103 protein-coding genes and 1 tRNA gene (2 of these 104 cut by a window edge) are annotated in these 115,343 nt (G+C 42.9%); 16 read left to right on the top strand and 88 right to left on the bottom strand.

What is annotated here, in order from left to right; all coding sequences use genetic code 11:
* From flhF to DS891_RS00820, 19 genes are all read right to left on the bottom strand, one after another.
* A protein-coding gene (flhF, locus tag DS891_RS00910; RefSeq protein ID WP_174168558.1) for a flagellar biosynthesis protein FlhF crosses the window boundary here: on the bottom strand, window positions 1–321 show its 5' portion. The gene continues 1,155 nt to the left of window position 1, outside the view; only the first 321 of its 1,476 coding nucleotides appear in the window; its start codon is at window positions 319–321; the stop codon falls past the left edge of the window.
* Window positions 322–340: 19 nt separating this feature from the next.
* Window positions 341–2,443: a flagellar biosynthesis protein FlhA gene (flhA, locus tag DS891_RS00905; protein ID WP_039492505.1), complete on the bottom strand. Its 2,103-nt coding sequence runs from the start codon at window positions 2,441–2,443 to the stop codon at window positions 341–343.
* Between the two features lie 83 nt (window positions 2,444–2,526).
* Window positions 2,527–3,657 carry a flagellar biosynthesis protein FlhB gene (gene flhB / locus DS891_RS00900; RefSeq protein WP_174168557.1) on the bottom strand — a complete coding sequence of 377 codons (1,131 nt, stop codon included), beginning with the start codon at window positions 3,655–3,657 and terminating at the stop codon, window positions 2,527–2,529.
* Between the two features lie 9 nt (window positions 3,658–3,666).
* Entirely contained in the window at window positions 3,667–4,446 is a 780-nt protein-coding gene (gene fliR, locus DS891_RS00895) for a flagellar biosynthetic protein FliR (RefSeq protein WP_010606365.1), read from the bottom strand.
* 2 nt (window positions 4,447–4,448) lie between these two features.
* On the bottom strand, window positions 4,449–4,718 hold the full coding sequence (fliQ, locus tag DS891_RS00890; protein ID WP_010369116.1) for a flagellar biosynthesis protein FliQ: 270 nt from the start codon (window positions 4,716–4,718) through the stop codon (window positions 4,449–4,451).
* 1 nt (window position 4,719) lies between these two features.
* Window positions 4,720–5,457 carry a flagellar type III secretion system pore protein FliP gene (gene fliP / locus DS891_RS00885; protein ID WP_010606364.1) on the bottom strand — a complete coding sequence of 246 codons (738 nt, stop codon included), beginning with the start codon at window positions 5,455–5,457 and terminating at the stop codon, window positions 4,720–4,722.
* Window positions 5,450–5,908 carry a flagellar biosynthetic protein FliO gene (fliO, locus tag DS891_RS00880; RefSeq protein ID WP_174168556.1) on the bottom strand — a complete coding sequence of 153 codons (459 nt, stop codon included), beginning with the start codon at window positions 5,906–5,908 and terminating at the stop codon, window positions 5,450–5,452. The genes fliP and fliO overlap by 8 nt, the downstream gene beginning before the upstream one ends.
* Window positions 5,908–6,306 carry a flagellar motor switch protein FliN gene (gene fliN / locus DS891_RS00875; RefSeq protein ID WP_010369124.1) on the bottom strand — a complete coding sequence of 133 codons (399 nt, stop codon included), beginning with the start codon at window positions 6,304–6,306 and terminating at the stop codon, window positions 5,908–5,910. The genes fliO and fliN overlap by 1 nt, the downstream gene beginning before the upstream one ends.
* A 72-nt stretch (window positions 6,307–6,378) precedes the next feature.
* Window positions 6,379–7,473 carry a flagellar motor switch protein FliM gene (gene fliM / locus DS891_RS00870; protein ID WP_010606361.1) on the bottom strand — a complete coding sequence of 365 codons (1,095 nt, stop codon included), beginning with the start codon at window positions 7,471–7,473 and terminating at the stop codon, window positions 6,379–6,381.
* 10 nt (window positions 7,474–7,483) lie between these two features.
* On the bottom strand, window positions 7,484–8,008 hold the full coding sequence (fliL, locus tag DS891_RS00865; protein ID WP_010606360.1) for a flagellar basal body-associated protein FliL: 525 nt from the start codon (window positions 8,006–8,008) through the stop codon (window positions 7,484–7,486).
* Between the two features lie 43 nt (window positions 8,009–8,051).
* Entirely contained in the window at window positions 8,052–10,139 is a 2,088-nt protein-coding gene (locus DS891_RS00860) for a flagellar hook-length control protein FliK (protein WP_174168555.1), read from the bottom strand.
* A gap of 142 nt (window positions 10,140–10,281) precedes the next feature.
* Complete coding sequence (fliJ, locus tag DS891_RS00855; protein WP_174168554.1) at window positions 10,282–10,728, bottom strand: flagellar export protein FliJ; 447 nt, start codon at window positions 10,726–10,728, stop codon at window positions 10,282–10,284.
* Window positions 10,728–12,059 carry a flagellar protein export ATPase FliI gene (gene fliI, locus DS891_RS00850; protein WP_102056486.1) on the bottom strand — a complete coding sequence of 444 codons (1,332 nt, stop codon included), beginning with the start codon at window positions 12,057–12,059 and terminating at the stop codon, window positions 10,728–10,730. Before fliI ends, fliJ begins: the two co-directional genes overlap by 1 nt.
* Before the next feature lie 72 nt (window positions 12,060–12,131).
* On the bottom strand, window positions 12,132–12,947 hold the full coding sequence (gene fliH / locus DS891_RS00845) for a flagellar assembly protein FliH (RefSeq protein WP_102056485.1): 816 nt from the start codon (window positions 12,945–12,947) through the stop codon (window positions 12,132–12,134).
* A gap of 3 nt (window positions 12,948–12,950) precedes the next feature.
* Window positions 12,951–13,991, bottom strand: a complete 1,041-nt coding sequence (gene fliG / locus DS891_RS00840; RefSeq protein ID WP_010369151.1) for a flagellar motor switch protein FliG — start codon at window positions 13,989–13,991, stop codon at window positions 12,951–12,953.
* The gene (gene fliF / locus DS891_RS00835; RefSeq protein WP_130126591.1) at window positions 13,984–15,702 is read right to left on the bottom strand and encodes a flagellar basal-body MS-ring/collar protein FliF; all 1,719 of its coding nucleotides are present in this window, start codon (window positions 15,700–15,702) and stop codon (window positions 13,984–13,986) included. The genes fliG and fliF overlap by 8 nt, the downstream gene beginning before the upstream one ends.
* A gap of 20 nt (window positions 15,703–15,722) precedes the next feature.
* Entirely contained in the window at window positions 15,723–16,055 is a 333-nt protein-coding gene (gene fliE / locus DS891_RS00830; protein WP_010369155.1) for a flagellar hook-basal body complex protein FliE, read from the bottom strand.
* Window positions 16,056–16,312: 257 nt separating this feature from the next.
* Window positions 16,313–17,692 (bottom strand): sigma-54 dependent transcriptional regulator, encoded by a 1,380-nt coding sequence (locus DS891_RS00825; protein WP_174168553.1) that lies wholly within the window; start codon window positions 17,690–17,692, stop codon window positions 16,313–16,315.
* Window positions 17,689–18,789 carry a PAS domain-containing sensor histidine kinase gene (locus tag DS891_RS00820; protein WP_174168552.1) on the bottom strand — a complete coding sequence of 367 codons (1,101 nt, stop codon included), beginning with the start codon at window positions 18,787–18,789 and terminating at the stop codon, window positions 17,689–17,691. Before DS891_RS00820 ends, DS891_RS00825 begins: the two co-directional genes overlap by 4 nt.
* Window positions 18,790–19,025: 236 nt before the next feature.
* On the opposite strand from DS891_RS00820, the gene DS891_RS00815 reads away from it, so the two are divergent.
* Entirely contained in the window at window positions 19,026–19,625 is a 600-nt protein-coding gene (locus tag DS891_RS00815) for a DNA-3-methyladenine glycosylase I (RefSeq protein WP_017218045.1), read from the top strand.
* A 268-nt stretch (window positions 19,626–19,893) separates the two neighbouring features.
* Here DS891_RS00815 and DS891_RS00810 read toward each other — a convergent pair whose 3' ends face one another.
* The 34 genes from DS891_RS00810 to DS891_RS00645 form a co-directional block, all read right to left on the bottom strand.
* Entirely contained in the window at window positions 19,894–21,333 is a 1,440-nt protein-coding gene (locus DS891_RS00810) for a sigma-54 dependent transcriptional regulator (protein WP_174168551.1), read from the bottom strand.
* A gap of 147 nt (window positions 21,334–21,480) precedes the next feature.
* Window positions 21,481–22,266, bottom strand: coding sequence for a flagellin (locus tag DS891_RS00805; RefSeq protein WP_174168550.1), 786 nt, complete (start codon window positions 22,264–22,266; stop codon window positions 21,481–21,483).
* Window positions 22,267–22,325: 59 nt separating this feature from the next.
* Complete coding sequence (locus DS891_RS00800; protein ID WP_174168549.1) at window positions 22,326–23,135, bottom strand: SDR family oxidoreductase; 810 nt, start codon at window positions 23,133–23,135, stop codon at window positions 22,326–22,328.
* Window positions 23,136–23,151: 16 nt separating this feature from the next.
* Window positions 23,152–23,841 carry an acylneuraminate cytidylyltransferase family protein gene (locus DS891_RS00795; RefSeq protein ID WP_174168548.1) on the bottom strand — a complete coding sequence of 230 codons (690 nt, stop codon included), beginning with the start codon at window positions 23,839–23,841 and terminating at the stop codon, window positions 23,152–23,154.
* Window positions 23,834–24,862: a Gfo/Idh/MocA family protein gene (locus DS891_RS00790; RefSeq protein ID WP_174168547.1), complete on the bottom strand. Its 1,029-nt coding sequence runs from the start codon at window positions 24,860–24,862 to the stop codon at window positions 23,834–23,836. The genes DS891_RS00795 and DS891_RS00790 overlap by 8 nt, the downstream gene beginning before the upstream one ends.
* Before the next feature lie 2 nt (window positions 24,863–24,864).
* Window positions 24,865–25,908 carry a nucleotidyltransferase family protein gene (locus DS891_RS00785; protein WP_174168546.1) on the bottom strand — a complete coding sequence of 348 codons (1,044 nt, stop codon included), beginning with the start codon at window positions 25,906–25,908 and terminating at the stop codon, window positions 24,865–24,867.
* 14 nt (window positions 25,909–25,922) lie between these two features.
* Window positions 25,923–26,588: a bifunctional 2-polyprenyl-6-hydroxyphenol methylase/3-demethylubiquinol 3-O-methyltransferase UbiG gene (locus DS891_RS00780; protein ID WP_174168545.1), complete on the bottom strand. Its 666-nt coding sequence runs from the start codon at window positions 26,586–26,588 to the stop codon at window positions 25,923–25,925.
* Window position 26,589: 1 nt separating this feature from the next.
* Entirely contained in the window at window positions 26,590–27,258 is a 669-nt protein-coding gene (locus DS891_RS00775) for a class I SAM-dependent methyltransferase (protein ID WP_174168544.1), read from the bottom strand.
* Between the two features lie 37 nt (window positions 27,259–27,295).
* Complete coding sequence (locus DS891_RS00770) at window positions 27,296–28,297, bottom strand: GNAT family N-acetyltransferase (RefSeq protein ID WP_174168543.1); 1,002 nt, start codon at window positions 28,295–28,297, stop codon at window positions 27,296–27,298.
* Entirely contained in the window at window positions 28,294–29,313 is a 1,020-nt protein-coding gene (gene neuB / locus DS891_RS00765) for an N-acetylneuraminate synthase (RefSeq protein ID WP_174168542.1), read from the bottom strand. Before neuB ends, DS891_RS00770 begins: the two co-directional genes overlap by 4 nt.
* On the bottom strand, window positions 29,300–30,454 hold the full coding sequence (gene neuC, locus DS891_RS00760) for a UDP-N-acetylglucosamine 2-epimerase (RefSeq protein ID WP_174168541.1): 1,155 nt from the start codon (window positions 30,452–30,454) through the stop codon (window positions 29,300–29,302). The genes neuB and neuC overlap by 14 nt, the downstream gene beginning before the upstream one ends.
* Before the next feature lie 2 nt (window positions 30,455–30,456).
* Window positions 30,457–31,617, bottom strand: coding sequence for a LegC family aminotransferase (locus tag DS891_RS00755; protein WP_174168540.1), 1,161 nt, complete (start codon window positions 31,615–31,617; stop codon window positions 30,457–30,459).
* A complete protein-coding gene (locus DS891_RS00750) occupies window positions 31,617–32,816 on the bottom strand; it encodes a UDP-N-acetylglucosamine 4,6-dehydratase (protein WP_174168539.1) in 1,200 nt (399 codons plus the stop codon). The genes DS891_RS00755 and DS891_RS00750 overlap by 1 nt, the downstream gene beginning before the upstream one ends.
* On the bottom strand, window positions 32,809–34,899 hold the full coding sequence (locus DS891_RS00745) for a 6-hydroxymethylpterin diphosphokinase MptE-like protein (RefSeq protein ID WP_174168538.1): 2,091 nt from the start codon (window positions 34,897–34,899) through the stop codon (window positions 32,809–32,811). Before DS891_RS00745 ends, DS891_RS00750 begins: the two co-directional genes overlap by 8 nt.
* Window positions 34,900–34,995: 96 nt before the next feature.
* Window positions 34,996–35,274 (bottom strand): hypothetical protein, encoded by a 279-nt coding sequence (locus DS891_RS00740; RefSeq protein ID WP_174168537.1) that lies wholly within the window; start codon window positions 35,272–35,274, stop codon window positions 34,996–34,998.
* Between the two features lie 10 nt (window positions 35,275–35,284).
* Window positions 35,285–35,713, bottom strand: a complete 429-nt coding sequence (gene fliS, locus DS891_RS00735; protein WP_174168536.1) for a flagellar export chaperone FliS — start codon at window positions 35,711–35,713, stop codon at window positions 35,285–35,287.
* A gap of 22 nt (window positions 35,714–35,735) precedes the next feature.
* A complete protein-coding gene (gene fliD, locus DS891_RS00730) occupies window positions 35,736–37,163 on the bottom strand; it encodes a flagellar filament capping protein FliD (RefSeq protein WP_174168535.1) in 1,428 nt (475 codons plus the stop codon).
* A gap of 31 nt (window positions 37,164–37,194) precedes the next feature.
* Window positions 37,195–37,608: a flagellar protein FlaG gene (locus DS891_RS00725; RefSeq protein ID WP_174168534.1), complete on the bottom strand. Its 414-nt coding sequence runs from the start codon at window positions 37,606–37,608 to the stop codon at window positions 37,195–37,197.
* Window positions 37,609–37,693: 85 nt separating this feature from the next.
* A complete protein-coding gene (locus DS891_RS00720; RefSeq protein ID WP_174168533.1) occupies window positions 37,694–38,716 on the bottom strand; it encodes a flagellin in 1,023 nt (340 codons plus the stop codon).
* Window positions 38,717–38,880: 164 nt separating this feature from the next.
* Window positions 38,881–39,906 (bottom strand): flagellin, encoded by a 1,026-nt coding sequence (locus DS891_RS00715; protein ID WP_174168532.1) that lies wholly within the window; start codon window positions 39,904–39,906, stop codon window positions 38,881–38,883.
* 504 nt (window positions 39,907–40,410) lie between these two features.
* On the bottom strand, window positions 40,411–41,433 hold the full coding sequence (locus DS891_RS00710) for a flagellin (protein ID WP_174168531.1): 1,023 nt from the start codon (window positions 41,431–41,433) through the stop codon (window positions 40,411–40,413).
* A gap of 316 nt (window positions 41,434–41,749) precedes the next feature.
* Window positions 41,750–42,985, bottom strand: a complete 1,236-nt coding sequence (gene flgL, locus DS891_RS00705) for a flagellar hook-associated protein FlgL (protein ID WP_174168530.1) — start codon at window positions 42,983–42,985, stop codon at window positions 41,750–41,752.
* 2 nt (window positions 42,986–42,987) lie between these two features.
* Window positions 42,988–45,003, bottom strand: a complete 2,016-nt coding sequence (gene flgK, locus DS891_RS00700) for a flagellar hook-associated protein FlgK (RefSeq protein ID WP_174168529.1) — start codon at window positions 45,001–45,003, stop codon at window positions 42,988–42,990.
* 1 nt (window position 45,004) lies between these two features.
* Window positions 45,005–45,979, bottom strand: a complete 975-nt coding sequence (flgJ, locus tag DS891_RS00695) for a flagellar assembly peptidoglycan hydrolase FlgJ (protein WP_102056457.1) — start codon at window positions 45,977–45,979, stop codon at window positions 45,005–45,007.
* A 108-nt stretch (window positions 45,980–46,087) separates the two neighbouring features.
* Window positions 46,088–47,188: a flagellar basal body P-ring protein FlgI gene (locus tag DS891_RS00690; RefSeq protein ID WP_010606307.1), complete on the bottom strand. Its 1,101-nt coding sequence runs from the start codon at window positions 47,186–47,188 to the stop codon at window positions 46,088–46,090.
* A 19-nt stretch (window positions 47,189–47,207) separates the two neighbouring features.
* Complete coding sequence (gene flgH / locus DS891_RS00685; RefSeq protein ID WP_010606306.1) at window positions 47,208–47,891, bottom strand: flagellar basal body L-ring protein FlgH; 684 nt, start codon at window positions 47,889–47,891, stop codon at window positions 47,208–47,210.
* 16 nt (window positions 47,892–47,907) lie between these two features.
* Window positions 47,908–48,696 (bottom strand): flagellar basal-body rod protein FlgG, encoded by a 789-nt coding sequence (flgG, locus tag DS891_RS00680; protein ID WP_010606305.1) that lies wholly within the window; start codon window positions 48,694–48,696, stop codon window positions 47,908–47,910.
* 16 nt (window positions 48,697–48,712) lie between these two features.
* Window positions 48,713–49,477 carry a flagellar basal body rod protein FlgF gene (locus DS891_RS00675; RefSeq protein WP_095728188.1) on the bottom strand — a complete coding sequence of 255 codons (765 nt, stop codon included), beginning with the start codon at window positions 49,475–49,477 and terminating at the stop codon, window positions 48,713–48,715.
* A gap of 123 nt (window positions 49,478–49,600) precedes the next feature.
* On the bottom strand, window positions 49,601–51,001 hold the full coding sequence (gene flgE / locus DS891_RS00670; RefSeq protein WP_102056455.1) for a flagellar hook protein FlgE: 1,401 nt from the start codon (window positions 50,999–51,001) through the stop codon (window positions 49,601–49,603).
* 41 nt (window positions 51,002–51,042) lie between these two features.
* A complete protein-coding gene (locus DS891_RS00665; RefSeq protein WP_010369284.1) occupies window positions 51,043–51,726 on the bottom strand; it encodes a flagellar hook assembly protein FlgD in 684 nt (227 codons plus the stop codon).
* Between the two features lie 17 nt (window positions 51,727–51,743).
* Window positions 51,744–52,175 carry a flagellar basal body rod protein FlgC gene (gene flgC / locus DS891_RS00660; RefSeq protein ID WP_010606302.1) on the bottom strand — a complete coding sequence of 144 codons (432 nt, stop codon included), beginning with the start codon at window positions 52,173–52,175 and terminating at the stop codon, window positions 51,744–51,746.
* 2 nt (window positions 52,176–52,177) lie between these two features.
* The gene (gene flgB / locus DS891_RS00655; protein WP_010369289.1) at window positions 52,178–52,588 is read right to left on the bottom strand and encodes a flagellar basal body rod protein FlgB; all 411 of its coding nucleotides are present in this window, start codon (window positions 52,586–52,588) and stop codon (window positions 52,178–52,180) included.
* A gap of 280 nt (window positions 52,589–52,868) precedes the next feature.
* Window positions 52,869–53,702, bottom strand: coding sequence for a protein-glutamate O-methyltransferase CheR (locus DS891_RS00650; RefSeq protein WP_010369291.1), 834 nt, complete (start codon window positions 53,700–53,702; stop codon window positions 52,869–52,871).
* Window positions 53,703–53,717: 15 nt separating this feature from the next.
* Complete coding sequence (locus tag DS891_RS00645) at window positions 53,718–54,650, bottom strand: chemotaxis protein CheV (RefSeq protein ID WP_010606301.1); 933 nt, start codon at window positions 54,648–54,650, stop codon at window positions 53,718–53,720.
* A 140-nt stretch (window positions 54,651–54,790) separates the two neighbouring features.
* Here DS891_RS00645 and flgA point away from each other — a divergent pair, with 140 nt between their 5' ends.
* From flgA to flgN, 3 genes are all read left to right on the top strand, one after another.
* On the top strand, window positions 54,791–55,498 hold the full coding sequence (flgA, locus tag DS891_RS00640; protein ID WP_174168528.1) for a flagellar basal body P-ring formation chaperone FlgA: 708 nt from the start codon (window positions 54,791–54,793) through the stop codon (window positions 55,496–55,498).
* Between the two features lie 72 nt (window positions 55,499–55,570).
* On the top strand, window positions 55,571–55,894 hold the full coding sequence (gene flgM / locus DS891_RS00635) for a flagellar biosynthesis anti-sigma factor FlgM (protein WP_010369298.1): 324 nt from the start codon (window positions 55,571–55,573) through the stop codon (window positions 55,892–55,894).
* Entirely contained in the window at window positions 55,887–56,315 is a 429-nt protein-coding gene (flgN, locus tag DS891_RS00630; protein ID WP_010606299.1) for a flagellar protein FlgN, read from the top strand. Before flgM ends, flgN begins: the two co-directional genes overlap by 8 nt.
* A gap of 74 nt (window positions 56,316–56,389) precedes the next feature.
* Here the strand turns inward: flgN and DS891_RS00625 are convergent, their stop codons facing one another.
* Complete coding sequence (locus tag DS891_RS00625) at window positions 56,390–56,866, bottom strand: LPP20 family lipoprotein (RefSeq protein WP_174168527.1); 477 nt, start codon at window positions 56,864–56,866, stop codon at window positions 56,390–56,392.
* Window positions 56,867–57,070: 204 nt separating this feature from the next.
* Between DS891_RS00625 and DS891_RS00620 the strand changes: the two genes are divergently transcribed.
* Window positions 57,071–58,267: a flagellar assembly protein T N-terminal domain-containing protein gene (locus DS891_RS00620; RefSeq protein ID WP_174168526.1), complete on the top strand. Its 1,197-nt coding sequence runs from the start codon at window positions 57,071–57,073 to the stop codon at window positions 58,265–58,267.
* Between the two features lie 108 nt (window positions 58,268–58,375).
* On the opposite strand, the gene DS891_RS00615 is transcribed toward DS891_RS00620, so the two are convergent.
* From DS891_RS00615 to rppH, 16 genes are all read right to left on the bottom strand, one after another.
* Window positions 58,376–58,450, bottom strand: a tRNA-Arg gene (locus DS891_RS00615).
* Window positions 58,451–58,783: 333 nt separating this feature from the next.
* Window positions 58,784–59,425, bottom strand: coding sequence for a FlgO family outer membrane protein (locus DS891_RS00610; RefSeq protein WP_227387252.1), 642 nt, complete (start codon window positions 59,423–59,425; stop codon window positions 58,784–58,786).
* 10 nt (window positions 59,426–59,435) lie between these two features.
* Window positions 59,436–60,089 (bottom strand): FlgO family outer membrane protein, encoded by a 654-nt coding sequence (locus DS891_RS00605; RefSeq protein ID WP_010606295.1) that lies wholly within the window; start codon window positions 60,087–60,089, stop codon window positions 59,436–59,438.
* A 14-nt stretch (window positions 60,090–60,103) separates the two neighbouring features.
* A complete protein-coding gene (locus tag DS891_RS00600) occupies window positions 60,104–60,658 on the bottom strand; it encodes a FlgO family outer membrane protein (RefSeq protein WP_254605638.1) in 555 nt (184 codons plus the stop codon).
* A gap of 81 nt (window positions 60,659–60,739) precedes the next feature.
* Window positions 60,740–61,345 carry an SPOR domain-containing protein gene (locus tag DS891_RS00595; protein WP_174168524.1) on the bottom strand — a complete coding sequence of 202 codons (606 nt, stop codon included), beginning with the start codon at window positions 61,343–61,345 and terminating at the stop codon, window positions 60,740–60,742.
* Window positions 61,332–64,274: a hypothetical protein gene (locus DS891_RS00590; RefSeq protein ID WP_254605635.1), complete on the bottom strand. Its 2,943-nt coding sequence runs from the start codon at window positions 64,272–64,274 to the stop codon at window positions 61,332–61,334. The genes DS891_RS00595 and DS891_RS00590 overlap by 14 nt, the downstream gene beginning before the upstream one ends.
* A gap of 19 nt (window positions 64,275–64,293) precedes the next feature.
* A complete protein-coding gene (locus DS891_RS00585) occupies window positions 64,294–65,016 on the bottom strand; it encodes a fimbria/pilus periplasmic chaperone (protein ID WP_017218096.1) in 723 nt (240 codons plus the stop codon).
* Window positions 65,017–65,079: 63 nt separating this feature from the next.
* Entirely contained in the window at window positions 65,080–65,526 is a 447-nt protein-coding gene (locus tag DS891_RS00580) for a DUF4402 domain-containing protein (protein ID WP_102056448.1), read from the bottom strand.
* Window positions 65,527–65,541: 15 nt separating this feature from the next.
* On the bottom strand, window positions 65,542–66,123 hold the full coding sequence (locus tag DS891_RS00575) for a DUF4402 domain-containing protein (protein ID WP_010606289.1): 582 nt from the start codon (window positions 66,121–66,123) through the stop codon (window positions 65,542–65,544).
* Window positions 66,124–66,222: 99 nt separating this feature from the next.
* Complete coding sequence (locus DS891_RS00570; protein ID WP_174168523.1) at window positions 66,223–66,732, bottom strand: hypothetical protein; 510 nt, start codon at window positions 66,730–66,732, stop codon at window positions 66,223–66,225.
* 87 nt (window positions 66,733–66,819) lie between these two features.
* Entirely contained in the window at window positions 66,820–67,704 is an 885-nt protein-coding gene (gene galU / locus DS891_RS00565) for a UTP--glucose-1-phosphate uridylyltransferase GalU (protein WP_174168522.1), read from the bottom strand.
* Window positions 67,705–67,712: 8 nt separating this feature from the next.
* Window positions 67,713–68,546 (bottom strand): thymidylate synthase, encoded by an 834-nt coding sequence (locus DS891_RS00560; RefSeq protein WP_010369327.1) that lies wholly within the window; start codon window positions 68,544–68,546, stop codon window positions 67,713–67,715.
* Window positions 68,547–68,559: 13 nt separating this feature from the next.
* On the bottom strand, window positions 68,560–69,372 hold the full coding sequence (gene lgt, locus DS891_RS00555; protein ID WP_174168521.1) for a prolipoprotein diacylglyceryl transferase: 813 nt from the start codon (window positions 69,370–69,372) through the stop codon (window positions 68,560–68,562).
* Window positions 69,373–69,381: 9 nt separating this feature from the next.
* The gene (locus DS891_RS00550) at window positions 69,382–70,191 is read right to left on the bottom strand and encodes a sulfite exporter TauE/SafE family protein (RefSeq protein WP_010606284.1); all 810 of its coding nucleotides are present in this window, start codon (window positions 70,189–70,191) and stop codon (window positions 69,382–69,384) included.
* Between the two features lie 47 nt (window positions 70,192–70,238).
* A complete protein-coding gene (ptsP, locus tag DS891_RS00545; RefSeq protein ID WP_174168520.1) occupies window positions 70,239–72,527 on the bottom strand; it encodes a phosphoenolpyruvate--protein phosphotransferase in 2,289 nt (762 codons plus the stop codon).
* A 15-nt stretch (window positions 72,528–72,542) separates the two neighbouring features.
* Window positions 72,543–73,067, bottom strand: a complete 525-nt coding sequence (rppH, locus tag DS891_RS00540; protein WP_010369331.1) for an RNA pyrophosphohydrolase — start codon at window positions 73,065–73,067, stop codon at window positions 72,543–72,545.
* A gap of 439 nt (window positions 73,068–73,506) precedes the next feature.
* On the opposite strand from rppH, the gene mutH reads away from it, so the two are divergent.
* Window positions 73,507–74,181 (top strand): DNA mismatch repair endonuclease MutH, encoded by a 675-nt coding sequence (mutH, locus tag DS891_RS00535; RefSeq protein ID WP_174168519.1) that lies wholly within the window; start codon window positions 73,507–73,509, stop codon window positions 74,179–74,181.
* Window positions 74,182–74,282: 101 nt separating this feature from the next.
* The gene (locus tag DS891_RS00530) at window positions 74,283–74,462 is read left to right on the top strand and encodes a hypothetical protein (protein WP_102056442.1); all 180 of its coding nucleotides are present in this window, start codon (window positions 74,283–74,285) and stop codon (window positions 74,460–74,462) included.
* A 66-nt stretch (window positions 74,463–74,528) separates the two neighbouring features.
* On the opposite strand, the gene eno is transcribed toward DS891_RS00530, so the two are convergent.
* The 5 genes from eno to rlmD all read right to left on the bottom strand — a co-directional run bounded on the left by eno (window position 74,529) and on the right by rlmD (window position 82,229).
* Window positions 74,529–75,821: a phosphopyruvate hydratase gene (gene eno / locus DS891_RS00525; protein WP_010606280.1), complete on the bottom strand. Its 1,293-nt coding sequence runs from the start codon at window positions 75,819–75,821 to the stop codon at window positions 74,529–74,531.
* Window positions 75,822–76,063: 242 nt separating this feature from the next.
* On the bottom strand, window positions 76,064–77,698 hold the full coding sequence (locus tag DS891_RS00520) for a CTP synthase (protein WP_010369341.1): 1,635 nt from the start codon (window positions 77,696–77,698) through the stop codon (window positions 76,064–76,066).
* Between the two features lie 157 nt (window positions 77,699–77,855).
* Window positions 77,856–78,680: a nucleoside triphosphate pyrophosphohydrolase gene (gene mazG, locus DS891_RS00515; RefSeq protein ID WP_010606279.1), complete on the bottom strand. Its 825-nt coding sequence runs from the start codon at window positions 78,678–78,680 to the stop codon at window positions 77,856–77,858.
* A complete protein-coding gene (gene relA / locus DS891_RS00510) occupies window positions 78,664–80,817 on the bottom strand; it encodes a GTP diphosphokinase (protein WP_174168518.1) in 2,154 nt (717 codons plus the stop codon). Before relA ends, mazG begins: the two co-directional genes overlap by 17 nt.
* 92 nt (window positions 80,818–80,909) lie before the next feature.
* Window positions 80,910–82,229, bottom strand: a complete 1,320-nt coding sequence (rlmD, locus tag DS891_RS00505; RefSeq protein WP_102056439.1) for a 23S rRNA (uracil(1939)-C(5))-methyltransferase RlmD — start codon at window positions 82,227–82,229, stop codon at window positions 80,910–80,912.
* Window positions 82,230–82,307: 78 nt separating this feature from the next.
* On the opposite strand from rlmD, the gene barA reads away from it, so the two are divergent.
* Entirely contained in the window at window positions 82,308–85,073 is a 2,766-nt protein-coding gene (gene barA, locus DS891_RS00500; RefSeq protein ID WP_174168517.1) for a two-component sensor histidine kinase BarA, read from the top strand.
* A gap of 219 nt (window positions 85,074–85,292) precedes the next feature.
* On the top strand, window positions 85,293–86,078 hold the full coding sequence (locus tag DS891_RS00495; RefSeq protein ID WP_010606275.1) for a MipA/OmpV family protein: 786 nt from the start codon (window positions 85,293–85,295) through the stop codon (window positions 86,076–86,078).
* An 85-nt stretch (window positions 86,079–86,163) separates the two neighbouring features.
* Here DS891_RS00495 and purF read toward each other — a convergent pair whose 3' ends face one another.
* The 10 genes from purF to DS891_RS00445 form a co-directional block, all read right to left on the bottom strand.
* Entirely contained in the window at window positions 86,164–87,696 is a 1,533-nt protein-coding gene (purF, locus tag DS891_RS00490) for an amidophosphoribosyltransferase (RefSeq protein WP_010606274.1), read from the bottom strand.
* 18 nt (window positions 87,697–87,714) lie between these two features.
* Window positions 87,715–88,209, bottom strand: a complete 495-nt coding sequence (locus DS891_RS00485) for a CvpA family protein (protein ID WP_010369359.1) — start codon at window positions 88,207–88,209, stop codon at window positions 87,715–87,717.
* 61 nt (window positions 88,210–88,270) lie between these two features.
* The gene (locus DS891_RS00480; protein ID WP_010606273.1) at window positions 88,271–88,897 is read right to left on the bottom strand and encodes an SPOR domain-containing protein; all 627 of its coding nucleotides are present in this window, start codon (window positions 88,895–88,897) and stop codon (window positions 88,271–88,273) included.
* Window positions 88,898–88,933: 36 nt separating this feature from the next.
* The gene (folC, locus tag DS891_RS00475) at window positions 88,934–90,190 is read right to left on the bottom strand and encodes a bifunctional tetrahydrofolate synthase/dihydrofolate synthase (protein WP_102056437.1); all 1,257 of its coding nucleotides are present in this window, start codon (window positions 90,188–90,190) and stop codon (window positions 88,934–88,936) included.
* Between the two features lie 26 nt (window positions 90,191–90,216).
* Window positions 90,217–91,092: an acetyl-CoA carboxylase, carboxyltransferase subunit beta gene (accD, locus tag DS891_RS00470; protein WP_010606271.1), complete on the bottom strand. Its 876-nt coding sequence runs from the start codon at window positions 91,090–91,092 to the stop codon at window positions 90,217–90,219.
* 134 nt (window positions 91,093–91,226) lie between these two features.
* Window positions 91,227–92,021: a tRNA pseudouridine(38-40) synthase TruA gene (gene truA, locus DS891_RS00465; protein WP_010606270.1), complete on the bottom strand. Its 795-nt coding sequence runs from the start codon at window positions 92,019–92,021 to the stop codon at window positions 91,227–91,229.
* Window positions 92,022–92,163: 142 nt separating this feature from the next.
* Window positions 92,164–97,776, bottom strand: a complete 5,613-nt coding sequence (locus DS891_RS00460) for a FimV/HubP family polar landmark protein (protein ID WP_174168516.1) — start codon at window positions 97,774–97,776, stop codon at window positions 92,164–92,166.
* A gap of 289 nt (window positions 97,777–98,065) precedes the next feature.
* Entirely contained in the window at window positions 98,066–99,082 is a 1,017-nt protein-coding gene (locus DS891_RS00455; RefSeq protein ID WP_010606268.1) for an aspartate-semialdehyde dehydrogenase, read from the bottom strand.
* A gap of 37 nt (window positions 99,083–99,119) precedes the next feature.
* Window positions 99,120–100,244 (bottom strand): 4-phosphoerythronate dehydrogenase, encoded by a 1,125-nt coding sequence (locus DS891_RS00450; protein ID WP_174168515.1) that lies wholly within the window; start codon window positions 100,242–100,244, stop codon window positions 99,120–99,122.
* Between the two features lie 83 nt (window positions 100,245–100,327).
* Window positions 100,328–100,648 carry a DUF6419 family natural product biosynthesis protein gene (locus DS891_RS00445; RefSeq protein WP_010606266.1) on the bottom strand — a complete coding sequence of 107 codons (321 nt, stop codon included), beginning with the start codon at window positions 100,646–100,648 and terminating at the stop codon, window positions 100,328–100,330.
* A 532-nt stretch (window positions 100,649–101,180) separates the two neighbouring features.
* Between DS891_RS00445 and fadE the strand changes: the two genes are divergently transcribed.
* Window positions 101,181–103,634 (top strand): acyl-CoA dehydrogenase FadE, encoded by a 2,454-nt coding sequence (gene fadE / locus DS891_RS00440; RefSeq protein WP_174168514.1) that lies wholly within the window; start codon window positions 101,181–101,183, stop codon window positions 103,632–103,634.
* Between the two features lie 283 nt (window positions 103,635–103,917).
* Here the strand turns inward: fadE and DS891_RS00435 are convergent, their stop codons facing one another.
* Window positions 103,918–106,176, bottom strand: a complete 2,259-nt coding sequence (locus DS891_RS00435) for a DUF5916 domain-containing protein (protein WP_174168513.1) — start codon at window positions 106,174–106,176, stop codon at window positions 103,918–103,920.
* A 189-nt stretch (window positions 106,177–106,365) separates the two neighbouring features.
* On the opposite strand from DS891_RS00435, the gene DS891_RS00430 reads away from it, so the two are divergent.
* Window positions 106,366–108,333, top strand: coding sequence for a winged helix-turn-helix domain-containing protein (locus DS891_RS00430; protein ID WP_174168512.1), 1,968 nt, complete (start codon window positions 106,366–106,368; stop codon window positions 108,331–108,333).
* A 9-nt stretch (window positions 108,334–108,342) separates the two neighbouring features.
* Here the strand turns inward: DS891_RS00430 and DS891_RS00425 are convergent, their stop codons facing one another.
* Together DS891_RS00425 and DS891_RS00420 are read right to left on the bottom strand one after the other, a co-directional pair.
* Window positions 108,343–109,416: a DUF6136 family protein gene (locus tag DS891_RS00425; RefSeq protein ID WP_174168511.1), complete on the bottom strand. Its 1,074-nt coding sequence runs from the start codon at window positions 109,414–109,416 to the stop codon at window positions 108,343–108,345.
* A gap of 1 nt (window position 109,417) precedes the next feature.
* Window positions 109,418–110,011, bottom strand: coding sequence for an ATP-binding cassette domain-containing protein (locus DS891_RS00420; RefSeq protein WP_174168510.1), 594 nt, complete (start codon window positions 110,009–110,011; stop codon window positions 109,418–109,420).
* A gap of 280 nt (window positions 110,012–110,291) precedes the next feature.
* Between DS891_RS00420 and DS891_RS00415 the strand changes: the two genes are divergently transcribed.
* The 5 genes from DS891_RS00415 to DS891_RS00395 form a co-directional block, all read left to right on the top strand.
* Window positions 110,292–110,951, top strand: coding sequence for a hypothetical protein (locus tag DS891_RS00415; RefSeq protein WP_102056431.1), 660 nt, complete (start codon window positions 110,292–110,294; stop codon window positions 110,949–110,951).
* A gap of 650 nt (window positions 110,952–111,601) precedes the next feature.
* Window positions 111,602–113,221, top strand: a complete 1,620-nt coding sequence (gene hutH / locus DS891_RS00410; protein WP_010606259.1) for a histidine ammonia-lyase — start codon at window positions 111,602–111,604, stop codon at window positions 113,219–113,221.
* A gap of 137 nt (window positions 113,222–113,358) precedes the next feature.
* Complete coding sequence (locus tag DS891_RS00405) at window positions 113,359–113,652, top strand: phosphopantetheine-binding protein (RefSeq protein ID WP_010369398.1); 294 nt, start codon at window positions 113,359–113,361, stop codon at window positions 113,650–113,652.
* A gap of 34 nt (window positions 113,653–113,686) precedes the next feature.
* Window positions 113,687–115,183, top strand: coding sequence for an AMP-binding protein (locus DS891_RS00400; RefSeq protein ID WP_174168509.1), 1,497 nt, complete (start codon window positions 113,687–113,689; stop codon window positions 115,181–115,183).
* Window positions 115,176–115,343: the 5' end (the start) of a beta-ketoacyl-[acyl-carrier-protein] synthase family protein gene (locus tag DS891_RS00395; protein WP_174168508.1), read on the top strand. The gene runs 2,016 nt beyond the window's last position; the window shows 168 of its 2,184 coding nt (coding positions 1–168); its start codon is at window positions 115,176–115,178; its stop codon lies off the right edge, out of view. Before DS891_RS00400 ends, DS891_RS00395 begins: the two co-directional genes overlap by 8 nt.

Here is a 115,343-nt window from a genome sequence, read left to right as displayed (position 1 = left end):
AAGTTCTGGTGAGCGAGGACGCGGCGCTTGACGCTCTAGCAATGCCGCTAAGCTATCGGCAACTTGCGCTTGTTTTGCTGGCTGTGCTTGGCGAGGCTCTGGACGGACAAAGCGGGTCGGAGCCTCGTTTGAGGCAGTCGCACGGGCAGCTGGAGCTTGCTTAACAGGTGCAGCAGCACGGTCATTATCAACTGCTGCGACGATTTCAACACCATCTGCTAACTTTTTGTTAGACATGATGACAGCATCAGCACCAAGCTCTTCTTTTACTTCATTTAAAGCCGTACGCATATCTTTTGCGAAGAAACGTTTAATTTTCATGTTACAGCCCCTTTATCCTCTATTGTCCAACCGAGCTCACTATCTTAATTTGTCTTTCTTCCGGCACTTCTTGATATGACATCACTCGAAGACCTGGAATTGTATGTTTAACAAATCGAGACAGTACACTTCTTAACATACCTGAGGTTAATAAGATGGACGGCTCCCCTAGCATTTCTTGGTTGTGATGTGCTTCTCTTAATGATTCTTGAAGCCTCTCAGCCAAGCCAGGTTCAATACCTGCCCCCTCATCACCTGCGTTCTGAAGTGACTGATGCAACATCTGTTCCAACTCAGGCGCCAATGTTATGACAGGAATCTCTTCTTCGCTTCCAACGGCATCTTGAACAATCAATCTGCGTAATGAAATTCTTACCGCAGCCGTTAATACATCAGGGTCTTGGCTACGTGGTCCGTACTCAACTAAGGTTTGTACAATCGAGCGCATATCTCGAATTGCAACGCCTTCATTAAGCAGATTTTGTAGTACTTTTACTACGGTAGTGAGTGGTAAAATATCAGGCACTAAGCCTTCAACTAATCTAGGGTGACTTTTCGCAAGCATGTCTAATAGATTTTGAACTTCTTCATGACCAAGCAATAGTGACGCATTATTCGTCAATAATTGACTAATGTGTGTTGCCACCACAGTTGCAGCATCTACTACTGTATAGCCAAGTGAATGCGCTTCATCTTTTTGATCTGGTTTAATCCATACTGCATCTAAGCCAAATGCAGGATCTTTAGTCTCTATGCCTTTAATCGGCCCAAACACCTGCCCTGGGTTAATTGCGAGCTCATCGCCATGCTTCAACTCACCGGTTCCTGAGCCAACTCCCATTAAAGTAATATTGTATGCATTTGGATCTAATTCTAGGTTATCGCGAATATGTACCGGCGGTACTAAAAAGCCCAGTTCCTGAGATAGCTTTTTACGCACCCCTTTAATACGACTGAGAAGCTCCCCGCCTTGGGCTTGGTCAACTAGAGGGATTAGGCGATAACCTACCTCTAAACCAATCACATCAACAGGTTGTACATCATCCCAACCAAGCTCTTTTTGATCTTGTTGATGGCCTCCTTTGGCAGCAGGTCCTTTGGCAGCTTGTTCCGCCTTTTCGATTTCCGCCTTTTTCTTTTGCTGACTTGTGTAATAGGCTATATAGCCAAGTAATACACCTAACCCTAAGAAGGCAACATGTGGCATGCCAGGAACGAGTCCCATGGTGATCAAAATACCTGAAGCAATAGCCAGCGATTTTTCATTACCCAGTTGGTTTTTAAACTGATCGCCCATGTTGTGCGATTCATTTTGACGCGTTACTACAATTGCAGTACCAATTGAGAGTAAAAGAGAAGGAATTTGCGCGACCAGACCGTCACCAATCGTCAGCATGGTATAAACTTCCATCGCGTGACCAAAGCTTAAATCATGCTGGATCATCCCAACGAAAAGGCCACCTATTATATTAATAGCAAGGATCACAATACCTGCGATAGCATCACCTTTAACGAATTTACTTGCACCGTCCATTGAACCGTAAAAATCGGCTTCTCGAGTCACTTCTTCACGGCGAGCCCGAGCGTCATCTGCAGAGATAAAACCGGCATTTAAATCCGCATCAATAGCCATTTGCTTACCCGGCATAGCATCGAGGGTGAAACGCGCAGACACCTCAGAAATACGACCTGCACCTTTGGTAATTACAACAAAGTTAATAATAATAAGGATAAGGAATACAACTAAACCGACGGCGTAGTTACCACCAATAACAACGCTACCAAAGGCTTCGATCACCTTACCTGCCGCATCACCACCATTATGACCTTCAAGTAATACGACTCGAGTACTCGCTACGTTTAATGCCAATCGCATGATAGTCGCGATCAGTAGTACCGCCGGAAACATACCAAATTCGAGTGGCTTCAAGGTATAAACAGTCACCAATAGCACCACAAGTGCCAATGCAATGTTGAAGGAAAATAGAATATCAAGCAAAAAAGGAGGTAGCGGCAGAATAACCATGCCAAGTGCTGCAAGCACCAACAATGGAGTACCCACACCTTTAGCATATTCTTTTTTATCTCGATTGAGTTGTTGTAAAACCGCTTTAAATTCCATAACTTAACACAAGCAAAAAATTGACACATAGCAACAAATGCAATATGCGTTCCAATTAATAGCTTATTTTTATAAGAGCAATTTTAGTGCTTTAAATCGTCTGGGATTGGTAAATCTCGAGTAAGTGCAACAGGTCTTTTCCCTTTACCCTTTTGGAAACGATTCAGCTGAAATACATAAGCAAGTACCTGTGCAACCGCGGTAAACAATTGTTCAGGGATTTGATCACCTACTTCGGTTGTATGATAAAGTGAACGAGTCAATACAGGTGACTCCACAATCGGTACTTCATTTCCTTTAGCTATTTTTCTAATTTGCATCGCAAGCTCATCAACCCCTTTTGCGATAACAACAGGCGCCCCCGCTCGTTCAGTATCGTATTTAAGCGCAACCGAATAGTGAGTAGGGTTGGTCACAACAACATCTGCATCTGGTACATCTTGCATCATACGTCGTTGCGACATTTCTCTTTGCGTGCGGCGGATCCGCGCTTTTATTTGCGGATCACCTTCTGAGTTTTTATATTCATCCTTGACTTCTTGTAGCGTCATTTTAAGCTGTTTATGGTGATTGTAGCTTTGATAAGGGGCATCAATCGCTGAAATAATGATCATGGTGCAACTAAGTGCTAAGAACATCCACGCAATGATTTCTAACGCATGCTCTATACTCGATGGGATTTGTTCAATACTCAAGTGCAATATTTCATTAAAATACATATTGATAAGCAAGATTGCAAAACCTGCTACCAATACAAACTTAAGAACTGACTTCAATAACTCAATGGCCGCTTGTGGGCCCAACATTCGCTTCAGTCCCTTCATAGGTGACATTTTACTTGCTTTAGGTGCGGCCGCTTGCCAAGAAAAGTTAAAGCCACCGAGTAACGTATTCCCCACTATTCCAGCAATTGCGATAATAAAAACGAACATAGCCATTGGGAATAACAGCTCAGCGCCAATATCCCCCCACACAGCAAACATTTTGGTTGTATCGTAGGTTTCATTGCGATTAAGCGACAACATTCGCCCCATCACGTTGTAAAGCGCCTTCCCTATACCAGGACCATACATCAGTAAAGCGATAGCAGAAAACAACAAGACAAACGTAGTCCCCAACTCCTTTGAACGGGCTACCTGGCCTTTACTCCTCGCATCACTTATCTTCTTGGAGGTGGGTTCTTCGGTGCGTTCTTGACCTGAATCTTCTGCCATTTCAAACTCCTAAACCGTACAACCAATTAGATCGCACATCAGCTCCGTCATTTTGAGCCATTGAAACTCAAATTGTGCTAAGAAGTTACCCAGTGTCGCCCAAATAATGGTAAGACCTGCAACCAGCGTAAAAGCAAACCCTACAGAGAAAATATTCATCTGAGGTGCAGCTCTGGTCATGATCCCAAACGAGATATTGATAACCAACATTGCCGTTAATGGAGCTAATGCAAGAGCCAGTGCCGTAGAAAACATCCAGCCCCCCCAATTAACGATTCTCCAAAAATTATCTACCACCCACCAATTACCTGCAATGGGAAAGCTTTCGAAGCTATACACTACCATTTGTATCATCATCAGGTGACCGTTATAAACAAAAAACAGTAATGTCGCTAATATTAAATAGAACTGACCAACTGCTGGGACACTTAATCCATTGGCAGGGTCAACAACAGATGCGAAACCAAGACCTGTTTGCATAGCAAGGATTTGACCCGCAATGATAAAAGTATTTAAAAGCAACAGAGAGCCAAAACCAATTGCGACTCCGGTCATCATTTCTTGAATAACAACCAAAATCATCGAAAAGGAGAACAAATCGGTAAATTCTGATTTGGGCAAAACGGGCACCACGGCAAAAGTGACGACCACAGCGAGCGCAAACTTAATTCGAGCCGGCACACTTTGTGCCCCAAGCCCCGCCATTACCATTATCATTGAGCTTATCCGCACCAGTGGAAGTAAAAAATCACTTAGCCACTGCATGATTACCGCAAAGGTGAACTCCATGGCTAACCTGCGATTTCAGGAATTCGCATAACCACGAGGTTAAAATAGTCCATCAGTTCTTGAGTTAACCAATGGCCACCAAAAATAAGGGCCAGAATCGTGATAATTAAACGCGGTAAAAAGCTTAATGTTTGCTCGTTAATTGATGTTGCAGCTTGAAACACAGCAACAACTAAACCAACTAGAAGCCCAGGTACTACAATCGCCGCCACCAGCTTGATGACTAAAAACAATGCATCACTTAAGATATCGACAAAGACTTCTGGTTCCACATTACACCCCCAATCCGAAGCTTCTGGCCAGTGTCCCCATGACCAAACTCCAACCGTCGACGAGCACAAAAAGCATAATCTTAAACGGCAAGGAAACTATCATTGGCGATAACATCATCATACCCATGGCCATCAAGACACTGGCTACAACTAAGTCGACTATCAAAAATGGAATAAAGAACATAAAGCCGATAATAAAAGCCGTTTGCAGCTCAGATGTAACGAAGGCCGGAATAATAACGATAAACGGCGTATCCTCAGGGCTATCAAGCTTGTCATAGCCCGCTATTTTAGCAAAGGTTTCCAGGTCTTTAATTCGGGTTTGTGACAACATGAAAGCTTTCATGGGTTCTTTGGCACGTTCAAGTGCTTGGATCGATGTGATTTCTTCTTTTATATATGGCTGCACCGCTTCATCATTTATCTGCGAAAATATAGGTGCCATTATAAATAGCGTCAAAAACAACGATAAACCGAGTAAAATTTGATTCGATGGCGATTGCTGTAGACCAATCGCTTGTCTCAAAATCGCAAGTACAACAATTATTCGAGTAAACGAAGTCATCATGATAACAGCGGCTGGAATAAAACTCAGCGCCGTCATAATGGCGAGCACTTGAAGTGTCACTGAGTACTCTTGAGAGCCATCAGGGTTTGTTGTGACGTTTATTGCTTCTATCCCTTCTGCAGAAGCTACCCCAGAAAACAGTAATAAACAGAGTATCAGCAATCTAGTCATGGCTTTTCTTATTTTGGTTATTGGCTACTTGCCCTTTTCCCGTTAAAAACTTTTGTAGCTCGTTTGCAAATGGCGTTCGGCTAACATCATCCAGTGGTGTTTCTAGCTGATATAAATAATTGATATTATTTGGTGTTACCCCGAGCAAGTGCTGTTTATCATCCAACTCTACAACCAGCAAACGCTCTTTCGTACCGAGCGATATACTGCGGATCACCTTAAAGTCCTTTTGGTTTACAATGTTGGGATTTAAACGCTTCAGCACAAATGCTAACCCCAAAATAAGTAAGATCACCAACACCAAGGACAATCCCATGGAGAGTAGTTCCGAGCTTAACCCCGCAGTACCTGCCCCTACAGAAGACTTAGGTACTACTCCTGACGTCGTTGCAACGGCAGCACTCGCGTAACAAGCAGTACTAAACAAAGCTACACACCAACCCCAGCGCATTAACGTAGCTTTTTAATACGCTCAACCTGACTAATAACGTCCGTTAAGCGAATACCAAACTTGTCGTTTACTACAACTACTTCACCGTGTGCAATCAACGTACCGTTAACAAGTACATCTAGCGGTTCACCAGCTACTCGATCCAACTCAACAACAGAGCCCTGATTTAGCTGTAATAAGTTACGAATATTAATTTTAGAGCGGCCAACTTCCATCGAAATGGTAACTGGAATGTCTAAAATGGTATCGAGTTTACGTTTTTCATCTGACGATAATGCAGGCGCTGAATCTTTGAGTTCATCTAACTCTGCAACTTCTGGCTCACTGCCACCTTCGGCACCTTCGGCTTCAGCTAGTGCTGCCGCCCATTCGTCCATAGTATCTTGATCATCGCTCATTGGATTACTACCTGATTAAGTTAATTTGTTGTCCATAATTAGTCTCATGACGTTGCTTGTACAACCTCACGACTACCAATCTAAATCCACACCTTCGGAAAGATGCAGATCTTCTTCTAATTCTGCCAGCTCAGCATCTGAATCGAGTTTTTTACCACCTTTGGTAAACACATGAAGCTCAGACTTCACTGATTCTGGCCGTTTAATTTTTTCACTGATCTGTAAAGCAACATTGTCACGAGAACGACCCATTTTAGCTCTAAAGGTTGGCAGCTCTTCTACAAATACGGTGACATGCTCTGGCATTTCCACAGGAATAACATCACCAGCTTGAAGTTTCATTATTTGCTCAAGTGATAAGTCCACTTCCAGCAACTGGGAGGAAATCTCAACTTCAACATCCATAATCTCATCACGAAGCGCTTTACTCCAACGCAGATCGGTATCTTCAGTATCTGATTGAACACCGGCATCGAGTAACTCTCGAATAGGTTCCAACATAGAGTAAGGCAATGAAATATGGAAATCGCCCCCTCCACCATCTAATTCAATATGAAAAGAGCTAATCACCACCACTTCAGTTGGCGATACAATATTCGCCATCGCGGGGTTAACCTCGGAGTCAAGATATTCAAACGACACATCCATAACCGGTGCCCAGGCTTCTTTGTAATCTTCAAAGATGATCTTAAGTAGCATCTGAACGATACGACGTTCTGTAGGTGTAAACTCACGCCCCTCGATCTTGGCATGATAACGACCATCTCCACCAAAAAAGTTGTCTACAAGGATAAAAACCAACCGGGCTTCCATGGTTATCAGGCCAGTACCTTTTAGTGGCCTAAAGCGCACCATATTCAAGCTGGTAGGAACGAACAGAGTATGAATATACTCGCCAAACTTAAGCATTTGCACACCATTGATAGACACTTCAGCGGTGCGGCGCATCATGTTGAAAAGGCTTATCCGCATATGGCGGGCAAATCGTTCATTAACGATTTCAAGCGTCGGCATCCGCCCACGCACAATCCTATCTTGAGACGAAAAGTCATACTGTAAGGCACCAGCGCCTTCGCCGTCACCACTATCACCGATTTCGTCTTCTTCGACTTCATCTACACCATGGAGTAGCGCATCAATTTCGTCTTGGGATAATAAATCGCTCACAAATACTACCTTATTGCATTACAAAGCCAGTAAACAACACACGCTCGATTACTTTGCTACCTTCAACCCCTTCCATCGCAGCTTGGACTTTATCTAGCGCCGTTAAGCGCAAAGTTTCTTTACCTGCACTTGTGCTTAACTCATCAGCGGTAGTCGTTGAAAACACGCTAAGTAAAGTACCTTCAATCAAGGGAATATGCTTCTTTGCTACTTCTTCATTAACATCACCGCGAACCAGCAGCTGAACTTTAATTTGCACAATTCTATCGCGACTTGCACCAGGTACATTGAAAACAAAGGGACGGGGCATGGCAACGTACAGTGCACTCCCCATTTGCGCAGCGCTACCTTGCTCCGCTTTAACTTCGCTTGCTGTCGTTTCTTCTGCTAAGGATTCTTCTGGCGCATCTGAGCCTGAAAATAAGAAAAACCCTGCGACACCGCCGAGTACCAATACCGCAGCGACAATAATGATAATCAGCTTTTTCTTGGAACCACCCGTTTCTTCTATTTCTAAGTCGGTTTCTTCAGCCATAGCAAGCCCTTATGATCTTTATTAATTACAATAATAGCAGGTGTTAGGCATAGTAATCTATTGCAGAATCAGTATTTCTCTTTTGTGATGGTTGTGGATTGTCAGAAACCCCCGATTCATCACCTAGAGTTTGCTGTCCACTCGTATTGCCACCAGCAGTTTGCGACTCTGATTCAGTATTTCCACCTTGCTGATGTGATATTTGGCTGTCACCCAGTTCAATACCCTGCTCAGCTAACATTTCTCTTAGTCTTGGCAGTGATTGCTCTAGTAATTCTTTAGCTTGCTGATTTTGCACCACAATATTCACTTGAGCCTGCTCTGCATCGCTTTTTATTCGAATTTGCATCGCCCCAAGCTCTGGCGGGTCTAAGCGAATCTCAGCTTCCTTATTGTTAAGGTTAAGCATCAACCCTACCCGTTGATGCAGCTCTTTAGCGGCATCTTGACGTGCTATGTTAATCGCCTGTTGAAGATTAGCATCTGTCGCTTGCTTTGTCTGTGTTGTGCTTTGGTTTGTTGGCTGAGACTGTTGAATTTGCTGAACTTCTTTCAGTGTTTGGTTTAGTGAGCTAGTGTCTTGCGATACACTTACAGGACTTGCTTCAGGCTTAACTTGATTTGGTATCGCTGCTGCAGTATTCGCCGATTGACGCTCATTTTTAACCGCCTCTTTCGCGATGCTTGCTTCCGCTTGCATCAGCTTACTATTTTCTTTATCAACTACCTTTTCACTTATTTGCTTTTCTAAGTTCTGTTTTTCTGAACTTTGCTTCTCTACAGCTAACTTTTCATCGCTAGTCAATTTATTCACAGCTATATTTTTTTCAGCACGTTCACCCTCTTTAACTACCACGGCCTGCTGCTCACTATTGTTAGACTTTTCTTGCGCGCTATTTACATTAAAAGACGCTTGGGTAGTATCTTTAACATCCGTAGCAGCTTCTTGCGGGGTGTTTGTTGAAGTTTGTGTTACGACAGAGGATGGCACAAATGCTTTAAATTGCTGTACATTTGCGATATCAACACCTTTACCAATTAATTGAGCTACGGCTTTTTGTACACTTGGCGACGCATCATAAATATCCAGCTTGCCAGCCATCACGGCTTTTAATTCTTGTTGTTGCTGTACGGTCAACTTTTCTACCATGGTTTGCACATCTGTAGTGCTTTTTGTACTTACTGCGTTTTTGTCTTTCGCGGTTTGTGTACTCGCCTCAGAAATGATTTGCTTTGTTTCTGATTGCTTAGCTTCAGATGAGGAAACAGATTGAGCAAGCTCTGATTTCTTAGCGGCTAAGAGTCCTTTCTGTTGCGCGGTTTCAGACTCACTTTCAACTTGAGACTCGACTGGCTTATTAGCGCTTGGATCCCGTTTTTCTATGTTTGTATTGGTAACCAAGGCTTGAGTGCTAGTATCCTTTTGCAACTTAGGCTGTAATGTTTGTTCTTTAGCTTCTGAACTGTCATTCAATAACGAAGGTTTAGCAACCTCACCTTCTGGGTCTTGGCTGTCCAAAGAAGTTGCCTGCTGTAATAACGAGGTTGGCTTAGTGCCGGCGTTTTCAGTTTGGCCTTTCCCCCCTCGAGTTAGTGGACTGGCTTCGTCTTGTAGCTGCTCCTGAGATGGTGCACTATCGCTAGCTACAACCTCTTCATCAGTCAAAGAAGCATTGCCCAATGCTTCTTTGACTGATTGCGCAATTACTGTTGGGGTTTGGCTCAATGAAGTGCTCTGCTGTTTTGCAGCGTTGATCTGAGCATATAAATCATTATCCGGGGGATCAGGAAGCGGTTTGTCCGCAACTACCAAGCCTTTGTCAGTGTAGCTAACAGTAGAAGTTGGTACTTCCCCTTGCAGCTTAGAGGAAGAGGCTTGTGCTTTACTGTCTGACTGCGGAGCATCATCTGATGCGACTTCGCTATCTATTGGCGCATCCAGCTCTGAGGTTACAGGATCTGCAGACTCTTTTACCTGCTTGTTTGCACTCTCTTGCTCGGCTAACTCAGCCATTAAAGCACTAAACCCAGAGCTGTCCTCAGAACCCTCAGCATCTGTCTCCTGGAATTTTTCTTTAATATCAACCTCGTTACTGCCTCGTTGCAGCATGGATGCAAGCATTAGATTCATCTTAAAGCTACCTCATAAAGTGGCAATGTCCTGCCGTTGTAATACACCATTAAAAACCAACACTATGAATATTAGTGACTTTTACGAGTGAACTACCTAAATAATAAAACGCTAATTATTACGAAGCATATTTCGAGCCAACTTACCAAGCACGCGCTCTTCGTACAAACTGATTCGTTGCAAACTCATCAAGCATCTTTTGCTCTGCTTTGGCTAGACGAGTTTGCTTCGCGAGAGCTTGCTTCTCGATAAGCTTTTCAATTGCCTTCGTTTTAGCCTGTTGCGCTAGCCATAGCTTGCGGCGTTGTTCAACCACCTGCTTCGCGGTGTTGACCGTTTTTGCTTGCTGATCAATAGCCTGCTCAATCTTATTAATAAAGTTATGGTATTGATTGAAACCGCCACTAGACAGACCAACTTGTGCTTTACTATGAAGCTGCATGCTGTATTCCAGACGGAAATCGTTTAGTCCCGATAACCGTTGTTGGTTTGTTGCTAAGTGCTGCTGCGCTTGAACAAAATTCGCTCGAAGGCTATCTTCTTTGTCTTTTTCTAGCTTAAGCAATAAAGTCAGTTTGTTATTTGCCATTATGCTTGTCCTAGTAGCTTAGCGAGGCCTTGTAAACACTCGTCATAATTGATCACGTCTTTCATGCCTTGCTGAAGGAAGTTATTCACCGCAGGCATCATATTTATCGCCTGATCTAACATCTGATCACTGCCACGTTGATAAGCACCTAAGGTGATCATGTCTTTATTCTGCTGGTACATTGAATAGACTTGCTTGAGCACTCTGGCTTGCTGCATGTGTGCCTCTGATACCACTTGAGGCATGACTCGACTGATGGACTTTTCAATATCTATCGCTGGGTAATGACCACTATCGGCAAGCTCTCGTGATAACACAATATGACCATCCAAAATAGCTCGGGCAGCATCGGCGATAGGGTCTTGCATATCATCACCTTCACTCAATACCGTAAAAAATGCGGTAATTGAGCCTTGTCCCTCACCACCATTACCTGCGCGCTCAACCAACGCTGGGAGCTTTGCAAACACGGAAGGCGGATACCCTTTTGTGGCTGGCGGCTCGCCTACAGCAAGCGCTATCTCACGTTGTGCCATGGCATAGCGCGTCACCGAATCCAGTAACAACAGTACATTTAACCCTTGATCGCGAAAATACTCCGCAATAGTCACAGCACTCTCACAGCCTTTTAAGCGCATCAGCGGTGAGGCATCGGCGGGAGCGGCAACCACTACGGAGCGGCGTCTACCCTCGACGCCCAAAATCTCATCGATAAATTCTTTCACCTCACGACCACGTTCACCAACCAAGCCAACGACAATAACATCCGCTTCACTGCCTCGTGTCATCATGCCAAGCAATACCGATTTACCCACACCACTCCCTGCAAACAGCCCCATACGTTGGCCTTGACCCACTGTCACGATCGAATTTATCGCACGCACGCCTACATCCATTGGTGAGTCGATTGGGCGTCTTGCAAGTGGGTTGATTTGCGCTGCGGCAAATTTCAGGTGTTTCTCAGCATCAATGGCACCAAGACCATCTAGTGGTCTACCAAGTCCATCAACTACACGGCCAAGTAGACCCATACCGACAGGTAATCCAGCATCCTTAACTTTTGGGATCACTCGCGCTCCAGGGAGGACGCCTGTAATATGGTCGTTTGGCATAAGATAAAGCGTTTCTTGATTGAAACCGATGACTTCTGCATCAATAAAGCCGCCCAGCGTCTCGATTTTACATTGACTGCCGACGGGAGCACTTAGCCCCCTAGCTTCAAGGGTGAGGCCAACCACACGGGTGAGGCTGCCAGCAACCGCAACCCCATATGGTTTGATAAATTTCTGATACTTACTGATGCGCTCGCTCATAGCAGCAGATGTCGACATGTTCGCAATTACCTTAGGAAGGCATCGTTATCTTGATTTGATTGCTTCGCTTATCTTGATAACAGTGCAGTATTATTGGTTTATACCGCTATCTTGCAAAAATGATTCCAACACTTCGCTAATACGGTTTTTAAGCGTCATATCAATGGATGACTGTGGTGTTTTCACCTCGCAGCCACCTCTGTCCAACGTCGGCTCTGGAAGTAACTGCCAATGCTGTGATTGTATATGTTCCTCGCCGTACATGGCTTGCACTAAAGCTAAATCTTCGGGGTGCAAATGGATGCGTACTGATTGATCTTTGACAGGCAGCGCGTCCATCGCTTTTTTCAACGCGTTTAAAATGAGCTCAGGCGTGGTCTTGAGCTCTTTAAAAATAACCTGCTCTGCCAATAAATTGACGAGTACAACCAGCTGCTTTTCACACTCATCATCAACCTTTTTCAGTGGCGTTTGCATGCCATCTAAAATAGTGGATAGCGCTTTCATCCTTTCTTCAATGAGAGGTTGTGCTTCCTCAAGTCCCTTTTCTTTACCTATTTCTACGCCTTCTTTATAACCGGCTTCTTTACCTTCAGAAACTCCTTTGTCAAAGCCTTCAATATAGCCTTGTTCGTGGCCTTGCTTTATTCCTTCGTCGTAGGCATCCTGACGGATCTGCTCTAATTCTTCAATGGTCAAAGTAGGGAATTCAGGCTCTTGCGGCTCAGGTTCTGCGCTCACCTCTCTCTTAGTATACAACTCTTCCAACGGCGTACCGAAGGCCGTAGAACGACCTCGGTATTTTTCAGGCTTATCCGTAACATCTGGAATGGGCCAGTTTTCTAATAACTCATCCAGTGCTTCGGTGCTGACAGGGCGGCCTTTATACAACTTTTTATCGACCATGGTTTATAGGAACTCCTCACCACCGCCGCCACCAAGCATAATTTCACCTGAGTCAGCCAAACGTCTAGCCGTTGCCAGAATCTCTTTTTGTGCAGCTTCGACTTCACTGATCCGCACTGGAGGCATAGCCTCAAGGTCATCTTGCATCATCTCAGCAGCACGTTTAGACATATTCTTCATAATCTTTTCTTTTAAAGATTCGTCCGCGCCTTTAATTGCTTTCATCAGTACGTCTTGCTGCACTTCACGCAGTATGGCTTGGATCCCTCGGTCTTCGACATCCATCAAGTTTTCAAACACGAACATGAGGTCTTGAATTTGTTGCGACATTTCTTCGTCATGTTCTCGGATTGAATCCATCAACTGGCCTTCAATATTGGTATCCAAGTAGTTCATGATATCTGCAGCGGCTTTTAAGCCACCCATTTTCGCTGCTTGTGCACCAGCTTGACCTGCGAACTGTTTCTCCATGATCTCGTTGAGTTCTTGCAGTGCCGCAGGTTGTACTTCTTCTAAGTTTGCAATACGCATTGTTAAATCTAAGCGTACTTTCTCAGGAAACTGAGACAAAATTTCGGCGGATTGCTCAGGCTCGAGATAAGACAATACAATCGTTTGGATCTGCGGGTGCTCGTTGCGGATAATATTGGCAACTTGCTTCGAGTCCATCCACTTCAACGAATCCAACCCTTTTGCACCAGAGCCCATAACGATTTGGTCAATAAGGCTTGCCGCTTTGTCTTCACCAAGTGCTGCGGTTAGCGCCTTCTTAATAAAATCTTCCGATTGGAAACCAATTGTACTAAAACTTTGAATTTGTTCGATAAACAAATTGTGCACAGCTGCAATTTTAGCCTGAGATAGGTCATCCATGGAGGCCATCGCCATACCGACCTTTTGCACTTGCTTCGGCTCTAAGTGTTTCAAAATCTGAGCCGCATCTTCTTCAGTCAAACTAAGCAGTAAGATGGCAGCCTTGTCGACGCCATCTAGCTTGTCAACGTCAAAGGCTGCGGGCAATTGTTTTTGTTCTTGATCAGTCATCTTCTGTCAACCACGCTTTCACAACTTGTGATGAGAGTTCTGGTTCGTTAGCAACTAAGGCACGTACTGCTTTGAGTAAGTCCTCGTCGCCATGTAAGTCTGGCAATTGTAATCTACCGTCAGAAGAGAAGCCAACCGCAGACTCATCGAATTCGTTATTTAGCATATCGAGTGTACTGTCACCTAAATCTACACCACTGGTCAACGCATCTTCATCAAAATCTTCAAGCGTATCATCTGGGTAAATTAGACGCTTAAGCATAGGTCTTACTACCGCTAAGATTAGCACAATGATCACTAAGGTACCTGCTGCAAGACGGATTGTCTTTTGGAACCAATCTTGCTCCCAAAGTGGTATCTCTTGCATTTCAGTGAGGTCTTCACGCACGAATGGCACAGTCACTACCTCTAGTGCATCACCTCGCTGCATATCAAAGCCCACACCACCTTGTAGCAAACGACGGATGTTATTTAACTCTTCTTGCGTACGCGGCGCCATTGCCATGTTACCTTCAGCATCAGGTTTTGCGAGGTAGTCAACGGCCACACTCACACTGATCCGGCGAATAACCCCAGTTTGCTGACGTTTATGGCTAATAGTGGTATCTAACTCATAGTTACGGGTTGCTTCTTTTTGATTACTGCTTGGTGTTGCACTTTGACCATTGCCGCCTTGACCCGCAATCTCTGGGATATTTGAGTTTATAGGAGGTTGATTAGTCAGCGCCCCCGGAATACCCACAGCTAAACCACCAATATTATTTTCTTCATACGTCGTTTCGCTACGAACCGCAGGTAAATCTGGGTTATAACGTTTTTGCGTTTCTTCAACTGCGCTGAAGTCCATCGTTAAGTCAACCTGCGCGGTAAAGTTACCAAGACCTACAGTTGGGATCAGGATGCTATCAATTTTTTCTAGATATTCTTGTTCACGCTTACGTTCGATTTCATACTCTTTTCTCGAGCGCGCAGCTAAAGAGTCTTGAGAACCAGAGTTGAGTAGACGACCGTTTTGATCGGTGACAGTCACGCGTGAAGGCTCTAGGCCTTGTACCGCTGATGCCACAATGTCTACGATTGAATCAACTTCTTCGCCGCCAAGCGTTTTGCCACGTTTAAGGGTAATAACTACGGTTGCAGAGGGTTTTTTCTCGCGACGTGCAAAGACGTTTTCTTTTGGAATTGCAAGTAACACTTTTGCACGATTTACGTCTTGTAACTCTTCAATTGTTCTCGCAAGTTGTTGCTCACGGCTATGTTTTAAGCGCTCTCTTTCAAGACGTTGGCTAACACCAAAACCCATATCTTGCATCAGAATATCAGTGCCAGAACTCGGAGACTGGGTAAAACCGTCACGCGCCATGCGTAGTTTTATGTCTTGATAGTCCGACTCAGCGACTAAAATGGTATTACCATCTAATTGGTATTCAATTTTCTGTTGGTCTAAAAAGTCTAACGTTTCGACGAGTTCTTCTGTTGGGTATTTACCAAGTGGGCGCATATCTGGTTGGCGCGCCCAAATGATAATAAAGATTGCGATTGCTAAACAAATAGCAAGGGCAATAACCAGAGTAACCTGGCGCAACATATCAACACCGCTTAGCGCACTGAAGTAGCCTGATTTTTGCTCTTGTTGCTCATCCGATCCGCTGTCATTATTCAGCGCTGCATCGGAAAGCGTAAGATCTGTTGATTGATTAGTAGCCACGATTACTCTCCACAGTCACTCAATTAAACTGGCATGCTCATGATTTCTTTATAGGCCTCTACAAGTTTATTACGAACTTGCACTGTTGCCTCAAAAGCGACCGACGATTTTTGTTTCGCTATCATGGCTTCTGCAAGAGAAACGCTTCTGTCACCCATTTCAACAGCGGTGACTTTTTGTTTCGCTTCTTGTTGTAAGCCATGAACCGTATTAAGTGCGTCTGAGAGTAAATCGCCAAACTGAGCCGACGAAGATGCCGCCGTCTTAACCGGCTGCACTGATGGCTGTGTGTTTCTCGTCGCTTCTGCAGCCATTGCCTGCATTTCTTGAAATAGCGCTGATGATTGTACTTTCATGATGCTTTACTCAAAATAACTCTTAGTTACCTGTAATAAAGCAGAAAACGTGCCAACTTAAAATCGTTAATTTTCAGTATGTTGAAACATTTTTAGCATGTCGAAAAATTGGCAGTGCATAGAAGTGAAAACTAGGCGCCTAAGATCTGCTGATCTTTATAGGCACCTAATTAAATTTGAATTAACAGATAAAGCTTAGCCTGAGGTTTGGATAAGCAATGAGCTAACTCATTGTTTTTAAGCTCAGCTAACTTAGGTTAAGCGGGTAGCGCAATCCCTAAATCTCGCATTTTTGCCAGCTTGTAGCGAAGTGTGCGAGGACTCATACCCAATACCTCCGCCACCTCTTTACGTTTGCCATTAAACTTTGCCAGTGTATCTAAAATAATTTGGTGTTCTTTATCCTGTAACTCATCCTTATAGCTAATGATCTCATCCTCACCTTGAGAGCGCTCCATTAGAGCTGATGCTTCATGATTTACAAGTGGTGCAGACTCAATCAAAGCCATCGGTGAGAAATTTTCGATAAAAATATCATCTTCTTGAATTTCATTACCTTGGAACAAAATCAGGGCACGTTGAATAACGTTGTCTAGCTCTCTTACGTTTCCAGGCCAACTGTGTGAACTGAGCTTGCGCTTTGCACCGCTGCTTAATATAGGTGTTGGCTTGCCTGCTTTTTGCGTATGTCTTACCAACAAATGCTCAGCTAACACAGCGATATCACCCGCTCTGTCCTTCAGTGGCAACCACTCTAGTGGGAAAACATTGAGGCGATAATATAAATCTTCTCTAAATACCCCATCATCCACCGCTTCTTTTAAATCGCGGTTACTGGTTGCCAACACTCTGACGTCCAGTGAAATGGTTTTTCTACTGCCTAAACGCTCTACTTCCCGCTCTTGTAACACGCGAAGTAATTTTGCTTGTAATCCCAAATCCATCTCTGTGATCTCATCAAGCAAAATCGTTCCCTTTTGTGCTTGCTCAAATTTTCCAGGACACGCCTGAATGGCACCTGTAAATGCCCCCTTCTCGTAACCAAACAGGGTCGCTTCGAGCATATTTTCTGGGATTGCAGCGCAGTTAATTGCGATAAAGGGATCATCTGCTCTGTCGGATTTATCGTGAATATAGCGAGCTAACACTTCTTTACCTGAACCGCTCGGTCCAAGTACCATAACGCTGGCATCCGACTTAGCTACTTTTGCAGCCAGTTCAAGTAGTTTAATACTCTTTGGATCGGCAACAATGGGGCCATCTGTCTCTTTTTCCTTCTCAGGTAGATAACGTCCAACCATATTGAGCAATACTTCAGGCGCAAATGGCTTAGCCATATAGTCGATGGCACCCAATCTCATCGCTTCAACCGCATCATCAATGGTCGCGTATGCTGTCATCATCAATACCGGTAATTCGGGATAGTTGAGTTTAATGGTCTTTAACAAGTCAAGCCCACTCATGGCACCCATTTGCACGTCACTCACCACCAAAGAAAAGGTTTCTTGCTTGAGCAATAAAACGGCTTGTTCCGCACAACTTGCTTCTACGCACTCGATATTTGAAAGCTGCAATGTATCAATGAGTGCTTCTCTTAAACCAGCATCATCTTCAACAACTAAAACTCTGTTACTCATAGTTCCTCCGCCTCAATTAGTGGTAGTACCAAGCTAAAACGCGCACCCTTGCCTTCAATATTGTCTGCCTGTGCAAACCCTTTGTGTGCGTTAGCGACCGAATTAACCACCGCAAGTCCTAACCCAGTCCCCTGCGACTTAGTTGTAAAAAATGGTTCAAACAACTTGTCGACTAAGGTTTCATCAATACCAGGACCATTATCAACAACTGAGATACGTACATACTCGCCACACGGCTCGCGCTCTGCATTAAGTTCAATGTGTGCCGCACTGCCAATTATTTGAATACTGTTGTGGATCAGGTTTTGGATCGCACTTGCAAGCGCCGTACGATTACCTAATATTTCGATATCTGGCTCGGGTAAAAATGCTTCCAACTTTGCTTGGTTAAGCTCAACCATAGCGTCAGCACCCGCTTTGACTTCACTCAATAACTGTTGCATTGACACTCGCTCAACCACTTGTTGTTCACCGCTTTTAGCGAACAACAGCATGTCATTAACTTGGCTTTCTAAGTCTTTTAACCGAGACATCAACTTATCGTGAAACTTTTCTCGAGAAGCCGAAGGAAGATTAGCTGCACCAAGATTTGCACCATATAACATCGCAGCCGATAACGGCGTACGCACTTGATGCGCCAATGAGGCAACCATTTTTCCTAACGCACTTAATCTTTGCATATGCGCAACACGACTTTGGAGCCGGCGCGTCTCGGTGAGATCTGTCATCAAAATGAGTTGCCCAGGTTCCGGTGTTAGCGCGGTAATATCTAACTTAATTCTTCTGCCATCTTTAAGAGAGACTTCATGACCATCGTCCTGCTGTGGTCGAAATGAACGCTGAATAACGCTAAACCACTTTTCACCTTCGAGTGGTTCACCCAACATATCCATCGCGATTTGATTTGCCTTGGCAATCATACCTTGACCATCAAGTACCACGACACCCGCAGGCATAGTATCAACAAGATGGCTTAACCAACTCGCCTGCTGCCTAAGGTCGCTTAGCTCACCGACGTAGGCTTCTTGCAGCAAACAGGGATTGTAGCGATTCGTCGTTGGTACAAATTGTGGATTAATAACATGTGCTAATGCCATTTTTCCGCTCTCTTAAAAATAAACTCAATGGATAAAAGCAAAAAACGATCCAACTTTATATTCCTTTTAAAACATAGAGTTATATAACACTTAACAATATCAATTTATTGACACTGTTTTTATATACAGCATTGTGATAGAGTTTTTGAAAGCCAAATGTGATGCCGCAATGAGTAGTTGGCGTAATAAATCATTTAGCTTATTCATATTCACAATTAGATAGAAGAGAGCCAACAATGACAATACGATGCGGCTGGGTGGACGAGAGCAAACCCGATTATGTTGAGTACCATGATAAGGAATGGGGAAGACCTGTACTGGATGACCAGAGCTTGTTTGAGTTTATCACATTGGAATCTGCACAAGCTGGCTTAAGCTGGTATACCATTTTAAAAAAACGTGAAGGCTATAGAAAAGCATTCCACGATTTTGATGTACACAAAGTGAGCCAGATGACAGAGCAAGATATCGAGCGGCTATTAGCATTTGACGGAATTATTAGAAACCGCGCAAAAATCGCAGCAACGATAAACAACGCTAAGCGATTTATTGAAATTCAGCAAGAGTTTGGCAGCTTTGCAAAATACCAGTGGCAATTTGTTAATTACAAGCCTGTTATCAATCCCATGCGTGACAAACACGATGCCGTTGCCACCAGTGAACTCAGCGACAAATTTGCTAAGGACTTAAAAAAACGTGGATTTAAGTTTTTAGGCTCAACCACCGTGTATGCACATATGCAAGCTTGCGGCATGGTTAACGACCATGCCGATAACTGTTTTTGCAAACAAACCATTATTGCCAGTTATCAAGACTTGGATTTTACTCAACTTTAAACAATAAAGTACAAGGCCGCGTATTAAGCGGCCTTGCTGAGTTGAGCCGGTAACCTGAACTTGGAATAACAACTTGTTCTCTAGCAGCTGTTATCCCTTACTACTGCGTTAAATTTGCTTGCAATAGGCCAGCTATTGACGCACAAATTTGCCTTGTATTAAGAAATAACTTCTAGCTAGAGTGATACTACGCTTTTGAATTTAGTGATTTTAGTGGATTAACTTACTTCTTATCCCGAGTTCAGGTTAGGTAGTAATTGATGAACTATCAGTCACGATTGAGATTATACTTTTTCATCTTCTCAACTAATGTTGTTCGGCGAACGCCCAAGATTTCAGCCGCTCGAGCAACCACATAATCGTAGCGCTCTAAAGCTTGAGTGATCAAATCAATTTCAAGCTCTGCTAAATATTCTTTTAACTCTATCCCCTCGTCCGGCAGTAAGCCAACATTCGGTGCTTGCGGCGCAAAATCTTCCGCGACCATGTCCTCTTCGTCGTCACTAAAACCATCGCTAAATAGCTCATTGAACGCATCTTTTTCTAATAGTTCTTCTGGATATTCAGGCTCAAACGCTTCGACTTCTATATAGCGATACTTTTGTGGTAAATCAGTCACATCGACAACCTTGTCTGGGAACATAATCACCATTCGTTCCACAAGGTTTGCAAGCTCTCGAATATTCCCAGGCCAAGCGTGCGACTTTAAGCTGTCTACGGCTCTATCGGTAAACTTAACCGAATTGCCCGTTTGTTCATTTACTCTACGTGTTAGTTCCTTTAGCAGTAGCGCAATATCTTCCGCACGCTCATTTAAAGAGGGGTTTTCAATGGGGAATACATTGAGTCTATAAAATAAGTCTTCGCGAAACTTGCCGTCTTCAATCATGGTTTCAAGATTACGGTGCGTCGCGGCAATCACACGAACATCCGCCTGAATCGGCTTTGTGCCCCCTACTCGTTCATAGGTGCGCTCTTGCAAAACTCGTAACAATTTCACCTGCATTTGCAGTGGCATATCACCGATTTCATCGAGAAAAAGCGTACCTCCTTGCGCCAGTTCAAAACGCCCTTTCCTGGCTGAAATCGCGCCAGTAAACGCGCCTTTTTCATGACCAAAAAGCTCGCTTTCTAACAACTCCCCAGGGATAGCACCACAGTTAACTGGCACAAATGGTCCCTGCGCACGTTTAGACAATAAGTGTACGTTACGTGCAACCACTTCCTTACCGGTTCCCGATTCCCCCAAAATAAGGACATTGGCGTCGGTTTTAGCCACTTGAGAAATCAAGAAACGAACGTTTTTAACCGCTTCGGTTTCCCCAACTAAACCATCAAAGCTCTTATTTTGTAGCTTGTTCTCTTTGTTTGGAAGCATACGTAAGTATTGCTGGCAGTCATGTAGCAATTGCATCGTGACTTCTTGCCCAAAGGGTTCGGTGACAAGCCCTATCACATTCGGTAACGCAAGTAGCGGCCTGAGCGTTTCACCTATTAATAAAAACGGGACGGCGGGATGAGATTTTATCAGCGCTTCGTGTGTTAAGCTTTGCAAAGCGCCTAACACAAAAATTGGTTCTTGATTGTTATCAAGGATCTTGGGCTCATAACGCTCTTCGGCCAGCACTTCATTTTCTTGACCGACAAAACTAAGTGCCGCACCTAATCCGATCGCTCTTTTGTTGTTGTTATCTAAGATCAAGACCATTGCTTGAGAACCAATCTACTTAAAATTCTTTAATAGTTAGATTGTAAGAGAGATTAAGGGGGATGCAATACCTAAGTGGCAACTTTTTGACATTAACGCCAAAAAATCGCCACTAGAGCTGTTCTATATCAATACTTTGGTATTAATTTATAATAAACCCAGTACCGATGATGCAGACTGATTAGCTTGGCCACGCAAAGCAATAGACGCTTGCGATAAAATATCGTTGGCGACTTGATCGCTCACCGCTTGCGCGTAATCGGTGTCTTGAATTCGACTTTGGCTCGCTGCGATGTTCTCACGTTGGTTACTCGCAGAGCGAATCGTACTAGATACCGCATTTTCAAATGCGCCAAGCCCAGCGCGTTGGCTGTTTAAATCTTCAGAGACTGTATCTGCCGCATCAATGGCAGCTTGGGCACCCGCTTGCGTCGAAATGTCTACACTCAATATTGCATTGGCAAAACCACCATCAGTCTGCTGTAGCGACTGAGTGGTATTAGCGTCAGGACCTACCTGAAAACTACGAGACTCACCGTCAAAAATTTGTGCGCCACCAAATGTAGTATTTTCAAACGTTTCGCTGATTTGCGTTTGCAACTGCGATACTTCCTCTTGCAATGCTTGACGGTCACTATCTGTCAGCGCCCCATTACCGGCTTGAATCGATAATTCTCTAATCCGGGAAACCGCATCATTCACACCAGATAATGCCGAGTCAGCGGTTTGCGAATACGAGATACCATCATATGCGTTACGAATGGATTGACTGTAGCCGTCCTGTTGAGACGTCAAACGGTTAATGATCTGCAAAGCCGCAGCATCGTCAGCGGCAGAATTAACTTTCTTACCAGTTGATAGTTGCTCGGACAATGTCTTGTTCTTTTCTGATATCTGATTAAATAAAGACAAATGTGGATTTTCGATTTTCATAATGATGCACCATTAAGTACCCTACTCAATAAGTGTAGCACCTTCTCAAAGTTTATACGTCAGATTGCTGTCCAACCACCATCTAAAACTATTGACTGCCCCGTCATATAATTCGATAACCCACTACACAGAAAGATAACTGCGCCTTTTATATCTTCTTCTGTTGCCATTCTCCTCAATGGAACTCGTTGGATATACTTCTCTACAAATGCTTCATCTTGATTACGATAAATACCACCTAAAACGATATTATTAGCCCTTATATTTGGTGCACCAACACTGCTAAGCCAAGTTGTGAACTGCATTAATCCAGCTTTACTAGTCGCATAGGCTGCGGGGTTACCTAAATTTGTTCCCTCATACATAGCCATTTGCGGTCCAACCACTCCATAGATAGAAGAAATATTTACAACACTTCGACAACCTGTTGAAGTTATCTCAAACAGGGGCATACACAACTTTGTCAATAAAAACGGTGCTGCTAAATTCACGTCAATGCATTTTGAAAAAGTATCATAACTTTGCTGTTCAAAAGGTACCGCCCACCCAGTTAAATTATCGGTGCCAACAAAAGCCGCATTATTAATCAAAAAGTTTAATCTACCCGATGATATTTCCCGATACTGTTCAACTCCCTTTACAATATCTTCTTCTATAGCCAAGTCACAGCAGATTGTATATAATTGGTTCTTGTACTCAGCTAAATTGGCAGAGGCTATATCTAGAGCGGCTTTGCTTCTATCCCAAAGCACAACATTTGCACCAAGCTCCATTAATGCCGCCGCCGCGGCTTGCCCTACATGCCCCCCACCACCTGTGATAATACCCCAAAAATCAGCTAAGCTCTGTAATTCAGAAATACTTCTCATAATTTCACTCTCCGGCTTATCGATTTAATAAAAATTCTGCATACTCAAAATCGATCTCAGTATCAATATCAATAGCTCTTAATTTCGGCATTTTTACTCCCAGAATTCTACCGTCCATAACACCGTTTTCTCGTAAAATATATTCAGCAGTAGTCACATATACCATGGTTGTGATGTTCCATGATACTGGGACTTCTTGCCTACGTGTGAAAGTTTCATCACCACAAATTGTTTCTATTACTCCTTCAGAGTCCATTTTAACCATATTAAAATAAGGGCTATGATCAGCTTCAGTTATGCCTAAAGCCAAATCACAGGTATTGGTCAAAAATGCTTCTATTGCAGAAGAGATATCAGCTGAAGTTCTTAGTGGAGAGGTACAAGGTACACTAACGAAAATATCACTCTTCGACATTTCTCCCCGCGCAACAAGATATTGAACAGCATGTTGCCATGCAAGCCACTCACTAGCAGAATCCGATGCTAGCGACTCTGGCCGATGGATGATTTCGCACCCTAAACTTTTAGCTATGTCCTTTATAGCGTCTCCATCAGTTGACACATAATGTTTATCGATTAATTGGCACGCATGAGCTGACTCTATGGCGTATTGAAGTAAAGGCTTTCCATGTAAAAGCCTAATATTTTTATTAGGTACACCCTTTGAACCCGCACGTGCAAAAGTAAACGCAATAACTTTATCCATTAAATTCCCTCAAACTAAACGATACTTGACATTTATTGCTTGCAGCTTCTTCTATAGAATCAATCCAACTCATAACCTGAACAGACCTGAGCAGGGCTTGCTTACTAGTGACAGAATTAGCACTTTGCGATATCAGAGTTTGTATTAGTTTCACATATGGTTGATTGCTATCCTCTCGAACATCAATTTCTTTCAACTCTTCTCCACATGAGTTATAAGTAACCTTTTGCCTTATTAAATCCCATGTCAATGACCCTTTTGCGCCTTCAATATACAGATACCTACTTGGAAAGCGTTTTAGCATATCAAGATGAATTGAAAAGCTAACCTTCTCAGCTTGGCTTCGCAATGATAAGCCGCCAAAAATATTAGCCTCATTTTCACAGTCCATTGCCAAGATAGAATGTCTAACTAACTGGGCTGAAAATTCAATATTTGATACGTTAAATAATGCCAGTAAGTAATCTAGCTCATGGCTTAACTCTCTTAAAGCTCCGCCACCTAACGCCTTAACTGCCGATACCGTAGTTTTATAATTTTTACTCGGCCGCCAGTCCGGTAAAAATTGACCAACTGAGATATTAATGTGCCAAATTTTTCCCAAACATTCAGAATGTAATATGCGACTTACCTCAGTAAACCCTTTGGTATAAATCAAATCGTAGCCAATTATACAGTTCATATTCTTTAACCTAGTAAACTGATATAACTCTTGAGCTTGATGACCATTCAAAGTGATCGGTTTTTCAACCAAACAGCCAATCTTTAAGTTGCTTAGTTGATGTAGCTGGTCTGAATGTGCGCTGGCTGGAGAAGCAATGATTGCTATATCAAAATGTCTTTCATTAATTGCCTGTTTAAAATCAGTATAAATAGCGACAGGGAACTTATAATTAGGTTGGTCTTCGAGCATAACTTTTTTTACTATTGTAAGAGATTTAATTATTCCCAAGTTATTTAGGTTATTAATGTGGCGTTGTGCTATTGCACCGTACCCTGAGACGAGAATGTCATATTTCATATTTAAAAAAAGTTAATAATATCTGATTGCGCACGTTCAAAGTCAGACATACGCCCAATATCTAACCAGTATTCATGTATCGGAAACATAGAAATTTTTTCATTACTTTGTAAGCAAGAGTTAATCAAATCTGGCATATCTAGACGCTCTCCGTAATTAAGGCGATTGATGACACTCGGAGAGACAACATATACTCCTGCATTTACAAAGTACTTTTCTGTTGGCTTTTCAACTATTCGAACAACTTCATTATTTTCAGATTTAATCACACCATAGGGAATTTGATATTCGTGCTCTCTAACACACATGGTTATCGCCGCTCCCTCCTCTTGGTGATAGGCCAATAGCTCAGAGAAGTCAACTTTTGTCAAAAGATCTCCATTCATCATCACAACAGGGACGACCTGCTCAGGTAGTAAGCTCAGTGCGCCTGCAGTTCCTAACGGCTCTTTTTCCTCCACATAATCAATATCGACACCATACTTAATACCATTAGAAAAGTGATCTTTTATCATGTCAGCCTTATAATGAACGGAAATAAAAAAATTCTTGAAACCATGCAGGCAAAAGCTATCTAGAATGGTCTCCAATATCGGCTTTTTCCCAACTCTCAATAAAGGCTTAGGACAACTTTGGGTCAATGGCTTTAAACGAGTACCAAACCCACCCGCCATTAAAAACACAGTGTTTGGGATTTCGCATTTTTTTAACAAACCATCCTTTGTAATGATGTTTTTAAGTTCCCTATTTTTATCTACAATAGGTATCTGTTGGAGCTTATTTTTTTCTAATAATGACATCACAAATGCTTTGCTATCAAACTCATTTGCAGTTATCGGCTCACGACACATGATTTCTGTCAATGGTGTTTCTAGGGATTTGAAATCCAATATAGCCCTTCGAATGTCACCATCAGTTATCACTCCAAGCAGCCGTCCCTTCTCAACCACAGTAACCAGCTTAATTGGTGAATTATTTAAGATTTTTATCGCATCCTTCATAAACGCAGAAGCGCTTAATTGAGTTGCTTTCCAAATATCGCCCATATAATTACTCCAAACTATGCCTCTTTCTGTGCAATAATCATCCACTCCTTAATGACCTCAACACCGCGCCCCCACTGAAGCAAATCGACATTTCTCAACTTCATATCAGTTGGCAACAGTTTTACTATATCTTCTTCATCGGTAAATCTAGTCAAACCTTTAGCCGCCATAGGTCCTTCTTGTGGTATATAAGTGTTATGTGCCAACTGCTCACCAGTTTTGTCTCCCCAAGTTCCCGTAGCAAACGTTCTTATATATAGGAGCCCATTAGGCTTCAACACTCTTGCAGCTTCTTGATAAATTTTTTGTGTATTTTCAAACGAGTTTGTTGAGCTTGCCTCAATATCCAGCACACAATCAAATTGTTTGTCACTATAAGGTAGTTTAATCATATCCCCAATATCAAGGTGGCCTTGCCAATCAGGAACCTCATGATCAAGTCGGGCTTTAGCTTGAGCTATAGCTGTTTTGGAACCATCAATACCAGTGACATTAAAGCCCTCTCGTGCCATAAACCATATATTTGCACCCGGACCACAACCAATTTCAAGTAATTTTACTGCACAGCGATCCTCGCACTTGTAATAATTTCTAGCGATAAACCGGACAATATCTTCCCCAGGATATTTCCCCCAAGCCTGTGATTTAAATATGTCTTCCCAAGTTTTATCCCAAGACATTTTAACTTCCTAATTTTTTGGCAGTTATCATCCATTGTTTAACTGGCTTATCTTCCATTCCATAGCTCATTACTTCAATAGATATTAATTCTAAGTCAATAGGCAATAAAGACTGTATTTCTGACTTATCAGTAAAGCGGATTGCCCCTTGGTTAACCATTGGCCCTTCAGAAACCAAATAGGTGTTTTTTGCAACTTCTTCACCTGTATTATCTCCCCAGCAGCCTTTAGCCAAACATCGGCTGTATAAGAGACCACCAACCTTTAATACTCGGCTGGCTTCACTAAATATTTTTTGGGCAACTTCAAAGCTCGTTGTAGGTGTGACCCCAATATCTAAAACCGCGTCAAAATATTCATCTCCGTAAGCTAAGCTTATAACATCACCTTCAACAACCTCTCCTTGCCAACTAGGAACCTCAGCATCAAGCCTTTCATTTGCAATACGAACAGCTGTTTTTGAACCTTCAACGCCTGTCACATGAAACCCTTCACGCGCCATAAAACACAACTGAGCACCTGGGCCACACCCCATCTCTAGGAGCTTTACTTCCCCTCTATTCTCTACATTATAAAAATTACGAGCAACGAAGCGAACTACGTCTGTATCCGGGTATTTTCCCCAGCTTCTCTCACTATATATTTTTTCCCAAATTGGATCCCAGCTCATAGCCCTTTCCTATATAAGCAGTTAGCGTCAATACATATTAGCGATAAAAAATCACTCGGTTTGTTTTAGCAAGATTAATACCAGGCTTTATGCATATTTTTTTAAGTGATTGATAACGTTCTGTATCGAGTACTTTATGGCCAACCACATACTTTTCTTGATTCTTGCTGAAAAGCATTTTGAAACGTAAAAGTGGATCATCATTTGAAGTGGTGTATCCACCTCCCAAATGCAAATACTTGGCTCCGTATTCTTTACCTTTTAGCATCGCTTGTTCAATAATCAATTTAGTTGCATTTAATTTTTGCCCATATTGATTATTTGCAGAAAGGTGGTACTCCATATAATCACCATCAATAAAAAAACTTGCTCCAGCAATTACTTGTCCGTTAAAAGTAGCTATCGCGAGCTCACAAAATGGTAAACTTACAAGCTCTCGAAGTACGCTTTTAGGAAAAAAGTAGTCGGAGTTGGCCCGCAAACGTGTCATCGTTTCGTAATATTGTTCGATAAACGCCTCAACATACTCTCTATCTTTTGACCAAATAACTCTGATACCTTCGCGCTTCGCTTTTCTAATAGCACTTCTCGTTCTCGCTTGAATTTGCGAGGTTATTACTTCTAGAGTTAAATCAACTACAACTACATCTCTATTCTCATTGAGTTGACCATCATAGAGCTTGCTATTTTTCAAGCAACAATTATAGCGAATAAATTCAACTAGGAAGTTATTCTTAATACAGTACTCTCTATAAGCATTAACACTACGCTCAATAAAACCTATATCAGAAGAGGAGCTTATAGCTCCACCAAATCCATAAGCAGACTCAATATCTTTGATAACTCTCCCTTCTACCTCGCTTTTAAATACTAAAAATGGGTGGTAAAAGAAACTATCCTCCTCCCTATGGAGGAAAAAGCATGCTTGTGCGTTATCATATTGATTTGCCATCACCTCAACATACTCAAATCTTAACATCGGGTGTCGAAGGTTACTGGGTAGAGAAGAAAATAATTGATTCAGCTCTTTATGCGTCATTCTTCTCTCTCTATTGACTGGTCATAATAGTAATTTTTTGTTGCAACTTTGCCGATAAGCTCATCCCAAAATTGGGCATCTACTCCTGAGCTTGTGCGCTTGGTTGTCAAGTTAGACATGGAAAATACATCCCCACGCTTGATCTCACACTTAGCAACGATGCGCTTTCTAACAACTCTTTTGTTTTCCAACTCCACGCTCGATAAAGTTTTTACCTTACTTCCTAGGGCCGTTTCGATATTTCTGATGGCTTTAACCATAGCAATAAATTCTTTTGGCTCCATTGAAGCCTCATGATCTGGACCTGCCATTTTTTTATCTAACGTTATGTGTTTTTCTATTACTGAAGCTCCTAGAGCAACGGCAGCAATAGCTACCTCAGCACCTTGGGTATGATCTGAGTACCCGTACTCTGTACCAAAGTTATCACCAAGCTCTGACATAGCTAAGAGGTTAACACTCTCCATAGAGGCCGGGTACTCTGAAGTGCAATGCAGAATAGTTATGTTTTCTTTTTCTGTACCAGACTTAACCAAAGTATTGAAAGCAAACTCAACTTCGCGTAAGTCAGCCATGCCTGTTGACAGTATTACATTTGCATTTCGGTGGCCTATTTTTCTTAAATAAGGAGTATTTGTTATCTCACCTGACGGAATTTTAAAAGTTGTCATTCCTAACTCAATTAGTAAGTCGATGCTCACCAAATCAAAAGCGGAAGACATAAAAGTAATATTCTTGCATTGGCAGTAGCTCAAAAGCTCTTCATGATCTTGCCTTGACAGCTCTAGTCGTTTAATCATGTCAAATTGTGACTCGTCCCCATCCGTCGTTTTTTTTTGATATCCCGCTTTAGGAGTATCAACAACAAGCTCTTCCTCTGTAACAAAACTTTGAAATTTAGCCACGTCAGCTCCAGCTTCTACGGCAACATCGATTAGCTTCTTTGCAAGTGATATATCCCCATTATGATTTACACCTATTTCTGCAATAACTGTAACTCTATTAGGCTTTATCATAAAACACCTTTTTAACTGTGCTAATTGGTTTAAACCGTTTGAGCACTCTCATTATTTTGGTTAGAGATTCAGGATCTCCATACGGATTTTCCGCCGAAGCACATATTGTCAAAAACTCTTCACTTAATGCTTCTTCAATAGCTTCCACAACCGATTCCTCGCTACAATGTAAGACACTCGCTGCACAGAGCCTTCCATCTTGTCTAGTTCCTATGTTTATAGATGGCTTTTTCAGAGAAGGAGCTTCGATCAAGGCACTTGAGGAGTTCCCTAATACTAATGCACAGTGATAAAGCGCGGTATGATAAAGCTCAAACCCTAAAGAAGGAACCAATACAACTCGCTCTGGCTTGTTTTCAGCATAACTAATCAGCGTCTTTAGAATTACATCGTATCCATAGTCCGCATTTGGATAAGTAATAAGCACTTGAAACTCTGAAAACTTATCTATTGCCTTGAGGATCAACTCAATAGCATGTTCATTTTCAGATAACCCTTGAGTAGTAACTGGATGATATGTAAATAAAAAAAACTGATTTTTTTGGAATGTGCTACTTAAACTCTTATTTAGCTCTACAAGCGAAAATTTAGGTCTTTGATATAGCTTAGTTAAGCCTGGTTCACCAACATTAAACACACGTGTAGGGCACTCACCCATTCTAATTACGCGCTGTTCATGCTCATAATTTGATGTAAAGTGTAGATAGGACATTTTTGTTAGAGCGTGTCTAATGCTATCGTCTATAGCACCTGTTGTAACCTCTCCCCCAGAAAAGTGTGCAATTGGGATATGATGTATCAGTGCCGCATTAGCAAAACCAAGTAGTTCAAACCTGTCACCCATGATTATAAGCAAGTGAGGTCTGAGCTCTTCCAAAATATCTGAAAAACCACTAGCAGCTTTTGCAATAGTGTTTACATTGTCACGCTGACTACTCCCAGCCAAGATTGGTAGCTGTGCAGATATGGATAAACCCAAATCGATAATTTCATTTATCGTAGTTCCATGCTCATCAGCTAAATGACTTCCTGAAACAACTAACTGTAGAGATAAAGATTGGCATTCCTCAATTTTGCAGATAACGTCATAAAGTAGACCAAACTCTGCTCTAGAGGTTGTTAACACTGCAATTTTTTTCATACTTATTTGATCACTAAATTAGGTGTGCTTGGTATGTTAATGATTCTTTTTTGAAAGTACTCTGCTCTGGCAAGGTCCCCTTTCAAACAATTTGAGAACATTGGCAACGTATTCATTAACCTCCATACAGGACGGGTCATAATCCCCTTATCACTCAGTGCATTGATGTAAACATCCCTCGCCTCTGGACTAGGGGCAATTACTGCATTAAGCCAATAATTTGACGTGGCATAATCAGGTTCACTGACGAAGGATAATTCACTACTTTTGAAAAACTCCTGATACAACCGAGCAAGATTTCGTTTTTCTAAAATAATTTTGTCCAAGTATTCTAATTGACCACAGCCTAGAGCAGCGTTTATGTTCGGCATACGAAAGTTAAACCCCAACTCATCATGATAATATTCATAATCATGAGGGACTTTTGCGGTTGACGTTAAATGCTTAACTTTCTCTCCAAGCAACTCTGAAGAAGCGATTACAGCACCTCCTCCACCTGTCGTTATAGTTTTATTACCATTAAAGCTAAGCGCTGACAAAAAACCAAAAGTACCTGTATGTTGCCCTTTATACAAAGAACCTAAACTCTCCGCTGCATCCTCAATTAAAAGTAAATGCCACTTTTCACACACAGTTATAAGTTCTTTCAATTTCACCGGATGGCCAAACGTATGCATTGGTAACACTGCTTTAATTACTCTATTAGTAGACTTGTCTCTGCATACTCCTGCATCATCTAAATATGCTGAATCAGATAAATAAGCCTCTAATGCAAGGGGTGATAACCCAAGACTTTCATCATCAATGTCTACAAATATAGGCGATGCACCCAATTGCGAAATAGCATTGCAGGTTGCTACAAAGGTCATAGGTTGAGTGATCACAAGATCACTTTGTCTAACTCCTGCCATATAAAGTGAGATATATAAAGCAGAACTGCCGTTTACCGTTGCTGAAACAGCTGGCGCTTTCGTAAACATTTTCAGCTCATCTTCGAATCTAGTAACAAACATCCCAACACTAGATACAAACGTAGACTCAAGTGTCTCACATACATAGTGTTTTTCGTTGCCAATAAACTTCGGAGCATGGAGAGGAATAAACTCGTTCGTTTTGTGATATTCACGAATGAACCCAACAATGTCTCTGACAAAGTCAGTCATTACATCTTTCCATCTAAATATAGGCCGGTTTCTTTATGTTGGAACTGGGGTAGTAATTTAACAACAGCATTAACAATATCTGACTTTTTCCATATACCTCGAGCTTGTAAACCTTTTATCGTTTGTTTAAAAGCAACTAACTCATGAGAAGTCACTGATAAATTTGATTTAACGACTCCGATGTCATTAAACAATGTCATATCTAAAATCTCACCTACTGTGTAAAACTCTTCGATAGCTTTTTCACCGGTCGTAGTACTTCCGCTAAATAAACATGGCCAAAAACCTTTCGCAGGTAATACTCTCGCAAGCTCTCTAGCTTCGTCTTCAGTTTCACATAGGTAGGGTGTATACCCCTGAGAGAGTAGAAACTTCTCAGCTATATCTGAAAACTTTGCTAAGTGACTTTCAGCGTTCAATTTAGGAAAGAAGATATCGCCTGTCTGGCCGAATATACACGACATTAAACACAGGGTTGCAGACTCTTCTGGCGTGACAAAGTAGCGTTGAATATCATTAGGTGCGACAATAGGTTGGGATTTAAAGAGGCGTTGTTTGAAACTATGCAAAAGAGAGCCGTCAGAAAAAGCGACATTCGCAAATCTAGCCGTCGAAATAGGTAGTTCCTTGTGAAAGTCGGTTAAGAACATCTCCATAACCCGCTTCGACGCCCCCATTAAGTTGACAGGGTTTGCAGCTTTATCTGTTGATACACAGAAATACTTTTTAGCACCAAACGCTATTGACTGCTCGAGGGATTTTATAGTATTGAAAATATTCACATCAAGCATACGCATTAGAGTAAAAGCGTCCTCTTCACTACGTACATGCTTTAATGCTGATAAGTTTAAAACATAGTCATAGCCATTGCCCGAGTTAATAAAAGCATCATATTCTAATGAACCAATATCTAAAGCAAAGGTTTTAAAGTCACTTACGATGTAACCAAAACTACTTCGTAAATCTCTAACTAGCTCAACTAGGTTATTCTCACTAATATCTACTACGTGTAATACTTTAGAACCACGCTTAAACAGCTCCTTTACAACGGCTTGACCTATGGAACCCGCGCCTCCCAATATCAAGAAACGTGAATTACTAACTATTCTTGACAACTCATCATCATGGGTTTTTAGATCTTCATAAAAGAGCGGTAATGTTCTGCCAAACAAGCCTAAAGAACCTTCATTATTATTCATCTTGGTAGAACTCACTCCAAGTACATTTAGTATTCCAATTCGCTTCAAAATCTACTTTCGCTGCTTTGATGAACTCCTGCCAAACCTTTAGAGTCTTATCAAACCACTCCAATGACTTATCTTCCTGCTCATAGTAATAGAGCATGGTCATCATCGGGCAGTGGAAGTATAGCATTGTACCTTTAATTAGATGGAAGAAGTGTGCATATTGGTTATCTTTATATGCGAGCAAAACGTTTTGTTGAGCACGTAGCAACTTATGAGCTTCATCACGGTTTTCATAAGGTCTATTCCCAATTTCTATTAAATAATCACAAAGCTCTGCAAAGCTTTGCCAACCAAGCGTTTCCTCACTTGGAACAACAGTAATCTCTTGAAAAAAGCTTGCTTTTATTGCTTCAACTAGTTCACCTTTATTTTCTGTTTTATTTAACAAGAACAGTTCGTCAGTCAAAAGTGTATGTGCTCCTGCGACTTTTGCCCCACTACCAACGTTATAAAAATCAATCCCAGGAAACAGAGCTATCAACTTTTCCTGCATGATATGAGATATGACCATTAGGTTGGTTGCCATAACTATTTCTCCTGTGTTACCAGGTAGCTCAATAGTTGCCCCTACGGGTGCTTTATAACCTAACTTAATCAGGCGTTTGTCATTATAAACACTTAACGAAGAATGTGTTTTGTTATTTGTATGGTAACCATTATCAATACCAAACATGTATATCTCACCAAAACCAAATGCTGCTGCATAAGCTAAAGCGGTATTGGCGACTAGAGGAGCACAAAATGGTAGCTCTGTAGATGCATAACCAAACTCTTTTAATGACTGCACAGCCAAAAATACGCTAGCGGCTTCAGGGCCTTTTCTCCCCAGCCCCGCCCATTTATACATTTTCAATACGTCTGGATACATAACGTCAACCGCCAACAGGTTAAGATTGGAGTAATCCTCTCCTTCATTTAGAAAATCAACTTGTGCATCATATGTTCCTTTGGTGCGCTCAACTAACACATGAAAATCAGGTACTATTCCAGCGTTTTGAAGGCTATATAGTGCCGTACCCGCAGCAATAATAATGGCATCATCTTTGTTTTGCTTTATGAATTCTATAGACTCGTCTAGCGAAGGGCCGTTAGCCACAACAAACACAGACTTATCCTTTAGCACTTGCCGCTTTTCTGGTGACGCAAACAAATAAGGGAACTTATTTTGCGAATTAATAATTCCATGCGCAAGGCCGGTAATTGCATCATTATAAAAGCCAAACCCTTGATGAAGCTGATAGTAGTTTTTAAAAAAACCTTTAATGCTCAAGTTCAGTTCTTTAGAAGGGTAATGCTGATAACAAAAGCTATTGATGATAGAGTTGGCACCAACCTTTTCAGCAATTAATCGAATATCTTCAAAAAACTCCGTATAAGTACTGCCTACATTGAGAAATAGACACCCACCCTGTTGATCAATTTTCTCAATCACAGCACTCCAGTCGATACAGAAAAGGCTTGCAAAAAAGAGCTCAATATCTGGCTCGCATACATACATATAATCAAATTGACATTTATCAAGTAGCGATTCGATGTGGTAGCCCAAGCCTACTCCAAACATCATACAAGTAGGGTATGTTTTTGGCAGAGATGTGAGGATTTCCAAACGATCAGCTTGCACTTGGCATAGTATGTCAGCGAGCTTTTTAACATATTTTATATGTAGTCGCTTATCTTCTTTAAGAGTATTTGGAGCAGAAAAATAATCTGTTCGGCTAAAGTTGGGTGAAGCAATATTTCTATTGACTTGCTCATTTGCTTGTAAAACCGGATCATCACTATAGAGCGGGACTTCAGTTCCTTTAGGATAGAAATTAGCAGCACCAGTAGAAGTTACATGTAAACAAAAATTTTCTCGAGGGGTAAACTCTACCAAAATATCAAAAATATCAGGGAAGTACTTCTGGAAAGCTAGAATATTTTTTCCAAATCGTAGATTAGCCTCTACAGCAAACTCACCTTCTCTTTCACTTTGCGCTTTAAGACTTGCTAATGCACTTTCGGCTTGGCCCAAGAGATTTTCGATATTATCCATATTTACAACTACTCAACTTTTACACTTCGATATATTATTGCAACTTTATACTTCATTGCTCAAATATCCTATTTAATCGCTGCGAAAACGCAGGTATTAGGGCATGCACCCTTTTACTTTACTGTATTTATCAACCTTAGATTTTTTACCTTGCAGACCAATAATCTCAGCTTTTGCTTCATTTTTTTGTTCATTAACAAATTGCATACACTCTATCAACCGACTCTGAAGGTCGACTAACTGATGCTGACAACTTTCCAGTTCTTCGCTTGTTAACGCTTTTAGAAGCGCATCAATCTTATCAAAAATAGACTGCGCGAGCCCAATATTTTTGCTAGACAACGCACTCTCAAAATTTTGGAGCAACTCTAACAAAGCCTGACTCTTATCCAGCATTGTTAGTACTCGAGTCGCTATATAAAATTTGTTCTCTCACCTCAATAGGGATAGCATCCCACCCAGATTTAATCTCTTTTAATAGATTACTTACCTCATCGACAATGTCAGGGTCGTTATTAACGCTAGCATCTAATAATCGATTTAACATGTAACTATATAATGAGTATAAATTCTCGGAGACTTCTCCACCAGCATTAAAGTCTAAACACCCCCTAAGGGCCTCAATGATTGAACTAGCTTTTGATATATGTTCCGCCTTCGCCTCGAAATTTTTGTTTTCAATCGAGACTTTCGCGCGAACTAGTTTTTCAATCGCGCCAGCAAAAAGCATCTGAATGACCTCGTACCGGTCCGCGCCCGCCAATCGAGTTTTCAGTGCTTCTTTTTGATAATTTTTTACCTTTGCGTTGTACATAATTCACCTAGTTAAGTTACTCTTAAGAACCTGATTTTACAAAACCCGGAAGGCTTGCTAGTTGAGCCCCCAAATAGGATTGAGTAGACTTCATTTGAGCGAGCAAAACATCTAATCCAGCATACTGCTGACGTAGACCATCCTCATAATCTTTCATCCGTGCTTTATGATCGATAACATCATCTTCCAAATCATCAAGCTGCGTAGTTAATGATGTTTCTCTCACTTTCAATATGCCACCTGTATCGATATAATTTCCAAGCAGCGCTTCAAGTTTTTTGGCTACACCATTTTCTCCTGCAAATGCCGCGCCAATATCATCAAAATTTTCATCCATTGCCTCGTTCAAACTTCTGACAAGTGACGACTTTTCTAAGTACGAGTCTTTTTTAACGCCGATTCCTATATCAAAAATAGATTCAAACGGCCCAGCGTCAGTTAACTCAGTGCCAAGTGTTGATATTAGCTGGTCGCTTAATGCACGCATGGACGCATCACCGTTTAACGGTTTGTTCGCTCGAGTTTGAAGTCCAATCATTCCAACTAGATTGTTATAGCTGGCAATAAATTCGTCGATTAGCGCAGTCACTGATTCCCGATCATAGTCTATATTAAGTTTTGCGGACAGCTTTGTTCCGGATGAGTCTTCAGGGCTTACTTCTAGTGCCTTGATAGTCATATCTTGAACAGCATCTTTGAAGGTATTTGTGTCACTATTTACGCTAAGCCCGTCCACTGTAATTATTGCATCTTGTGCTTTATCGTTATCAGCTATAACCATACCACCACTTGGGTTTAGTGTTTCATCGTAAGTCTCAATTGCATCTAATTCTGCAGTATCACTCGTGATGACGAGGTCGTTATCAGCACCTGTTACGTTCGACGTTAGAACAAGTTTAGAACCGACCTGGGGGTCTCCAGTGTTTATTATATTTGCAGTTACACCAAAATTATCCTTTGAAGAATTTATTGCATCACGCAACTCCGATAGCGTCATTCCAGCTGTTACACCTAGATCGAACGTTTTATCTGGCCCTGCCGCAAAAGACAAAGTTCCACCACTTGCACTAACAACCGCATCAGCAGACGAAAAAGCACCATCTGCAGAAACAGCTCTACTTCCTTGAGCCAGCTGTTGCACCGTAATGTTAAAGTTACCTGTAGAGATATCTGAAGTGGGAGTAACACTAATTATGTCAGCTCCATTCGGCTGGCGGATATTAGCCACCCGTTTACCAAAATTATCTTTGTCCGCAAGCTTTTCAATAATATCGTTCAGTTTTGATACAGCTGATTTCACTTCGCCAATTGATGATAACTCAACTTTTAACGATTCCTGCTTTTCCGCAAACCTAAGCATTTTAGGTCTGTTTTCCGCATCAATTGAAGCTTGTATTATTGACTCTAGATTTAGACCTGAGCCTACACCTGCAGATGTGATCGATGGCATGATTAACTCCTCAATACCTTACAACTTTCTGTCACGCTGTTTTGTTGAACAAAAAGCCTTTACTAGACAACTTATCGGCAAACTCTTCTAAAGCTTTAGCAACTTCTCTAAACTCCTCAGTGGGAATTTCTCGAATCACTTCTTCGCTTTCTTTATCAAAGACCTTAATAATAGGTGGCTCCCCTTGCTCATCAAACTCAAAGACTAAATTAGTTGACGTAACTGGAAGATATTCATTTAGCTTTTCCAAGTTCTGTTTAACTTCATTTACTAAATCTAACTTGCTCTTGAGCTTTATCCCACTCTCGACATTACCGGCTATTGGCTCTTTCGCCATCAATTCAGAGTCTTTCAACTCTTTATTGCTTAGCTGCCTAGGCTTTAAGGTACTGCCGTCTGAAGAAAGGGTTTCAGCAGGTCGTTGAGTTGAATTCATATCAATCATTATTACAACTCCTATTTTCCTCTTTAATATAGTTTAAGCCACTTTAAGAAAAATATCTCTTAAAGTGACTTGTAAACCTGGTAGATTACCCTAAGAGAGAAAGGGCGACCTGAGGACGCTGGTTTGCTTGGCTTAAGATTGATTGGCTTGCTTGCTGAAGTATTTGCGCCTTTGTTAAGCTCGCAGTTTCTTTAGCAAAATCAGTATCTTGAACCCTAGAGCGAGCAGCCGACAAGTTTTCTGAAATATTAGACTGATTTCGTATTGTCGACTGAAAGCGGTTCTGCACCGCACCTAATTCTGAACGTTTCTTGTCAACAACAGCAATTAATGCATCCATACCCGCCATTACGAGTTGAGCGTTATATTGAGTCGATACCGATATCCCTGTTTCAGTAAACGTCGTTGCAAATGTTGCTGTAGAAGCTGTAAATGCCGTGTCACCAGCAGCCGCAGCTAGCTCATTTAACTTCGTGATCCCATCAGCATCAACATAACCAGCAGCTGCTGCAGTCGACGCAGCACCGACCAAAGCACGACTACCAACTGCAGACGCAATACCTGCTATCCCAGATAGTGTAAATCCACCATTGGCAGTCAACGTATTCGTTGTGGCTCCAACGGTTTTCATACTAAAATCAATCGTCTGGGCAGCCTCTGCACCTACTTGAAAGCTTGCTCCGTAAGAGCCATCTAACAAATTTGTGCCACCAAACGAAGTATCTGATGCAACCCTGTTGACCTCATCCATTAATTGATGAATTTCTTCTTGAAGTGCTAAGCGATCTTCATCAGTGTTTGAGCCATTGGAAGCTTGTTGCGCAAGCGTGCGGACCCGTTGGAACATAGATGTTACTTCTTCCATCGCACCTTCAGCGGTCTGTGCTAAAGAAATCCCGTCGTTAGCATTCCTGATACCTTGATCAAGACCATTCACTTGACTAGTGAGACGGTTTGCGATTTGCATACCTGCCGCATCATCTTTCGCACTATTAATGCGCAAACCTGATGACAAGCGCTTAAACGAAGTATCTAGTGTGTTACCAGAGTTCATTAATTGTCTTTGTGCGTTCAGTGAACTCACATTAGTATTTACATATAAAGCCATTATAGCCTCCGCTTTTCAGTTTCTGAGCTAAACCGCGGGATACCCCTACCCTGCGACTTAGCTGATTTAGAGCACTAGACTTATAGTGCTCTAAATCAGTTATCGTCATATTGAGCGAAAGCTTTAGCAAAATTAGTAATTTTATTTAACTATTTTTATAAACTTTAGCCTTGTAATAGGCTTAATGCTGCCTGGGGTCTTTGATTGGCTTGACCTAAAATGGTTTGGCTAGCTTGTTGTAAAATTTGGTTCTTAGTTAACTTTGCGGTTTCTAAAGCAAAATCAGCATCTTTAATTCGAGATTTTGCGGCTGACAAATTCTCTGAAACGTTCGCTTGATTTCGAATAGTAGATTGAAAGCGGTTTTGAACTGCACCTAGCTCAGAACGTTTCTTATCTACCACAGCAATCAATGCATCCATACCAGCCATCACTAACTGGGCATTATATTGCGTCGATACTGATATTCCTGTTTCCGTAAATATTGTCGCAAATGTTGCAGTCGATGCTGTAAACGCAGTATCACCAGCGGCTGCGGCAAGCTCATTTAGCTTGGTAATTCCATCCGCATCAATATAACCTGCTCCTACTGCAGTCGTTGCAGCTCCCACCAGAGCCCTTGTACCCACTGAAGATGCAACACCTGCAATACCCGATAATGTAAAACCACCGTTTGCAGTTAGTGAATTCGCAGAACTTCCCACAGTTTGCATACTAAAACCAATTGTTTGAGCTGCATCAGCACCAACTTGAAAACTAGCTGCATAAGATCCATCTAGCAAATTTGTACCACCAAATGTGGTGTCTGATGCCACCCGATTTAACTCATCCATTAATTGACGAATTTCTTCTTGAAGCGCTATTCTATCTTCATCTGTATTAGAGCCATTTGCAGCTTGCTGAGAAAGAGTTCTCACTCTTTGCATCATGCTCGTCATTTCCTCCATTGCCCCTTCGGCTGTTTGAGCTAAAGAGATACCATCGTTAGCATTTCGGTTACCTTGGCCTAGCCCTAGTATTTGGGATTGCAAACGATCAGAAATTTGTAGACCAGCAGCATCGTCTGCAGCACTGTTAATCCGAAGACCTGAAGATAAACGCTTGAAAGACGTATCCAACTCATTTCCGGAGTTCATTAAATTTCTCTGGGCATTCAAGGAACTCACATTGGTATTTACATATAAAGACATAACTCACTCTCTTTTTGTCAAATCATTATCTAATTAATAGATAGCTAAATGACAAAGCGGCACTTATGCATCGGGTATTTAACCAACTAAGGCAACCAATTGCCACTTTGACGCCAGAATTTACTGTAACTAGTAATAAGCAAATAGCAGGCCAAAAACCCAAAGCTATGATTAAATAAAACAGGAAACTTAAAAATAGGTATTAAATACTTTGTTTATCGAGGAACGACTAACTAGCATTTCGGCATCTAGCCGCGGCTTTTTTGATGGATGGAGAGGCTTCAGCTCAAAGTGTAGGGAAATAAAAAGAGGCCAGTTGGCCTCTTTAGATAAATTTGAGAGTGAGTGTCATTTTTCTAGCATAAAGTTGGCATACTTAATGCTTTGATTAACGTGTTCATTGTTTTAATGAACGCTATTGGATTTAAGCACCTCCGCTTTATCATCCAATTAGGTGCCTAAGCAAATACCCCATTCGGCTTAGGCACCTTTACTTTCCAACTGTTATCCTAGAAGACTTAAAGCAGCCTGAGGACGTTGGTTAGCCTGGCTTAGGATTGTTTGGCTAGCCTGTTGAAGGATCTGCATTTTGGTTAAGCTAGCGGTTTCTTTAGCAAAGTCAGCGTCCTTAATACGAGAGTTCGCAGCCGATAAATTCTCGGAAATATTAGACTGGTTACGAATCGTTGATTGGAAACGGTTTTGAACCGCACCTAATTCAGAGCGCTTTTTATCCACTACAGCTATAAGCGCATCCATTCCGGCCATTACTAGCTGTGCATTATATTGCGTTGACACAGATATGCCCGTTTCAGTGAATACGGTTGCAAAAGTTGCTGTCGACGCCGTAAATGCTGTATCCCCAGCAGCTGCTGCTAAATCGTTTAGTTTTGTAATCCCATCCGCGTCAACATAACCTGCTGCAGCTGCAGTCGACGCTGCTCCCACTAAAGCTCTGCTTCCCACTGCGGAGGCAACACCTGCAATACCCGATAATGTAAAGCCACCATTTGCTGTTAAAGTATTGGCCGTACCTCCGACTGTTTTCATACTGAAATCGATGGTTTGAGCTGCATCAGCACCCACTTGGAAGCTTGCAGCGTATGAGCCATCTAGCAAGTTTGTTCCACCAAACGTTGTATCTGAAGCAACACGATTAACTTCATCCATTAATTGATGAATCTCTTCTTGTAGTGCTAAGCGATCTTCATCGGTATTTGAGCCATTCGCAGCTTGTTGTGCAAGCGTACGAACACGTTGGAACATCGACGTCACCTCTTCCATTGCACCTTCAGCGGTTTGTGCCAAAGAAATACCGTCGTTTGCATTTCTATTGCCTTGATCGAGACCGTTAATTTGTGAGTTCAAACGGTCAGAAATTTGAAGGCCTGCAGCGTCATCAGCAGCGCTGTTGATACGAAGGCCTGAAGATAGACGCTTGAATGATGTATCTAGTGAGTTACCAGAATTCATTAATTGTCTTTGTGCGTTCAATGAACTTACGTTAGTATTTACATAAAGTGCCATGATGGTTCTCCCACTTTAAATCGAGTCTTTCACTCTCAAACTTAGATTCTTTTCCAGCCTTTGAATGTTTTTCACTCTCCGGCTTGGTTAATTAAGTTATCGGTCGGCAAAAAATTTCCTTTAGTATTTTTTAAAAAAAAAGTTTATTACTTTGATTACTAGGCACTTTATCTCGTAATAAAGAAGGAGTGACAACGTTTTGACATATGATGGCGAGAAAATAGCTCTGACCTTAAACCGACTATATTTCAATCGTTTAAAAGGGAAATTGAAGTTTAGTGGCTTTAAAAGAAAAATGGCCAGTAAAGGCCACTTTTTAGCGAATATAGTCTAGTAGTGTAAGATTAGTTAACCGACCAAATGTTGCTTGTGAAGCTTGAAGCGCCGTTTCATGCTTAGTCAGCTCTGAGATAGCGGAGTAGAAATCAACCTCTAAAAGAGAAGCCTTGTTTGCTTTGTTATCGATATCTAAATCTGAATTTGAATCTTTAACCAGCTTTGCCGCATTTAGCCTACCACCGAGCCCAGCTTGACCTTGTGATACTTTAATCTTAGCGTTTTCTAACCCGGTCAACCCATCTGCAAGTACCTGTTTGTAATCGTCACCTGTAATACTGGGGTCTCTCAATGACGTAATCATAGATTCTAATGTATTTAGAATGTTTTCCTTCTGGGGCTTTTCTAAATCAAAGCTTATTTGGCCTGGTGCAGCACCAGCGAAGTCAAACTCCATACCAGCGACTTTAATAGTTCCGCTTTCTGCAGTACCGGTTGAAATAACTGTACCTCCCTGCTCAAGCTGATAAGTATTTGGCGTACCCGCTGTCACCACTAAGTCAAAGGTGTTTGCACCTGCAGGCGCACTTGGATCCGCGTTGTAATTCGCTTTATGAAACTTATCAAACACAGCTTGCTCATCTACATAAACCGATGCAGAAGTAATTCCACCAGAAACCACACCTGTATTTGACGTAATATTCAGTCGCTTCTCTGCACTTTCAAATACATCAAAACCGTTATCACTTGAGCGTATTTCAACCCCTTCAGAAACTTTTATTTTATGCTGTCCTTGGTCACCGTTATATACGTACTTTCCAGTGGCAGAATCAAAGCTGTAGGTTTGAGTATTATCTTGGTAGCCGGAAAATATAAACTTACCATCCTCACTTTTTGAGTTCATTAAATCCAAAATAGTATCTTGGATTGACTCCAACTCATCAGCGATTGCTTGGCGGTCAACATCGGATAGCCCACCATTACCTGCCTGTATCGACTTGGTATAAGCACTATCGATGGCCGTTTTAATATTTTCTAGTACTGACTCTTGAGTATCTAATCTCGAAGACAACATTGTCAGGTTCTTAGTAAACTGATCGTTTGCTTGGATCCGGTCGTCAAAAAGCATGGCTCTAGCAGTCGCTGAAGCATCATCAGAAGCGCTCAGTACCCGCTTTTGCGTGTTCAGCTGCTGTGTTGCTTTATTCACGTCCTGCTGATTACGCAAAATAGAATTGAGATTAGAATTAAAAATTTGATTTTGAGATAAACGCATAATTACCTCGCTGCACTTAATAAGGTATCGAACACGGTTCTTGCTGCTGAAATGACTTGCGCCGAAGCAGAGTAAGACTGTTGAAAACGTAACAAGTTGGCCGCCTCTTCATCTAGGTTTACACCCGATAGAGACTCAAACCATGCACTCGACTGATTAGCCAGCGCTTCAAATGCCGCGCCATTGGTTTTCGCTTGATTGGTGATAACCCCTACACCAGTGACAATATCGGCATATGCTTCATTAAAGGTTTTATGGCTTTCGGTACTACCTGTAGGCTCTACATTTTGTCTAACTAAATCCGATGATTTCAGACCATCGAGCGCTGCACCATTACGGTTATCATCAAAGCCACCGGTGTTAAAGCTGATCTCAAAACTATCACCAGTATTCGGTGTACCCTCAATATCGAAAGTGAAGCCAAGGTTATCAAAAGGCGCAGGTGCTGCTCCTCCCACTCCAGACAGAATATCTTTACCATCCGCTGGAGCCGTAAAGGTATGCGTTGTACCTGAATTACTGGTCAACGTATATTCGTTAGCATTGGCTGTTTTAGTCAAAGTATAAGGACCATCATTCAACGTTGGCGGCGTTCCCGCAGTAAATGCACTGGTCGCGGGATCGGTATCAGTGACGACTCCAGCTGAGATGGTCGCCGTACCATTATTGTCTGCTGATTTTTCTGTACGAATTGGTGACGCTAATGCGAGAGCTTCTGGTCTTTGAGTTGCAAGCTCCAACCCAGTTGCAGCCTGTTGGTTTAATTTCACAAGAAATCTATCGCCTGTTGCACCACTACCAGTTACGTTCATCTGTAAGCCAAAATAATCGCCGGTTCCCGTGATGACTCCACCTGCAATATTACCAGTCGTCGGCGTACCGATAGGATTGCCTTTGGCATCTACAGCTGTTATTTCAACGGTTGTTGCACTGGTATAAGTAACTTGAAAATCGGTAGCTGGCAACTCATTGCCGCGCTCAGGCTCAAGTGTTGCCGTAAGCGCTGCGGTGCCTGTATTTTCGCTGTAAGCAAAGCCACCCACGGTGGGTATTTTAAATATATCTCCACCTATATTGCCATCTAAGTCCATTCCCAATCTATTTTGCTGATTAAAAGCATCTGCCAATGCGAGGCCAATTTGGCCTAGTTGGTTTTGTGCCGGGATCAACACTTCATCTCTAAACGCCAGTAACCCGCCGATTTTGCCTTTCAAGCTGCCGCTATCTAACTCGAGTTGCACAACATTTTTATCTTTAATGTCTAGGATTAGTTCTTTATGATTAGGATCTGGATTGCCTTTCATCGCGAATAAATTGAAGGCTCCACCTTGCATCACAAGTGCATCCCCAGTGCCTAAAAATACGAGCTTCTCGCCATTTTCACCATCGAGTGTTTCTATATCTACAAGTTCAGCGAGCTCCTTGATAGCTTGATCTCGCTCGTTAAGTACACTGTGATCGACATTGTTCAGATTGAGTGCTGATTTACTCGCTACTTGTTTATTTAATTCGCTGATTTTTTGCACAAGGTTATTGGCTTCTTCTGAGAAAATATCCAATTGCTCGTTCACAATACTGTTTTGATCAACAACAATACCTGACAGTCTATCCATTTGATCAACAAGGCCTTGAGCGCCCGTCATAAATAAAGAGCGGTTAGTTGTCGATGAAGGTAAGTTAATCGCGCTTTGTAAATTGTTAAACATCGAGTTGATGCTTTTGCTCAGACTGTTTGAGTCTTGTGCAAACAACGTATCAACACGGCTTGCCTCAGTGACAAACTGCTCGTAGTAAGACTGATTAGAAATATCACGATTTAATTGCTGCTGCGCAAATTGGTTGAGCAAACGCACGGTTTCACCACGACCAACCATGCCACCTATCATCGTTCCGTGCTCAGTCCGTTCACGGATATACCCTTTGGTATTTAGGTTAGCAATGTTTTTACTGGTGGTTTGTAGTAACTCGGAGTTAGCCCTAACCCCTGCTGCACCAATATTTAATAGATCAAATGACATCTCATCTGACTCCCTTTGTTAGCGCACCGGATAAGAAATCGGATACATCAATACGCTTTAAAACTGACTTAATTTTGTTGGCATAATTCGGATCGGTCGCATAGCCTGCATTTTGAAGTTCACTTAAATAGGCGTGACTATCACCAGCCTTATTTAAGGCTTGCTCGTATCTCGGATTACCTTTTAGGAAACTGACATAATCGTCAAAGCTTTGTTCAAGCGACTTATAAGCACGGAAATCGGCTTGCTTTTGCACCGGTAACCCTTGCTCAAATTCAAGTGTCGATTTTCTGGCGCTTTCACCACTCCAGCGGCTATCCGCTTTAATATTGAATAGATTAAAACTGCTACTACCATCCTTTTTGCTGATGATGTGTTTACCCCAACCGGTTTCCAGTGCAGCTTGTGCAACCATTACCGCAGGGTTCAAGCCCAACTTTTTCGCCGCTGTTTGAGCGTATTCCCAAATTCTATCGACGAATTCCTCAGGAGAACCAAAGCCTGTTTGTTCATCGCTTGAGGCATCTGCCTTTACATTGACAACCTGCGGTTCGGGTTTATTCACACTCTCACTCGCTGTCGCCTGCTTTTTAAAGGAAATATCGCCGTCAGCTCTCATTACTGATGCAGGCTTATACTTTTCAGAGTTAGGAGACAACTGCTGCACAATCAGATCTGCCAGTCCTAAGCTGCCCTGCTCAGATAAGTGCATCGAAAGTTGCTGATCATGCATTTCTTCAAAAAATTTGACACCACTAGAGTTAAATGGACTGTCTTTATCCTCTAGCGCCTCATTCGCTTTACGCATGCTTTGTAACAACATTTGCGTAAAGATAGACTCAAACTGTTGTGCCGCCTTCTTCAATGCCTGATCTGAGGCACCTTGATCGCCAGCACCTTTCAGCGCCTCTTTACGGATCGAATCAAGGTTTCCTAGGTCAAAAAAGCTTTGATTTTTCAATTGGTCGGTGTTCATACACTCAGCACTGTTTGACGTTAATAACTATACAAATAGAAATGCAAAATCCGAGCCAAAAAAAAGCCCCACAATTGCGGGGCTAACTAGTTGATTAATAATGGAACATCAAATGACGACTAATTGACCATTTATCGCGCCTGCTTCTTTTAGCGCTTCAAGGATCGCCATTAAATCGCCAGGTGCTGCGCCAACCTGGTTAATTGCCCTAACCAAGTCATCAAGACTCACGCCTGGGTCAAACACAAACGCTCGAGAGTCATCCTGATTTACGTCGATAATGCTTTGCTGCGTCACTGTTGTTTCGCCATTCGCCAGCGCATTAGGTTGTGACACATTTTGCTGCTCAGCAATTGTTACGGTAAGGCCGCCATGAGTAATTGCCGCAGGCTGCAACTTGACATTTTTGCCGATAACGATAGTGCCAGTGCGCGAGTTAACGATGATCTTCGCAGCGGTATCCGCTGGTTTGAATTCAAGATTCTCTAGCGTAGATAAATACGCAACGCGCTGAGACGGATCTCTTGGTGCAATTACTCGAACTGAAGCTGCATCCATAGGTTTAGCACTGTTTGGTCCAACAAGACCATTGATAGTGTCGGCCAAGCGCTTTGCGGTAGTAAAATCCGGTCTATTCAAGTTAAAGGTAATGTAATCACCCTGAGTAAACGGACTTGGTACTGCTCGCTCCACTGTCGCGCCATTTGCCACACGCCCTACTGTCGGGGTGTTGATCACAACTCGACTCCCGTCGGCACCATCAGCGCCCAAACCACCGACAATCAAGCTACCTTGCGCAATTGCATATACGTTACCATCAACCCCTTTTAGAAAGGTCTGAAGTAAAGTACCGCCTCGTAAACTACCAGCACTACCAATAGATGAAACGGTAACGTCAATGGTTTGGCCGGGCTTAACAAAAGGTGGCAGATCTGCGTGAACCGCAACAGCCGCAACATTTTTAATTTTTGGCTTTAAGCTTGCGGGCATCGTGATCCCAAAGCTATTCAACATCGCTTTAAAGCTTTGCTCGGTAAATCTGGTTTGCTCACCGGTACCAGGCAAGCCCACAACTAGGCCGTAGCCAACCAGTTGGTTTGAACGAACACCTTCAACCATACTGACGTCTTTAACTCGCTCAGCAGAAGCCAAAGAAGAAAAACCAACCAATGTAATGGCCGCACCGATAAGCAAAATATTCTTAAGCATATTGTTCATTTTCAGCACCTTAAAACGGCATCAGCGCGCTCATAAAGAAACTCGTTAACCAACCTGCACTTTGCACTTCTTGTTGGTCACCCTTACCTGAATATTGAATTCTGGCATTTGCCACTCGATTAGACTCAACAGTGTTATCTGCGGTCACATCCTGAGGTCTTACCAACCCTTCTAAGCGAATAAATTCCTCGCCAGTATTGAGGGTTAACCACTTTTCACCGCGGATCACTAAATTACCGTTAGGCAATACTCGGGTTACATTGACCGATATATTCCCGAATAAGCTATTTGACTGATTAGACTTCGAATCACCAGAGAAAGAAGAACTGGATTTAGCACCAAACTGTATTGCTTCTTTTCCGATATTAATGGCATTGCCACCAAGACCAATCACAGGGTCTAAGCTCGAATCACTGGATTTATCCAGCTCAGAATTTGCAGCTTTGGTCGCCTGAGTCGTTTCTCTGAGTACGATGGTAATAATATCGCCGACTCTTAACGCTTTTTTGTCAGCATAAAGATCATTGGAAAACTGCGTATTAAATAATGACCCTGTTGCCACCATTTGGGCTTGATTATCCTCGGGATAGATAGGCGCATAATACGGATCGTCACGCACCACATTTTTATTTTGTGTTGTACTACATCCAGATAATGCAGCGACCGTTACGATGGCTAAATATAATGCACGCATAATACCCCCTACCCAATTACAGCTGTTGATTAATGTAGCTCAGCATCTGATCTACCGTTGAAATCACTTTTGAGTTCATCTCATACACGCGTTGTGTCTCAATTAGATTTACAAGCTCTTCGGTCACATTAACGTTTGACGTTTCAAGTGCGCCTTGCACAATCTTACCTAGCCCTTCAACGCTTGGATTACCTTGTACTGGTGCACCACTTACCGCAGTTTCTGTGTACAAGTTTTGTCCAATCGGTTCAAGACCTGATGGATTAATAAAGTCACTGATCGTCAACTGTCCGATAACAACGTTTTCAGCTTGTCCTGCAACGCGCACCGATACTTCACCATCTTGAGAAATAGTAATTGACTGTGCATCGTCGGGTACGTTCATCTCAGGTAACACAGGAAAACCCGCACCTGAGGTAACAATTCGACCTTCTTCATCCGTCGTGAACTGACCGTTTCTTGAATACGCAGTTGTGCCATCTGGCATCTGAATCTCAAAAAAGCCCGGGCCTTGGATCATCCAATCCAAAGAGTTTTCGGTACTTAACATATTACCTTGAGAAAAGTTCTTTTGGTTGGCGACTACTTTGGCACCTGCACCAAGCATCAAACCAGACGGTAATTCTGTATCTTGAGAACTGCGGCCACCTGGCTGATTGATGTTTTGATATAATAAGTCTTCGAATATCGCCCGACTCTTTTTGTAGCCGACGGTACTGGCGTTCGCCAAGTTGTTCGAAATAACTGAAATATCAGTTTGCTGAGCATCTAAGCCTGTTTTACTTATCCACAATGCCGGATTCATGATCTCTACCTCACTCTTAAACTATGCGTAGGAGCGAAGTGTGTCGCTCATCTATTTCTTCAGCTGTTTTCATCAGCTTAATTTGCATTTCAAATTGTCTTTGATGGTTGATCATATCCACCATCTCATGAACGGGATTGACGTTGGACATCTCTAAGAAGCCACTCATCACTTTTGCGGTTGGTGATATTTCACAAAAGCCACAGATCCCATCTTCTAGCTTATCTTCTTTTGGTCTATAAAGGCCGTCATTGCCTTTTTGCAGCTTACTATTATCTGCTTCAATAATTTTCAGCCGATCAACCACTTCAAGAAAGTTAGCAGGAGCGCCTTGTGGACGCACTTGAATAGAGCCATCGTCACTAAACACCACTTTATCAACGGGGATAGGTAAGACAATAGGTCCACCTTCGCCAATAAGTTGACGCCCATGAGCTGTGACCAACGCACCGTCATTACGAATATTGAGCGTGCCGACTTTGGTGTAAGCTTCTTCACCCGAGGCATCAACAACACTGATCCATGATTTATCATCTACTGCAATATCTAGCTCACGGCCAGTTTCAACGATTGCGCCACCGGTCATATTGGTCCCTGGGCGTTCTTGCATAGCAAAAACCCGTGTAGGTAGCCCTTCACCAAACGCCTGCATTGAGCGCGCTTGAGCAAAATCTGCTTTGAAGCCAGTCGTATTGGCATTAGCAAGGTTATTCGCCTTAAGTGCCACACCGCGTAAGCTCTGCTTAGCGCCTGACATTGCGATATACACCATTTTATCCATGACGATGACCTATAAAATTCAAACTTAGTCTAGTTAATGCAAGCACAGTGCCAAAGTGACGAGATGTTTTTGACGGACATAAAAAAGGCTGCCTTTGTAGCAGCCTTTGGAGGGCATAATATATTATCGGATCTGTAATATATTTTGTTGTAATGTTGAGTTAACCTCAAGCGCTCGAGAGTTCGCTTGGAAGTTACGTTGGGCGCTGATAAGGTCAACTAACTCGTTTGTGAGGTTGACGTTCGATTGCTCTAACGCAGATGAACTAATACCACCGAGAGTACCTGTGTTTGGCTCGCCTGCAAGTGGTTCACCAGAAGATAGGCTCTTCTTCCACTCAGTATTACCAATCGCCTGAAGGCCTTGAGAATTCGGGAAGCGTACTAGCGCGACTTGCCCTAAGAACGTTGAGTCGCCGTTAGTATATGAAGCCACAACTTTACCATCAGTACCAATATCAATACCTGCTAAACGGCCAACGGTCGCACCGTCTTGCTCCAATGCTTTTACTTCAAATCGACCCGATGAATATTGCGTTGGTAGCTTTTGAGCAGTATTTGCTTCATCACGCCAGTTAACAACAATATCATTCGGAAAAGTTGCACCGTTATCAAGCAAGTTTGACATACCGATAGTTGGGTCAACTGCATCTTGAGGTCCAGCAAGACTTAAGGGGTTAAATGTCGAGCCAGTATTGTTGTTAAAAACAAGCGGCGTAGCTGAAGGATCGGCAGCCGTCTGTGATGGAATACCGCTAGCATCGAAACGGAACACACTAACTGGCGTATAAGGAACAGGTGGTGTTGCTGCTGGATCAATTTGCTGCGCATTATGGTTAAAAGGTTTATCGTCCATTGTTGCGTAAGTAGACCACTCATTATCCGCTGTTTTTCTGAAGAATAACTGCAATGTATGTGATTCACCCAACGAGTCATATACCGTTATTGCTGTTCTTGAATTATATGAGGCACGTTGCTCAGGATCAAAAGCAATTGTAGGTGGTTGCGCAGTCGCATCTAGGTTAAACGAGGTATAGATTTGCGATGTTGCACGAGGAGAACCTGATGCATCTGGAATTTGAACGGGTGATGTTGTGCTTAAACTCAAAGACGTGGTATCACCTGTAGATGGATCGACTGGAAAGCCTTGCAAGTAATCACCCTTAGCATTCACGATGAAGTTGTCTTTGTTGAGCTTAAATGCACCCGCTCGAGAATAGGTGAAATCTTGTGATTGAAGAGAATTTGACATGGCAAAATAGCCTTCGCCCTCAATCGCCAAGTCTAGCGAGTTTTGCGTAAACTTTAATGATCCTTGGTGAAACTGCTGTGCAACCATGGTAGTTTGTACACCATCGCCATTTTTCGTTTTGCCAGAGCTAAAAACCGAAGACGCGTAAACATCAGCAAATTCTGCGCGAGACTCTTTAAAACCCGTCGTGTTCACGTTAGCAATGTTATTTGCTGTTACGTCCAAGTCTTTTTGCGCGGCGGCAATACCTGTCAGTGCTATATTGAAACTCATACTCTCACCTCTAAGTTCTTAAGGTTAATTCTTTAAAACTACTATGCTATTTCAGCAATATCAGTTAAGCGCACCGCGCCTTCTTTGGTATTAATGACGATGCCGTTAGCACCATTAACATTAACACTGTCTATATTTCTAAATGTGGCCGACGGTAAAGTTTGATATTCACCTTCAATCATACCCTCCGCTTTTATGGTGTATTCACCTGGAGGCATCATCTCACCGTCTTTATTTTTACCATCCCAATCGAATCGCACAGCGCCCACACTTTGTTCGCCAAATTCAAGCGTCTTTACAAGCGCTCCAGATTCATCATAGATACCCACTGATAGATTCTGAACTGGTTCCTGTACAATCACAGAACCTTTTGTAAGTGCATCGTCACCATGTTCTAACGTCGTTGATTCGAGTAATGCTTTCTTACCAATCAGCGTTGATGCTTGAAGCGCCGAGTTAGAAGTCATCGATGCAGCTAACGAGTCAAAGTTCTCATTTAACTTTGAGATCCCCTCGGCCATGGTAAAACTTGTCATCTGCGCGATCATTTGATCGTTGTCCGCAGGCTTACTTGGATCTTGGAAAGAGAGCTGTTGAGTAAGCAGCGAGAAGAAATCTTCTTGCGATAGCTCATCTCTGGGCTTTTTCTCCTCGGCCTGTTTCTGCCTGTCCCAGTAGAGTGAATCTACACCCGTTGAAGAAGTGGCATTTACATTATTACTCATCAGCTGTTACTCCCAATTTAGCGCTGGCCTAGTTGCAATGTTTTACTAAGCATTTGCTTTGCAGCATCTGCAACTTGAACATTGGTTTGGTAAGAGCGAGAAGCAGAAATCATGTTTGCCATCTCCTCTACCACATTCACATTCGGTTTATAAATGTAGCCATTTGCGTCAGCACTTGGGTGGTTTGGGTTATATTCAACTTGAAGCGGCTTATCGCTCTCAACCACACCTAATACTTTTACTCCAACTGACGATCCCGCGACATTGCTCTGGGAAGCTGAAGCTTTGGAAAGTTCAGCGGCAAATACAGGGTGTCTAGCGCGATAAACATTATCTTGACTAGAACTCACTGAGTTTGCGTTCGAGATATTACTTGCGGTGGTATTTAGTCGCACATTCTGTGCACTCATCCCTGAACCCGCAATATCGAAAACGTTATATAAACTCATAATTATGCCCCTTGTCCGCCGAGTGCCTTCTTAAGGCCACTGAACTTACCACCAAGAAATTGCAAACTGGCTTGGTACTCTAATGCATTCTGTACATACAAATTTCGTTCCACTTGTATATCTACTGAGTTACCATCACCTGTATCTGCTTGATTTGGCGAACGATATAGTTCAGATGAGTTACTCATTTTAGTACCACCACTGAGGTGTTTTGCATCTGTTCTAACCATATCATTGCCGCTTCTTTGCATTGTCTTTGCCGCTTTCAAAGCACTAGCAAAGTCGATATCTTTAGCTTTGTATCCTGGAGTGTCTGCGTTTGCGATATTGCTTGCTAGAATTTCAGCGCGTTGTGAGCGAAGCAGCATAGTATGCTGATGTATACCCAACGCTTTATCGAAACTAATTGCCATTATCTGACTCCAAAAAATTGACTCAGGTATGACAAAGCAATCTTTAGGCCAGTTTTAAGGTTAAATTTATCCCTTAAATTTCATACAATTAAACTATATTTTTGGAATAATTAAACTTGAATCAGTGTTGAGTCGGTAACGTAAATAAGAGCAAATATTCGAATAATTGACAACTTGGCTGAAGCAATTTGAGGCTAAAAGGTAGGAGATAGTTATTAGAATTACGTTACAAATTGCAAATACTAGCTATAGCGACTATCCCTGCCGCTATATGTGAGTATTAAGTCTTTTTCTGATAGATAATCCCAGGATTACAACGGATCATATTAAAGTCGTCACTCAACCCCGCCATCGATTCCGACGCCCCTAAAAACAAATAGCCATTCGGGTTTAACGACTGAGCAAATTGCGAAATGATTTTGGCTTTCACTTCAGGTGAAAAATAGATCAGGACGTTACGGCAGAAAATAACATCAAACTTACCCATCAACGCGTAAGAATCTAGCAAGTTCAAATGCCTAAAGCTGACCATTTTACGGATAGGTTCAACTACCTTAGCCATTCCATTACCGCTATCCATAAAAAACTTCTTTCTGCGCTCAGGCGACAACCCTCTCGCCAACGCCAACGCGTCATATTCAGCATTCTTACACATATCAAGCATCGTGTTAGAAATGTCTGTACCAACGATCTGAACACCCATTTTCAGCGCGCCTGGGCTTTTACTCACATATTCACTCGCAGACATCGCAATTGAATATGGCTCTTGTCCTGATGAACTTGCCGCCGACCAAATCTTAACTGGACGTCTCAAGTCTTTAAACTCTGGTAAGATTTTCGATTTAATTAGCTCGAACGGATAAGTATCCCTAAACCAAAGTGTTTCATTCGTTGTCATCGCATCCACCACAGCGGCACGCAATTGCCGCTCATGGGGACTGAGTGTTTTAGCTACTAAAGACGATAGTGTTTCCACACCAAAGCGAGCCATCAGAGGAGCGAGTCGGCTTTTGACCAAGTACAATTTATTGTCACCCAGTACAATACCGCACTGTTGCTCCAAAAAGGTTCTAAATTGGTCGTACTCTTTTTGCTCTAAATGCTTATTTTCCAAGTGCTACCACCAGCTTTAATCACAATGAACCCATTTTTTAACCGCTGAAGCTAATTCATCTGGGTTAAACTTAGCAATAAAATCATCAGCGCCAACCTTCTCAATCATGGCCTGATTAAATACACCACTCAGTGAAGTATGGAGTATCACATGCAATGGCGCTAATTTTGGATCAGCTTTTATTTCAGCTGTTAGCGTATAACCATCCATTTCTGGCATTTCAACGTCAGATATTAATAGCCCTACTCGCTCAGTGACATTATTTTGACAGTCCATTTCCGCAATTTCACGAAGCCTGATGAGTGCTTCTTTGCCGTTCTTCGCAAGCTCAGTCTGAACACCTAATGGCTCTAATGCACGTTTGACCTGATTACGAGCAACCGCGGAGTCATCAGCGATAAAGACAATACGTTCGCCTAAATCTTTTTGCATTTCACCATCAGAGACAATGTCAGCACTGACTTCTGTGTTGATCGGGCAAATTTCATTGAGGATCTTTTCTACGTCTAATATTTCAACTAGCTCGTTTTCAATTTCTGTAACCGCTGTCAAATAGGAATAACGGCCTGCCCCAGATGGCGGGGGCATTATTTTTTCCCAGTTCATATTCACAATGCGTTCTACCGCACTGACTAAAAAGCCTTGAACTGAACGGTTGTATTCCGCAATTACAATAAAACAATTGCGAATATCTTGAATAGGAGGCCCACCAACCGCAAGTGACATGTCAATTACGGATATTGTTTGGCCTCGAATATGAGCAACCCCTCGAATCAAAGGGTTTGACTTGGGCATGCTTGTCAATGCTGGACATTGAAGCACTTCTCGGACTTTGAAAACGTTAATGCCGAAGCGCTGTCGACCTTGAAGTCGAAAAAGTAATAGCTCGAGACGGTTTTGTCCAACCAGCTGTGTACGTTGGTTAACCGAGTCTAAAATACCTGCCATTTCAATCTCCTACTGTATAAACCGCTAATCGGAACGATCTTTGCTTCGACTCTGATATGGTTTACCACCCTTGATTAGGTGCAGTTATTAAAGCAGAATCTTTATACCTTGTTTCACCCCATAAGCATAGTCGAAACATCATGAGTTTGTTAAAAAAAACCCATTACATTCAGTTTTTTTGTTTGTTCGCTTATTTTATAGGCGTTGACTATGGTTATTGTCAGCAATATGACAACAAAACTTTAGTACAAAGCGCAATAGAATTTGTTGAACCAAATGTAGAGCAAGATCCCGACAGCCAGCTATCACTAACTGCTATACCACTTGATTCAAGAATTCCAGCAAGGGATTGTCAATCGCCGTTGCAATATAGTACAGCAATGACTCCGCCTTTTGACACTCAAGTGACAGTACAAATTAGATGCAACGATACCCTCAGCTGGACTCAATACGTCCACGTGCGTATCGATCACCTCTTCCCTATTTTAGTTAGCGCGACCATGTTAGAAAAAGGCCGTGTTATTCAGGATGACGATGTAAAAATAGAGTATCAGCCGAAACGTTTTCGTAGGGTTTCCTATATAGAAGATAAGTCGATACTAATAGGCAGTAGAAGCAAACGTAATATCAGAGAAGGTCAAGCCTTTACTCAGGCTCATATTTGTATGGTCTGCAAAGGCGATACGGTGACGATTATTGCTAAATCAGGTGGGCTTGTGATCAAAACTCAAGGAGAAGCGCAGCAAGATGGCAACCGTGGTGAACTTATTAATATTAAAAACGCTCGCTCTGGCAAAACCTTACGTGCTAGAGTAATAGAAGTGGAAACAGTAGAGGTGAATTTATAAAAAATTTGCTAAAGTAATACTATTAAACGCCGATAACAAGGCTGAGAGTATAATTTTATTGGGTCTACAATCATGGTTAATCAAGTTAACGGTCAGAATCAGTCTACATCCGTTGCTAATAATGTTAAGCAACAGAAGGCTGAATTGCAAAGAAATGATGCTAATAGTGCGTCAGTTAAATCACCAGCTACACCGAAAGCAGCTGCGGATTCAGTGAGCCTGACTCCACAAGCGCAACAGCTGAAAACGGTCAACGAAAAAGCGCAGCAGTCATCAGGCTTTGACGACAAGAAAGTCGAAGAACTGAAAAAAGCGATTGCAGAAGGCAAGTATCAAGTTGACGCGGAAAAACTAGCCAAAAACATAGCTGCATTTGAGTTCGAAATATATGGATGATTTGGTTCGGCTCTGCCACCACAAACTTTCAGAACAAATCTCGACGCTAGAAGCGATGACCCAGCTTCTGGCTCGTGAGCTTGACGAGCTCGCGTCTCGGCGTGGCGACAACTTAAAAGAAATCGCTCGTGAAAAGCTAACTCTCATTTCAAAACTGCAAAAGCTCGACAATGAATTGTCAAAAACTGAGTCTCACGTCTTTGAAAACAGTGAAGTAGCCCCGCTCGTTGCTAAAGTGCGAGCACTACTCAGTGAGTGTCAGACCAAAAATGAAATCAATGCTAAAACGGCTCATCAGGCTAATGTAAGCACACGTGAACTAAAAGGGATCTTAATTGGCGCACCAACTTCGATTACATATGGTCAAGATGGCAGCGTGAAAAGTAGCGATAGTGAATTGGTACGTAACCTAAAGGCGTAGCCACGCCTGTCGTATTTTAGTATTGAAGAACAATCGAAGTGAAGCGCATTAAGTAAGCGATATGTGATGAGTGCTTACTTAAAGCTATAAGATATCTTCTTAATTTTCTGCGGCTTGACTTGAGTAATATACAAATCATAAACGCGTTTCATATCAAGCTCTAACTCCGTCGCGTAAGTATCACCAACTGCGTAACTTTTCAGCACCTTAGCCCCACGAACAAGTCCATTTACTTGGCTCTTAAGACCGTCGTTTTGCGCAACCGCTCCTTTTACCGTAATAGTGGATGTCAAATTCTGGCCATACAGTTGCTCAGCCAATTCACGATAGGCTTCTAATTTTGACACTTTAATGGCCATTAGCTGCTTCTCACCCTCAGTTTTACCCGGCTGAGCACTCAAAGGAGCGTACCCCACAGCCCGTAAAACAGGAAAAGTTTCCGGTTGCACTGTTTCATATTCAATATGCTTATCAACGAGGCTTGAACAGCCGCTGAGCCCTGCTAGCGAACAAACCATAACAACTGAACTGATAGAATTAGTGATACGCATTTCACCCCACTCCGCTACAATATATACCAATCAAAATTAAGCACTTCCCCAACATCTTGGTCTCGCAAGGGTTGTTGTGGTTTCATTGAGTATTGGCAAGAAATAAAATTAACTTTCATAATGTATGATTATGCACGAACCTTGCCAAAATTTGGCACAGGTATTGCTGAGTTGAAGAGTAGTTTTTGATCTGGGCATTTAAACATGAAAAAGCAATTCGCGACCAGTCTATCACTGTTGTGTATCACCTTGGTTCATCCAGCTTATGCTGAATGGTTTGAAGTTACCGGCATGGCTGACGTTAAAAATGGCGACCATCAAAAAGCCAAAAGAAAGGCGGTAAATGACGCCATCACACAAGCTTTGCTGTTTTCTGGCGCTTCGGTGAGTAGTGTGCAAACCGTCACCGATGGTGTGCTCACCCAAGATCAACTTAAGATCCGCTCAAATGCTGAAATCCAAAGTGCCAACGTAATTGCTGAAGCAAAAGTTGGTGACTCATGGCAGGTGACATTACATATCGATATTACCCCACAGAGTGCTCAGTGCCCTACTAGTGCTTACGACAAACAGGTTGCAGTCACACAAAGTCAGTTAAAAAATAAACACCAAGCAACACTAGGTCAAATTTTTGACATAAATAAAGCGGTGAGCGAGCGCCTATACCAGACAATGTCTGAACAAAAGTTGAGCTTAGAACCTGTTCCCTATTTCGCACAGACCATAGACGTTAACCGCTTTTTCAGCCAGCGGTTTGATTATAATGAACAGCTAATCGAGACCATTACGGCAAATACGAACAGCCAATTTGTATTACTGAGTCAAATTACTGATATTGCTGGTGTCGATAAACTTAATAGCGACTTCGCATTTTGGCAAAGTGATAAATATTTAAGAAGCTTCAAGGTAGACTTTGCGCTGTTTGATGCACTTTCTCATGAAAGGGTGTGGCAAAAGCAATATGCCACTCAAGGCGTGTGGCCGTTTAAGAAGACCAAATTAATTGATGTGTACAGTGAGCGCTTTTGGCAGACAGATTATGCTGATGAGATCCAAACCACGCTGATACAAATCGCAACTGATTTAAACGCAGCGGTAGCCTGCTTACCAACCAACGGCAAAATCCTACATATCGATGATGAACAAGTCGTTATTAATTTGGGCCGCATGCATGGCTTAGAGAATGGCCAGATCCTTAACGTAGCGCATAGTAATCCGCTGACTAATGTCGATGGTAAAATATTTATGCATCAAATTAAAACCATTAATAAACTGCAAGTGATCCAGGTGAATGCGCAAAACGCCATTGCGGTAAATATCAGTAATCGCCCACTTCACAATGTGCAAATTAATGATTTGGTTGAAATTCAAATAGAAAATGAAAATGAGTTTGAACTGTAAGGTTAAGACTACCTATGACGCAGACAAGATTTTCGACGACTTTACACACTCTACATCATGCTTCCGCCGCCCATTTACTTTGGTAATTCCACGCAAAAGTGATACCAATGGCGTCCCCAGTAGGAATCGAACCTACATCTAAGCCTTAGGAGGGCCTTGTTTTATCCATTAAACTATGGGGACAATCTCTAAAGTCAGATAACGATCGCTTTTTTTGACCTTCACTAGCGGGATCTGCGGTACTTAATACCAATGAAAGTCGAGAATTGTTGATTCTCTGTTGTACTGCATCTCAGTGACTTCACTTTAGTATACTGATCTTAATGAACTTTTAAAGATTAATAGTCAATTTATTCGCGGTAATAAATGAGGTGGTTCAGTAGGTGAATACGCAGCAGTTAAGACCCACTACTGCGCTATCAGTTACTTCACTTGAGGTGTGAATAAGAAGTAGGATAGTTCTTCGTTTAATAAAACCTAAACGGTATTTTCTTCTAAAAACCGCTATTTGAAGTACTACCTTGCAGCGGTTGCCTGATCATCAAGGATAAAATACGGGATGGTCACCACCGTGCTTGCTATCACTAAGTTGGTGTTAAACTCTAACAATCTTGCATTTACCTCCACGCCTCGTGGACGGTAAACCATAGTGCCTGTGAGCAAATGGCTGGGAGATTGCGTGTTTTTCAAGCGGCTTGCGTTACGCGAAAAAGTCAAGTCACCACTGGATGTCACTTCAATTTTCCCCAATGCTTTAAAGTCTAACGCTTGATAACCCAGCTTTTGCATTTGATGCATTAAGGACTCAGCCAATTGGTTTCCTAGCTGGTTTGTATCCCTTAATGATTCATTAAAGTTGACAAAACTGGCTACCGCTATCGACTCAGGCTTTTGCCCTAATACAGTATCTGACAGTTCCAACGCAATTTGACTGGCGTAGTTAGCAATTTCTTTGCGATGACGATAGCTAACGAAGCCAATATCTTGCAATACCGCGGCTTGTGAACCTTCATTACGCTCTTGCTCTTCCATCATGGCATATAATATTTCCATGTCGGATTGCTGCGTTTCTGTAGGTTCGGAAGCCGTTTGTTTTGTCATTTCGCAGCCACCGAGTAATGCAAGTGTCGTCGCGAATAGCACTACATTTTTCATCATCGCCTCCGAATTAGTTCGCACGCTCTATACGAATGCCATCGTATGCCGCACCATCTTGTAGGGCGTTAACTACGTTTTGCGGTAAAAAGCCTTGAGCAGAACCCACGACACTTTTACTTCTAAGCCCAACCACTCTGGCATTAACCATAACCCCGCCCTGATGATTCACCAAAGTACCACCTAGCACATACAAAAAAGGATGGTCGTCAGATAGCTCTAAAAAGTCACGGCTAAAAATGAAATCGCCTTCAGGTGTCACCCGGATATAGTCTGTTGTTTTAAAGTCCACAACAGGGATCCCAAACGCATGAAGCTCATGGATAAAGCTTTCAGCCAACTGGTTACCCAGCAAGGAACCTTTATCAAATTCTTTATCTAAAAATACAAAGCTTGTCACTGCTACCGGCGTTTTCTCATTCACGTGTTTCAAGTTTGCTACCATGTCTTGCATAATGCTTTGAACATAGTGAGTGACATTCTTACCAGCCATTTGCTGAGAAACAGAGAATTGTTTCATACCGTTTGGATTACTTTGATACATCGAAGATTTTTCAAAGCCATTACGCACGGGCTCAGCCTGAGCATTATCCACCGCAAAAAAGCTACTCTGAGCACAGCCAACCATCAATGAAAGCGGCAAAACCAAACTTAATACTTTTTTCATTACTTTCATCTCCACTAATATTGGCTTCGTATAATCTGACCGTCACGATTTGTGACACGCTCCGTACCCCACATAACAGCTTTTGGAATGCTGATTGATGCGGCTGAGACGGCTCGATTATGTAACGTATCAACCAGCCGCGCATTGACCAAATAGGTATCACGACTTTCTACGATTGTCCCGACCACCACGAGGTCAATTTTCTGGCGCTGATTCAGCACATTCAATTCTCGACTTAACATACTATCGGCAGAACTTTGTAAAGATAAAGCGTTTCTGAGTCGATATTCCACGACATCTGCCCCCATTTGACTTAAATGGGTCATGAGGGATTCTTGCAAGGCCACGCTCAAGCCTGAACCTTGCCCAGCAACGGTATCATCCAGCTGATTAGCCTTAAAAAAACTCGTCACAGCAACCGTTGAGTTCGGCTTGAACGGCCGTACATACTGCCCGAGTTCCGCGGCTAACTGAGCGCCAACCCCATCTAAGTCAGGTAAGATTTCTTGCTGCTGGATCGCTTCTCTTTTGCCGACCTGTTGGCTGTTTGTACACCCTGCCAACAACATAATCACTATGAGTGCTAGATATTTCATTTCACCAAGCCCACGATAAACTTATTGGATAAAATGCAAAATACGCACCAAGTTTTAAAGTCGATGACTGGTGTAATGGCTAACCAAACAGCTTAAACCTGCACGCTTAAGTTGCTGGCAACCTTTGTATGCAGAGGCCTTATCTGCAAATGCACCTAATTTGAGCCGATAATATTTCGTATTTTGAATATCTATTTGCTCGATATTCACTTCGCTTGTTGCAAAGTCTTGCGGTAACTTATCCTTGAGTTGCTCGTAGGTTTGCCTAAGCTTGGTATATTCCGTTGTAGAGGCCAATTGAATTGCGAATTCAGCTATCTCGACAGGCTGTTTTTGTTTCTCGGTGGGCTTTGTTTTTTGCTCTATCACTTGCTCGGGTTGCTCTGCTAAAAGCTCAGCATGCTTTTGCTTTGCAAGCGAATTTGATAGCTGCATCGCAATAACATCTAAATCTTCCTGCACTTCTTCAAACCTAGCAACCTGCTGTTTTAGCGCTCTGAGCTGTTCTACTTCTTGTTGTAAGGTGCTTACCTGCTGTTCCAATAAAGATATCTGCTTCTTCATTTGTAATGAGTCAAGTTGACTCTTGCTCGCAGTTGCTTGGCAACCACTTAACGCAACGAAACTGAGCATAATGAGATGCCACTTAATTGATTGCATTGTTTTCTCTTTCATAAATAGTTAAGGCTTCCACCGTGCAAGAAACTTTGAAGGGAAGTAGATTTTGGCAAATATTTGCCGCATTTTGTGTGGCGTCATCTCTTAATATAAGTAAATAAGTGGCGTCGCCTTCTTGTTCCGCATACCCAAAACCACCGCTTAATAACGCGGGATAACGCTTAGCCAAAATCGCCGCGTACACTTTTAATATCGTTAATGTCTTGAAGCGTCCAACTACAGCAAACTCTCGCGTGGTTGCGCGCTGTCGTTGTAATTCGTGATTTACATCAAGCAGCAAGTCTCCCTCTGCACTTAACTCCACTTCTATCTGTTGAGTACTGGCTACCGCGAGCCTTTTCGCATCACTTATTGCTGTACGGTAAGTCCCAGGCTTCAAACCAGTAAATACATAGTAGCCGTCATATGCCGTCTGAGTGCGCGCGACTTCGTTACCCGTTTCATCAAGTAAACTCACGGTAGTGAATCCTGCAGGTCGGCGCTCAGTACCCTCATTGATTTCAACAATACCTTCAACTTCCGACGAGTTTACAAATGGTATTTCAACATATTCAATATGACCGGGTCTTGGAGTGAATGAAAAGCCATCATTAGCGGGAATTAAAAAGGGTTCAGGGATCGTTTCTTTGTCAACAATAATATCTGTTCGTTTGTAATTAACCATTGCGGGTAATAGAGCCACACCGTCGTCGTCAGTTTTACCTTGTGCAAAGTTTTGCAATGCTTTTATAGTTACCCCCTTCAGCGGTAACTCCCCATCGTCAAGATAGCCGTTATTATTTTGGTCGATAAAAGCACGAATCATCAAAGAGCCAAACTGCGACAAGCGTTTGCCAGTTAAAAAAACCTGATCTACGGTTTCGCCCGCTCCAATACTTACTTGTCCAGAGAGGCCTAGTTGCCAGTTATCATCGTTATCGTATTGCAAGTCTGTTAACAACCGAAACTTATCATGGTTCCAGCTCAATCCAAGTTCGGTTTTATAGTATTCCGCAGCAAAGTCTTTGTATAAGGTAATGCCAAGATCAAGCTCAGGACTTAGCGCTTTGCTCAACTCTAGCTCAGCAGCTGTAATTTCATTAGCAGGTTCTATGTCATACCAAGTAGTAAAACGACTATATATCCCAAAAATCCTTCGCTGCCAGCGCAAGTAGCCACTCACATCGCTGGCTTGATCTGTCTGCGCTTGCCACACAAATTGGTTACTGAAAGTGCCCCAATAATTCCCCGTGCTAAACAGCAGCGACGCTTGCTCGGTGGTGTCTATATTAGCTCTATTAAGCTGAAAGTATTCAGCACGATAGTAAATTTTAGCGGCATCAAAAAGAGACCAATCTCCCGCCGCCGTTAATTTTATCTCGGTCGCATTTTCATCCCGTTCTAAATCTTCCTTTAGCTCAAATTTAGCACCTACCTGCTGGCCAAATAGACGGGTTCGAGTATTTGCAGAGAGACGTTGGTTCGCTTCGCTCTTACTATAGTCAACATCCAGTAATAGTCGTTTATTAATATTGGTGTTAAATCCTGTAGAAAAGTATTGTTCTGAGGCGCTATTTTTTACACCTTGACGATGCTGCAAGCCTGCATACACCGCAAAATTTTTAGTAAGGCCGTAGTCAAATCGACCATTTACTTGCCAGCTTGATGCTCCTGATACCGCAGTCTTGTCGCCCAGTATACTTTTGCCCGTCTCAGTAATTGATACGGCAAAAAAGCCTTCATCTTCGTTTACGATGCTCTGTTCAACATAATAGGTCTGCACTTCTTTTGATACTTGACCTTGCCCTCCATACATCACCAGTTCAAAGGTATTTTCACCAAATAGTAAATCAATATTTTCAAACTCATAGCGCCCAGATTGAACATTATTTTCTTGCCCTATTAGCAATCCATTTCGATAAAGCTCTACGTCCCACCCTACCTGAACAGGACCTGAGATGACAATACGCTGACGGTTAGTGCGGCTATCTAACGGCGCGTTACTGAAGTTCACTCCTCGCCCTTCTTCATTTAGCGCATCAACTCCAACTTGAACACTCTGTACATCACCGAGCGATACCTTGGTAAAGTTGCCAAACGGTAAAACATCGGCTTTTTTAGAAGCACGGTTTAGGGATAATCGTGAGCGATTAATCACATCTCCCTCTCTACCAGCAATAAAATACTGAGCTTGCCAATAGGCGATGTCTTGCGAACCAATAAGGGAATAAGACGTCTGACTAATGTCTTCAGTCACCTGCGCATTTATCTGAGCATCCAGCACTGGTTTACCGATGCTTTGATAAGGACTTGGTCGCCACGGTAATGTTGCGCTGGCATTGCGGTCAAACCTGACAACTTCTCTTCCTAATCGCTGTTGCTGCGCTTCTATTGGCAGAATTTGCCTACTTTTAACCGTAAGAGATAAATCCTGTATATCGGTAAACAGGCTCACATCGAATAAGGTCGCAACGATATAATCGGCGAGAAATACCTCACCATTGATAACCTGAACCTCCTTATCACTCAATTGCGTTCGCTGCCCTTTGCTCTCAACTAAATGCGCTTTGGCATTAAGACTAAAGGTGTTTTCAGGTGTGAAGAACCAGCCATCAAAAGTTCCTGATACATCTTCTGATACCACAAAGCCCAAAGCTGAAAACAAGCTCAAGAGTTCCACATTGACGCCTTGTTCCGACGTCACCGCGATCACTTCACCTAAATATAAATTTCCTTTATAAGCGGATAAAAACAGTTCCGTACCAACATCAACCCGAGAGACCACCCGCTCACTTTGCTGTATCGCAAGTTTTGCTTTCACTCGTTCAACCCGTTCTAATAGCTGTTGCAAAGTATCAACCTGCGATGCCATAGCAGGTTGATAGCATAGTATGCCAATTAGTAACGCGCGCCAAATAGCGGGGGCTCTCATTACGTTCGCTTACCCTAAACTACAAAGATACCGAATCATCTACAAAGGTGCGGTCAGTGTACTCCTCATCACCCACATACTTGATTAAGACCTTGCCTGATGGCCCAAGCTTAATTGCAGGGTCTATCGAGAATTCTACACTCCTTTGATTAAGCTCTGGATATACGGCAAACTTATTTAATACTCCGATCCGCACCGGTTTAACGTCATTTTTCCCCTGCCAATAAGCGGATAATTCGCCAAAGCTACTATATTTCCCAGTTCGATTAAGTAGTACCGTAATTGCCTGACGACCATTTTTCGCGTTGCTTACAATGACATCCTCAAGCTGTACTTGCGGGTTCGCATCGCCAACTCGTAGCATCACCGGAATGCTATAGCTCATCAGCACGTCAATATTGATACCTTCTTGCAGCTTGCCTTTATTATTCGGCAGCTCCCTAAAAAGCAAATGTGAGCGATACTCTCCTTGTTCCATATTCGCCTTTCTGCGCACAGCCAGCTTTATTACCTGACGCTCACCAGGCCCTAGTGTTACTTGCCTAGGTGAAATACGAATGAAATGGCTTGCAGCCATAGGGTTCATTTTTTGCTCGGCAAAGTTGGCATAACCACCTTCTTTAAGTGCTAGCTTCTCTTGAAATTCAAGTCGATAAGATTTGGTCACATCACCATTATTAATGATTGTAACCCTCTCAATTCTCTGACGCTCTTCGAAAGCAACCCGTGTTGGGGTGATCATCAGATTGGCGCTTACTTTACAGCAACAAAACAAAAGCAGCGTTAATATTAATTTATTCATAATTTAGTAAGACAAAGTTATTTCAACGTTCAAGGTTTGCACTCCATCCGATAGCGATTTACCATTGCCAGCAAAGCGCAATTGACCACCGACCTTAAACTCACCAGACCCAACACTATCGGTGTAAATCGCCTTCTCGTGATACAGCTCTGTCAATTGGAAGGCATCGGATGCACCAAGATTCCAATATCCAAACCAGTCGTTGTAAATGGTAGATTGGACGCTAATTTGGCGATTGTGAGGAAAATCGGTCAAGAGGATTTCTGCCGCATGACCAAACTCTACGAATAGAATATTGCTTGAGGTTTGTGGCCTAACATTAGGTTCTATTGTCACAGTGCCTGCGCTATTTTGGTCAATAATCGCAATAGTGCCAAAGCTCAATTTCTTAACGACCGATATATCTTGAGCTTTGGCCCAGTGACTGGCAAAAAGCAATGCCAGTACCATGTAACGCCACATGTTTTAGTAAGCGATTTCGATATCAACTTTACTGGTGTATACACCACCACCATACGTATCTGTTCCAGAAAGTGCTTTCGTACTTAATGTCGCACCAACGGAAAGCGTTGCGGCACCATTTGCATCAACCCTAAACTTGTTGTTTGTCACTTCACTATTAGGTTGTGCACCGCTTACCACATAAAACTCAAAATCCTTTAAATCAAAAGAGGCATTACCCACGCTATCAACCGTAGTTGCAGCCGGAACCGTAATCGTTAGCTCAGTGTTTGGCGCTGCATCAGTGATATTGATAGAGCCTGCTCCACCTGTACTAATAAGGTTTATTACTGCGTCACCAGTATTCTTAATTTCAGGATCGGTCAGTGTTGGATCCGCTTCAATCTTCATCGTCGCGACATCAGCTGCATCACCCTGCACTCGAATGATACCGAAATCAAGCGGATCACCAGCTTCCGCTGAAAATAAGTTTTTAACTTCTACTTTAACTTCAAGACGGGCAGTATCTTTAGCAATTGCTGAAGAAGTAAGTAAAGCAGCGGAAATAGAGCTTGCAACAAGCGCAGATTTAATCAGTGTTTTCATCTTTAAATTCCTTTAGGAGTCATTTTTATCATCACCGCAATGCCATTTTTTTGGTGACTTATTGTTTATCGTTCCCAAATGGGAAAACTTTAGTAAAAATTAAAGCATTAATCTCCTACAATCAATGCTTTGGATAGAAAATAGTCTACAGTAGATTTTTGCTTCTTGAGTTGATCTTAATCCAGAAACTGTTGCCCAATCCCGCATTTCAAATGCTTGAATTCGAAATTCGGCCTCAGAGAATATACTAGGAAACTTTCGCTTTACTGCCACTAATAGCGCTTGATGTTGCTCAACTTGAGGCATGGAATTGATGGATATTGGAAACAACTTGAGTTGAATTCCAGTCGTTTGATTCGCCTTTTGTTTACTGGCGGAATAACGCTTAACCTCTATGTCAGTAGTCGATGCTGCTTGGATATTATCGACGCTAGCTTGAGACTCTAACAAAGTCAGCAGGTTTGAGAGATCCTCTTCTAACGAGCTCAATCGCTTAATACTTTTGAGCTGTTGCTCACTTAACTGCGAGGGCTGCTGAACTGAATGACTACAGCCACCTAAGGTGATTACAGAGCCGAGTAGTATAAGTTTAAAAAACTGAATATTCACAATAAGTTATAACAAAAATCCATTTTCTGCTATGGTACATAAATCGCGGTAAATAACCAAATGCTTTTACCGCAAATATCGGTACATTTAACTTTTTGCAATAGAATCGATAAGAGAAGCAAGCTCAGTCGAATACTCTTCTCTTCGCATCGCATGCTCAACTATCGCTTTTAAATAGCCAATTTTACTTCCGCAATCATGGCTTTTTCCACGTAGCGAGTATGCATCCACTTGCTCTCGCTCCATCAACATAGCAATCGCATCGGTCAGTTGAATTTCACCACCAGCACCTAACGGTGTTTTTGCCAAAAGTGGCCAAATAGATTTGTTAAGTACGTAACGACCAACAACGGCTAAGTTTGAAGGCGCATTTTGTTGTTCAGGCTTTTCGACAATAGACTGCATTGCGCCTGACTCTCCTTGCACTAGCGCTGCTCCTCCCAAGTCCACAATACCAAACTGAGAAACGAGTTCAGGCGCTACCGCTTCTACCATCACTTGGCTATTACCTGACGCTTTAAAACGCGCGATCATATCAGCAAGATTATCTTTTGTTAGATCGCATGCAGCGTCATCGACCAATACATCGGGCAGCATAACCACAAAGGGCTCATCGCCAATCACAGGTGCAGCGCAGTTGATGGCATGACCAAGGCCACGAGCCTCACCTTGACGCACATGGATCAGCGTAACGCCTTTGGGGCATATAGATTGTACTTCTTCTAGCAGCTGACGCTTAACCCGTTTTTCCAGTGTTGCTTCCAACTCAAAGCTTTTATCAAAGTGGTTTTCAATTGAGTTTTTACTTGAATGGGTTACCAGGACAATTTCTTTGACGCCAGCGGCCGCTGCTTCATCTACCACATACTGGATCAGAGGCTTATCGACAATTGGCAGCATTTCTTTTGGAATGGCCTTCGTTGCTGGTAACATGCGGGTGCCAAGACCCGCCACTGGAATAACGGCTTTCATAAATGTTCCTAAATCGCGACTGGTGCCTTTATATGCGGGTGACATTCGTAGTTCACCAGTTCAAAGTCTTCAAACTTAAAACCAAATATGTCTTTTACTTGAGGGTTGATCTGCATTTGTGGCTTCGCAAACGGCGCTCGGCTTAGCTGCTCTTCAACTTGTTCCATATGGTTTAGGTATAAATGGGCATCGCCGAAAGTATGTACGAAATCACCCACTTCTAAGTCACAAACTTGTGCAATCATCATCGTTAACAGCGCATAACTTGCGATGTTAAAGGGCACACCCAAGAAAATATCCGCACTGCGCTGATAAAGCTGGCAAGAAAGCTTGCCATCTAGTACATAAAATTGAAATAACGTGTGGCAAGGTGGCAACGCTTGTTTGCCCATCGCTGCATTTTCTTTCGGTGAATAGTTAGTATCAGGCAAAAGCGCAGGGTTCCAAGCACTCACAATCAGGCGACGAGAGTCAGGGTTGGTTTTGATTTGCTCTACAACATCTTTGATTTGATCTATCACTTCACCATTTGGCCCCGTCCAAGAGCGCCACTGGCTGCCATAAACTGGCCCTAAGTCCCCTTCATCCGTTGCCCAGCCATCCCAAATGCTAACGCCATTTTCCTTTAGGTATTTGATGTTAGTATCGCCTTGCAAGAACCAAAGTAGCTCGTGGATAATCGAGCGTAGATGACACTTTTTCGTCGTTACAAGCGGAAAGCCTTCTTGCAAGTTGAAGCGCATCTGGTATCCAAAAACACTCACTGTGCCAGTGCCAGTGCGGTCTTCTTTTTTTGTGCCATTATCACGCACATGGCGCATCAGTTCTAAATATTGCTTCATTGTTCGCTACTCTTTAACTTTTAACTTGCTCGTTAGATGGGTTGCTACTTTCTCGCTTATATGCCCATACCATAAGGATAGCGCCTGCAATCACCATAGGGAGGGATAAGATCTGACCTTGAGAAATAAAGCCACCATATAAGCCAATATGTGCATCTGGTTCACGGAAATACTCGATTGAGAAGCGGAACACACCGTAACCGGCTAAAAATAGACCTGCTACGCTGCCCGCTGGGCGCGGTTTTTTCCTAAACCATACCAACATCACAAACAATACCAACCCTTCAAAAAGCGCTTCATAAAGTTGTGATGGGTGGCGCGGCTGTGGTCCGCCCGTTGGGAAAATAAATGCCCAGGGAACATCCGTTACGCGACCCCATAATTCGCCATTAATGAAGTTACCGATACGACCAGCAAAAAGCCCAACAGGCACCATAGGAACGACAAAGTCACCTACCGATAAAATCGAACGTTTGTTTTTAAGCGCATACACGATAATTGCCGTTATAACGCCCAATGCACCGCCATGGAAAGACATACCGCCTTGGTCCACCCTAAACAAATAAAGCGGGTTTTCAATAAAATGAGAGAATTGATAAAACAACACGTAACCAATTCGCCCGCCCAAGATCACACCGAGCATACAGTAAAAAACTAGGTCGCCAACTTGGTCTTTATTCCAACCAGAGTTTGGTTTTTTTGCTTCTTTCCCTGCCCACCACATGGCGAACATAAAGCCGATTAAATACATTAATCCATACCAACGAACACTTAACGGTCCGATGGAAAAAATCACAGGGTCTATCTGTGGAAACTGCAAAGCCATAGCCTTTCCTTAATTCATTAACATATTGCCAGCGATAACAATGAGTAACGCCGCAAACACTTTCTTAATCGTTGTGACTGGTAAGTGGTGCGTAGCTTTAGCACCAATAGGCGCCATAAACCATGAAGTTGCCACTATACCAAACAAAGCCGGTAAATAGACAAAACCTAAAAATCCATGCTCAATATCCACATGTTGGCTGCCAGAGGCGATATAGCCAAAGGAGCCAAAGATAGCGATAACAATACCACTGGCAGACGCACATCCTATCGCTTTTTTCATATCAACAGAGAAAAATGTCAGTAGTGGGACGATTAATGCTCCCCCGCCGATACCAATCATTGCAGACAGCGCCCCCGTTACCGAGGTTAGCATCGCAAGTATCGGTCCTTGCGGTATAGCTCTGGTTGATTGTGGCGGTCTTCTGGAACTCCAAGCCATTTTCAATGCAATGCCCACAACACTAACCACAAAAATAATTCTGACGAGTTTTTCAGGCAACATCACTGCGGCAAAACCACTGCCCAACGCGCCGACTGCCACACCTAACATCACCCATGGAGCAATGTGCCATGGAACATTGTCATTTTTATGATGTGCTTTGGCTGAAGATGTCGAAGTGAAAATAATGGAGGCGAGAGACGTCGCAATTGCAACTAACACCACTTGATCTGTGGGTATAACATTAAATTTGGTCAAGATGACAGATAAAATAGGGACTATCAGCAGCCCGCCGCCGATACCAAGTAGACCTGCCAAAAAGCCAACTGCACAGCCGAGCAAAGCGCAAAGTACAACGATGAGTATAATAGTTTCCATCAACAAGCTCTTATTCTTATAGCGCCGTAATGGTAGCGTAAATAGCCTTAAGAAGCACCCTTTGCTTGGTGGCTGGTATAGAGTAATTCTGCAAAATGATGTTCTATCATAAATTCTTTAATAATTCGGCGCACTTGCTTAGATGACGGCTGTGCTAAACAATTTTCAAGTAAAGCTTCCATATCCGTTACTCTCAGTCTACGTAACACCCATTTTACTTTGTTCAGTGATGAAATATTCATACTCAAACGGCGATACCCCATTGCAATAAGCAAGATTGCTCCCTCAGGCTCACCGCCTAATTCTCCACACAGGCTAAAAGGCAGCTCGTGTAATTCACACTGCTGTGCAATCTGGTTTAACACTCGTAATACACTGGGGTGATAAGGGTCAAAAAGATCCGCTACTTGCGCGTTGGTTCTATCAACGGCTAATAAATACTGCGTCAAATCGTTACTGCCCACAGAGCAAAAATCAATTTTTTTCGACCACTCAGGTAACAAGTACACGCTAGACGGTACTTCGAGCATCACGCCGATTTCTGGTCGGTCGATGGTATAAAAAGGATCGGCCCATTCGTCTTGCAACTCAAAACAAGCCTGCTCAATGAGTGCCATCGCTTCATCTATTTCCTCACTATGACCCACCATAGGCAACATGATCTGTAAGTTGCCAAGACCTGCGTTTGCTTTGATCATCGCTTTGATTTGATCCAAGAAAAGCTCGGGGTGATCCAGCGATACACGAATGCCCCGCCACCCTAAAAATGGGTTTTCTTCTTTGATATCAAAGTAATCTAGAATTTTGTCGCCACCGATATCTAAAGTCCGCATCACTACGGGCTCAGGGTGATAACGTGATAGCACCTCGCGATACCAGACTTCTTGCTCCGATTGTGTTGGGAATTGGCCTTTTTGCATAAACCAAGACTCAGTTCGATAAAGACCAACGCCATCGCAATAACTGGCGCTTAATGTCTCGGTCGATAGATCAAGCCCAGCATTTAAGAGTAAATTTATACGCTCACCATCGAGTGTAATAGGCGGCAAATCATGTTCCGCTTCAAACTTATCATGCAGAATGTTGTCTTTACGTTTGATTTCAACGTACTCATTGACCAACATTTGCGAAGGCGAAATATAAAGCCGCCCAGAATACGCATCCATGATCATAGACTTACCATCAAACTGTAATAATGGAATGTCTTCTATGCCCCAAATAGCGGGGACGCCCATCGCACGAGTGAGAATGGAGGCATGAGAGTTAGCCGAGCCATGCACACTGACGACCCCTTTGAGCTTTTCTTTTGGTACTTGCGCTAACATAGTTGGAGTCAAAGTATGGGCGATTAGAATCGTATTATCTGGATAGTGTTTAACAGCTTGTTCAGTTGAGACTAAATGCTGGAGCACGCGCAGGCCAATATCATTAACATCAATCGCACGCTCTTTGATATAAGGGTCGCTCATCATATCAAACTGAGCCACAAGCTTTTCGATAACAAGCTTTAGCGCTGTTTTCGCGTTCCAGCCTTGTTGTATTTCAGACTCTACTTGTTTACCTAAACTCTTGGCATCCAAAAGTTGTTGGTAAACCTCAAACACAGCTACCGCTTCTTTTGGAATATCATCACTCAGAGTTTTGGCTAAAATATGGAATTCTTGCCGAGTCGCGGCCACCGCTTGATGAAACAGCTGAATTTGCTTCTGAATATTGTCACTATGCTGTGGTTCAATACTCGCAAAATCAATATGGGGTAACACCACATAACCATCGCCTAAGGCAATACCTGGAGCACTTGATACCCCTTTTAACACTGAGGTTCTGTGACTGCTTGCATCTTGTTGAAGTAAAGTTTGGATCTCGGTGTTGGCAAGCTGTGAAGCCAATTGCGCTGAAAGCGTAATAAGAAAGGACTCTTCATCATGGCTAAATACACGAGCAATCTTTTGCTGCACCACAATAACTCCAAGCACTTTACGCTGGTGTACAACAGGTACTGATAAGAAAGCATTGTAGCCTTCTTCATTGACCTCAGGTGACAGTTTGAATCTTGGGTGTGATTGGGCGTGGGCAACGTTAATTGGCTCTTCACGCTGGGCAACAAGACCGACTAGGCCTTCGGTAAATCCCATGCGGAATTTTCCGATTGCTTCAGGGTTTAAGCCATCCGTTGCCATCAGGATAAAGTTATCTTGACTGTAATCGGCAAAATAAACTGAGCAGCATTCAGTGTGCATGGCATCTTTGACCATAGTAACAAAGCAATTTAACGCGCTTTGTAGGTCACTTTGCTGTGCCACTGACTCAGCAATCGATCTTAACGTTGCTAACACCTGCTGCTCCTATTTTTATCGTTTTGTGCGCCAGAAATCCTTTTGCCCTTGCTGTTCACGTTTACCAAATGGCATCGCAAACGGAGCGAATTCCTTCATCACTCGACGATAGACATCACGCTTAAACGATACAACTTGACGTACTGGATACCAATAGCTAACCCAGCGCCAATCATCGAACTCAGGGTGATGCGTACGTAATAAGTCTACGTCTTCATCTTTACACCTAAGTTTCAATAAAAACCATTTCTGCTTTTGCCCGATACAGACTGGGCTTGAATCTCGTCTAATTAACCTTTTTGGTAGTTTGTAACGTAACCAATGTTTAGAACTTGCTACTATTTCAACATCTTCTGGCCTAAGTCCAACTTCTTCATGAAGTTCACGATACATCGTTTGCTCAGGTGTTTCCCCTTGATCTATTCCGCCTTGAGGAAATTGCCAAGAGTGTTGTCCGTAACGACGGGCCCAAAAAACCTGCCCCTGATTATTACAAATCACTATTCCGACATTGGCACGAAACCCTTCGGCATCAATCACCTTAGTGCCTCATTTATAAGTCGATTTTTAATGATTGTTCCACAACTCCCGCGCCACGGCAAATTTAATTCCATTCTATACCTAAATTATCTCAGCATACTCTCAAGTTACCCACAACTTGTGCATAACTAAGTGTTTTTCAGTTCAAATTACGAACAAATCCACAATTACACACTTCAAACCTCAGGTTTTCCACATATTCTGTGGATAATTATGTTTATAGTCTTGTATTTATCCAAAGCCATAAGATTTCCAAGCCGCTCTGACTGTAGCAAAATAAAAATAACTTCATATTTATCATATAGATAATAAAGTTATTACTTTAACCATATGTTGAAATAACAAACCACACTTAAGTTGAGTGCAAAATAACCAACTTACTTCACCACATGATTTCTTTTATAATCGTGTTTTTAGGGGATAGACTCAGGAGTATCGCTTGCCATCAGTTACACCACCACGCTCTGTGGGCGAACTTATGCAGCGTGTTGAAAACATAGCCGGTTTAACATTAGGTGAACTCGCTCATCAGCTCTCGTTTAAAACACCACAAGACTTGCTCAAAGAGAAAGGCTGGGTAGGACAACTCATAGAAGCGGCCTTAGGTGCCACCGCGGGCTCAAAGCCTGTGCCTGATTTTGAGCATATTGGCGTTGAACTCAAGACTTTGCCCATAAGCTATCAAGGCAAACCGCTAGAGACCACCTATGTTTCTGTCGTGCCGCTGACTCAGTTAACAGGATTAACATGGGAAGCGTCGAGTGTTAAAAAGAAATTAGCTCACGTTCTTTGGCTACCCATATTAGCCGAGCGAGAAATTCCTTTAATAGATAGGGTTATTGGACACGGCTTCTTATGGCGGCCAGACGCGCATCAAGAACAATTGTTACGAAGAGACTGGGAAGAGCAAATCGAGTTAATCGCTACGGGCCATGTAGAGGAAATCTCAGGGCATCTTGGAGAAGTCATGCAGATAAGGCCAAAAGCGGCAAATGCCAAAGCGCTTACCGACGCTATAGGGCCTAACGGTAAAATAGTGCAAACTTTGCCAAGAGGTTTTTATTTGAAAATTAACTTCACCCAATCGATATTAGCGCAAGAGTTTGGTGCTTAAAAACACCTGTTGACTTTTTATACAAAAAGTACAAATGTAACACAACCAACATCTTGTATGGATTTGGTTAACATTTATATTTTTTATAGAAGGAAACGACAATGAAATTAAAGTTCAACAAAAAATCGATTAAAGAACTTAGTGTGAACAAAATACTTGTGACCAAGATGACACCAGCTGTTGCTGGAGGTAATGGAGCAGCAACGATGGATGATACTTGTAATTCACTTCAAGTCTGTTGGACATTCCGATATGGCCAAGGGCATTGTGAAGTTTGGTGATGAACGTTAGGAACAAAAACGCCAGTAACTAAACTGGCGTTTTTACAATACATCAAGTAATGCTAATTACTGACCTTTGATTTCACTACGGCCTTTGTATACCGCTTTTTCACCTAGCGCTTCTTCAATACGTAGTAACTGGTTGTACTTAGCTACACGATCCGAACGACAAAGTGAACCTGTCTTAATTTGACCTGCCGCTGTCGCCACTGCTAAATCAGCAATGGTTGCGTCTTCAGTTTCACCAGAGCGGTGTGAAATAACGGCAGTAAAGCCAGCATCTTGCGCCATTTTGATGGCATCAAGCGTTTCAGACAGTGAACCAATCTGGTTGAATTTAATCAAGATTGAGTTACCAATGCTTTCTTCAATACCACGCTTTAAAATCTTAGTGTTAGTAACAAAAAGATCATCACCCACTAGCTGAACTTTATCGCCGATTTTATCTGTTAGGACTTTCCAGCCAGCCCAGTCGCTTTCGTCTAGGCCATCTTCGATTGATACAATTGGGTAACGTGCTGCAAGATCGGCCAAGAAGCCTGCAAAACCTTCCGAGTCGAATGTTTTACCTTCGCCCTTTAGGTCATACTTGCCATCGACATAAAACTCAGACGCTGCACAGTCAAGTGCTAGTGTTACGTCTTTGTTCATTTCGTAGCCAGCTGCTGCAACCGCTTCAACAATCACTTCTAGCGCTTCTTCATTTGACTTAAGGTCTGGAGCAAAACCACCTTCATCACCAACAGCAGTGTTCAGGCCACGTGACTTAAGTACGTTTTTCAAGCTATGGAAGATTTCAGCACCCATACGTAGTGCTTCACGGAAGCTCTTTGCGCCAACAGGCTGAACCATAAACTCTTGAATATCAACGTTGTTATCCGCGTGCTCACCACCATTGATAATGTTCATCATCGGAACTGGCATTGAGTACTGACCTGCTGTACCGTTGATGTCTGCGATATGCTCGTATAGCGCCACGCCTTTGTCTTGTGCAGCTGCTTTTGCTGTTGCTAGAGATACCGCAAGGATGGCATTCGCACCTAGTTTTTCTTTGTTTTCAGTGCCGTCTAAGTCCAACATAATTTGGTCGATTGCACGTTGTTCTAGCGCGTTTTGACCTTCAAGTGCTGCCGCGATTTCGTTATTTACGTAGTTTACCGCTGTTAATACACCTTTACCTAAGTAACGAGACTTATCACCATCACGTAGCTCTAGTGCTTCACGGGTACCCGTAGATGCACCTGATGGCGCACATGCACGGCCCCATGCACCTGACTCTAGGTGTACGTCCGCTTCTACTGTTGGGTTACCGCGTGAGTCCATAACTTCACGGCCAATCACTCTAACGATTTTTGACATCTTGATTCCTCTTATTCCCAAAGTGGTGTGTGTTGCACTGCTTCTGTCGCAGGCGAATTCAGGGTCAATAAACCCGCTTTAAAGTTTGCCTTATCTCTGTTGCTTCGCAAAGTGAAGAATTTACACGTATCACATTGACGCGCCGGCAGATAAGAAAAAGTTTGGCGATAAACACTACTCTTAGCGCCTATTGCAAAACCTTCTGCAACAAAAAAGCCGTGCAAGAGCACGGCTTTTTCTTATTACGAAGATGCCTTTTGGTGGCTGTATGCCGCCGCAACAAAACCTTCAAATAATGGGTGACCATCACGAGGCGTTGACGTGAACTCAGGGTGGAACTGAGCCGCGATAAACCAAGGGTGATCTTTATTCTCGATAATCTCAACTAGTTTCTTGTCTTCTGACAGACCAGTAAATTGCAGACCCGCTTTTTCAAGCTCAGCAACATAGTTGTTGTTTACTTCGTAGCGGTGACGGTGACGCTCAACGATTTCGGCATTACCGTATACTTCACGCACCTTAGAGCCCTCTTTTAAGTGGCAAAGCTGCGCGCCAAGACGCATAGTGCCACCAAGATCAGAGTCGTGGTCACGTACTTCAATCTTACCATCTGCATCTAACCACTCAGTGATCAGACCAACCACTGGGTGTGGGCTTTCAAGATCAAATTCAGTTGAGTTAGCACCAGTAAGACCTGCAACGTTACGTGCATACTCGATTAGCGCAACTTGCATCCCTAAACAAATACCTAGGTATGGTACTTTGTTTTCACGTGCATACTTTGCAGCTAAAATCTTACCTTCAACGCCACGGTTACCAAAGCCACCAGGTACTAAGATAGCATCAAGGTGCTCAAGTAACTCAGTGCCCTTGCTCTCGATATCTTGAGAGTCAACATATTCAATATTCACCGTTAAACGGTTTTTCAAACCTGCATGCTTCAATGCTTCGTTAACTGATTTATATGCGTCCGGTAATTCAATGTATTTACCAACCATACCAATTGTCACTTCACCAGTAGGATTTGACTCTTGATAAAGTACCTGTTCCCACTCAGATAAATCCGCTTCTGGACGTTCAAGGTAGAAACGACGACAAATGATGTTATCGAGCTCTTGCGACTTCAATAGCGCAGGGATCTTATAAATACTGTCTACGTCCTGTAGCGAGATAACAGCTTTTTCTTCCACGTTAGTGAATAGGGCAATCTTCGCGCGCTCATTCGCTGGTAATTTACGATCTGAACGACAGATCAAAATATCAGGTTGAATACCGATTGAACGAAGCTCTTTCACAGAGTGCTGGGTTGGCTTAGTTTTCACTTCACCCGCAGGGCCTAAGAAAGGCACTAGCGTCAAATGCATAAACAAAGCGCTCTCACGACCAAGCTCTGTGCCTAGCTGACGAATTGCTTCTAGGAAAGGTTGTGACTCGATATCACCAACCGTGCCACCGATCTCTACGATAGCAACATCATGGCCTTCCGCGCCTTCAAGCACGCGACGCTTGATGTCGTTTGTGATGTGAGGAATAACCTGAATAGTGGCACCTAAGTACTCACCTCTACGCTCTTTGCGCAACACGTCTTCAAATACGCGGCCTTGTGTAAAGTTGTTACGCTTGGTCATTTTAGTGCGAATAAAACGCTCGTAGTGACCAAGATCAAGGTCGGTTTCCGCGCCGTCTTCGGTTACGAATACTTCACCGTGTTGGATAGGGCTCATGGTCCCAGGGTCAACATTGATGTAAGGATCCAGCTTTAGAATCGTTACTTTCAAGCCACGTGCTTCTAAAATAGCGGCTAAAGAAGCAGCTGCAATACCTTTACCCAAGGAGGATACTACTCCGCCCGTTACGAAGATAAATTTTGTACTCATGCGAACCCTAGAAATTTCAGGAAAATTGGAATTTAAATAAGAATCAAGACGGGGCGATAGTATAGCAAAAGCACCTAAGTCATTCCAGCTAAAAATGACTTAGCACGGTAATATATTTTATCAGGAGGTCGTTTTAAATAACGAACAAACCGTAAAATCAGTCTCTGTTTTTACTGCGTTGACGACGTTTCACTGTCTCCCAAGCACCATCCATCTCCTCCAAGCTCGCATCTTTAAGTGATAGTGAGGACTCATTCAAAACGGCTTCGACTTGCACAAAGCGATTTTTAAATTTCTCATTGGCTTGACGTAGCAGCTGCTCCGGATCTCGTTTTATATGCCGGCTCACATTCACAGTTGCAAACAACAAGTCGCCCACCTCTTCCGCTGTATGTTCAGAGCGTGGATCAACTTGCAGCGCCTCGCTCACCTCTGCTATTTCCTCTTGTACTTTATCCCACGCGCCGTGATAACTTGGCCAGTCAAATCCGAGTTTGGCTGCTTGCTTTTGAATTTTGTAGGCTTTTGATAATGCAGGCAAGCTGCTTGGAATATCTGCCGCGAACGCCCCTTGTTTTTGTGCCTGTTTTTCTTGCTGTTTAATGGCGTGCCATTGCTGCTCAAGCTCTGCTTCGCTTAAGCTTTCCTGCTTTTCAAATACATGAGGGTGGCGTCTCACTAATTTGTCATTGAGAGTTTGCACTATGTCAGCAAAGTCAAACAACCCCTGCTCTTTTCCAAGCTGAGCATAAAAAATCACTTGGAACAGCAAGTCCCCCAACTCTTCTTTTAAGTGAGCAAAGTCGCCTTGCTCGATAGCATCGGCAACTTCGTGTGCTTCTTCTAACGTATAAGGGACAATGGTTTTAAAGGTTTGCTTCTTATCCCAGTCGCATCCAGTGCTTGGGTCGCGTAGCTGCGACATAATCTCTAGCAGCTGCTCTATCCCCATTGTTGCCGAAGGCTTAGAGTCGTTTGGCATCAAAAACACCTTCGATTTGCATCAATTTAGTCAGCAAGCGATGCATAGCAGAAAGGTCATCCACCTCTACCTTCATCATAAATACCGCCACGTTTTTATCGTCTTGGGTTTGTACATTCATATTGAGCACATTGACTTTTTCATTGGCAAGCACAGCGCTAATGTCTCGGATCAGCCCTTGGCGGTCGTGTGCTTCAATTTTTAATGTAATGGCGTACGACGCTTTAACATCCTCTGACCAACTGACTGCAATCTCACGCTCTGGATGTATATCCGTAATATGAGCAAATGACTCACAATCAGAGCGATGCACGGCAATACCTCGCCCTTGCGTGATGTAACCCACAATTTCATCGCCCGGTACTGGCTCACAGCATTTCGCCATATGACTCATTAAGCTGCCTACCCCATCAACGACCACTGCATTTTTGTCGCCTTTAGTGTGTTTTGGCGAGGAGATTTTTAACTTAGGTGTATCCTCAGGTTTATCTTGCACGTAGTTCAGGAATTGATTGATACGAATATCACCGGCACCAATCGCCACCATTAAATCGTCGAGTTCTTTAAAGTTAAAGCGGTCAATCGCGGGTTCTAAATCTTTATAGGTAATATCTAGTTTTTGCAGATGACTATCTAAAATTTCCTTACCCGCTTGAAGATTTTTGTCTCTATCTTGCTGCTTAAACCAGTGATGGATCTTACTGCGCGCTCTTGAAGAATGAATATATCCCAGCGACGGGTTTAACCAATCTCGACTTGGCGAAGCATTTTTCTGGGTAAGAATCTCTACCTGATCGCCTGTACGCAATGTGTAAGTGAAAGGCACTATTTTACCAAACACTTTTGCACCAATGCAGCGATGTCCAACATTAGAATGAATGTAGTAAGCGAAGTCGAGTGGCGTCGAGCCTAGTGGCAAATCAAAGATATCGCCCTTGGGCGTGAATACATAAACACGGTCTTCGACAACCTGATTCTTCAGCTCATCTGCTATTTCGCTGCCATCTACCACTTCTTCTTGCCACTGCAACAATTTGCGTAGCCAGCTAATTTTTTGCTCGTATCCTGAGTTTCTGCCCGGCAATGCACCTTCTTTGTACATCCAATGAGCCGCCACCCCAAGCTCTGCATCTCGATGCATGGCCTCGGTACGGATTTGGATTTCTACCGTTTTGCCCTCAGGACCAAACACCACGGTGTGGATAGACTGATAGCCGTTTTGCTTAGGCGTAGCAATATAGTCGTCAAACTCTTTGTTTAAATGCCGCCAACTGGTGTGCACAATGCCCAACGCGGCGTAGCAATCTTGAATTTCATCTACCACCACACGCATAGCTCGAATGTCGAACAACTGTTCGAATTCATAGCTTTTCTGCGCCATTTTTTTATAAATGCTATAAATATGCTTAGGGCGACCGTAGACCTGCGCTTTAATGCCTGCATCCGCAAGTTTTTGTGCCACCGAATTAACCATATTTTCCATATAGGCTTCGCGGTCTAGGCGTTTATCAGAAAGCTTCTTGGCAATAGACTTATACGTATCCGGATGCAAATAACGGAAAGAGAGATCTTCAAGTTCCCATTTTAATTGGCCAATCCCCAAACGGTTCGCAAGTGGTGCAAAAATATTGGCAGCCGCTTTTGCAGCAACGACTCTTTCTTCTTCAGATGCTTTCTTAACCGCACGCAAATGGCAGATTTGCTCAGCAAGCTTAATCACTACAGCGCGCACATCTTCCACCATAGCAAGTAACATACGGCGGATGTTGTCGACTTGTACCTTACCCGAGCTTTGGTGTGCCAAAGTGCTGATGGTGTCCATATTCTCCACCCCTCTTAAAAGCAGAGAGATATTTTTGCCAAGCGCTTCTTCCACTTGCTCAAGGGACAACTTTCCAGCAACAAAATAAGGAGTTAAAAACGCAGTTGCTAAGGATTCGCTATCAAAATTTAAGTCTGCAAGGATCTCTACCATTTCGATGGCGTTATTGAGATGTTCCGTTGACTCATCCGCGGGACAAAGTTCATAGGCCTTTTGCAGCCATGCTCTTTGATCTTCAGACAAGTTTAAGATAGTGAGTCGCGCATCAAACTCCAGTGGCAAAGTGGTTTGATGCGACTGCCGAGTAGCAACCATGTTTTAATACCTCCTTAAAATTACTTACCCGCCTCATTTTCGGGTAAATTATCTAGCCTAATGCTCGGGCAATAACGGCCTCATAGCTCAGGTTATTTACACTGCTTTTTAAACAGCGCCATGGTTTCGATATGTCCCGTGTGGACAAACATATTCATTAAGCCAAGCTTTTCTATTTCAAAGCCTGCCTGCGCTATCACCAAAGAATCGCGCGCCAGTGTAACTGGGTCGCATGACACGTATAAAATACGGGTAAACTGCGTCAAAGGTAATTGCTGCAGTACCTCAAGCGCCCCCGGCCTTGAAGGGTCCAGTACTAATACATCCAGATTTGCGTCGAACCAAGCAGCCTCTGCAATCGACTGGGTTAGATCAAAACAGTGAAACTGAACATTACTGATTTTATTAGTTTGCGCATTTTGCTGAGCCATTGCAACCGATTGCGCTTCACCTTCTACCCCAATCACATTTTTTGCTTGTTTTGCGAGCACCAAAGAGAAATTTCCCACCCCACAGAAAAGGTCGAGGACACTTTCATCGTTATTCAGCTGTAGCCAGTCTGTCGCTTGGCGCAGCATTGCTTCATTTACCGATTGATTCACTTGAATAAAGTTGTTCAATTTAAATTCAAGTGTTAAGTCAAATTCACCAAGGTGATAGTGCGGCAACTGGGAATACACAACTGGCGTCTCGCCATCGTCAAACAGTACCTGACAATTTTCCAGCTCGTTTTGTAGCGTTTCGCGAGTCGAAGCGGACAGTGGCTTTGTATGACGACACAACACATAGTTATAGTTGTCAGCCTGACAAAGCTGAATATGACTGATTAGTCTAAACTCACTTAGCGACTGTGCTAGCAAACTTAGCGTGTTAACAATACGATCAAAAGGCGACACCAATACGTCACACTGCGCTATTTCGATAATCTGCTTCGACTGACTTGCTCTAAAGCCTAACTTGACGCTTTTGCTTTGTTTATCAAAAATGCATGCCAAACGAGCTGCACGGCGATAATGAAGCGCCATAGAGGTGATCGGCGCTTGCCAAGGTAAGTGCTCGATGTTGGCAAAACGCGCAAAAAGTTTTTCGACTGCATGTTGCTTTTCATTGAGCTGACCATCAATACTTTGATGCTGCAAGCTACAACCACCGCACTGCTGGTAATGCGGGCAAAACGGTTTAACACGCTCTTTGGAGGCATTAAGTACTTTGATCACCTTCGCTTCCAACAGTTTAGACTTTGCCTGTACAACCTGTGCTCTCACTCGCTCACCAGTCAAGGCACCAGCCACAAAACAGACCTTACCTTCATGGCGAGCAACACCTCGCCCCTGATGATCCATTGACTCTATGCTTAATTCTATTTGCTTTGACGGCTTAGCAGCTTTCTTAGCACGAAAAATCTGTGCCATTGGGTTCCTCATTTGTTTGCTTATCACGTCGGTAAAAGATAATCTTAGTTACAGATTTCTCTGCACTTTTTTGACCCTATGACAAAATTAAACCTGCGTGACAGTATTTTACTACTCACTCTTTTGCCAACCCTTTTGGTTGGCTTGCTACTTGGTGGTTATTTTACTATAAATCGCTACGTAGAGCTTGAGGAAATTCTGATAAGTCAGGGAAATCGCATTGCAGATTCACTTGCCATGTCAGTAGAATACCCAATAGAAAAACAAGATAAAGCGCACTTACACCGCATTTTAAGCCAGGCACACAATAAACATGCACCACTGGTAAAAAGCATCGCGCTGTTTGATAGCCAAAATCAGCTTATTCTTACCAGTAATTATCATAGTGAATTCGATAAATTACATTATTTTGGTGAAGTGCAAAAGCTACAAACCACCGAAGTCACTACACTAAAAAATACCTTTGTGTTTTATTCACCAGTTAAAAACCATTTAGCAAAAAAAACCGATTGGCACAGTGCAGAGCCGGCTACGCTGGCGATTTTAGTTGTAGAGATCAGTAAAGACCAAGCGTTGATATCGCAGCAACGCGCGCTGATTTTGAGTGCCATTGTTATTATTTTCTCCTTTTTACTTAGTGTTATGTTGGCCATGCGATTGTCACGTATGCTAACCAAACCAATTGCCAATTTGATTTTAGCCACAGACAAGCTCAACGAAGGTAAACAAGACATCGCAATCAATGAGCCGATGCGGGGTGAATTTGAGCTTTTGCGCCAAGGCTTGATCGTTATTGGCAGAAAGATGGCAAATCAAAAAGACGAAATGCAAAAGCACATTGACCAGGCAACTAGTGATTATCGTGAAACCCTAGAGCAGTATGAAACGCAGAATATTCAGCTCAATATTGCCAAAAAAGAGGCACAAGATGCTAACCGCGTAAAGTCGGATTTCTTGGCTAAGATGAGTCATGAACTTAGAACGCCGCTCAATGGTGTTATAGGCTTTACCCGTCAACTTTATAAAACACCATTAAATAAACACCAAAAAGATTATTTAGATACCATAGAGCTATCTGCAAATAGCCTGCTTACCATCATTAGTGACATCTTGGATTTTTCAAAGCTAGAGGCTGGTGCTATGGAGCTGGAGAATATCCAGTTTGAATTACGCGACGCCGTCAATGAGGTCATGACCTTATTAGCGCCAAGCGCTCACGAAAAGCAGTTGGAGTTTTCCATTTCTGTTAATCGCCAAGTGCCCGACAACTTAATTGGCGATCCTACGCGATTTAAACAGGTATTGACCAATCTGATCAGTAATGCCATCAAGTTCACGGAAAAAGGCTCAGTCAAAGTGGATATTAACCACCGTCTGATGGATGAATCTCAGTCCTCGTTGCTAGTGTCTGTCAGCGATACCGGGGTCGGTATTGCTCAGGATAAGCAAGACGCACTATTTACGCCGTTTGCTCAAGCCGATACTAGTATTACCCGTAAATTTGGTGGCACAGGTCTAGGTCTTATCATCACTAAGCATATTGTTGAGGCGATGAATGGTCGTATCACTCTTAACTCAGCACCAGGAAATGGCACCTGTTTCTCATTTAACGCGGTCTTTGCATTACCAAACCGCCTCTACAACGACAACTTACCAAGCAAGCCGCTTGAAAATAAACGCGTGCTCTACTTTGAACCACAAGAGCATACTCATTATGCGGTAATAGCTCAACTACAAGCGTGGGAAATGCAGGTCACTCGCTGCCTTACCGAAGAAGAGTTCGATACTGCCTTAGGCCAAGATTTTAATTACGATATCTGTTTAATTGGATCTATGGCAAGCGTCGACCAAATGCAAACCGTTAAGAGTTACATCAAGCAAGCTCGCGGATCTGCAGACTACCTATATTTGATGGTTAATACCGTCTCACATAATATGCGTGAGGCGCTTATTGGCAGTGGAGCTGACGCTTGTTTAAGCAAGCCACTTAACCACAGAAAACTATGCGAAATGCTTGCAGCACCTTATCGTTTAGACCATCCAGACATGAGTGCCAATGAAATCGAAGCCACAAGTCTGCCACTTAAAGTGCTGGTTGCAGACGATAACGATGCTAACTTGAAGTTGATATGCACATTGTTAGATGAACAAGTAGAGGCAATAGATACAGCGCATAATGGTGCTCAAGCAGTCAGTTTATGTAAATCAAGAAAATACGACCTGATATTTATGGATATTCAAATGCCCATAATGGATGGTATAAGCGCCTGTAGAAGCATAAGAGAGTCGTCGTTAAATGAGGATACCCCTATCATCGCCGTCACAGCACATGCGCTTGCTGGCGAAAAAGAGCAACTGCTTAAAGATGGCTTTAGTAACTATATGACTAAACCCATAGATGAAGATATGCTCAAGCAAATTATTTGCGACCATAGCGCGTCTTCACCAGTAGCGAGACAAAAAAATATTGAGAGTCATCAGCACAGCGTGCCGCCATTTAATAGCCAAATGTTAGATTGGGGATTAGCATTACAGCGAGCGGGTAATAAACCTGATTTAGCATTGGAAATGCTCAATATGCTGCTTTCTAGCGTGCCCGAAACGTTGCAGCAGTTGGAGTCTGCACAAGACGCAGAGGATCTCCCGACGCTGCTCAAAATAGTTCATAAATTCCACGGTGCCTGCTGTTATACTGGCGTACCAACCCTAAAGAAATTGGCTGAGATCATTGAAACGGGATTAAAACAAGAAAAACCACTCAGTGATATCGAGCCTGAGCTATTTGAGCTGGTTGATGGACTAACTGTATTACTAACAGATTCTGATCTCACTCAATCCAGTTAAATCTTATACACACCTATCTGCTCGCTACTTTATAAAAACCCTTTTGAAGTGGCGAGTAGATTAGGGATGTAAGACAACAACGATTTCTTAAACAGATAACACTTAAAACAACGTTTCCCGACAATTTATTACACTTTCTAACAGCACTTCCCCAAGTCTTGTAACAAACTTCTTACATTCTAAATTCTCGCAATTTTTAACTTACGAAAGGAATTCTGTATGTATCTAATCAAGTCAGCACTCACGTCTGCTGCCGTCTTCACATTAACCTTTGCTTCTTTTAGTCATGCCATTGAGCCGAAATCTAACGAATGGCAGGTTCGTTTAGGGGGAGGAGCCGCGGCTGCAGATTTGCCATGGAAAGGCATTGACAGTGAGTTTATCTCAATTCCCATTATAGATATTCAAAAAGGAAATTGGTTTATCAACAAAGATAGCCTAATTGGTTACCGCTTTCCTATTACTGAAGATTTATCTGTCTACTCTGGGTTGGGCTATCGTCAAGATGGCTATGACGGTGTATTCCGAGACGCAAAGTCTGAAGATAAGATTTTTGACGGATATGACGCGCCGGATGGCGATGTCACGGTTAACTATGGCGTCACCTATCTGTGGTTTACGCTCGCTGGTCACAGTGATATTTCCGATAATTCAGATTCAACCACGGCTACTTTTTCAGTATCAATCCCACTGTACAACGATGGTCGAGGATTTAAAATCTCGGCAGTAGGTAATGTAGAATGGCAGCAGTCTGATTATGTTAATTATATCTATGGAATAACTGGTGAAAATATCGATATTAGCCGAGGCCGATTCCGCTACTTAACTGCTGATGACGCTGTGAATTATTCCGCAGGGTTGACTGCGCATTATCAGATAAAAACACAACTCAGTCTGGTTGGTGGGATAACTCGAACTAAACTCGATGATGTTATTGCCAATAGCCCTTTGCTAGACAGAGACACCAGTGACCTCGCTTATGTTGGCCTAGTCTATCAATTTTAGGCTGTTGTCTGAGTTAAAATTAAATAAAAAACCCAAGTTAAACTTGGGTTTTTTATCATAATGCTTATTCACATCATCAACTAGTTTAGTCGCTTTCGGCGCTTTCCGCTTCTTGATTGTGTAGCTCAAGGCTTGCAGACATCGCGGCTTCACGATTAGACTTTGCCGAATCGTTGCGTAGCTCATCAATATGGTTGAGGTAGTTCTGGTCAACGTCACCTGTGATGTATTGACCATCAAATACCGAAGTCTCAAAGCGAACGATCTCTGGATTTTCTTGACCAACGGCTGCAATCAAATCGCTTAGGGATTGGTAGATCAAACCGTCCGAGCCAATACTCGCATTGATATCTTCCACTTCACGACCATGAGCGATTAGCTCTGATGCAGAAGGCATATCGATGCCATATACGTTCGGGAATCTTACCTCTGGTGCTGCTGATGCAAAGTACACGTTCTTCGCACCCGCTTCACGCGCCATTTCAACGATTTGCGCTGATGTTGTGCCTCGCACAATCGAATCGTCGACAAGTAGCACGTTCTTACCAGCGAATTCTCTGTCAATCGCGTTAAGTTTACGACGTACAGACTTCTTACGCAGCTCTTGGCCAGGCATAATGAAAGTACGGCCAATGTAGCGGTTCTTAACAAACCCTTGGCGATAAGGAAGCCCTAGCACGGAAGCAATTTCAAGTGCGATATCACATGATGTTTCAGGGATTGGGATAACCACGTCGATATCTTTGTCGCCCCACTCTGTCGCGATTTTCTCACCGAGCTTGGTACCCATATTCACGCGAGTCGCATAAACAGACATTTTATCAATGTTTGAATCTGGACGAGCAAAATATACAAACTCGAAGATACAAGGTGCAAGCGTCGTTTTAGCAGCGCAGATCTGAGAAAAAAACTCACCTTTTTCGGTTACGTAAATAGCTTCACCAGGTGCAACATCTCGCACAAACTCAAAGCCATCCGTTGCCAATGCAACACTCTCCGAAGCGAACATGTATTCCATGCCACGCTCAGTTTCTTTCTTACCGAACACAAGCGGACGAATACCATGAGGGTCTCTAAATGCCAAAATACCATGGCCGATGATCATCGCGATACTCGCGTAACCACCAGAAACAATAGACACAACCTCAGTTACTGCCGTAAACATGTCTTCCGCGTCTAATTTCATCTTGTCTGTTTTGCCAAGCTCGTGAGCTAAGATGTTCAGCAGGATCTCTGAATCAGACGTAGTATTAACGTGGCGACGCGCTTGAGTAAACAAACGCTCTTTTAATTTTTCTGCATTGGTTAAGTTGCCGTTGTGTGCAAGGGCAATACCAAATGGAGAGTTTACGTAGAAAGGTTGAGCTTCTGCTGAGCTTGAAGAGCCAGCAGTAGGATAACGTACATGACCAAGACCAATGTTGCCCTGTAGGCGTTTCATATGTCTTGTATGAAATACGTCTTTCACTAGACCGTTTGCTTTTCGTAAGCTAAACGTATTGTTGTCAATGGTAATAATGCCAGCCGCATCTTGGCCGCGGTGTTGCAAAACAGTTAAGCCGTCATAAATCGCCTGATTAACAGGAGATGTTCCGACTATCCCAACGATACCACACATTAAAAATTTCCTCGCCGATTAACGGTTTACTGAATCTAAAAAGCTCGAGTTATGTTCAAGATAGGAGAAAAACCACTCTATTACAAAGCCAAATTCAGGAATTAAGTTTGATGTTTTCCACCACTGCGTGTCTGGTGCACTGGTAAACGCATCAAGGAAAAAGAGTAAGGCGCTAACGACCAACACACCTCGAAGTCCACCGAATACAATCCCAAAGATCCTATCGGTGCCTGAGAGCCCTGTTCTTTGAACCAGTTCACTCAAGACATAATTAACAAGCCCGCCTAACATCAAGGTCGCAAAAAAGAGTATGGCTATTGCGGCTGCATTTCTTAAAAGGGGTTCTGAAATGAATGTTAGGAAGGTTGCGAGATATTGGTAAAAAATACTAGAGATGAAAAAAGCGCCGATCCATACGACAAGTGACATCGCTTCTTTGACAAAGCCTCGAAGCAAGCCAAAGATAGTCGATAAACCAACAATACCAAGAATGGCGTAATCAACCCAGATCATAGTAACCAATAAGTCGTTAATGTGGGGCGCATTCTAAAAGGTTTGGCATCTAAATGCCAGATCATTTTGTCACTTCAAATTGTGTCAAACGACCATTTAACTTAGTTAATTTCTTTAGTTCTGGTAACTTAGCTTCAAGTTCAGCTTTATTTAAGTCTGGTCCGACAAACACTTTTGTCAGTGTACCATTAGGGGTTTTAACGGGTTTTGTAAAGGTTTTAAAGCCATTGTCAGCAAGCTTCTTCGTCAGTGCATCGACGTTCGACTTATGCGAAAAGCTACCAAGCTGAATGACATAGGCCATTTTTGAAAAGTTAGCACTCTCTGGACGCGTTAATTTCGCCACCTCAACTTTGTCGGTCGTTGCGACGGGTTTCGCCTCAACGTGTGTAGGTGACGTATCCGATTGCGGCGTATTGGCTAGCGTTGTCTCTTCCGTGCCTTCTAGTTTTGCATCATCGGCGTCAATATCTTCCAACGGATCAGAGGGCAACTCAGGCGCAAGTTTGGCTTGCGCGTCCACTTTTTCTTGGAGATCAATGGTTTTGAACTCAGGTCTTTCAGGGATCGCTTGAAATCCTTCCTTGTAGTGGACCTTTTCACCATCAAGGATATTTGGAATAAAGATCACCGCAGCAACCACGACGATACTCGTTCCAACAAGGCGATTTATAAATACTGAGTTCACAACTTTACTCTCTACTAAACGTTAAATCTTCTTTGGTTATTTTCGCCAGTATTCCATTGCCTCAGCAACGGTAAAGAACGAGCCAAATACCACCAATGCCTGATCGCTCGTAAGGGTATCGAGCTGAGTATCAAGTGCTGCTGTAACGCTATCGAATAAGGTGACATTGCAACTTGGGTCAAGCAAAGGTTTAAGGTTTTCCGCACGCTCTCCACGAGGCCCTGAAAGTGAAGCTAAACTCCAGCTATCTACATATTGGGTGACTTCTTTCAGCACACTGGCTTTGTCTTTATCCGCAAGCATAGCGACTAAGGCATGAATTTTAAACCCTTTTTGCTTTAGTTCTTGTAACTTAGTTGCCAAATATCTTGCAGACTCTGGATTATGAGCAACATCTGTATAGACTAGCGGCGTGGTATTGAGTCGCTGAAAGCGACCTTCCACTTGCAAATTTGCCAAACAAGTCTTCACTGCATCATAGCTAGGTAGCAACTCAAGTTTAGCTAATACCGTTAACGCTGTCGCAGCATTTTGTGCTGGAATGGCTGGTTTGTCGAAGTGCCAATCAAAATCAAGATATTGCCATCTAAACTGAGAATCTAGCGGGGTAAAATAAAAATCGCGCTTTGATAACACCATATCTGCCGCAATTTCGTCGCCATAGTCTGTAACCGTATGTGGAATATTTAAATCGCCAACGATTGCAGGCTTACCACTGCGGAAAATGCCAGCTTTGTCATAGCCTACCAGCTCTCGGGTATCACCCAGATACTCTTTATGATCTAAGTCAACAGTCGTGATAACAGAGGCAAATGGCGAGACTATATTCGTCGCATCAAAGCGCCCGCCTAAACCAACTTCAAGCAAAATATAATCAACCTTACAGCGCTTGAAAATACTTAACGCGCCAAGCGTACCAAACTCAAAATAGGTCAGCTGAGTGTCTTTGCGGGTGTCATCGAGGAATTTAAATGCATCGATATGATACTGATCTTCAAGCTCTGCCCCATTCACTCGGACACGCTCGTTGTAGCGCACTAAATGTGGTGAAGCGTAGGTGCCAACCGAAAACCCTTGTGCGAGCAACAACGACTCCAAGCACCTGGCCGTTGTGCCTTTACCATTGGTTCCACCAATTAGAATAATTTTACTGAAAGGCTCAAGTAATCCGGCTTGCTCGGCAACTTGCGCTACACGCTCAAGTCCCATTTCAATGGTGGCTGGATGAATTGCTTCTAAATAACAAAGCCAATCATCAAGGCTTGATGATTGGCTAGGCTGTTTAACCGTCATAAGTTGAGTAGCTCAATTTGAAAAATTTACGCTACTCTATGCTCTTGTTCAGTGGAAGGCAAGTCCATAAACTTCGCCAAAATACGCGCTAACGTATCGCGCATTTCACGACGGTCGACGATCATGTCAATCGCACCGTGCTCTAATAAGAACTCACTGCGCTGGAAACCATCAGGTAGAGTTTCACGTACAGTTTGTTCGATAACACGTGGACCCGCAAAACCGATAAGTGCCTTTGGCTCTGCCACATTGATATCACCAAGCATTGCCAATGATGCAGAAACACCACCCATAGTTGGATCGGTTAATACAGAGATAAATGGCAAGCCTTTATCACTCATTTTTGCCAATGCAGCACTTGTTTTTGCCATTTGCATCAATGACATAAGTGCTTCTTGCATACGTGCACCACCAGATGCAGAGAAACAGATTAACGGCATGTTATGTTCTAAACAAACGTTAACTGCATCAACAAATCTCGCACCAACAACCGACGCCATTGAACCACCCATAAAGGAAAACTCAAAAGCAACAGCAGCAACAGGAATACCCTTTACGCGGCCTTTCATTGCAACTAAAGCGTCTTTTTCACCACTTACCTTTTGCGCTTGAACGATACGATCTGAATATTTTTTAGAGTCTTTAAACTTTAATACGTCTTGTGGCTCATGCTCTGTGCCAAGCTCTTGACGATCTGCATCATCTAAAAAACTTTCAAGGCGCTTACGTGCCGTAATGCGCATGTGATGATCACACTTAGGACATACGTTTAACGACTTTTCTAATTCCGCTTTGTATAGGATTGAATCACAATCTGTACACTTTGCCCAAACCCCTTCTGGGATCTCTTTTTTACCAGAAGATTTAGTGGTTTTAGGTAAGATCTTTTCTAACCAACTCATTTGCAACTCTCTATCGTGCTTTATTCTGTTCCGTCAGTAAAGACAGACATCTTTTCCCAATTAAATCATGATTTAGCTATAGGTGATATAAAAAACTGGTCTTAAGAGTACAAGGTACTACATAAATATGACCGTTACACTAATTCCTCAGGCAAGAATAAAGGCCCAAGCGGCATCTTTTCTATTTGCCATTGTTCAGGATAGTCCACATCAACTAAATACAATCCGTTAGGTTTTGCCGTAGCACTTGCTAACGTGCGATCTTTTGCAACAAGCAGCTCCGCCATCCACTCAGGCTCTTGCTTGCCAACACCAATATCAAGTAAACAACCTGTAATATTGCGCACCATATGATGCAAAAACGCATTTGCTTTAATATCAATGACAATATATTTGCCAATGCGTTTCACCTCTAAGTGATGGATATTACGAAACGGCGTATTAGACTGACAATGTACCGCCCTGAAAGAAGTGAAATCTTGCTCCCCTATCATCACAGGGCATGCAACTTTCATTCTTTCAACATCAAGCTCGTGGTGAAAATGCGTTACGCCACTGCGTAAAATACCCGGCCTGTAGGTGTGATTATAAATAACGTAGCGGTATCGACGAGCTGTCGCAGAAAAACGAGCATGGAACTCAGGGTCGACTTCTTTAGCAAATCGTACCGCAATGTCGTCGGGAAGCTGAGAGTTCATTCCTAATGTAAAAGCGCTCATATCGCGAGCTGAATCCGTGTCAAAATGCACGAGTTGACCCGTTGCATGAACCCCTGCATCAGTGCGCCCCGCGCAAGTTATCTCAACGGGATGATTACAGATATTCGATAGCGCTTTTTCTATTTCTTCTTGGACACTGCTGACATGATTTTGCCTCTGCCAACCACTATAATTTGCACCATTATATTCAATGCCTAACGCTACTCGCATACTTTTTCTATCGCAACCCATAACAAAAACGACATTTTATGCCATTGGCGATGTGAATTAAAGCGCTTAAGCTAAGAAGTAGATGATGATACCGGCCAAACAAGGCAATTACTTTGTGTGGTCGGTATCGTTGATGTGAGTATTAAGACTCTGTAAGACTGGATTTAAGCGACTTTGCCTCAGCTTGCACAGAATCCGGACCATTCTCAATAACATCGTTGAGCGTTGATATCGCCGAATCATAATCTTGAATTTCGATATAAGCTTTCGCTAAATCTAGTTTAGCGGCAAACCCTTCATCCTCTAAATCAACATCCGTGGTATTTTCACCCGCTAATAGTTCTTCAAAATCGCCAAGCCCAACATCCATATTTGCACCGACGTAAGGTTCAACATCGCTATCAAGATCGTCGCTTTGTTCAAGTAGGTCTTCAATTTCTAAGTAGTCTTCTGTACCTTCGGCGTCCGTTGGTAGCGCTTGGGCTTCCCCTGCGACCAATTCGTCTTGTAACAAGCTATCGAAATCTACTTCAAAATCTTCTGCATTTCCGGCGTCAAAGTCACTGGGATCGTCCAGTTCGCTGAGTAGAGCATCGAAGTCTGCTTGGGTAAAGTCAGCCATAAATTCTTTTTCAATCTCGGCTTCATTGACCTCTGGTAATTCAGATTCAGTTTGTGGCTCAGAAAGTAGAGTTTCCAAGTCATCTTCATCGTTTAATTCTGGCAGCACGTCTTCGATTTCAAGCTCAGGTTCAGACTCAAGCTCATCATTTTCTGCAGCTTCGACCGGTGCTTCAGGTTCGTCTTCAAGCAAGGTCTCTTCGTCAAAATCTGCGTTTAACTCTGGCAGTTCATCTTCGATTTCAAGTTCAGGTTCAGACTCAAGCGTATCACTTTCTGCTGCTTCGACCGGTGCTTCAGGTTCGTTTTCAAGCAAAGCCTCTTCATCAAAATCTGCGTTTAATTCTGGCAGCTCGTCTTCGATTTCAARCTCAGATTCAGACTCAAGCGTATCACTTTCTGCTTCTTCGACTGGTGCTTCAGGTTCGTTTTCAAGCAAAGCCTCTTCATCAAAATCTGCGTTTAATTCTGGCAGCTCGTCTTCGATTTCAAGCTCAGATTCAGACTCAAGCGTATCACTTTCAGCTTCGTCGAGCGGCGCTTCAGATTCGTCTTCAAGCAAAGCCTCTTCATCAAAATCTGCGTTTAATTCTGGCAGCTCGTCTTCGACTTCCAGTTCAGGTTCAGGTTCAGACTCAAGCGTATCACTTTCTGCTGCTTCGATTGGCGCTTCAGGTTCGTCTTCAAGCAAGGTTTCTTCGTCAAAATCTGCGTTTAACTCCGGCAGCTCGTCTTCAACTTCCAGTTCAGGTTCAGACTCAAGCTCATCATTTTCTGCAGCTTCGACCGGTGCTTCAGGTTCGTCTTCAAGCAAGGTCTCTTCGTCAAAATCTGCGTTTAACTCTGGCAGTTCATCTTCGATTTCAAGTTCAGGTTCAGACTCAAGCGTATCACTTTCTGCTGCTTCGATTGGCGCTTCAGGTTCGTCTTCAAGCAAGGTCTCTTCGTCAAAATCTGCGTTTAACTCTGGCAGATCATCTTCGATTTCAAGTTCAGGTTCAGACTCAAGCGTATCACTTTCTGCTGCTTCGACTGGTGCTTCAGGTTCGTCTTCAAGCAAGGTTTCTTGGTCAAAATCTACAGTTAACTCCGGCAGCTCGTCTTCAACTTCCAGTTCAGGTTCAGACTCAAGCGTATTAATTTCTGCAGCTTCGACTGGTGCTTCAGGCTCATCTTCAAGCAAGGTTTCTTCGTCAAAATCTGCGTTTAACTCCGGCAGCTCGTCTTCAACTTCCAGTTCAGGTTCAGACTCAAGCGTATCACTTTCTGCTGCTTCGACTGGTGCTTCAGGTTCGTTTTCAAGCAAGGTATCTTCGTCGAAATCCGCACTAAATTCAGGCAAATCATCTTCATCAAAGCCAGAGATTTCATCGTCGAGAAGATCGTCATCAAGCCCGTCCTCTATATCAAATTGAGCGTCATTGGATAATGCTTCTGATAATGCTTTTTCGGTTTCGCTTTGCGAGTCAGTAGTTTCAAGTTCTTCGCCAAGTTCCAGCTCAGGGTAACTCTCTAGCTCTGCGCTTGGTTGCAGATCTTCTTCGTCAAGAAACTCTTCTTCTGCCAGTAAATCCACTTCGTCATTAAGTGGATCATCTCCCAGCTCAATTTCAACTTCTTCATCCGAAAAATCGTCTTCAAGTTCAGCATCCAACTCAAACTGTTCTTCGGCTTGAAGCTCCTGTAATAGCTCATCAACACTTTTTAAGTCAGGATCTTCAAATTCACTGTCTTCGTCAGCTTGAACATTCTCATCACTAAAATCTGCTTCATTGGCTAGATCGGACTGCAATGTATCTTCCATCAGTTCTTCAGATGATTCCGGAATAGCATCCTCTTCATCCAACATACCAGACAAGTGTCCTGACTCCGTTTGCTCAGACTCTGCTAAAAGCTGTTCAGATCCTAGTTCACGCTCGTCAGATACCTCTTCCAGCTTTGGTAAAGCATCTTCTGGTGCTTCATCTAATAAACCATCAAGCTCGTTATCTGCTGGCTCACCAACTTCCTCTTCAAGCTCCGGCAAAGCTTCTTCTGCCGTTTCGTCAACTAATGCATCGAGATCGTCGTCGGCCAGTTCATCAGATTCTTCTTCCAGCTCTGGCAAACCATCTTCTGCCGTTTCGTCAACTAATGTATCGAGATCGTCGTCGGCCAGTTCATCGGATTCTTCTTCCAGCTCCGGCAAAGCTTCTTCTGCCGTTTCGTCAACTAATGTATCGAGTTCAACGTCGGCCAGTTCATCAGATTCATCTTCCAGCTCTGGCAAACCATCTTCTGGTGTTTCGTCAACTAATGCATCGAGATCGTCGTCGGCCAGCTCATCAGATTCTTCTTCCAGCTCTGGCAAACCATCTTCTGGTGTTTCGTCAACTAATGCATCGAGATCGTCGTCGGCCAGTTCATCRGATTCTTCTTCCAGCTCTGGCAAAGCTTCTTCTGGTGTTTCGTCAACTAATGCATCGAGATCGTCGTCGGCCAGTTCATCAGATTCTTCTTCCAGCTCTGGCAAAGCTTCTTCTGGTGTTTCTTCAACTAATGTATCGAGTTCAACGTCGGCCAGTTCATCAGATTCATCTTCCAGTTCAGGTAACAGCTCTTCCTGTGCTTCATCCAATAAAGCATCGATATCATCACCAGCGAGATCATCTGACTCTTCTTCTAATTCCGGCAACGTATCTTCTTGTACTTCATCTAATAAAGCATCGAGTTCATCGTCGGCCTGTTCATCGGATTCTTCTTCCAGTTCAGGTAACAGCTCTTCCTGTGCTTCATCCAATAAAGCATCGATATCATCACCAGCGAGAGCATCTGACTCTTCTTCTAATTCCGGCAGCGTATCTTCTTGTGCTTCATCCAATAAAGCATCGAGTTCATCGGACTCTTCTTCCAGTTCAGGTAACGGCTCTTCCTGTACTTCATCTAATAAAGCATCGAGTTCATCACCAGCGAGATCATCGGACTCTTCTTCTAATTCCGGCAACGTATCTTCCTGTGCTTCATCCAATAAAGCATCGAGTTCATCACCAGCTAGATCGTCAGACTCTTCTTCTAATTCCGGCAACGTATCTTCTTGTGCTTCATCCAATAAAGCATCGAGTTCATCGTCGGCCTGTTCATCGGACTCTTCTTCCAGTTCAGGTAATGTATCCTCTTGTGCTTCATCCAATAAAGCATCAATATCATCACCAGCGAGAGCATCTGACTCTTCTTCTAATTCTGGCAACGTATCTTCCTGTGCTTCATCCAATAAAGCATCGATATCATCACCAGCGAGATCATCGGACTCTTCTTCTAATTCCGGCAACGTATCTTCTTGCGCTTCATCCAATAAAGCATCAATATCATCACCTGCTAGATCGTCAGACTCTTCTTCTAATTCTGGCAACGTATCTTCTTGCGCTTCATCCAATAAAGCATCGATATCATCACCAGCGAGAGCATCTGACTCTTCTTCTAATTCTGGCAACGTATCTTCCTGTGCTTCATCCAATATAGCATCGATATCATCACCATCAAGCGTATCTGGCTCTTCGTTAATTTCAGCTAACGCATCGTCTTGAACTTCATTTAATAGAGCATCAATATCATCACCCGCAAGCTCACTACTTGGTTCCTCAAAATCAGGCAGTGCATCATCGTCAGCATCTTGAGAAGCATCAAGTAGTGCATCGATATCATCAGCATCGACTAAACTCTCACTATCAAAGTTACCGCTAAATTCGGGTTCTTCATCTAGCGCCCCGTCCAGAATTGAATCGATATCATCGTCGTTTGCAACAGCATCCGCTTGCTCATCAGCAAGTTCCTCGCTCAGGGCAGCAAGCGCATCATCGCTAACATCAATTTCTTCGTCTTGAGACTCGTTGAACAAATCATCTAGATCGCTGTCACTTAAAATATCTTTGCTATCATCAACATCGAGCGAAACTTCATCATCAGCCTCCTCGAAGCTCTGTTGCATAAAGTCTTCGTCGTGATCATCACCAAACGAAATATCTTCGTTTAGTAAGCTATCCAGTTCGTCTTGATCTAACGTATCACTTCCTTCATCGAAGTCGTCATCAAGTGAGTCAAAGGTAATTTCATCGTCTTCAGGTAAGATATCGTCATCTAACTGAACGCTTGCGCCCAGTGCATCTTCATCGTCGCCCATTCCGATATCAAGTGGGTCTGGCTCAGGGTCAAATGCAGTCGCAGCGGTTGCAGCTCCCGCCACAGCGCCTGCAGCCACGGATGGTGTTTGCGGAAGAAAATCGTCATCATCTGTTGACGTCTGAGATTGCTTTCTCCGGCGTAGGAACATAACGAATCCAGCAATTGCCAGTAGTGCTGGCAATGTAGCAAGTAATGCAATGCCAGCTGGCGAGCTAAAAAATGCGCTTAACTCGCTACTTTCTTGCGCTTTTGCTTGAGCGGCTTGCTGATCAATCATTTCATTTTGCAAGTCGATAACAGCCTTTAGCTGTTGTTGGATTTCGCTGTCTTTTCCAAGCTGAGTACGAACCGTTTGAAGCTCGGTAGAAATAGCGCCGAGCTGTTGCTTTAACTTATTGTTTTCGGATAGGATTTCTTCAACATTACGCACCGAGGACTTGAACTCTTTTTGTAAGTCCATCAGCCTCATGTCCTGTTCCATCTTTAAAGAGCGCAGTTGATTAGTCAGGTCTTTTTTTGCTTCTTCAACATCGACTTTGCGAGCTTGTGTAACCTTTTTTTCAGCTTCGTTTATTGCATTTGGGTTCAATAATCCCTTACGCTTCATTTCCCAAAGTTTGTCATCTTGATCCGACTTTTGCTTTGCCAACTCAGGGTTAACACTACGAATTTCATTGATGGTAGGAATACGTAAATACGCCCCATCCTGCATATGGTTGAGGTTTTTATCTAGAAATGAATTAGGATTTTTATCATAAAGCGCCTTCATCACCTGATAAATGGTGACCGAGTCATCTGGTCGCACTTTTTGTGCTATACGCCACAATGTATCCGTGGGTCTGATAGGCCCTATTGACCGACCTTGAGCCCCATAATCAACCCCTTTAGGGCCTTTTAGCACTACCCCCTCTTGGGTATATACTGGTGTGGCAATCAGTGCGAATACAAAGATACTAAATAAGGCTAAACCGCGCATGCCGATCCTTTACTCAAATGTTTAACACCCGTTAAACGACGTTTTATTATTATGGCTTTGAAGCAAGCTCTATTCCAAATGCAAACTATAAACCAGATATGTTGGAATATCCATTGCAACGTATTGAAAGTTAACATGGTTATAATGCTTTTTACTGATTTTGGAATAGCTGATATAGGTGAAGAATAGTCAAGTATTTGACTTAACGGCAAACTTCTTGGCAGAAGTTTGCCGTCATAGTGCAGAGAAGTAAGCAAAACTTTGCTTACTTTGCGATATCAAAGGGTACCTATAGATAGCTTTCTATAAGGGCTTCTGCTATTTGAATGCTATTTGTTGCTGCACCTTTTCTGGTGTTGTCTGATACCACCCATAAGTTTAAGCCTAGTGGATGTGAAATATCTTGCCTTACACGACCCACATAAACGGTATCGTTACCACTTGCATCACTTACCGGTGTTGGGTAGTCGTTTTCGTCTTCAATTAGTTCAACACCCGGCGCATCAGCAAGTAACTGCTTAACATGTTCAAGATCATAAGGCATGCGCGTTTCAAGATGAATGGCTTCAGCATGACCAAAAAACACAGGAACGCGAACCGCAGTCGGGTTAACCAAAACACTTGAGTCGCCCAAGATTTTTTGCGTTTCCCACACCATCTTCATTTCTTCTTTGGTGTAACCATTTTCTTGGAACGCATCAATTTGAGGAATGACATTAAAAGCGATTTGTTTGCTAAACACTTCGTTTTCCATCGGTCTTGCATTCATTAAGTTTGCAGTTTGCTTAGCCAACTCATCTACCGCTTCTTTACCTGCACCAGATACCGCTTGATAAGTTGAGACATTAATTCTGTCAATGCCATAGGCATCATAAATTGGTTTAAGTGCCACTAGCATTTGGATTGTAGAGCAGTTTGGGTTAGCAATGATATTACGATTTCTAAAATCGGCAAGACTGTCTTTATTCACCTCAGGAACTACTAATGGAATATCAAAGTCGTATCTAAAATGTGAGGTGTTATCTATCACAATGCAGCCAGCGTCAGCGGCGATTGGTGCATATTTCTCCGACACGGAACCACCCGCTGAAAACAAACCGATATGGGCATTAGAAAAATCAAACTCTTCAACATCCAGAACTTCGATTTTTTCACCCATAAAGTCAATCTCTTCACCCGCGCTTCGGCTACTCGCGAGTGGGTATAATGTGTCTACAGGAAACTTTCGTTCTGCTAGTAATTCGATAATTTGCTTGCCAACAAGACCTGTTGCGCCAAGTACCGCAACATTATATTTTTGCGACATTATTTTTCCTCATTCTCTAATATACCAACCACAGCACTTAACTCTTGTGCTCAGAAAAGCCAAGTTGGTAAAGCTTTTCACTGATTGGTGAGTCATTATTGACTGCAATTGTACTAAATTCTCGACGCACGGGATATGCTTTACGCAAGGTATCAAAGCCCAATGTGCTTAGCTGTTTTCTCATGATGCCATCATCACGACGAATGTCATAAACAAGATGCGCTAAATTGATAATATCCTGCTCGTTGGCTGTGCTTTGCAATTGGCAGCCAGTGACACTTGGCTTAGGAAGAAAATCACTAATCGTTTTGCTGGCTGGTAAATCGAATTCTCGGCATACGGCTTCGTATAACATTTGCGTGCCTCGTGCCTTGCCTTCTAGCGTGTGGCCAGCAATATGTACAGATGCAAAGCGAGTATATTGCAATAATGGCTGCAAAATATTCGGCTCATTTTCCCAAACGTCTAAGATCAGCTCGAGCGCTTGCCCACCCTCTAAAGCGCGCAAAAGCGCTTGATTATCGATAACATCTCCACGGCTTGCGTTGATTATCACCGTACCCGGCTTTAATGCCGCTATCCGCGGTGCATCAAGTAGATGAACCGTTTTATGCGGGCCTTGCTTAACTAATGGAACGTGAAATGTCACGATATCCGCGCGCGCTAAGGCTTCATCTAAGGCTACATGTGAATCCAATGTCCCCGCTTGCTGCCTTACGGGGTCACACAATAATATCGTAAGACCAAGCCCTTTAAGCTTTGATGCCAAACACGCGCCAATATTACCAACACCAATGATGGCAATCGTTTTATCTTGAAGTGGCGTGGAAGTTTCTTGTGCGTATGCAAGTAGAGCGCTTATCACGTACTCGGCAACAGCTATCGCATTACAGCCTGGTGCGCTGCTGAACGAGATATTGGCGCTGGCCAACAATGAGGTATCAATATGATCAATCCCTATTGTCGCAGTCCCAACAAACTTCAGATTATCTGCTTGTGCTAACAGGGCCTCATTGACCTTAGTGACTGAGCGAGTCAACAGAATATCGACGTTTTTTAGCTCGTCAGGTTGAAGGTTACGGCCATCAAACCGTGTTACCTCACCAATTTCGCAGAAGAATGACTCAACTAAGGGCATATTTTGATCGGCTAATATTCGCATGCGGGTTTCCTGTCACCTATTGTCTCGAGTACTCAGGCGATAACACATCGCCTGAGTCGAGTTTAACATGGCAAGCTAGGCGACTAATAATAAAACCTTTTATTTTGTGTCACCGCTTTATTGCAACCAAACGCTATTGCAAAAAACATCACACAGCATACAAAAACAACCGCCCCCTTGAGACTTAACCAGCCACCTGAATCAAGCAAAGGACAAAACGTCATGGCCAACACGTTAATACAACACAATAATAAAGCCCAACGGGTATAAGCTCGGTAGCCAAGTAATGCGGCAAACAAACTGCTAAAAACATTAAAAATTACCGCTTCAGGAAAGAGGTGAAAGGCCGACAACATCGCGGCAAAGGCCAAAATAGTGACTAGATAAAAAATACTCTGCTGCATCTTGTTTCTCCTTAACATGGACAGCAATATCAACCGCTACACTAGGTCGTAGCGATAAATCCTAACTCACATAGCTACCAAGAAAATGGACTGCATTTGCTACTCCTTAGCAATTCTTAAAAGCACCATTTCGTGGCTATGCTTAACCCAATTGTAGAAACATTAGCGTGTATTTCAATGCAAATCCGACATGAAGTTTTGGCAATTATAATGCACAGATAACGAACTTCTCTGAAAGAAATTTCATGTGCATTTTCGTCATATTGCACTACGTTCATTACACTTAAATATCGATCAGTAATTAATAGCGTTGAAAATTCTCTCAGGTTATAGCTGGGGTGTAATCAATAACTTTTAAATTACTGACATGAGAAGCATGACTCATTTAACACTCAGATTCAGTACAAAACGTAAATAATATGTCACAACAAGGCATCAACTAATTCGCATAGAGGGTATGAAGACGCTTGAAATATCAGCGTTAACCAGCTAGTCTAACTGGGTGGTCAGACCTCTTATAAGGAAGAACAACATGACACTTATATTTGTTCTCGCGTTGTTAGCCTTGCTCAGCGCAGCAAGCTATCATCGCGCAAGCTGGAATACCGCTCTAGGTATTGCAGCAGTTACAATGCTAGTTGGCACCTTTGCTGGTGCATTTGGCATTATCTCTTGGTTAATTTTCTTAGCGATTGTTATTCCGCTTTCAGTAACGAACCTGCGTCAGCAGTACATCGTGGCTCCAGCATTTAAAGCGTTCAAAAAAGTTACGCCGACAATGTCAGAAACCGAAAAGTCAGCGATTGATGCAGGTACAACTTGGTGGGAAGCCGATCTATTTTGTGGTAACCCAAACTGGGATAAACTTCATCAGTTTCCTAAGCCACGCTTGAGCGTTGAAGAGCAAGCGTTTTTGGATGGTCCGGTGGAAGAAGTGTGTGCCATGCTTAACGATTGGGAAGCAACGCACGAACTGACTGACTTACCGAAAGACGTGTGGCAATACTTAAAAGACAACAAGTTCTTTGCGATGATCATCAAAAAGCAATACGGCGGTCTTGAGTTTTCAGCTTACGCGCAATCTTGTGTACTACAAAAGCTTACCAGTAAATCAACTTTACTTTCGTCTATCGTGGGCGTACCTAACTCGTTAGGCCCAGGCGAACTACTTCAGCACTACGGTACTGACGAGCAAAAGGAACACTACTTACCTCGTCTAGCAGTGGGTGATGAAATCCCTTGTTTTGCATTAACGTCACCAGAAGCGGGCTCTGATGCTTCATCTATCCCTGACTTTGGTGTGGTATGTAAAGGCGAATGGGAAGGTGAAGAAGTATTAGGTATTAGCCTAACGTGGAACAAACGCTATATTACTTTAGCACCTGTTGCGACTGTACTTGGTCTGGCGTTTAAGATGCGCGACCCGGACGGTCTATTAGGTGATAAAGAAGAGTTAGGTATTACTTGTGCGCTTATTCCTACAAACACGCCAGGCGTAAAAATTGGCCGACGTCATTTCCCACTGAATGTGCCATTCCAAAATGGCCCTACCCAAGGCGAAAACGTGTTTGTACCACTCGATTTCATTATCGGTGGCGCAAAAATGGCAGGACAAGGCTGGCGCATGCTGGTTGAGTGTTTGTCGGTTGGTCGTGTTATTACGCTACCTTCAAACTCTGCCGGTGGTATTAAATCCCTTGCAGTTGCAAGTGGCGCATACAGCCGCATTCGTCGCCAGTTCAAACTGCCTATCGGTAAGATGGAAGGGATTGAAGAGGCACTAGCGAAACTGGGTGGCTATGCGTATAGCTCTGATGCTGCGGTGACTATGTCAACTGGCGCGGTAGATTTAGGTGAAAAACCTTCGGTTGTTTCTGCCATTTTGAAGTACCACTTAACCGAACAAATGCGTGCTTCAACCATCCATGCCATGGATATTCATGGTGGTAAAGGGATTTGTCTAGGTCCAAACAACTACGTTGGCCGTGGTTACCAAGGTGCACCAATTGCAATTACGGTAGAAGGTGCAAACATCCTAACCCGTAACATGATCATCTACGGTCAAGGCGCTATTCGCTGCCATCCTTTTGTACTGGCTGAACTTGAAGCTTGTTCTATCAAAGATAAACAAGAAGCGCTTGATAGCTTCGATAAATCCTTGATGGGTCACATCGGTTTCACTATGTCGAACTTGGTAAGAACTAAGTGGTTAGCGCTAACCGGTGCACGTTTCACCAAAGTACCATTTAACGATGAAACCGCTGTTTATTATCGTAATGCTGCTCGTTACAGTGCATCATTGGCATTAATGTCTGATATTTGTATGGCTGTATTTGGTGGTTCACTGAAGCGTAAAGAGCGTATTTCTGCACGTTTGGGCGACTTATTAAGCTACCTTTATCTGGTTTCTGCAACGCTTAAGCGCTATAACGATGAAGGTCGTCGTAAAGAAGACTTACCTTTTGTGCAATGGTCTTGTCAGGAGCACCTGTACCTTTGTCAACGTGCCCTTGCTGACTTAATCAACAACATGCCTTCTGCTGCATTACGTGGTTTGTTGAAAGTGGTACTGTTCCCATTTGGTCGTCCGGTTCGTAAACCAACCGACAAAATGGAGCACAAACTTGCTCAGCTACTTCAAGTACCTAGCGAAACGCGTGACCGCCTTGCAACACACATCTACTTAAAAGATGAGCCTCTGTGCTTGCTTGGTAAGCAAGAGCAAACGCTAAAAGACATTCTTGCCGTAGAGCCGTTATTTGAAAAGGTATGCCGTGGTACTGGTAAAAAGTTACCGTTTATGCAACTTGATAAAGTAGCAGCAATGGGGCTTGAAGCAGGTGTACTGAGCGAAGACGAAGCAGCTAAATTGACTGCCGTTGAAGCAAAACGTCTTGCCGTTATCAACGTTGATGACTTTGACCCTGAAGAGTTACTTGCCGGTAAAGCAAGAACGAAGGAATCAAGTAAAGCAGACGCAGCATAACTATTTTTGTTTAGGTAGTGTGATCCATACTACCATAGCAATTAGCGTGGATATAAAGGTCAGAATTTTCTGACCTTTTTTCTTGGCAGATTATACCAATTTGACTTAATACTTGCTCAATTTGAAGGAATAAATCTGACGCTAACAGCGTTAAAAATTTCTTATTTAGAACAACTAAATAACAAAATTTTTGCCTGGTTATCGACAAGATTTTCTCGCCTCAAAATAGACCACTTAATTAAGAAAATTGGTATTAGAGCCGGGGGAACACAGCTCTAGTGTTTTAAAATAAATATCGCACTTTAAACGTCACTAAGTCTTGCACTGGTTGCTGCCATAAATCAGCGACACTACCAAACCAGTCTCTGCGCCCGACTTGCGACTTTTCAAGTGTCGAAAAGTTTGCACCTCCGCGTTGATACACTAAAAAAATATCTGAATATGCACCCATGCGATAACGCAGTTTTATCTGGCTTGCTAAGCGCCTGTCGTCAAAACTGGTGTCACCATGAATTTCGTGAAGCTCTCCGTTGGTAATTTGATAAATCGTCTTACTTTGTGCTTCAAGTATCGTCCACTGTAGCGAACCACTGAGTTCAAGGTTGTCGGTGATCCGACCGTTAAATTCCAACTTATTGGAAAACTCATCTCTGTCGTATTCACTCAAGCGGTTTTGCCCGTTCGCCATCAGCCAGCCATCACCGCTTCTAAAGAAATTACTCAACTTAAGGTTCCAGTTGTAGTGTGGCATCCACGTCAAATCCACGGCGTATTGCTGTGCTGAGCCTGATATTCCTTCTTGGTCAAGCTCTATACTCGCAGCCCAAGAAAAATCCCCCACATAAGGGCTTTGATAAAAGACCCGAGACTCCACACGGCTTGGCATCTCAAACACCTCAGTGCCTCGCCCTAAGTTGTCTTGTTTACCGCTAGTGTAATAATCTAGCCCGAGGTTGAGCTGACCACCATTTGCCAACAAAAACTGCGCTAAATATGCTTGTCTGGCCGCTAAACCTGTTCCAGCATTATTTTGCTCATGCCTCAGTGTGAGTGACTGCTTTAACCTGGTAAACCAGCTGTCTTTTGGGTGCATCGAGTATTCTCCATAAAGCTCGCTCACCTGCCAATCATTGCGTTTCATATAGCCGAGATCACGGTTATCAAATTCGTCATCCACAGCAAAGTAGCGCGCAGCGAACTTCGTCTGTAACGATAGTTGATACTCCGCGTCTAGCGATACACCTTGGCCTGTCACACTGTGCTTTTGTGTTTCTACCTCAGTTTGTAATAGCGCGCCTTTGAAAGACCAAGTATCACTACGATACTGGCCATCAACGGCATAACTCATGGCATCGCGTTCAAGAAATGGCCGTTCTGTTTTGGTCGCAAGCACACCGGCCTGCCAATCTTGCGTGCGATAATTAGCTCTTGTTGCAAAAAACTGCTTACCAATATCGTCCGAAAAGTCCGACTCAGACACAGCAAAAGTACCAAATTGTACCGACTTTCCTTTATGCACAAATCGTAGTGCCGCATCTATGGGGGTGATTGCGCGTGTACCATCATCACTTGATGCCCCTATCCGACGAGTATGAATAAGCTTAGTGCTTTCAAGTGCAGCAACGTCAAAAAGGCTGATATCTTGGGTGAAAAATGGACGTTTATCGGTGCGAAGCGTTTCCACGGCTGAATAATTCACGTCAACATCATCGATATCCACCTGACCAAAGTCAGGATTCACGGCAAGACTCACCTTCTGATGATGAGAAGGCTTGTAAAACAAATCAAAGCCAACATCGGACTGGTGCTGGCGCTCGGAAGGTGAAGTGCTTAGCGGTGCAAATTGAGCCTGATGCGCAAAGTAAGGCACAAATGCCAATTGAGAATGCGCGGGGATCTGTGCTGCGATCTTTGGCATGGTCAGGAAGAAATCACTATTTGCTGTTGTATCCTCATGGTTTGCATAGATAAAATTACTTTTAAGTTCATACAACTGTACCGAAACCCCAATCTTTGTAAGCCCCTGCTCATCTCCTGGCTGAAACGACACGGTATGCCAAGGGATCAATAATTCCGTGGTCCAATACGTATCGTCAATGTGATTGGCATAGTGCCAGTCCCCATCCCAATCGTAATCCACGTTTAAGCTTGGGGTTACAACACCATCTTGCGAGCCGCCACCTAATGTCACCGAAAATTGATATGCACTACTACCGTCGCCTGAAAAGTCCACAACTACCCGATTGAAGTCAGCTTGCATAAAGCGGTCATGGATATTGAATTGTCGCTTGCGCTCGGCTTTATTCTGGAAGTTTTTAATACCAATATAAACACCGTCGGCGGTTGCAAAAGCTTTTGCGGTAATTTTGTCATTGGCAGATGCCAAAGTTACAGGCACAACCTGAACAAATTGTTCAAACTGTGTAGCTGAACCCCACTGCGCTTCATTCAACTTACCATCAACCACGATAGGTTCCGCAAGTGCAGCTCCTGCCATCATGGGATAACTTAAACCGAGCCAAAATTTATTGCTTTTATTCATACATACTTTCCTCAGAGTTATGCCTGCTATTGCAACAAACTTTGCCGTAAAAAGTTCTTAACTTTTTCTGAAGAAAGCTGACTTAACCTTTATAAACATTGACTTAATCTTAAGAAACGCTAACGTTATGGGAACAATTGGTTTTAATTATTGAAATTGGTACTCAGCGTGCAGGCACAGGAAGTAGAGATGGTTTGTTTTGGACATTGGCAGTTTGATCTCCAGCAAGATTGCCTAACACATAGGCAAAGCCAAGAAACCGTAAAACTTGAGCCACAAATGGCAAGGTTACTCGCGCTTTTTATTGAGCATCATAACGAAGTGCTAGAGAAATATTGGCTTACCGAACAGCTGTGGCAACATGCGGTTGTCGAACCTAATAGTCTTTATCAGCTTCTGACTAAACTGCGAAAAGTGCTCGGGGACGACCCTAAAAACCCAATTTACATCAAAACCATCCCAAAGCGGGGCTATCGCTTTATCGCGCCACTAGAAAAGCATGAAATAGCACCTCGTCATACGGCAAAACCAGTCAACGTAATCGCCAAGTCCCGTATTTTATCACTCAGTGCCGTCGCAATGGCGGTTCTATGCTTTGGCGCGATCGCCTTTTTTAATCAAACACCGACTGAAAAAACACCATCACGCTACGAAACCTCGAGCCTTAGTCATGAGCTTGGCCTTGAATTTGACGTTGATGCCCACCAAGGCAAAGATCTCATCGCCTATGTGAAAGATTTTACCCACCTTATTATTGCCAACAAACAAGGCTTTCAATTAAATGAACACCGCTTTGATTCGCGGATCAGTTTTCCAAGTTGGAGCCCCGACTCAGATAAGTTAGCGTTCTGGCAATATCAAGGTAGTGGCTGTCAACTTCATGTTATGACTGCCGCAGGGCAATTTTTCCACAGTTCTCAAATTCTTCCGTGCCAAGTTGGTACTAAACCCGTTTGGAAAAATGACAAAGAGCTCATCCTAACGTTCGGCCAATATAATGCCAAAGCAGCACACCTTTACCGGCTTGAGTCTCATCAAATGGTTAAGCTGCCACTTGCTTTGGCAGCCAACGAGCGGTTAAAAATGGCCCTTCGAGCATGGCAAGATAAAACCTATTATTTAGTTCAAGATAAACAAGGGTTCGCAAGACTACAAACGCTCGATGGCACGGTACATCTAAAGTGGTCAGCTCCAGTCACTTCAGTTGCGTTTGATGTTTATCATCAAGCTGTGATTGCGAGCCAATATGGCAGCCTATCGCGACACTTTAGAGACGGTGACAGTCAAGCCATCAAAGAAACGGAAATTGGCTTATACACAAGCTTCTCAAGCGATAATCGCGGCGATATATTCGCGGCATTGGAGAGTTTTCAAGTTAATATCAAAGACCGAGATGATCTCCCCTTATTTTCAAGCTCAAGCATCGACTATCTACCACTGACCAACAGCTTGGGGGAAACGGCGTTTATGTCGAGGCGCAGCGGCGTATGCGAGGTGTATCTATATCACGATGATAAAATCAATCAGCTTTCCTTTCATCAGGGGCATGAATACGTTGGTTTTTTAGTATGGAGTCCAGAGCTGAGCTATTTGGCCTCAAACCGTGATAACGATTTAGTGATATACGACCGAAAACGCCCACTCACCCAGTTCAATTCACAGCTGAGTCTGCCCGTCAAAAGCATGGGTTGGATAGATGAGCAAACACTATGGGCTTATGACGGCGAAACATTAAACCAATACAGCTTGTCTGGGGCGCTTATCAGCAGTCATGATAGTACAGCTGACTTTGTCTTTTATCACCCCGAAAGACAAACCTGGTTTGTGCTACAACAAAACCTACTGCTTGAGTACGAGACGCTCTTCGAAAGCGACTCAGAAGCGTTAAATAAATATGCATTAAGTCAAAAACAAACCAATCAATTTAGTAACTTAAGAATTCGCGGCAACGACATCTATTGGCAATCCGCTTGGTCAAAAAGGGACTACATTTGGCAACTCACCTTGATGCCAGAGCAAAACCCTACGCTTAAAAAAGTCGGCCACTTGATTTGGCACTACGATATCGACGCGCTTGGGGATCTGCTCATAGCAAAAATGGAAAGTGTAGAAGGCGATATCAAGAAACTGACTCGCCTACCAGAAGCTGCCAACTAACGATTATCATTACAAAAGCACATACGCGGTATAGCTCAGCACTAAGGTGCTGAGCCAAGTCATAGCTAAAAGCTGTGGACTTTTTAATGCACTTAACACTAAAAGTGGTAGAAAGGCATAGGGTAACAGGCTCACTGCACTCAGTCCTAATAACATATAGACAGGCACTGAAAAACAGACGGCAGCCGTCAGCACAATAATCCAGATGCTCTGCTTTGCCGATTGCAGCTTATCTATACTCAACCAATATGCAGTGCGGTCGTAGACTTCAGGTTTGAGATCAATGGCAAGGCTCGACCACCATAATAGATTTAACGTCACCAGACCTGGAACGTAATTTGCCATCAGATCGGGGCGCTCTGCGCTTAAGATCGCGCCAAACCATAGCACCAACACACTCATCACAATGCGCCAAAGCAACACAAAATAGTGGTTGTAAGCAAAGCTCAGCCAAAATGTCGTCAACCCTTTAACCATTACCGATAAAGTCACTTTACGCGGTAGCAAAGCAGCACAGCCAAACACTATAAGGTTTACAGCAATCAAATACCAAGTAATTTCGACAACAGCAAAACTAATAATAGCTGTTATCAATAATCCAATACTGGTCCCCAAAGGACGATAAATAAAACAAAGAGCAACGAAGAATTGCGTCACCGCAAAAAACAGTAAATGCCATGCTTGTGTGATTTTCTCAATTCCAATCGAGTAGCAAAGAATTAGCGTCATCAATAATAAGGGGTGAACAATCAGTACGGACAACCCATCCGCCACTTTTTGATGGATGGCACGATGCAGGATCGTGTGGTGGTAACTTCGGTGCGCTTTGTCCAAAACCGCATCTCGAAACACAAATAGAATAAAGCTTTGCGCCGCAAGTAATCCCCATGCAATTTGTACCTGTGCAACGGGATTATCACTTTCTACAATTTTACCTATACCCATAAATAGTATTGCGATAAAACCTAACAGATAAACTTGAAACAAGGCAGCTATCATCAAGCCAAATTGCTGAAGTTGCTGGCCTATGGCTTGCAGCGATAAAGTAAGTGATGCTTTTCTGTAACGATAGTAATAGAGCATATTAACTACTCTGCTTCGGTGCTAAGGGAACAGAATGAAATCCAACTTGTAAAAAAGGTTCAGGCTCATGACTTGTCATCAGCACCATGCCAGCGTAGTTTTGCGCGAGCTCAACGATATACTCGCAGCCTGCCGCGTCCAAAGCCGCAGTAGGCTCATCGAGCAATAAATAAGGGGTATTACGCATCACGGCATTAATAAGCTGAAGCTTCTTTTTGTTACCAGAGGAGAGATCCGCGTAACGCGTCATTAAAAAGCCTTCAAACTGAAAGTCGTTTACAAGCTGCGAAGGAAAATCACATTGCCATGCGGTTGATGTGAGAGTTAATAACTCTTTTGCACGCAAAAAAGCAGGAAATGGAATGTTGTCTGACGCAAGTGCAACAAGTGTTTGGCGTTTATCGATTTTCTTGTCTTGTAATAGAATGTCGCCATTGAACGCATCATCAAGCCCAGCAATCATGCACAGTAAGGTGGTTTTCCCTACGCCATTCGGCGCCGCTAAACAAATTCTATTATGCTCGAACTCTTGTGAGTAATTGTCAAACAGTACCTCTTTGGAGAAGCTTTTACTTAGAGATTTTATCGTTATCATCTTGCTCTACACTATAAATCCAAATAGGGATTTATATTTATGTTTAAAAATGTAGTTGTCATAAAACTTAACTTATTACAAAAGCCAATATTTATCACCTAGTTAGAAAGTAAAATGACATATATTACGTACCTTATTTTGTAACAAAGCCTTACACTCTACATTTTTTAACATCTTATAAACATCATTAAGTAACCTTTCATTTTTCCATCCTATACTCTTGCTCCGAAATCGCTTGAATAACGACCTATGTTCAAAATATTGATAAAGGAGATCAACTATGAACTTTCGTATCCTAACTGCAGCCACCCTATCCCTATTAGCGGTAGCATGTTCGTCCGAAGATATCGAGACCGCCAACTTCGGTTCTGACATCTATAAAAACCAATATAACTTGGTTAATGCCACCGATTATGAAATTGCATTTCACCTTGCTAACACTGAGCTAGACGGTGATGAACGAAATGTCGCTGACGATAAATATCGCGTCAAAGTACTAGCTTCCGGTTCAGAACCCGTACGCATAACACACGAACATAACACCAACCGTGAAATCAGTTTTTATGCTGAGTCAGTTAACAAGCTTGGCATGATAGAACAAGAAAAAATTAAGGTAAGTAATGACCGAGATTATCACTTTGTTGTAATGCAGGATAGCAACGATACCTTAGATATAAAGGTGGTTAGAAAGTCTAAAGATGATCACGATAATAAATTTACCGTACGAGTATTAGCTTCCAAAACAATGACATTAAATATTAACGGTTCAGACGTTGAATTTGATAAAGGAGAAGTCAGTAGCTGGTATCAAGTGGATGACTGTAATCAAGATATTATGATGGGTGATGAGGTTATAAGTCTTTGCAATGCATCACTAGACCGCTCTTACTTACTCGTCGTCGGTGAAACTGGATTAATGAGCACCGTTTTAGAATACTAACTAATCAGTGTTTTTGAGGCTGCCGATATTCCGGCAACCTCAACGGTTAGCCGTCTAGATTTATATTTATAACGCATTTTTTATTCACAAAAAATTCAACTTTCTGCCGAAATAAGTCAATTCTATTCATTTTCAGATCCGACCATACAAAATAGTGACATTTGTCATAAGTCAGTTTTATTAAACTTTCCACGTGCAATAAAAATAGAGTTTTAGCTTTAAAAATCAATTAATTCTTTATATCTCATAGAGATAAAAAATAGCTATTAACAACTCCATATTGCAATCATTTTATAACATTTCAATTATGTTAACGTTAGATTTAATTAACATTAAAATGTCAAATTTTTCGTGTTGACACCCTGAAAACTCGGGCTTAACCTAGCCGCCGTTCTTAAAACACAACAATCAAAAAATCACATTTAATATTTTTTATTTACAAATAAAATAATCTTGTAACAAAGATAGCGACAATAGTATCGCGACAAAGCCGACCAAGTTAGCGGATTGGCACACACGGGACGTTGGTTAAGCAGTACTCGCCTCTAACAAGTATGATTGGGTTTTCTAAACAGTTTCCCGTCATACAAAAATATAAGCATTGTGAAAATCACAATCGGATTCATTATTTTAGTCAGAGTAGGAAAGTCATGAACCAGTACAACACAGAAAAGGAAGCAATTCAGGTCGAGAAAAAGCTCGGTAGTATTGTTTTCATCTCGCAAGATCAATCACTTTCTCTGGAGTCAGTGCAAGATTACGCAGCTCAGCCCTTATCCAAAGTAAAATTGGACGAATTGGCACTAAAAGCTAGAATCGAGCAAAACCGTCAATACCTGGACAATAAATTAGCAAATCAAGAAGATATATACGGCGTGACGACTGGTTTTGGTAACTCAGCAAGTAACCGTATTTCGACTTCTCTCTCTGAAGAATTACAACAAAACCTCATTGCTTATCATGGCTGTGGCGTTGGTGATTACCTTTCAGAGTCTGATTGTGCCGCGACTTTATTGATCCGCATGAACTGTAATGCCAAAGGCTTTTCAGGCGTTAGTTGGGAATTGCTGGCGCAAATGGAAACCTTTCTAAACAACCGCATCATCCCAGCTATCCCTTCTATGGGTTCAGTGGGTGCGAGTGGCGACTTAACACCACTTTCTTATGTCGGTGCCGCACTTGGTGGTAAGCGTAAGGTGTACTATCAAGGACAACTACGTGAAACCGCTGAAGTGTTAGAAGAGCTAAACATTGCGCCATACAAGCTAAAGCCGAAAGAAGGTTTAGCTATCATGAATGGTACTTCGGTTATGTCTGCCATCGCCACGAATGCGCTAAAAGACATCCGCCGCGGCATTGATTTAAGCTGTAAACTGATCGCGCTTTATGTCGAACTTATCGAAGGTCGTGCATCGCCATTCCATAAACGCGTACACGAACTTAAACCACACCGCGGACAGCAGATCTGCGCAGAGAAAATTCTAGAACGCTTAACTAACGTCGATCAGCGTTTAGGTCGCAGAAACCGCACCGATGACAACATTGAGTTTGGCAAGCAAGAAACGTTCAGGTTACAAGATAGCTATTCAATTCGCTGCTCTCCGCAGGTGTTAGGTCCATTAATTGATGCTGAGATGTGGGCATCACAGATCCTAACGACTGAAATCAACTCTGTGAACGATAACCCACTATTTGATGATGAGAACGACCTTATCCTCAACGCGGGTCACTTCTACGGTGGTCACGTTGCAGCGGTGTGCGATACCCTCAAGCCACTCGTTGCAAACATGGGCGCCTTACTAGAGCGTGAATTAGGCATTTTGGTTGACGACCGTCTTAACGGTGGAATTTCTAACAACTTGGTTGCGCGTGAAGATCTTGGCGACAAAGCTTGGGTACACCACGGTTTCAAAGCAATGCAAATTACCTCTTCTTCTCTTGTTGCAGAAGCACTGAAAAATGCAGGCCCTATGTCAGTATTTTCACGCACAACAGAAGCACTAAACCAAGACATCGTCAGCATGGGCACCATCGCCGCACGTGACCTTCGTCGTATTACAGATCTTATCAAGCCAGTTATTGCTATTCAGGCAATGGCGATCCGCCAGGCATTTTATGTTGATGGGAAAGATGCAAAAGCAGAGAAACTCAACGCACTTTCTCGCGAGTTTTTCGACGAAATTAGCAGCAACTTCCAACCAGTCATTGAAGATAGGCCGATGGATGTCGAAATCAACAATATGGTTAACGCCCTATTTAATGAGCAGTAACCCTCTCTAAGTCATTTTTGAGATGACGATAACGCTATAGCTGGCAGCTTCACTGCAGCCAGCTAGGGCTTGTTGTTGCTCAAAAACCGCTAATGAGACGTAAACTACACACCAGAGAAACTAAAAAGGATATAAAAATGAGTAGCTTAGAATCAATAACACAATTTATTAAACAAGACATCATTGTAGACAATTTAGAAGTGGTAGATAGCATTGATGAAATCGAAGATGATGCTCAACTTATCGGTGACGGTCTAGATCTAGACAGCATCGAGGTGCTCGATCTTGTGGTATCTATCGAGAAAAAATACAACCTTAAGTTCAAAGATTACCCAGAACAAACCATTCAAGAAAAAATGAAAAACGTCAGTACCTTAGCTAGCTTTGTTCACGAACAAGTTGAAGCACAAACAACAGCTGAAGCTTGTTGATCTGACCGTAACCATTTTCGCTTGGAAGGACACCATGCAAACATACAGTGCCATTCGTTCAACACTCATGCAACTGATTGAAGCTGAGTTAGAAGTAGATAAAGAACAACTAGACGTACTAAGTGACGACGCCAATTTAATTGAGGCGCCACTGTTTCTCGACTCGGTCGACCTTATGCAGTTATCTGCTGCATGTAAAAAAGCGTTCCAATTAAAAGACTTGGGCGAATTGAGCACTGTAACTTTGGCGACACTAACACGTCAAATAGCGTTAAACTTAACGCAACAAAAACAAGCAGCACCCTTGGAGACTTGGGCAGATCAAGTCACCTCTCTCAAAGAGACCGATTTACTAGCACTGATACAGCGTAGTCTAGAGTGTGAGATCATAGGTCAGGCTCGCCTTATCAAAGACAGCACGCCCTGCGATATCATTGTGAGCACTATGGTGTTATTAGCGCACAATATCACTCCGGTATTAAGTGCGAATGCGGCCTCGAACGCCAATGCGTTTAGCTGGCGAGAACTCCCGCTTGCCAATCAAGAGGTAGAAGTTCCGTTTCGTTCCATAACGGCATTTTTACAACAGCATAGCGATAAGACAATTGGCTTTGAAACGTCAGGCAGCACAGGCAAGCCACAAACTTGGCATAAATCCATCGCCTCACTCCATGCAGAAGCCGTCACCTTTGCTGACACTTTCTCGTTTGACGCAGTAGATTATTTCTGTGCCTGCGTTGATATCCGCCACATGTTCGGTTTTATTTGGGCATTTATGCTCCCTCTGCAACTTGGCAAACCGGTGTGTTACGAACTTGGTTCTACACCGGACTTACAACCAGTAAGAGATAAACAGGTAGGTGTGATCTTAACGCCAACTATGTTTGACTTTGTGGCCGATCAGTTAAGTCAAAACCACTGTTACTTAATAAGCTCAGGTGCACCATTCAAAGGTGAGAAAGAGCAAAAGCTTGCCGACCTTATTTCTTCCCTATCACTTTCAATACAAGCTTTTGAGGTACTAGGCAGCACTGAAACCGGCGGTATCGGCTATCGTCCATTAGGCAACAACGAAACACACTTTACTAAGTTCACTGCGGTCGACATTTATCAAAATGCCGAGCGTAAAACCATGTTGAGATCGCCGTTTTTAGTGGCTAATTGTGAAGAGTTTGAGCTCAAAGATAAGCTGATTTTCAGCAATGAAAACCAATTCACACACGGTGGGCGCGCAGACCAAATATTTAAGTATGCAGGTAAACGCTACTCGCTACAAAGTATAGAAAAAATCCTCCAAGAACGCTTTGCGGGACTTCGCCATCGCGTGTTTTTTATCGAGGACAATAACAATAATAAAGGGGGCGAGCTGGTCGCCTTTGTCGAAGGACTATCTTGCATCCCTACACTTCAGGACATCAGAAGTTGGTTTAAAGATTTACCCACGCCGCAGGTTCATTTTTTGGCGCAATTTCCAGAAAACGAGCTCGGCAAAATCACCCTCTCGGCACTACAGGAATGCGTACATGAATAATAAACAACAAACTTTCATTACTGGTTATGGTGTGCTCTGCGCAGCGGGCGAGAATCGCAAAGCGCTGCTAACTAGCATCAAGGAAAACCGCACTGGTATTGACCGCATTAATCGTTTCGACACACAGGGACTAACACACAATGTTGGGGCGCTCGCTATC

The sequence above is a fragment of the Pseudoalteromonas sp. JC28 genome (assembly GCF_013319255.1).
Taxonomy (GTDB): Bacteria; Pseudomonadota; Gammaproteobacteria; order Enterobacterales; family Alteromonadaceae; genus Pseudoalteromonas.
The sequence above is the reverse complement of the archived record's forward strand: the minus strand, read 5'-3'. Positions and strand labels throughout refer to the sequence as shown.

Excerpts from the sequence above, each read along its gene's own strand:
- DS891_RS00725 (WP_174168534.1), bottom strand. The coding sequence starts at position 37,608 with ATGATTGATATGAATTCAACTCAACGACCTGCTGAAACCCTTTCTTCA.
- flgK (WP_174168529.1), bottom strand. The coding sequence starts at position 45,003 with ATGTCATTTGATCTATTAAATATTGGTGCAGCAGGGGTTAGGGCTAAC.
- DS891_RS00520 (WP_010369341.1), bottom strand. The coding sequence starts at position 77,698 with ATGAGTACAAAATTTATCTTCGTAACGGGCGGAGTAGTATCCTCCTTG.
- DS891_RS00485 (WP_010369359.1), bottom strand. The coding sequence starts at position 88,209 with ATGATCTGGGTTGATTACGCCATTCTTGGTATTGTTGGTTTATCGACT.
- fliS (WP_174168536.1), bottom strand. The coding sequence starts at position 35,713 with ATGTACAACGCAAAGGTAAAAAATTATCAAAAAGAAGCACTGAAAACT.
- fliN (WP_010369124.1), bottom strand. The coding sequence starts at position 6,306 with ATGAGCGATGATCAAGATACTATGGACGAATGGGCGGCAGCACTAGCT.
- flgE (WP_102056455.1), bottom strand. The coding sequence starts at position 51,001 with ATGAGTTTCAATATAGCACTGACAGGTATTGCCGCCGCGCAAAAAGAC.
- DS891_RS00580 (WP_102056448.1), bottom strand. The coding sequence starts at position 65,526 with ATGGTACTGGCATTGCTTTTTGCCAGTCACTGGGCCAAAGCTCAAGAT.
- galU (WP_174168522.1), bottom strand. The coding sequence starts at position 67,704 with ATGAAAGCCGTTATTCCAGTGGCGGGTCTTGGCACCCGCATGTTACCA.
- DS891_RS00675 (WP_095728188.1), bottom strand. The coding sequence starts at position 49,477 with ATGGATAAAATGGTGTATATCGCAATGTCAGGCGCTAAGCAGAGCTTA.
- DS891_RS00495 (WP_010606275.1), top strand. The coding sequence starts at position 85,293 with ATGTATCTAATCAAGTCAGCACTCACGTCTGCTGCCGTCTTCACATTA.
- accD (WP_010606271.1), bottom strand. The coding sequence starts at position 91,092 with ATGAGTTGGTTAGAAAAGATCTTACCTAAAACCACTAAATCTTCTGGT.
- DS891_RS00825 (WP_174168553.1), bottom strand. The coding sequence starts at position 17,692 with ATGAGTAACAGAGTTTTAGTTGTTGAAGATGATGCTGGTTTAAGAGAA.
- DS891_RS00860 (WP_174168555.1), bottom strand. The coding sequence starts at position 10,139 with ATGAATCTAATGCTTGCATCCATGCTGCAACGAGGCAGTAACGAGGTT.
- fliE (WP_010369155.1), bottom strand. The coding sequence starts at position 16,055 with ATGAAAGTACAATCATCAGCGCTATTTCAAGAAATGCAGGCAATGGCT.
- mazG (WP_010606279.1), bottom strand. The coding sequence starts at position 78,680 with ATGCCAAACGACTCTAAGCCTTCGGCAACAATGGGGATAGAGCAGCTG.
- DS891_RS00420 (WP_174168510.1), bottom strand. The coding sequence starts at position 110,011 with ATGATAACGATAAAATCTCTAAGTAAAAGCTTCTCCAAAGAGGTACTG.
- DS891_RS00575 (WP_010606289.1), bottom strand. The coding sequence starts at position 66,123 with ATGAAAACACTGATTAAATCTGCGCTTGTTGCAAGCTCTATTTCCGCT.
- DS891_RS00720 (WP_174168533.1), bottom strand. The coding sequence starts at position 38,716 with ATGGCTTTATATGTAAATACTAATGTGAGTTCACTGAACGCACAAAGA.
- DS891_RS00610 (WP_227387252.1), bottom strand. The coding sequence starts at position 59,425 with ATGATGAAAAATGTAGTGCTATTCGCGACGACACTTGCATTACTCGGT.
- flgL (WP_174168530.1), bottom strand. The coding sequence starts at position 42,985 with ATGCGTTTATCTCAAAATCAAATTTTTAATTCTAATCTCAATTCTATT.
- DS891_RS00780 (WP_174168545.1), bottom strand. The coding sequence starts at position 26,588 with ATGTCTTGGGATAAAACTTGGGAAGACATATTTAAATCACAGGCTTGG.
- DS891_RS00430 (WP_174168512.1), top strand. The coding sequence starts at position 106,366 with ATGGTTTGTTTTGGACATTGGCAGTTTGATCTCCAGCAAGATTGCCTA.
- DS891_RS00810 (WP_174168551.1), bottom strand. The coding sequence starts at position 21,333 with ATGGTCTTGATCTTAGATAACAACAACAAAAGAGCGATCGGATTAGGT.
- flgG (WP_010606305.1), bottom strand. The coding sequence starts at position 48,696 with ATGAATCCGGCATTGTGGATAAGTAAAACAGGCTTAGATGCTCAGCAA.
- DS891_RS00755 (WP_174168540.1), bottom strand. The coding sequence starts at position 31,617 with ATGACTGACTTTGTCAGAGACATTGTTGGGTTCATTCGTGAATATCAC.
- flgB (WP_010369289.1), bottom strand. The coding sequence starts at position 52,588 with ATGGCAATTAGTTTCGATAAAGCGTTGGGTATACATCAGCATACTATG.
- fliO (WP_174168556.1), bottom strand. The coding sequence starts at position 5,908 with ATGCGCTGGGGTTGGTGTGTAGCTTTGTTTAGTACTGCTTGTTACGCG.
- DS891_RS00530 (WP_102056442.1), top strand. The coding sequence starts at position 74,283 with ATGAAATTAAAGTTCAACAAAAAATCGATTAAAGAACTTAGTGTGAAC.
- flgM (WP_010369298.1), top strand. The coding sequence starts at position 55,571 with ATGGTTAATCAAGTTAACGGTCAGAATCAGTCTACATCCGTTGCTAAT.
- flhA (WP_039492505.1), bottom strand. The coding sequence starts at position 2,443 with ATGGAATTTAAAGCGGTTTTACAACAACTCAATCGAGATAAAAAAGAA.
- fadE (WP_174168514.1), top strand. The coding sequence starts at position 101,181 with ATGACACTTATATTTGTTCTCGCGTTGTTAGCCTTGCTCAGCGCAGCA.
- rlmD (WP_102056439.1), bottom strand. The coding sequence starts at position 82,229 with ATGGCACAGATTTTTCGTGCTAAGAAAGCTGCTAAGCCGTCAAAGCAA.
- fliH (WP_102056485.1), bottom strand. The coding sequence starts at position 12,947 with ATGGTCGATAAAAAGTTGTATAAAGGCCGCCCTGTCAGCACCGAAGCA.
- DS891_RS00415 (WP_102056431.1), top strand. The coding sequence starts at position 110,292 with ATGAACTTTCGTATCCTAACTGCAGCCACCCTATCCCTATTAGCGGTA.
- DS891_RS00710 (WP_174168531.1), bottom strand. The coding sequence starts at position 41,433 with ATGGCACTTTATGTAAATACTAACGTAAGTTCATTGAACGCACAAAGA.
- DS891_RS00790 (WP_174168547.1), bottom strand. The coding sequence starts at position 24,862 with ATGAAATATGACATTCTCGTCTCAGGGTACGGTGCAATAGCACAACGC.
- folC (WP_102056437.1), bottom strand. The coding sequence starts at position 90,190 with ATGACGGTTAAACAGCCTAGCCAATCATCAAGCCTTGATGATTGGCTT.
- flgA (WP_174168528.1), top strand. The coding sequence starts at position 54,791 with ATGAGTTTGTTAAAAAAAACCCATTACATTCAGTTTTTTTGTTTGTTC.
- fliD (WP_174168535.1), bottom strand. The coding sequence starts at position 37,163 with ATGCCATCGATCACATCTGCAGGTGTAGGCTCAGGTCTAAATCTAGAG.
- neuB (WP_174168542.1), bottom strand. The coding sequence starts at position 29,313 with ATGATAAAGCCTAATAGAGTTACAGTTATTGCAGAAATAGGTGTAAAT.
- DS891_RS00560 (WP_010369327.1), bottom strand. The coding sequence starts at position 68,546 with ATGAAGCAATATTTAGAACTGATGCGCCATGTGCGTGATAATGGCACA.
- purF (WP_010606274.1), bottom strand. The coding sequence starts at position 87,696 with ATGTGTGGTATCGTTGGGATAGTCGGAACATCTCCTGTTAATCAGGCG.
- DS891_RS00770 (WP_174168543.1), bottom strand. The coding sequence starts at position 28,297 with ATGACGCATAAAGAGCTGAATCAATTATTTTCTTCTCTACCCAGTAAC.
- DS891_RS00590 (WP_254605635.1), bottom strand. The coding sequence starts at position 64,274 with ATGAGAGCCCCCGCTATTTGGCGCGCGTTACTAATTGGCATACTATGC.
- DS891_RS00595 (WP_174168524.1), bottom strand. The coding sequence starts at position 61,345 with ATGCAATCAATTAAGTGGCATCTCATTATGCTCAGTTTCGTTGCGTTA.
- fliR (WP_010606365.1), bottom strand. The coding sequence starts at position 4,446 with ATGGAGTTCACCTTTGCGGTAATCATGCAGTGGCTAAGTGATTTTTTA.
- DS891_RS00550 (WP_010606284.1), bottom strand. The coding sequence starts at position 70,191 with ATGGAAACTATTATACTCATCGTTGTACTTTGCGCTTTGCTCGGCTGT.
- flgH (WP_010606306.1), bottom strand. The coding sequence starts at position 47,891 with ATGCGTGCATTATATTTAGCCATCGTAACGGTCGCTGCATTATCTGGA.
- DS891_RS00425 (WP_174168511.1), bottom strand. The coding sequence starts at position 109,416 with ATGCTCTATTACTATCGTTACAGAAAAGCATCACTTACTTTATCGCTG.
- fliL (WP_010606360.1), bottom strand. The coding sequence starts at position 8,008 with ATGGCTGAAGAAACCGACTTAGAAATAGAAGAAACGGGTGGTTCCAAG.
- DS891_RS00745 (WP_174168538.1), bottom strand. The coding sequence starts at position 34,899 with ATGGATAATATCGAAAATCTCTTGGGCCAAGCCGAAAGTGCATTAGCA.
- DS891_RS00815 (WP_017218045.1), top strand. The coding sequence starts at position 19,026 with ATGACAATACGATGCGGCTGGGTGGACGAGAGCAAACCCGATTATGTT.
- DS891_RS00715 (WP_174168532.1), bottom strand. The coding sequence starts at position 39,906 with ATGTCTTTATATGTAAATACCAATGTGAGTTCCTTGAATGCCCAGAGA.
- truA (WP_010606270.1), bottom strand. The coding sequence starts at position 92,021 with ATGCGAGTAGCGTTAGGCATTGAATATAATGGTGCAAATTATAGTGGT.
- DS891_RS00775 (WP_174168544.1), bottom strand. The coding sequence starts at position 27,258 with ATGAGCTGGGATCCAATTTGGGAAAAAATATATAGTGAGAGAAGCTGG.
- flgJ (WP_102056457.1), bottom strand. The coding sequence starts at position 45,979 with ATGAACACCGACCAATTGAAAAATCAAAGCTTTTTTGACCTAGGAAAC.
- flgN (WP_010606299.1), top strand. The coding sequence starts at position 55,887 with ATGGATGATTTGGTTCGGCTCTGCCACCACAAACTTTCAGAACAAATC.
- eno (WP_010606280.1), bottom strand. The coding sequence starts at position 75,821 with ATGTCAAAAATCGTTAGAGTGATTGGCCGTGAAGTTATGGACTCACGC.
- barA (WP_174168517.1), top strand. The coding sequence starts at position 82,308 with ATGACAAAATTAAACCTGCGTGACAGTATTTTACTACTCACTCTTTTG.
- DS891_RS00750 (WP_174168539.1), bottom strand. The coding sequence starts at position 32,816 with ATGAATAATAATGAAGGTTCTTTAGGCTTGTTTGGCAGAACATTACCG.
- DS891_RS00455 (WP_010606268.1), bottom strand. The coding sequence starts at position 99,082 with ATGTCGCAAAAATATAATGTTGCGGTACTTGGCGCAACAGGTCTTGTT.
- DS891_RS00625 (WP_174168527.1), bottom strand. The coding sequence starts at position 56,866 with ATGCGTATCACTAATTCTATCAGTTCAGTTGTTATGGTTTGTTCGCTA.
- DS891_RS00445 (WP_010606266.1), bottom strand. The coding sequence starts at position 100,648 with ATGCAGCAGAGTATTTTTTATCTAGTCACTATTTTGGCCTTTGCCGCG.
- DS891_RS00800 (WP_174168549.1), bottom strand. The coding sequence starts at position 23,135 with ATGAGAAGTATTTCTGAATTACAGAGCTTAGCTGATTTTTGGGGTATT.
- neuC (WP_174168541.1), bottom strand. The coding sequence starts at position 30,454 with ATGAAAAAAATTGCAGTGTTAACAACCTCTAGAGCAGAGTTTGGTCTA.
- flgC (WP_010606302.1), bottom strand. The coding sequence starts at position 52,175 with ATGAGTTTATATAACGTTTTCGATATTGCGGGTTCAGGGATGAGTGCA.
- DS891_RS00645 (WP_010606301.1), bottom strand. The coding sequence starts at position 54,650 with ATGGCAGGTATTTTAGACTCGGTTAACCAACGTACACAGCTGGTTGGA.
- DS891_RS00585 (WP_017218096.1), bottom strand. The coding sequence starts at position 65,016 with ATGATCACCCCAACACGGGTTGCTTTCGAAGAGCGTCAGAGAATTGAG.
- fliJ (WP_174168554.1), bottom strand. The coding sequence starts at position 10,728 with ATGGCAAATAACAAACTGACTTTATTGCTTAAGCTAGAAAAAGACAAA.
- fliP (WP_010606364.1), bottom strand. The coding sequence starts at position 5,457 with ATGACTAGATTGCTGATACTCTGTTTATTACTGTTTTCTGGGGTAGCT.
- flhB (WP_174168557.1), bottom strand. The coding sequence starts at position 3,657 with ATGGCAGAAGATTCAGGTCAAGAACGCACCGAAGAACCCACCTCCAAG.
- DS891_RS00690 (WP_010606307.1), bottom strand. The coding sequence starts at position 47,188 with ATGCTTAAGAATATTTTGCTTATCGGTGCGGCCATTACATTGGTTGGT.
- DS891_RS00785 (WP_174168546.1), bottom strand. The coding sequence starts at position 25,908 with ATGGGCGATATTTGGAAAGCAACTCAATTAAGCGCTTCTGCGTTTATG.
- lgt (WP_174168521.1), bottom strand. The coding sequence starts at position 69,372 with ATGGCTTTGCAGTTTCCACAGATAGACCCTGTGATTTTTTCCATCGGA.
- DS891_RS00435 (WP_174168513.1), bottom strand. The coding sequence starts at position 106,176 with ATGAATAAAAGCAATAAATTTTGGCTCGGTTTAAGTTATCCCATGATG.
- DS891_RS00600 (WP_254605638.1), bottom strand. The coding sequence starts at position 60,658 with ATGTTGTTGGCAGGGTGTACAAACAGCCAACAGGTCGGCAAAAGAGAA.
- DS891_RS00820 (WP_174168552.1), bottom strand. The coding sequence starts at position 18,789 with ATGGCATTAGCACATGTTATTAATCCACAATTTGTACCAACGACGAAT.
- fliI (WP_102056486.1), bottom strand. The coding sequence starts at position 12,059 with ATGTCGACATCTGCTGCTATGAGCGAGCGCATCAGTAAGTATCAGAAA.
- DS891_RS00405 (WP_010369398.1), top strand. The coding sequence starts at position 113,359 with ATGAGTAGCTTAGAATCAATAACACAATTTATTAAACAAGACATCATT.
- DS891_RS00620 (WP_174168526.1), top strand. The coding sequence starts at position 57,071 with ATGAAAAAGCAATTCGCGACCAGTCTATCACTGTTGTGTATCACCTTG.
- DS891_RS00450 (WP_174168515.1), bottom strand. The coding sequence starts at position 100,244 with ATGCGAATATTAGCCGATCAAAATATGCCCTTAGTTGAGTCATTCTTC.
- DS891_RS00665 (WP_010369284.1), bottom strand. The coding sequence starts at position 51,726 with ATGAGTAATAATGTAAATGCCACTTCTTCAACGGGTGTAGATTCACTC.
- DS891_RS00400 (WP_174168509.1), top strand. The coding sequence starts at position 113,687 with ATGCAAACATACAGTGCCATTCGTTCAACACTCATGCAACTGATTGAA.
- relA (WP_174168518.1), bottom strand. The coding sequence starts at position 80,817 with ATGGTTGCTACTCGGCAGTCGCATCAAACCACTTTGCCACTGGAGTTT.
- fliG (WP_010369151.1), bottom strand. The coding sequence starts at position 13,991 with ATGACTGATCAAGAACAAAAACAATTGCCCGCAGCCTTTGACGTTGAC.
- DS891_RS00795 (WP_174168548.1), bottom strand. The coding sequence starts at position 23,841 with ATGGATAAAGTTATTGCGTTTACTTTTGCACGTGCGGGTTCAAAGGGT.
- hutH (WP_010606259.1), top strand. The coding sequence starts at position 111,602 with ATGAACCAGTACAACACAGAAAAGGAAGCAATTCAGGTCGAGAAAAAG.
- DS891_RS00605 (WP_010606295.1), bottom strand. The coding sequence starts at position 60,089 with ATGAAAAAAGTATTAAGTTTGGTTTTGCCGCTTTCATTGATGGTTGGC.
- DS891_RS00805 (WP_174168550.1), bottom strand. The coding sequence starts at position 22,266 with ATGAAAATCGAAAATCCACATTTGTCTTTATTTAATCAGATATCAGAA.